The 110864-nt window shown below is 64.2% G+C and carries 109 protein-coding genes, 2 tRNA genes and 1 other annotated feature (2 of these 112 running past the window's edge); of the genes, 55 read left to right on the forward strand and 56 right to left on the reverse strand.

Annotation, left to right across the window (positions count from 1 at the left end):
* Positions 1–52, forward strand: partial view of a M23 family metallopeptidase gene (locus RHIZ70P_RS10380; protein WP_115670240.1) — the end only. 1898 nt of this gene lie to the left of the window's left edge; 52 of the gene's 1950 nt are visible here — the last part of the coding sequence; its start codon lies beyond the left edge, outside the window; it ends in the stop codon at positions 50–52.
* 137 nt (positions 53–189) lie between these two features.
* Here the strand turns inward: RHIZ70P_RS10380 and clpB are convergent, their stop codons facing one another.
* The 6 genes from clpB to RHIZ70P_RS10410 all read right to left on the reverse strand — a co-directional run bounded on the left by clpB (position 190) and on the right by RHIZ70P_RS10410 (position 9808).
* Positions 190–2793, reverse strand: a complete 2604-nt coding sequence (gene clpB, locus RHIZ70P_RS10385) for an ATP-dependent chaperone ClpB (RefSeq protein WP_115670241.1) — start codon at positions 2791–2793, stop codon at positions 190–192.
* Between the two features lie 319 nt (positions 2794–3112).
* Positions 3113–3877 (reverse strand): DUF4167 domain-containing protein, encoded by a 765-nt coding sequence (locus RHIZ70P_RS10390; RefSeq protein ID WP_115670242.1) that lies wholly within the window; start codon positions 3875–3877, stop codon positions 3113–3115.
* Positions 3878–4215: 338 nt separating this feature from the next.
* Positions 4216–5079: a peptide chain release factor N(5)-glutamine methyltransferase gene (gene prmC, locus RHIZ70P_RS10395; protein ID WP_115670243.1), complete on the reverse strand. Its 864-nt coding sequence runs from the start codon at positions 5077–5079 to the stop codon at positions 4216–4218.
* Positions 5076–6155 carry a peptide chain release factor 1 gene (gene prfA / locus RHIZ70P_RS10400; RefSeq protein ID WP_115670244.1) on the reverse strand — a complete coding sequence of 360 codons (1080 nt, stop codon included), beginning with the start codon at positions 6153–6155 and terminating at the stop codon, positions 5076–5078. The genes prmC and prfA overlap by 4 nt, the downstream gene beginning before the upstream one ends.
* A gap of 23 nt (positions 6156–6178) precedes the next feature.
* On the reverse strand, positions 6179–8446 hold the full coding sequence (ptsP, locus tag RHIZ70P_RS10405) for a phosphoenolpyruvate--protein phosphotransferase (RefSeq protein WP_115670245.1): 2268 nt from the start codon (positions 8444–8446) through the stop codon (positions 6179–6181).
* Between the two features lie 87 nt (positions 8447–8533).
* Positions 8534–9808, reverse strand: a complete 1275-nt coding sequence (locus tag RHIZ70P_RS10410) for an aspartate kinase (RefSeq protein WP_115670246.1) — start codon at positions 9806–9808, stop codon at positions 8534–8536.
* A 280-nt stretch (positions 9809–10088) separates the two neighbouring features.
* On the opposite strand from RHIZ70P_RS10410, the gene mprF reads away from it, so the two are divergent.
* Entirely contained in the window at positions 10089–12710 is a 2622-nt protein-coding gene (mprF, locus tag RHIZ70P_RS10415) for a bifunctional lysylphosphatidylglycerol flippase/synthetase MprF (protein WP_115670247.1), read from the forward strand.
* A gap of 4 nt (positions 12711–12714) precedes the next feature.
* Entirely contained in the window at positions 12715–14073 is a 1359-nt protein-coding gene (locus RHIZ70P_RS10420; protein ID WP_115670248.1) for a virulence factor family protein, read from the forward strand.
* 132 nt (positions 14074–14205) lie between these two features.
* Here the strand turns inward: RHIZ70P_RS10420 and RHIZ70P_RS10425 are convergent, their stop codons facing one another.
* On the reverse strand, positions 14206–14385 hold the full coding sequence (locus RHIZ70P_RS10425; protein ID WP_115670249.1) for a hypothetical protein: 180 nt from the start codon (positions 14383–14385) through the stop codon (positions 14206–14208).
* A 56-nt stretch (positions 14386–14441) separates the two neighbouring features.
* Complete coding sequence (locus tag RHIZ70P_RS10430; RefSeq protein WP_115670250.1) at positions 14442–15164, reverse strand: SH3 domain-containing protein; 723 nt, start codon at positions 15162–15164, stop codon at positions 14442–14444.
* A gap of 500 nt (positions 15165–15664) precedes the next feature.
* Between RHIZ70P_RS10430 and RHIZ70P_RS10435 the strand changes: the two genes are divergently transcribed.
* From RHIZ70P_RS10435 to RHIZ70P_RS10450, 4 genes are all read left to right on the forward strand, one after another.
* Positions 15665–16093, forward strand: a complete 429-nt coding sequence (locus RHIZ70P_RS10435; protein ID WP_115670251.1) for a hypothetical protein — start codon at positions 15665–15667, stop codon at positions 16091–16093.
* A gap of 57 nt (positions 16094–16150) precedes the next feature.
* A complete protein-coding gene (gene ubiG, locus RHIZ70P_RS10440) occupies positions 16151–16906 on the forward strand; it encodes a bifunctional 2-polyprenyl-6-hydroxyphenol methylase/3-demethylubiquinol 3-O-methyltransferase UbiG (RefSeq protein WP_115670252.1) in 756 nt (251 codons plus the stop codon).
* Complete coding sequence (locus RHIZ70P_RS10445) at positions 16903–17454, forward strand: DUF924 family protein (RefSeq protein WP_115670253.1); 552 nt, start codon at positions 16903–16905, stop codon at positions 17452–17454. The genes ubiG and RHIZ70P_RS10445 overlap by 4 nt, the downstream gene beginning before the upstream one ends.
* A 99-nt stretch (positions 17455–17553) precedes the next feature.
* Positions 17554–17817, forward strand: a complete 264-nt coding sequence (locus tag RHIZ70P_RS10450; protein WP_115670254.1) for a type II toxin-antitoxin system ParD family antitoxin — start codon at positions 17554–17556, stop codon at positions 17815–17817.
* Positions 17818–17828: 11 nt separating this feature from the next.
* On the opposite strand, the gene RHIZ70P_RS10455 is transcribed toward RHIZ70P_RS10450, so the two are convergent.
* From RHIZ70P_RS10455 to RHIZ70P_RS10470, 4 genes are read right to left on the reverse strand one after another with little or no spacing between them, the layout of a single operon-like run.
* Positions 17829–18257 (reverse strand): DUF1178 family protein, encoded by a 429-nt coding sequence (locus RHIZ70P_RS10455; protein WP_115670255.1) that lies wholly within the window; start codon positions 18255–18257, stop codon positions 17829–17831.
* Positions 18254–19111, reverse strand: a complete 858-nt coding sequence (locus RHIZ70P_RS10460; protein WP_115670521.1) for a carbon-nitrogen hydrolase family protein — start codon at positions 19109–19111, stop codon at positions 18254–18256. The genes RHIZ70P_RS10455 and RHIZ70P_RS10460 overlap by 4 nt, the downstream gene beginning before the upstream one ends.
* A gap of 13 nt (positions 19112–19124) precedes the next feature.
* Entirely contained in the window at positions 19125–19382 is a 258-nt protein-coding gene (grxC, locus tag RHIZ70P_RS10465) for a glutaredoxin 3 (protein ID WP_115670256.1), read from the reverse strand.
* Between the two features lie 57 nt (positions 19383–19439).
* Complete coding sequence (locus tag RHIZ70P_RS10470; RefSeq protein ID WP_235842203.1) at positions 19440–20189, reverse strand: ComF family protein; 750 nt, start codon at positions 20187–20189, stop codon at positions 19440–19442.
* 91 nt (positions 20190–20280) lie between these two features.
* On the opposite strand from RHIZ70P_RS10470, the gene RHIZ70P_RS10475 reads away from it, so the two are divergent.
* A complete protein-coding gene (locus RHIZ70P_RS10475; RefSeq protein WP_115670258.1) occupies positions 20281–21180 on the forward strand; it encodes a methyltransferase domain-containing protein in 900 nt (299 codons plus the stop codon).
* A gap of 83 nt (positions 21181–21263) precedes the next feature.
* On the opposite strand, the gene RHIZ70P_RS10480 is transcribed toward RHIZ70P_RS10475, so the two are convergent.
* The 6 genes from RHIZ70P_RS10480 to RHIZ70P_RS10505 form a co-directional block, all read right to left on the reverse strand.
* Complete coding sequence (locus RHIZ70P_RS10480) at positions 21264–21431, reverse strand: Flp family type IVb pilin (protein WP_115670259.1); 168 nt, start codon at positions 21429–21431, stop codon at positions 21264–21266.
* 46 nt (positions 21432–21477) lie between these two features.
* Positions 21478–21783 (reverse strand): hypothetical protein, encoded by a 306-nt coding sequence (locus RHIZ70P_RS10485; protein ID WP_115670260.1) that lies wholly within the window; start codon positions 21781–21783, stop codon positions 21478–21480.
* Between the two features lie 103 nt (positions 21784–21886).
* Positions 21887–22300, reverse strand: coding sequence for an 8-oxo-dGTP diphosphatase MutT (mutT, locus tag RHIZ70P_RS10490; protein ID WP_115670261.1), 414 nt, complete (start codon positions 22298–22300; stop codon positions 21887–21889).
* Positions 22297–23079 (reverse strand): GNAT family N-acetyltransferase, encoded by a 783-nt coding sequence (locus tag RHIZ70P_RS10495; RefSeq protein ID WP_115670522.1) that lies wholly within the window; start codon positions 23077–23079, stop codon positions 22297–22299. The genes mutT and RHIZ70P_RS10495 overlap by 4 nt, the downstream gene beginning before the upstream one ends.
* A gap of 8 nt (positions 23080–23087) precedes the next feature.
* Positions 23088–24329 carry a bifunctional glutamate N-acetyltransferase/amino-acid acetyltransferase ArgJ gene (argJ, locus tag RHIZ70P_RS10500; protein ID WP_115670262.1) on the reverse strand — a complete coding sequence of 414 codons (1242 nt, stop codon included), beginning with the start codon at positions 24327–24329 and terminating at the stop codon, positions 23088–23090.
* A gap of 65 nt (positions 24330–24394) precedes the next feature.
* Positions 24395–25246 carry a peptidylprolyl isomerase gene (locus RHIZ70P_RS10505; RefSeq protein ID WP_115670263.1) on the reverse strand — a complete coding sequence of 284 codons (852 nt, stop codon included), beginning with the start codon at positions 25244–25246 and terminating at the stop codon, positions 24395–24397.
* A 242-nt stretch (positions 25247–25488) separates the two neighbouring features.
* Between RHIZ70P_RS10505 and secA the strand changes: the two genes are divergently transcribed.
* The 3 genes from secA to RHIZ70P_RS10520 all read left to right on the forward strand — a co-directional run bounded on the left by secA (position 25489) and on the right by RHIZ70P_RS10520 (position 31040).
* Complete coding sequence (gene secA, locus RHIZ70P_RS10510; protein ID WP_115670264.1) at positions 25489–28206, forward strand: preprotein translocase subunit SecA; 2718 nt, start codon at positions 25489–25491, stop codon at positions 28204–28206.
* Positions 28207–28356: 150 nt separating this feature from the next.
* The gene (locus RHIZ70P_RS10515; protein WP_115670523.1) at positions 28357–29760 is read left to right on the forward strand and encodes a lipopolysaccharide biosynthesis protein; all 1404 of its coding nucleotides are present in this window, start codon (positions 28357–28359) and stop codon (positions 29758–29760) included.
* Between the two features lie 2 nt (positions 29761–29762).
* Positions 29763–31040 carry a GNAT family N-acetyltransferase gene (locus RHIZ70P_RS10520; protein WP_115670265.1) on the forward strand — a complete coding sequence of 426 codons (1278 nt, stop codon included), beginning with the start codon at positions 29763–29765 and terminating at the stop codon, positions 31038–31040.
* A gap of 26 nt (positions 31041–31066) precedes the next feature.
* On the opposite strand, the gene RHIZ70P_RS10525 is transcribed toward RHIZ70P_RS10520, so the two are convergent.
* Entirely contained in the window at positions 31067–32704 is a 1638-nt protein-coding gene (locus RHIZ70P_RS10525) for an AMP-binding protein (protein ID WP_115670266.1), read from the reverse strand.
* 231 nt (positions 32705–32935) lie between these two features.
* Here RHIZ70P_RS10525 and RHIZ70P_RS10530 point away from each other — a divergent pair, with 231 nt between their 5' ends.
* Complete coding sequence (locus RHIZ70P_RS10530; protein ID WP_115670267.1) at positions 32936–33382, forward strand: hypothetical protein; 447 nt, start codon at positions 32936–32938, stop codon at positions 33380–33382.
* A gap of 44 nt (positions 33383–33426) precedes the next feature.
* On the opposite strand, the gene RHIZ70P_RS10535 is transcribed toward RHIZ70P_RS10530, so the two are convergent.
* The gene (locus tag RHIZ70P_RS10535) at positions 33427–33834 is read right to left on the reverse strand and encodes a tautomerase family protein (RefSeq protein WP_115670268.1); all 408 of its coding nucleotides are present in this window, start codon (positions 33832–33834) and stop codon (positions 33427–33429) included.
* A gap of 118 nt (positions 33835–33952) precedes the next feature.
* On the opposite strand from RHIZ70P_RS10535, the gene RHIZ70P_RS10540 reads away from it, so the two are divergent.
* The gene (locus RHIZ70P_RS10540) at positions 33953–34819 is read left to right on the forward strand and encodes a LysR substrate-binding domain-containing protein (RefSeq protein WP_115670269.1); all 867 of its coding nucleotides are present in this window, start codon (positions 33953–33955) and stop codon (positions 34817–34819) included.
* Between the two features lie 65 nt (positions 34820–34884).
* Here the strand turns inward: RHIZ70P_RS10540 and RHIZ70P_RS10545 are convergent.
* Positions 34885–34969, reverse strand: a tRNA-Leu gene (locus tag RHIZ70P_RS10545).
* Positions 34970–35158: 189 nt separating this feature from the next.
* Here RHIZ70P_RS10545 and RHIZ70P_RS10550 point away from each other — a divergent pair.
* Positions 35159–35740, forward strand: coding sequence for a YqaA family protein (locus RHIZ70P_RS10550; RefSeq protein WP_115670270.1), 582 nt, complete (start codon positions 35159–35161; stop codon positions 35738–35740).
* Positions 35741–35752: 12 nt separating this feature from the next.
* A complete protein-coding gene (locus tag RHIZ70P_RS10555) occupies positions 35753–36265 on the forward strand; it encodes a disulfide bond formation protein B (RefSeq protein WP_115670271.1) in 513 nt (170 codons plus the stop codon).
* A 7-nt stretch (positions 36266–36272) separates the two neighbouring features.
* Here RHIZ70P_RS10555 and RHIZ70P_RS10560 read toward each other — a convergent pair whose 3' ends face one another.
* Both RHIZ70P_RS10560 and RHIZ70P_RS10565 read right to left on the reverse strand, forming a co-directional pair.
* Positions 36273–36830: an HNH endonuclease gene (locus tag RHIZ70P_RS10560; protein ID WP_115670272.1), complete on the reverse strand. Its 558-nt coding sequence runs from the start codon at positions 36828–36830 to the stop codon at positions 36273–36275.
* Between the two features lie 97 nt (positions 36831–36927).
* Complete coding sequence (locus RHIZ70P_RS10565; RefSeq protein ID WP_115670273.1) at positions 36928–37575, reverse strand: DNA-3-methyladenine glycosylase family protein; 648 nt, start codon at positions 37573–37575, stop codon at positions 36928–36930.
* Positions 37576–37628: 53 nt separating this feature from the next.
* Between RHIZ70P_RS10565 and gluQRS the strand changes: the two genes are divergently transcribed.
* Complete coding sequence (gene gluQRS, locus RHIZ70P_RS10570) at positions 37629–38510, forward strand: tRNA glutamyl-Q(34) synthetase GluQRS (RefSeq protein WP_115670274.1); 882 nt, start codon at positions 37629–37631, stop codon at positions 38508–38510.
* On the opposite strand, the gene RHIZ70P_RS10575 is transcribed toward gluQRS, so the two are convergent.
* On the reverse strand, positions 38478–39377 hold the full coding sequence (locus tag RHIZ70P_RS10575; protein WP_115670275.1) for a YihY/virulence factor BrkB family protein: 900 nt from the start codon (positions 39375–39377) through the stop codon (positions 38478–38480). The two genes, gluQRS and RHIZ70P_RS10575, sit on opposite strands and share 33 nt — an antisense overlap.
* Positions 39378–39474: 97 nt before the next feature.
* Here RHIZ70P_RS10575 and RHIZ70P_RS10580 point away from each other — a divergent pair, with 97 nt between their 5' ends.
* The 7 genes from RHIZ70P_RS10580 (at position 39475) to RHIZ70P_RS10610 (ending at position 44844) form a co-directional block, all read left to right on the forward strand.
* The gene (locus RHIZ70P_RS10580) at positions 39475–40308 is read left to right on the forward strand and encodes an SDR family oxidoreductase (RefSeq protein ID WP_115670276.1); all 834 of its coding nucleotides are present in this window, start codon (positions 39475–39477) and stop codon (positions 40306–40308) included.
* 30 nt (positions 40309–40338) lie between these two features.
* On the forward strand, positions 40339–40536 hold the full coding sequence (locus RHIZ70P_RS10585) for a twin transmembrane helix small protein (protein ID WP_115670277.1): 198 nt from the start codon (positions 40339–40341) through the stop codon (positions 40534–40536).
* A 15-nt stretch (positions 40537–40551) separates the two neighbouring features.
* A complete protein-coding gene (locus tag RHIZ70P_RS10590; RefSeq protein ID WP_115670278.1) occupies positions 40552–41130 on the forward strand; it encodes a cob(I)yrinic acid a,c-diamide adenosyltransferase in 579 nt (192 codons plus the stop codon).
* A 28-nt stretch (positions 41131–41158) separates the two neighbouring features.
* Positions 41159–41944 (forward strand): rhomboid family intramembrane serine protease, encoded by a 786-nt coding sequence (locus RHIZ70P_RS10595; RefSeq protein WP_115670279.1) that lies wholly within the window; start codon positions 41159–41161, stop codon positions 41942–41944.
* A 182-nt stretch (positions 41945–42126) separates the two neighbouring features.
* The gene (locus RHIZ70P_RS10600; protein WP_115670280.1) at positions 42127–42876 is read left to right on the forward strand and encodes an electron transfer flavoprotein subunit beta/FixA family protein; all 750 of its coding nucleotides are present in this window, start codon (positions 42127–42129) and stop codon (positions 42874–42876) included.
* A gap of 26 nt (positions 42877–42902) precedes the next feature.
* A complete protein-coding gene (locus RHIZ70P_RS10605) occupies positions 42903–43832 on the forward strand; it encodes an electron transfer flavoprotein subunit alpha/FixB family protein (protein ID WP_115670281.1) in 930 nt (309 codons plus the stop codon).
* 130 nt (positions 43833–43962) lie between these two features.
* Positions 43963–44844 carry a 3-hydroxybutyryl-CoA dehydrogenase gene (locus tag RHIZ70P_RS10610; RefSeq protein WP_115670282.1) on the forward strand — a complete coding sequence of 294 codons (882 nt, stop codon included), beginning with the start codon at positions 43963–43965 and terminating at the stop codon, positions 44842–44844.
* A gap of 26 nt (positions 44845–44870) precedes the next feature.
* Here the strand turns inward: RHIZ70P_RS10610 and RHIZ70P_RS10615 are convergent, their stop codons facing one another.
* Both RHIZ70P_RS10615 and tlpA read right to left on the reverse strand, forming a co-directional pair.
* A complete protein-coding gene (locus RHIZ70P_RS10615) occupies positions 44871–46364 on the reverse strand; it encodes a SulP family inorganic anion transporter (RefSeq protein ID WP_115670283.1) in 1494 nt (497 codons plus the stop codon).
* Positions 46365–46428: 64 nt separating this feature from the next.
* Positions 46429–46484, reverse strand: a sequence feature (sul1 is cis-regulatory element that is thought to sense ions involved in sulfur or methionine metabolism; They are found in Alphaproteobacteria).
* 92 nt (positions 46485–46576) lie between these two features.
* Complete coding sequence (tlpA, locus tag RHIZ70P_RS10620; RefSeq protein ID WP_115670284.1) at positions 46577–47239, reverse strand: thiol:disulfide interchange protein TlpA; 663 nt, start codon at positions 47237–47239, stop codon at positions 46577–46579.
* 24 nt (positions 47240–47263) lie between these two features.
* Between tlpA and argH the strand changes: the two genes are divergently transcribed.
* From argH to RHIZ70P_RS10640, 4 genes are all read left to right on the forward strand, one after another.
* Complete coding sequence (argH, locus tag RHIZ70P_RS10625; RefSeq protein ID WP_115670285.1) at positions 47264–48667, forward strand: argininosuccinate lyase; 1404 nt, start codon at positions 47264–47266, stop codon at positions 48665–48667.
* Positions 48668–48763: 96 nt separating this feature from the next.
* Positions 48764–48964: an LPS translocon maturation chaperone LptM gene (gene lptM / locus RHIZ70P_RS10630; protein WP_115670286.1), complete on the forward strand. Its 201-nt coding sequence runs from the start codon at positions 48764–48766 to the stop codon at positions 48962–48964.
* Positions 48965–48977: 13 nt separating this feature from the next.
* The gene (gene lysA, locus RHIZ70P_RS10635) at positions 48978–50246 is read left to right on the forward strand and encodes a diaminopimelate decarboxylase (protein WP_115670287.1); all 1269 of its coding nucleotides are present in this window, start codon (positions 48978–48980) and stop codon (positions 50244–50246) included.
* Between the two features lie 172 nt (positions 50247–50418).
* Complete coding sequence (locus RHIZ70P_RS10640) at positions 50419–53142, forward strand: TIGR02302 family protein (RefSeq protein ID WP_115670288.1); 2724 nt, start codon at positions 50419–50421, stop codon at positions 53140–53142.
* Positions 53143–53203: 61 nt separating this feature from the next.
* Here RHIZ70P_RS10640 and RHIZ70P_RS10645 read toward each other — a convergent pair whose 3' ends face one another.
* Positions 53204–53923: an SDR family oxidoreductase gene (locus tag RHIZ70P_RS10645; protein ID WP_115670289.1), complete on the reverse strand. Its 720-nt coding sequence runs from the start codon at positions 53921–53923 to the stop codon at positions 53204–53206.
* Between the two features lie 70 nt (positions 53924–53993).
* Between RHIZ70P_RS10645 and RHIZ70P_RS10650 the strand changes: the two genes are divergently transcribed.
* Positions 53994–54632, forward strand: a complete 639-nt coding sequence (locus tag RHIZ70P_RS10650) for a TetR/AcrR family transcriptional regulator (protein WP_115670290.1) — start codon at positions 53994–53996, stop codon at positions 54630–54632.
* 36 nt (positions 54633–54668) lie between these two features.
* Here the strand turns inward: RHIZ70P_RS10650 and RHIZ70P_RS10655 are convergent, their stop codons facing one another.
* The 3 genes from RHIZ70P_RS10655 to RHIZ70P_RS10665 form a co-directional block, all read right to left on the reverse strand.
* Entirely contained in the window at positions 54669–55028 is a 360-nt protein-coding gene (locus RHIZ70P_RS10655) for a response regulator (protein WP_115670524.1), read from the reverse strand.
* Positions 55029–55175: 147 nt separating this feature from the next.
* The gene (gene hpt / locus RHIZ70P_RS10660) at positions 55176–55727 is read right to left on the reverse strand and encodes a hypoxanthine phosphoribosyltransferase (RefSeq protein WP_115670291.1); all 552 of its coding nucleotides are present in this window, start codon (positions 55725–55727) and stop codon (positions 55176–55178) included.
* A gap of 83 nt (positions 55728–55810) precedes the next feature.
* Positions 55811–56485 (reverse strand): hypothetical protein, encoded by a 675-nt coding sequence (locus RHIZ70P_RS10665; protein WP_115670292.1) that lies wholly within the window; start codon positions 56483–56485, stop codon positions 55811–55813.
* A gap of 201 nt (positions 56486–56686) precedes the next feature.
* Here RHIZ70P_RS10665 and ftsE point away from each other — a divergent pair, with 201 nt between their 5' ends.
* The 4 genes from ftsE (at position 56687) to RHIZ70P_RS10685 (ending at position 60040) form a co-directional block, all read left to right on the forward strand.
* Entirely contained in the window at positions 56687–57346 is a 660-nt protein-coding gene (gene ftsE, locus RHIZ70P_RS10670; protein WP_115670293.1) for a cell division ATP-binding protein FtsE, read from the forward strand.
* Positions 57339–58367, forward strand: coding sequence for a cell division protein FtsX (locus tag RHIZ70P_RS10675; protein WP_115670294.1), 1029 nt, complete (start codon positions 57339–57341; stop codon positions 58365–58367). Before ftsE ends, RHIZ70P_RS10675 begins: the two co-directional genes overlap by 8 nt.
* Before the next feature lie 70 nt (positions 58368–58437).
* Positions 58438–59160, forward strand: coding sequence for a YdcF family protein (locus tag RHIZ70P_RS10680; protein ID WP_419178286.1), 723 nt, complete (start codon positions 58438–58440; stop codon positions 59158–59160).
* Between the two features lie 88 nt (positions 59161–59248).
* Complete coding sequence (locus tag RHIZ70P_RS10685; protein WP_115670295.1) at positions 59249–60040, forward strand: lysophospholipid acyltransferase family protein; 792 nt, start codon at positions 59249–59251, stop codon at positions 60038–60040.
* Positions 60041–60044: 4 nt separating this feature from the next.
* Here the strand turns inward: RHIZ70P_RS10685 and RHIZ70P_RS10690 are convergent, their stop codons facing one another.
* The gene (locus RHIZ70P_RS10690) at positions 60045–60581 is read right to left on the reverse strand and encodes a gamma-glutamylcyclotransferase (protein WP_115670296.1); all 537 of its coding nucleotides are present in this window, start codon (positions 60579–60581) and stop codon (positions 60045–60047) included.
* 64 nt (positions 60582–60645) lie between these two features.
* On the opposite strand from RHIZ70P_RS10690, the gene RHIZ70P_RS10695 reads away from it, so the two are divergent.
* Positions 60646–61659, forward strand: a complete 1014-nt coding sequence (locus tag RHIZ70P_RS10695; RefSeq protein ID WP_147293988.1) for a DUF2125 domain-containing protein — start codon at positions 60646–60648, stop codon at positions 61657–61659.
* Positions 61660–61668: 9 nt separating this feature from the next.
* Here the strand turns inward: RHIZ70P_RS10695 and RHIZ70P_RS10700 are convergent, their stop codons facing one another.
* The 3 genes from RHIZ70P_RS10700 to RHIZ70P_RS10710 all read right to left on the reverse strand — a co-directional run bounded on the left by RHIZ70P_RS10700 (position 61669) and on the right by RHIZ70P_RS10710 (position 64577).
* Positions 61669–62598, reverse strand: a complete 930-nt coding sequence (locus RHIZ70P_RS10700; RefSeq protein WP_115670298.1) for a prephenate/arogenate dehydrogenase family protein — start codon at positions 62596–62598, stop codon at positions 61669–61671.
* The gene (gene hisC, locus RHIZ70P_RS10705; protein WP_115670299.1) at positions 62598–63704 is read right to left on the reverse strand and encodes a histidinol-phosphate transaminase; all 1107 of its coding nucleotides are present in this window, start codon (positions 63702–63704) and stop codon (positions 62598–62600) included. Before hisC ends, RHIZ70P_RS10700 begins: the two co-directional genes overlap by 1 nt.
* A gap of 117 nt (positions 63705–63821) precedes the next feature.
* The gene (locus RHIZ70P_RS10710) at positions 63822–64577 is read right to left on the reverse strand and encodes a class I SAM-dependent methyltransferase (RefSeq protein ID WP_115670300.1); all 756 of its coding nucleotides are present in this window, start codon (positions 64575–64577) and stop codon (positions 63822–63824) included.
* Positions 64578–64662: 85 nt separating this feature from the next.
* On the opposite strand from RHIZ70P_RS10710, the gene gloB reads away from it, so the two are divergent.
* Both gloB and RHIZ70P_RS10720 read left to right on the forward strand, forming a co-directional pair.
* A complete protein-coding gene (gloB, locus tag RHIZ70P_RS10715) occupies positions 64663–65433 on the forward strand; it encodes a hydroxyacylglutathione hydrolase (protein WP_115670301.1) in 771 nt (256 codons plus the stop codon).
* Positions 65433–65882, forward strand: a complete 450-nt coding sequence (locus RHIZ70P_RS10720; RefSeq protein ID WP_115670302.1) for a cupin domain-containing protein — start codon at positions 65433–65435, stop codon at positions 65880–65882. The genes gloB and RHIZ70P_RS10720 overlap by 1 nt, the downstream gene beginning before the upstream one ends.
* Here RHIZ70P_RS10720 and RHIZ70P_RS10725 read toward each other — a convergent pair.
* From RHIZ70P_RS10725 to RHIZ70P_RS10735, 3 genes are read right to left on the reverse strand one after another with little or no spacing between them, the layout of a single operon-like run.
* Positions 65879–66529, reverse strand: a complete 651-nt coding sequence (locus RHIZ70P_RS10725; protein ID WP_115670303.1) for a lysoplasmalogenase family protein — start codon at positions 66527–66529, stop codon at positions 65879–65881. The genes RHIZ70P_RS10720 and RHIZ70P_RS10725 overlap by 4 nt on opposite strands.
* A gap of 32 nt (positions 66530–66561) precedes the next feature.
* The gene (locus tag RHIZ70P_RS10730; protein WP_115670304.1) at positions 66562–67440 is read right to left on the reverse strand and encodes a DMT family transporter; all 879 of its coding nucleotides are present in this window, start codon (positions 67438–67440) and stop codon (positions 66562–66564) included.
* Between the two features lie 36 nt (positions 67441–67476).
* Complete coding sequence (locus tag RHIZ70P_RS10735) at positions 67477–68241, reverse strand: DUF3108 domain-containing protein (RefSeq protein WP_419178287.1); 765 nt, start codon at positions 68239–68241, stop codon at positions 67477–67479.
* A gap of 246 nt (positions 68242–68487) precedes the next feature.
* Here RHIZ70P_RS10735 and rpmB point away from each other — a divergent pair, with 246 nt between their 5' ends.
* A complete protein-coding gene (gene rpmB / locus RHIZ70P_RS10740; RefSeq protein WP_115670305.1) occupies positions 68488–68778 on the forward strand; it encodes a 50S ribosomal protein L28 in 291 nt (96 codons plus the stop codon).
* 115 nt (positions 68779–68893) lie between these two features.
* The gene (locus RHIZ70P_RS10745; protein WP_115670306.1) at positions 68894–69541 is read left to right on the forward strand and encodes a queuosine precursor transporter; all 648 of its coding nucleotides are present in this window, start codon (positions 68894–68896) and stop codon (positions 69539–69541) included.
* Positions 69542–69568: 27 nt separating this feature from the next.
* Here the strand turns inward: RHIZ70P_RS10745 and RHIZ70P_RS10750 are convergent, their stop codons facing one another.
* From RHIZ70P_RS10750 to RHIZ70P_RS10765, 4 genes are all read right to left on the reverse strand, one after another.
* On the reverse strand, positions 69569–70576 hold the full coding sequence (locus tag RHIZ70P_RS10750) for an esterase-like activity of phytase family protein (protein WP_115670307.1): 1008 nt from the start codon (positions 70574–70576) through the stop codon (positions 69569–69571).
* A gap of 103 nt (positions 70577–70679) precedes the next feature.
* Positions 70680–72581: a cobaltochelatase subunit CobT gene (gene cobT / locus RHIZ70P_RS10755; protein ID WP_115670308.1), complete on the reverse strand. Its 1902-nt coding sequence runs from the start codon at positions 72579–72581 to the stop codon at positions 70680–70682.
* A 9-nt stretch (positions 72582–72590) separates the two neighbouring features.
* Positions 72591–73583 carry a cobaltochelatase subunit CobS gene (cobS, locus tag RHIZ70P_RS10760; protein ID WP_115670309.1) on the reverse strand — a complete coding sequence of 331 codons (993 nt, stop codon included), beginning with the start codon at positions 73581–73583 and terminating at the stop codon, positions 72591–72593.
* A 64-nt stretch (positions 73584–73647) separates the two neighbouring features.
* A complete protein-coding gene (locus tag RHIZ70P_RS10765; RefSeq protein WP_115670310.1) occupies positions 73648–74268 on the reverse strand; it encodes a J domain-containing protein in 621 nt (206 codons plus the stop codon).
* Between the two features lie 104 nt (positions 74269–74372).
* Between RHIZ70P_RS10765 and RHIZ70P_RS10770 the strand changes: the two genes are divergently transcribed.
* Positions 74373–74654 carry a BolA family protein gene (locus tag RHIZ70P_RS10770; RefSeq protein ID WP_115670311.1) on the forward strand — a complete coding sequence of 94 codons (282 nt, stop codon included), beginning with the start codon at positions 74373–74375 and terminating at the stop codon, positions 74652–74654.
* A gap of 66 nt (positions 74655–74720) precedes the next feature.
* Here the strand turns inward: RHIZ70P_RS10770 and RHIZ70P_RS10775 are convergent, their stop codons facing one another.
* Genes RHIZ70P_RS10775 through RHIZ70P_RS10785 form a run of 3 tightly spaced genes read right to left on the reverse strand, consistent with a single transcriptional unit; the run spans position 74721 to position 77738 of the window.
* The gene (locus RHIZ70P_RS10775; RefSeq protein WP_115670312.1) at positions 74721–76028 is read right to left on the reverse strand and encodes an HlyC/CorC family transporter; all 1308 of its coding nucleotides are present in this window, start codon (positions 76026–76028) and stop codon (positions 74721–74723) included.
* Positions 76025–77152, reverse strand: coding sequence for a 3-dehydroquinate synthase (aroB, locus tag RHIZ70P_RS10780; RefSeq protein ID WP_115670313.1), 1128 nt, complete (start codon positions 77150–77152; stop codon positions 76025–76027). The genes RHIZ70P_RS10775 and aroB overlap by 4 nt, the downstream gene beginning before the upstream one ends.
* Positions 77139–77738 carry a shikimate kinase gene (locus RHIZ70P_RS10785; RefSeq protein ID WP_115670314.1) on the reverse strand — a complete coding sequence of 200 codons (600 nt, stop codon included), beginning with the start codon at positions 77736–77738 and terminating at the stop codon, positions 77139–77141. The genes aroB and RHIZ70P_RS10785 overlap by 14 nt, the downstream gene beginning before the upstream one ends.
* A 150-nt stretch (positions 77739–77888) precedes the next feature.
* Between RHIZ70P_RS10785 and RHIZ70P_RS10790 the strand changes: the two genes are divergently transcribed.
* From RHIZ70P_RS10790 to RHIZ70P_RS10810, 5 genes are all read left to right on the forward strand, one after another.
* The gene (locus RHIZ70P_RS10790; protein ID WP_115670315.1) at positions 77889–78065 is read left to right on the forward strand and encodes a hypothetical protein; all 177 of its coding nucleotides are present in this window, start codon (positions 77889–77891) and stop codon (positions 78063–78065) included.
* A 2-nt stretch (positions 78066–78067) separates the two neighbouring features.
* A complete protein-coding gene (xerD, locus tag RHIZ70P_RS10795; protein ID WP_115670316.1) occupies positions 78068–79012 on the forward strand; it encodes a site-specific tyrosine recombinase XerD in 945 nt (314 codons plus the stop codon).
* 63 nt (positions 79013–79075) lie between these two features.
* Entirely contained in the window at positions 79076–80029 is a 954-nt protein-coding gene (locus RHIZ70P_RS10800) for an acetyl-CoA carboxylase carboxyltransferase subunit alpha (protein WP_115670317.1), read from the forward strand.
* A gap of 170 nt (positions 80030–80199) precedes the next feature.
* The gene (locus RHIZ70P_RS10805) at positions 80200–81498 is read left to right on the forward strand and encodes a L,D-transpeptidase family protein (protein ID WP_115670318.1); all 1299 of its coding nucleotides are present in this window, start codon (positions 80200–80202) and stop codon (positions 81496–81498) included.
* Entirely contained in the window at positions 81495–81722 is a 228-nt protein-coding gene (locus RHIZ70P_RS10810) for a sulfurtransferase TusA family protein (protein WP_115670319.1), read from the forward strand. Before RHIZ70P_RS10805 ends, RHIZ70P_RS10810 begins: the two co-directional genes overlap by 4 nt.
* Positions 81723–81737: 15 nt before the next feature.
* Here RHIZ70P_RS10810 and RHIZ70P_RS10815 read toward each other — a convergent pair whose 3' ends face one another.
* Positions 81738–82931: a CobW family GTP-binding protein gene (locus RHIZ70P_RS10815; protein WP_115670320.1), complete on the reverse strand. Its 1194-nt coding sequence runs from the start codon at positions 82929–82931 to the stop codon at positions 81738–81740.
* A 14-nt stretch (positions 82932–82945) separates the two neighbouring features.
* On the reverse strand, positions 82946–84028 hold the full coding sequence (locus RHIZ70P_RS10820; RefSeq protein WP_419178291.1) for a D-alanyl-D-alanine carboxypeptidase family protein: 1083 nt from the start codon (positions 84026–84028) through the stop codon (positions 82946–82948).
* 188 nt (positions 84029–84216) lie between these two features.
* Between RHIZ70P_RS10820 and RHIZ70P_RS10825 the strand changes: the two genes are divergently transcribed.
* From RHIZ70P_RS10825 to RHIZ70P_RS10840, 4 genes are all read left to right on the forward strand, one after another.
* The gene (locus tag RHIZ70P_RS10825) at positions 84217–85380 is read left to right on the forward strand and encodes a M20 aminoacylase family protein (protein ID WP_115670527.1); all 1164 of its coding nucleotides are present in this window, start codon (positions 84217–84219) and stop codon (positions 85378–85380) included.
* Between the two features lie 137 nt (positions 85381–85517).
* Positions 85518–85594 (forward strand) — tRNA-Arg (locus tag RHIZ70P_RS10830).
* Positions 85595–85730: 136 nt separating this feature from the next.
* On the forward strand, positions 85731–86771 hold the full coding sequence (locus RHIZ70P_RS10835) for a hypothetical protein (RefSeq protein ID WP_147293989.1): 1041 nt from the start codon (positions 85731–85733) through the stop codon (positions 86769–86771).
* A gap of 192 nt (positions 86772–86963) precedes the next feature.
* The gene (locus RHIZ70P_RS10840) at positions 86964–87197 is read left to right on the forward strand and encodes a hypothetical protein (protein ID WP_115670323.1); all 234 of its coding nucleotides are present in this window, start codon (positions 86964–86966) and stop codon (positions 87195–87197) included.
* 58 nt (positions 87198–87255) lie between these two features.
* Here RHIZ70P_RS10840 and RHIZ70P_RS22995 read toward each other — a convergent pair whose 3' ends face one another.
* The 4 genes from RHIZ70P_RS22995 to RHIZ70P_RS10855 form a co-directional block, all read right to left on the reverse strand.
* Positions 87256–87402 (reverse strand): hypothetical protein, encoded by a 147-nt coding sequence (locus tag RHIZ70P_RS22995; RefSeq protein ID WP_181903997.1) that lies wholly within the window; start codon positions 87400–87402, stop codon positions 87256–87258.
* 115 nt (positions 87403–87517) lie between these two features.
* Positions 87518–87943 carry an HD domain-containing protein gene (locus RHIZ70P_RS10845; RefSeq protein ID WP_115670324.1) on the reverse strand — a complete coding sequence of 142 codons (426 nt, stop codon included), beginning with the start codon at positions 87941–87943 and terminating at the stop codon, positions 87518–87520.
* A gap of 264 nt (positions 87944–88207) precedes the next feature.
* On the reverse strand, positions 88208–88711 hold the full coding sequence (locus tag RHIZ70P_RS10850; RefSeq protein WP_115670325.1) for a ferritin-like domain-containing protein: 504 nt from the start codon (positions 88709–88711) through the stop codon (positions 88208–88210).
* A 110-nt stretch (positions 88712–88821) separates the two neighbouring features.
* Positions 88822–90696: a heavy metal translocating P-type ATPase gene (locus RHIZ70P_RS10855; RefSeq protein ID WP_235842207.1), complete on the reverse strand. Its 1875-nt coding sequence runs from the start codon at positions 90694–90696 to the stop codon at positions 88822–88824.
* A 117-nt stretch (positions 90697–90813) separates the two neighbouring features.
* On the opposite strand from RHIZ70P_RS10855, the gene dxr reads away from it, so the two are divergent.
* On the forward strand, positions 90814–92007 hold the full coding sequence (dxr, locus tag RHIZ70P_RS10860) for a 1-deoxy-D-xylulose-5-phosphate reductoisomerase (protein WP_115670326.1): 1194 nt from the start codon (positions 90814–90816) through the stop codon (positions 92005–92007).
* Positions 92008–92055: 48 nt separating this feature from the next.
* Here the strand turns inward: dxr and hemA are convergent, their stop codons facing one another.
* The 4 genes from hemA to RHIZ70P_RS10880 form a co-directional block, all read right to left on the reverse strand.
* Positions 92056–93270 carry a 5-aminolevulinate synthase gene (gene hemA / locus RHIZ70P_RS10865; RefSeq protein ID WP_115670327.1) on the reverse strand — a complete coding sequence of 405 codons (1215 nt, stop codon included), beginning with the start codon at positions 93268–93270 and terminating at the stop codon, positions 92056–92058.
* Between the two features lie 222 nt (positions 93271–93492).
* Positions 93493–94293 carry an FAD binding domain-containing protein gene (locus tag RHIZ70P_RS10870; RefSeq protein WP_115670328.1) on the reverse strand — a complete coding sequence of 267 codons (801 nt, stop codon included), beginning with the start codon at positions 94291–94293 and terminating at the stop codon, positions 93493–93495.
* A gap of 14 nt (positions 94294–94307) precedes the next feature.
* Positions 94308–96656: a xanthine dehydrogenase family protein molybdopterin-binding subunit gene (locus tag RHIZ70P_RS10875; protein ID WP_115670329.1), complete on the reverse strand. Its 2349-nt coding sequence runs from the start codon at positions 96654–96656 to the stop codon at positions 94308–94310.
* A 139-nt stretch (positions 96657–96795) separates the two neighbouring features.
* Positions 96796–97284: a (2Fe-2S)-binding protein gene (locus RHIZ70P_RS10880; RefSeq protein WP_115670330.1), complete on the reverse strand. Its 489-nt coding sequence runs from the start codon at positions 97282–97284 to the stop codon at positions 96796–96798.
* Positions 97285–97586: 302 nt separating this feature from the next.
* Here RHIZ70P_RS10880 and RHIZ70P_RS10885 point away from each other — a divergent pair, with 302 nt between their 5' ends.
* The 3 genes from RHIZ70P_RS10885 (at position 97587) to RHIZ70P_RS10895 (ending at position 104129) form a co-directional block, all read left to right on the forward strand.
* Positions 97587–97850, forward strand: coding sequence for a YMGG-like glycine zipper-containing protein (locus RHIZ70P_RS10885; protein WP_115670331.1), 264 nt, complete (start codon positions 97587–97589; stop codon positions 97848–97850).
* A 155-nt stretch (positions 97851–98005) separates the two neighbouring features.
* Complete coding sequence (locus RHIZ70P_RS10890) at positions 98006–99931, forward strand: autotransporter assembly complex protein TamA (protein ID WP_419178288.1); 1926 nt, start codon at positions 98006–98008, stop codon at positions 99929–99931.
* 31 nt (positions 99932–99962) lie between these two features.
* Positions 99963–104129 (forward strand): translocation/assembly module TamB domain-containing protein, encoded by a 4167-nt coding sequence (locus RHIZ70P_RS10895; RefSeq protein ID WP_115670333.1) that lies wholly within the window; start codon positions 99963–99965, stop codon positions 104127–104129.
* 19 nt (positions 104130–104148) lie between these two features.
* On the opposite strand, the gene RHIZ70P_RS10900 is transcribed toward RHIZ70P_RS10895, so the two are convergent.
* Entirely contained in the window at positions 104149–104574 is a 426-nt protein-coding gene (locus RHIZ70P_RS10900) for an Lrp/AsnC family transcriptional regulator (protein WP_115670334.1), read from the reverse strand.
* A 121-nt stretch (positions 104575–104695) separates the two neighbouring features.
* Here RHIZ70P_RS10900 and rocF point away from each other — a divergent pair, with 121 nt between their 5' ends.
* The 4 genes from rocF (at position 104696) to RHIZ70P_RS10920 (ending at position 109429) form a co-directional block, all read left to right on the forward strand.
* Positions 104696–105631: an arginase gene (gene rocF / locus RHIZ70P_RS10905; RefSeq protein ID WP_115670335.1), complete on the forward strand. Its 936-nt coding sequence runs from the start codon at positions 104696–104698 to the stop codon at positions 105629–105631.
* Positions 105632–105650: 19 nt separating this feature from the next.
* The gene (gene rocD / locus RHIZ70P_RS10910; RefSeq protein ID WP_115670336.1) at positions 105651–106853 is read left to right on the forward strand and encodes an ornithine--oxo-acid transaminase; all 1203 of its coding nucleotides are present in this window, start codon (positions 105651–105653) and stop codon (positions 106851–106853) included.
* Between the two features lie 324 nt (positions 106854–107177).
* Positions 107178–108950 carry a methyl-accepting chemotaxis protein gene (locus tag RHIZ70P_RS10915; RefSeq protein ID WP_115670529.1) on the forward strand — a complete coding sequence of 591 codons (1773 nt, stop codon included), beginning with the start codon at positions 107178–107180 and terminating at the stop codon, positions 108948–108950.
* Positions 108950–109429, forward strand: coding sequence for a chemotaxis protein CheW (locus RHIZ70P_RS10920; RefSeq protein ID WP_115670337.1), 480 nt, complete (start codon positions 108950–108952; stop codon positions 109427–109429). Before RHIZ70P_RS10915 ends, RHIZ70P_RS10920 begins: the two co-directional genes overlap by 1 nt.
* A 128-nt stretch (positions 109430–109557) precedes the next feature.
* On the opposite strand, the gene RHIZ70P_RS10925 is transcribed toward RHIZ70P_RS10920, so the two are convergent.
* Positions 109558–110864: the 3' portion of an OFA family MFS transporter gene (locus RHIZ70P_RS10925; RefSeq protein WP_115670338.1), read on the reverse strand. The gene runs 349 nt beyond the window's last position; the window shows 1307 of its 1656 coding nt (coding positions 350–1656); its start codon lies beyond the right edge, outside the window; it ends in the stop codon at positions 109558–109560.

The raw sequence follows: 110864 nt of genomic DNA on the forward strand, positions 1-110864 counted from the left end.
CGACGCCCTGCTGACCTCCGGCGGCAAGCCGCCGGAAATGGCCAGCAACTGACGCCGGTTGAGGAGGCGCGCGAGCAGCATCACGCTGGTTCAGTCCGACAGCGGACCAAGAAGGCTCTCCCCCCATGACGGCAAAAAGGCGGCCCCCGAAGGGACCGCCTTTCTCATTTCCACCTCTGGCCGCCGAGATCAGGCCGCTTCGCTGACCGTCTTTGCCGTCTCAAACAGCAGCCGGTCGGTGCCGGCGCTGACGGTGACGGTCGAGCCGTCGGCGATCGTGCCCGACAGGATCTGTTCGGCCATCGGGTCCTGGACGAACTTCTGGATCACCCGCTTGAGCGGACGCGCGCCATAGACCGGGTCGTAGCCCTTGTCGGCCAGCCATTCGCGCGCATCCGGCTGAAGGTCGATGACGATCTTGCGCTCGGCGAGCAACGCCACCAGCCGCTTCATCTGGATGTCGACGATCGCGCCCATCTCGGTGCGCCGCAGCCGGTGGAACAGGATGATCTCGTCGACGCGGTTGAGGAATTCCGGCCGGAACGAGGCCTTCACCACCTCCATCACCTCGCCGCGCACCGCCTCGCTGTCCTGGTCGTCGCGAAGACCGGTCAGGTATTCGGCACCGAGATTCGAGGTCATGATGATCATCGTGTTCTTGAAGTCCACCGTGCGGCCCTGGCCATCGGTCAGGCGTCCGTCGTCGAGCACCTGCAACAGCACGTTGAAGACGTCCGGATGGGCCTTCTCGATCTCGTCGAACAGCACGACCTGGTAGGGTTTGCGCCGCACCGCCTCGGTGAGCGCCCCGCCCTCCTCATAGCCGACATAGCCGGGAGGCGCGCCGATCAGCCGGGCGACCGAGTGCTTCTCCATGAATTCCGACATGTCGATTCGCACCATCGCCGCCTCGTCGTCGAACAGGAAGCGGGCGAGCGACTTGGTCAGCTCCGTCTTGCCGACCCCGGTGGGGCCGAGGAAGATGAACGAGCCGATCGGCCGGTTCGGATCCTGCAGTCCGGCACGCGCACGACGCACCGCCCGCGACACCGCCTGCACCGCATCGCCCTGGCCGACCACCGATTTCGCCAGTTCGTCTTCCATCCGCAGCAGCTTGTCGCGCTCGCCCTCCAGCATCTTGTCAACCGGAATGCCGGTCCAGCGCGACACGACATGGGCGATATTGTCGGGGGTCACGACCTCCTGCACCATGGAATCACGAGCATTGCCATCCTGGGCTTCGGCCTCCACCAGCTGCTTCTCGAGCTTCGGGATCTCGCCATAGGCAAGCTCGCCGGCGCGCTGGAACTCGCCCTTGCGCTGGGCGATCGCCAGTTCGTTGCGGGCTTCGTCGAGCTGCTTCTTGAGGTCGGCGGCAAGGCCGAGCTTCTGCTTTTCCGCCTGCCAGCGGGCGGTCAGGGCATCGGCCTCCTCCTCAAGCGAGACCAGTTCGGCCTCGAGCCGCTTCAGCCGGTCCGCCGAGGCGACGTCCGTTTCCTTCTTCAGCGCCTCGCGCTCGATCTTCAGCTGCATGATGCGGCGGTCGAGCTCATCGAGCTCCTCGGGCTTGGAATCCACCTGCATCCTCAGCCGCGATGCGGCCTCGTCCATCAGGTCGATGGCCTTGTCGGGCAGGAAGCGGTCGGTGATGTAGCGGTTCGAGAGCGTCGCGGCCGCCACCAGAGCCGAATCGGAGATCCGTACCTTGTGGTGCTGCTCGTATTTTTCCTTGAGGCCGCGCAGGATCGAGATCGTGTCCTCGACATTCGGCTCGTTGACCATGACCGGCTGGAACCGGCGGGCGAGCGCCGCGTCCTTCTCGACATGCTTGCGATATTCATCGAGCGTGGTCGCGCCGACGCAGTGCAGTTCGCCGCGGGCGAGCGCCGGCTTCAAAAGGTTGGAGGCATCCATCGCGCCGTCGGCCTTACCGGCGCCGACCAGCGTGTGCATCTCGTCGATGAACAGGATGATCTCGCCGCTTTCCGACTGCACTTCGCTCAGAACCGCCTTAAGCCGCTCCTCGAACTCGCCGCGATATTTCGCGCCGGCGATCAGCGAGCCCATGTCGAGCGCCATGAGCTTCTTGTCCTTGAGGCTTTCCGGCACGTCGCCGTTGACGATCCTGAGCGCCAGACCTTCGGCGATCGCCGTCTTGCCGACGCCCGGCTCGCCGATCAGCACCGGATTGTTCTTGGTGCGGCGCGAAAGAACCTGGATGGTGCGGCGGATCTCGTCGTCACGGCCGATCACCGGGTCGAGCCTGCCCTCGCGGGCTTCCGCCGTCAGGTCCCGGGCATATTTCTTCAGGGCGTCGAAGCCGGCTTCGGCATTGGCGCCGTCGGCCGTGCGGCCCTTGCGCACCTCGTTGATCACCTGGTTCAGCGCCTGCGCGGTCACGCCGGCCTTCTTCAGCGTCGCAGACGTCGAGGCGGAGGTCTCGATCGCCAGCGCCAGCAGCAGCCGCTCGACCGTGACGAAGCTGTCGCCGGCCTTCTTGGCGGCATCTTCCGCCGTGGTGAACACCTTGGCCAGCGGCTGCGACAGATAGACCTGGCCGCCACCGCCCGAAACCTTGGGCAGCTTGGCCAGCGCCGCGTCATTGGCGATGCGGGCTTCCTTCGGATCGCCGCCGGCGCGGCTGATCAGCGACGAGGCCATGCCCTGGTCGTCGTCGAGCAGCACTTTCAGCACATGCTCGGGGGTGAATTGCTGGTGGCCCTCGGACAGCGCCTGGGTCTGGGCCGATTGCAGGAAGCCGCGGACGCGCTCGGAATATTTTTCGATGTTCATATCTGCCTGTCTCCGGTAGCCGCCCTGCCCGTTCGGCACAGCGCGGCGGTTGAGATGGGACCCCCTGAAAAGGCGGGCCCTGCGGGACATCCTCGTCCCTTCAACCGAGATATGGGGAAGGATTTTCGGCGTTTAAAGAGCGGTTTAGGGCAAAAGTTCGGCGATTGACGAAGCGCAATTCCGGCGCGCACCACCCAGAGCCTTTCCTGGGCGGGGCAAACGCCCTGACGGTCGACAGCGTCGATATCTGCCCCAAAAAGCGAAAACCCCTCCTTCCGAAAGGAAGAAGGGGTTTCGATCCGATCATCGCCTTGTCCGATCACTCGGAAGGAGCGAGCGCCGGTTCCGGTGCATCGGCCGGAGCGGCTGCATCGCCGCCTTCCGAACCCTCTTCGCCAGAGGCCCGACGCGGCTGGCGGCGCGGGCGGCTTGCGGCGTTGCGGCGGCGCGGCTGGCGCTCGCCCGAACCTTCGACCGCGCTTTCTGCGGCGGCGGCGACAGCCTCGGCCGGCATTTCGTCCAGTACCGGCTGCGGCCCGGTCCCGGCGATTTCCGGCTGTTCGCGGCGCGGTTGGCGCGGCTGCGCCTGGGGTCGCTGCGGCTGCTGCTGCGGTTGCGGCTGGGGTCGCGGTTGCGGCCGCTGCTGTTGCTGCGGCTGGGCGGCCTGCGAACCGATCGTCGGCTCGTCCATGCCGTCCATGTCGTCGCCGTCGCGATCATTGTACTCGTTGCGGTCGTCCCGCTCGTCGCGATCATCCCGATCGTCACGGTCGTCGCGCTGGAAGCGCTCCTGCATCTGCGCCTGGGCGGCGGCTATGATGCGGTTGTAATGCTCGGCGTGCTGCAGATAGTTTTCCGCCATCACCCGGTCGCCGGCGCTCTGTGCGTCGCGGGCGAGCGTTGCGTATTTCTCGGCGATGTGCTGGGCGGTGCCACGGATCTTCACGTCAGGACCGGAACTGTCATACGTCCGGGTCAGCGGGTTCGCACCCTTGCGGTTGAAATTGCCGCCACCGCTACCGCTGCCACCACCGCCGCCGCCGTTACGTCCGCGGCCGCGCTTGTTCTGCTGTCCTGGCCTCATCGATAATTCACCTGAATTTTTCTGTTGTGCTGATAAATGGCAACGCTGTTGGTTCTGGTTTGGACCGGACCAAGGCTTTGCGTGCCGCGGGCATACTGCGCCATCGCTCTCGTGCCGCTGGTGATAGTCAAGTTTACTGAGTTACGCATCGGGATTTGCTCGTCCCGTGAAGCCCGGTCACGAGATGAAAACGTGGCAAACCCAGACCCGAACGAATCTCGTTCATTCCCTGCTGCCCGTTGCGTGCCCGCAAACTATTACGCTTCATCTGGAAAACCAAGCCTTTTCTTTCAAAAGCGTGAATATCCTTAGCATGCGCAGCACGTCGCCGTCTGGCTTTACCGTGCAAACAGCAGGACCCGATCATTGCCACCATGGTCGCGGTGCCATTCGATCAAGGAAAATCCGTTCCGTTCAAAGAGTTGCACGACATCTTCCCGCTGGTCGTAGCCGATTTCGACACCGACGATGCCGTCTGCAAGCAGATGCTGCGCTGCATTTTCGGCGATCGCCCGATAGGCTTCCAGACCATCCCGGCCGCCGTCCAGCGCCTTGCGGGGGTCGTAATCCTTGACCTCCGGCTCCAGCGACTCGACCACGTCCGAGGGTATATAGGGCGGATTTGACACGATGATGTCGAAGCTTTCATCGATCGCCTCGAACCATGCGCTCTCACGCGTCTCGAACCGCTCGGCCACGCCGTTGAGATGGGCATTGGCCGCGGCGATTTGAAGGGCGCCCGGCGAAATATCGCTGCCGAGCGCGCGCGCCTGCGGGCATGCCTTCAGCAGGGCGAGCGCGATCGCCCCGGTGCCGGTGCCCATGTCGAGGATGCTGACGACGGCCTTCTGCGCCGCCATGCGCTTCAGGTGGGCCAGAACGGCATCGACGAGCACCTCGGTGTCGGGCCGCGGTTCCAGCGTATCCGGCGACAGCCTGAGGTCGATCCCGTGGAATTCGCGGTGACCGAGAATGCGATGGACCGGCTCATGCCTCAGTCGTCGTGCCACCGCGTCTGCGATCACCGAGCGTTCGCGCTCCGTCACCGGCCGGTCGCCCTGCGTGAAGATCTCCGTCGTCGAAAGCCCGAGCAGGCCGGCCAGCAGGATGCGTGTCTCGATCGCCGCATCGGCGAAGCCGGCATCGGCCAGCACCGCGCGCGTCTCGGCAACGACCGCGCCGAGACGAGCCGCGCCGCTCATGTCGGCTCGCCCAGTTGCGCCAGCTGCCCGGCCTGGTAGTCGGCGATCAGCGCATCGACCATCTCGTCGATGTCGCCCTCCATCATCCGGTCGAGCTTGTAGAGCGTCAGGTTGATGCGGTGGTCGGTAACGCGCCCTTGCGGGAAGTTGTAGGTGCGGATGCGCTCGGAGCGGTCGCCCGAGCCGACCTGGCTCTTGCGATCGGCAGAGCGCTCGTTGTCGGTCCGCTGCCGCTCCATGTCGTAGAGCCTGGAGCGCAGCACCTGCATCGCCTTGGCGCGGTTCTGGTGCTGCGACTTTTCCGAGGAGGTGACGACGAGACCGGTCGGCAGATGGGTGATGCGCACAGCCGAATCGGTCGTGTTGACGTGCTGCCCGCCGGCGCCCGAGGAGCGCATGGTGTCGATACGGATGTCTTCCGGGCGGATCTCGATGTCGATCTCCTCGGCCTCCGGCAGCACGGCGACGGTGGCTGCGGACGTATGGATGCGGCCGCTCGCCTCGGTCTCCGGCACGCGCTGCACGCGGTGCACGCCGGATTCGAACTTGAGCTTGGAGAACACCCCGCGTCCGGTGATCGTCGCGATGATTTCCTTGAAGCCGCCCGCTTCCCCTTCGCTGGCCGAAAGAACCTCGACCTTCCAGCCCTTGGTCGAGGCGAAGCGCTCGTACATGCGAAACAGGTCTCCGGCGAACAGCGCGGCTTCCGATCCGCCGGTACCGGCGCGAATTTCCAGGATCGCGCTCTTCTCGTCGGCGGCATCCTTGGGCAGGAGCAGGATCTGCATGTCCTTTTCCAGCCCCTCGATGCGCGCCTCGACGTCCGGCATCTCCATCTCGGCCAGTTCGCGCATCTCGCGGTCGGTCGACCTGTCGGCAAGCAGGGCCTTCAGCCCCGCCAGTTCGCCGATCGCCGCCTCGTATTCGCGGATCTTTTTCACCACCGGCTGCAGCTCGGAATATTCCGAGGCGAGCTTGACGTAGACGTCGGCCGCCGGCCCCGCCGACATGCGCGCCTCTATCTCGCCGAACCGGCGTTCGAGTTCGCGCATTTTCTCGACAGGAAGCTTCGCCACCCTTTACTCCACGTTGAATTCGGTCAGAGGGGAATATTGTTGTCTTCGGCAAAGCCGACAAGGATGTCCCTCAGCGGCAGGTGCGAATGATGATCGTCGAGCGCCGCGTTGAGCTCCCGGCTCAGCTGGTCGACGTCAAGCCCGAGCAACATCGCCTTGACCGGGCCGATCGCCGTCGGCGCCATCGAGATCGAGCGGAAACCGATGCCGAGCAGCGCCATGGCCGAAAGCGGCTTGCCCGCCATCTCGCCGCACAGCGTCACCGGCGTTTCGTGCCGGTTGGCGGCGCGCACGATATCGCGCAGGATCCTGAGGAACGGCCGGCCCAGCACGTCGAAGCGGTCGGAGACGCGGGCATTGCCACGGTCGACCGCCATCGAGAACTGGAACAGGTCGTTGGAGCCGACCGAGACGAAATCGACCTCCTGCATCAGCTCGTCGAGCTGCCACATCAGCGCCGGCACTTCGAGCATGGCGCCGAACTGCAGCTTCTTCGGCAGCGGATGACCGAACTTGGAGAGGTGCTGCACCTCCTTCTGCATCAACTCGCGCACGGCCCGGATTTCGCCGACCTCGGTTACCATCGGCAACATCATCTTCAGCTCGCCGCCGGCAGCCGCCTTCAACAGTGCGCGCAACTGGGTGCGCAGCAGGCCCGGCCGGTCGAGCGACAGGCGGATCGCCCGCCAGCCGAGCGCCGGGTTCTCCTCTTCATGGCCGCGGAAATAGGAGACCACCTTGTCGCCGCCGATGTCCAGCGTGCGGAAAGTGACGGGGCGTCCGCCCGACTGGCGCAGCACGCTGCGATAGAAGCTCTCCTGTTCCTCGCCCTTCGGCATGGTCGAGGAAATCATGAACTGCAATTCGGTGCGGAACAGGCCGATGCCTTCGGCCCCGGATTCGGATAACTGCGGAAGGTCGACCAGCAGGCCGGCATTCATCTGCAGCGTGATCCGCTTACCATCCTTGGTCAGCGGCTCGACGTCGCGCAGCGCACGGAACTGCTCCTGGCGGCGCGCGCGCAGCTTCACCTTCTCCTCATAGGCCTTCTGCAGGTCGGCCACCGGCCGCACATGAACCTTGCCGTCATCGCCGTCGATGATCACCGGGTCGCCGTTTTCCGCGAGCGCCACCGCACCCGCCGCCTGGCCGACGACGGCAATGCCCATGGCGCGCGCCACGATCACCACATGGCTGGTCACGGCGCCTTCTTCCAGCACCAGGCCGCGCAGGTTGGCGCGCGGATAGTCCAGAAGCTCGGCCGCGCCCATGGCGCGGGCAAAGACGATCGCGTCGGCCGGAAAACTCTCGGTCTGGCTGTGCGGCGAAAAGCCGGTCAACTGCCTGAGCAACCGGTTGGCGAGATCGTCGAAATCGTGCATCCGCTCGCGCAGATAGGGGTCGGTGAGGCGCATCATCCGCGCCTTGGTGTCGCTCTGCACCTTCTCGACCGCGGCCTCCGCGGTCAGTCCGTTGTGGATCGCCTCTTCCATGCGGCGGACCCAGCCCTGGTCATGGGCGAACATGCGATAGGTCTCGAGCACGTCGCGGTGCTCGCCTTCCATCGACACTTCCCGCCTGGACAGCATGTCGTCGATCGAGATCCTGAGCGAACCGAGCGCGTCGGCGAGCCGGCGGATTTCCGTCTCCGTGTCTTCGTTGAGCAGGTTGGTGACGACGATGCGCGGCTCGTGCAGCACGACATAGCCGAGCCCGATGCCTTCGTTATAGCCGTCGCCGTCGATCGTCACCGGACGCGTCAGGTCCAGTTCGAGACCCGGCCGGGTGATCTTCTTCAGTTCGCCGGTCGCGATCATCTCGGCTAGAACCATGGCGGTTGTTTCGAGCGCTTCAAGCTCGTCTTCCCGGTAGTTGCGCTGCGCCTTGTTCTGCACGACGAGAACGCCCAAACTGCGGCCGGCGCGCAGGATCGGCACGCCAAGGAAGGAATGATAGATCTCCTCGCCCGTTTCCGGCAGGTAGCGGAAGGCCGGATGCGCCTGGGCGTCCGAGAGGTTGAGCGGCTGGGCCGACGCGGCGATCGTGCCGACCAGGCCCTGGCCCATTTTCAGTTGGGCGAGGTGGACCGCATCCTTGTTGAGGCCTTCGGTGGCGTAGAGTTCGAGCACCCCGTCGGCGCGCAGCACATAGGCCGAACACACTTCCGCGACCATGTTGCTCGCGATCTGGCGAACGATCTGGTCTAGGCGCTCCTGTGGCTCGAGCGGCTCCGCCATCAACTCGCGCAACCGCTTGAGGAGGACGCGCGGACCCGCGGAAAGGTCTCTCATCGCGTGGCTGCTCCCGAATGTGTCATTGGTCGGGCGGAACCGCCGCCCGCGACGCCAGGCGACGGGAGGCGAACCCGCTCTATGGAATCAATTCTTATCGAGGCCGTAGCAGGAATGCAAAGTGCGAACGGCGAGTTCGGCATAGGGGCCGTCGATCAGGATCGAAATCTTGATTTCCGAGGTGGTGATCGCCTTGATGTTGATGCCTTTTTCGGCGAGCGCCTTGAAGGCGGTGGCGGCGACGCCGGCATGGCTGCGCATGCCGATGCCGATGACCGAGACCTTTACCAGGCCCTTTTCGCTCTGCACCACGTCATAGCCGATCGTGTCCTTGTTGTCGCCGAGCACAGCGAGCGCCTTGTCGACATCGCCCGAAGGCACGGTGAACGTCATGTCCGTGCGGGTGCCGTCTTCGGAAATGTTCTGGACGATCATGTCGACATTGATATGCGCCTCGGCCAGCGGCCCGAAGATCGCGGCGGAAACGCCCGGCCGGTCGGCCAGCCGCCTGAGCGAGATCTGCGCTTCATCCTTGGCATAGGCGATACCGGTGACTACTTCCTGTTCCACGATCTCTTCCTCATCGCAAATCAACGTACCGGGCGGATTCAAAAGGTCGCCCATGCCCGGTGCATCGGGATCCTCGAAGCTCGAGCGCACGAAGGTGCGCACCTTGTGGACCATGGCAAGCTCCACCGAGCGCACCTGCAGCACCTTGGCGCCGAGCGAGGCCATTTCCAGCATTTCTTCAAACGCGATCTTCTTCAACCGCCGCGCCTTCGGCTCGATGCGCGGGTCGGTCGTGTAGACGCCGTCGACGTCGGTGTAGATGTCGCAGCGGTCGGCCTTGATGCCGGCGGCGATCGCCACGGCCGAAGTGTCCGAACCACCACGTCCCAGCGTTGCGATGCGGTTGTCCGGGCCGATGCCCTGGAAGCCGGCGACCACGGCCACCTGCCCCTCGCCCATGCGGCGGATGATGTCGGTGCCGTCGATCTCCTGGATGCGGGCCGCGCCATGCGCATTGTCGGTCTTGATCGGGATCTGCCATCCCTGCCAGGACCGGGCATTGATGCCCATCGACTGCAGCGCGATGGCGAGAAGGCCCGACGTCACCTGTTCGCCCGAAGCGACCACGGCATCATATTCGCGCGCATCGTAAAACGGCGAATCCGCGCCGGCGACCTTCGGCATGGTATGCACCCAGTCGACCAGTTCATTGGTCTTGCCGGACATCGCCGACACGACCACGGCCACCTCGTGGCCGGCATCGACCTCGCGTTTGACATGCCGGGCGACATTGTAGATGCGTTCGAGATTGGCGACGGAGGTTCCGCCGAATTTCATCACGATGCGTGCCATTGCCTTGACTGTCTGCCTCTGCCCGTGCGCCGACAGCGGTCGGCGGATAGATGGTGCGCCCCGAGAGGCTCTATGATTGCGGCGCTTTTAGCGAATAAGCGCGACGCGCGCAACGCCCGTTTCCGACCGTCGGGCAAGGTCGCCCGAGAAGCCAAGAAGACGCACCGCCACCCCGCGAAACGCTGCCATAATTTGGTGCGAATTTGAGCGCCAAGCATGCTGCCCGCCGGGGTTTGCCGGTCTAACTCAACGAGTTTGCGCCATAGCCGGGAAAGCGAGCATGAGTCGGCCTCACAGTCACGATGAAACGGTCCTCCCACCCGATTCCACCCCGAACGACCCGAACCGGCATTTCAGGCTCCTCGCGGGTTATGGCAAGCCCCTGGCGGCCATACTGACGCTGGTGGTCTTCGCCTTCGTCGGTTACGCCATCTACCGGCTGACCGAGGAAGTCCGATATGACGACGTCGTGCAGAGCCTTGCCGCGACCCCTCCGATCTCGATCCTGATGGCGGTCATCTTCACGGTGCTGAGCTTCGCTACGCTTTGTCTTTACGACTGGAATGCCCTTGCCTACATCGGTCGAAAGAGACGATTCGGCGAAGTGGCCCTGACCGCCTTCAGCGCCTATGCGGTCGGCAATGTCGCCGGCTTCGGGGCGCTTTCCGGTGGCGCCATCCGTTATCGCGCCTATTCGCGTACCGGCCTACGCCCGGACGAGATCGGCCGCATCATTGCCTTCGTCACCCTGTCCTTCTCCCTGGGCCTGGCCGTGATCACGTCGGTCGCGCTCGTGCCGATGGCTCCCGAGGTCGCTCCCCTGGTCGGACTGGATCCGATCTGGCTGCGCACGACCGCCGTTCTCGTCCTCGCCGGCCTCGCCCTGCTCTACCTGATGGCGCGTCGCCGCGTCGGGCCCGACAGCATCCGGGGGCTACGCTTTGCCGACAGCCGCTTGCTGTCGCGTCAGTTCCTGGTGACCGTGCTTGACATCGCCTTTTCCTCGTCGGTCGCCTATGTACTCTTGCCTGCCGACGCGGCCATCTCATGGCCGGCGTTCTTTGCGGTCTATTCGGTGGCAATTGGCCTCGGTATCGTCAGCCACGTACCCGGCGGCATAGGGGTGTTCGAAGCGGTGATGATCGCAGCGCTCGGGGGCCAGGTCTCCGCCGACCAGATCCTCGCCGCCCTGTTCGTCTACCGCGTGATTTACTATGTCCTGCCGCTGCTGGTCGCAATCGGCATCGTCTCCTATGCCGAACTTCGCCAGTTCGCCGCTCATCCCCTGTCGTCCGGCCTGGCAAGCGCGACCGCGCGCATGGCGCCTCCACTCCTCTCGGCGCTGACGCTGATCCTTGGCGTCATGCTGGTGTTGTCGAGCGTCACGCCGACGCCCAGCGACAACATGGCATTCCTCTCGACGCTGCTTCCCCTGCCGATCATCGAGGGGGCGCATTTCATCGCCAGCCTGCTTGGTCTCCTGCTGGTGATAGCCGCACGCGGCATAGCCCAGCGCCTCGATGGCGCATGGTGGACGACATTCCTTGCAGCCATCGCCGCCCTCGGGCTGTCGCTGCTGAAGGCGGTCGCCCTCATCGAGGCCTCGCTACTCGCCGTGCTGGTGGCCGGTCTGTTCGTCAGCCGCCGCCTGTTCGTGCGGCCGGCCTCGCTGTTGCGCCAGGCGCCGAACGCCAGCTGGCTGCTGGCCATCGCCGTGATCTTCATGGGCGCTGTGGTCGTCATGCTCTTCGTCTATCGCGATGTCGATTACAGCCACGACCTGTGGTGGCAGTTCGAATTCGAGGCTGAAGCCCCCCGTTCGCTGCGCGCGATGCTGGGTCTGACCATCCTCTCCTCGGCCATCGCGGTATTCAGTCTCCTGCGCCCGGCCTCGCTGCCGGTCTTACCCGCGACGGGAGAGACCTTGCTCAGGGCCGTAGCGATTGTCGCCGCACAGGACATCGCCGATGCCAACTTGGTGCGCACCGGCGACAAATCGGTGATGTTCTCACCCGATGGCGAGTCGTTCGTCATGTATGGCAAGCAGGGCCGCTCGCTCATCGCCTTCCTCGATCCGGTCGGGCCGCGCAAGGCGCGCGCCGATCTTGTCTGGCAGTTCGTTGAGACGGCGCGCGCCGCCGGCTGCCGTGCGGTTTTCTACCAGGCGTCACCGGCGCTCCTTCCGGCCCTCGCCGATGCCGGCATGAAGGCCTTCAAGCTTGGGGAAAGCGCCCATGTCGAGCTGGCGCGCTTCGACCTGAAAGGCGGCCGCTGGGCCAATCTGCGCCAGGCGGCGGCCCGTGCCGAGCGCGACGGTCTGGATTTCGAGATCGTCCCGGCCGACCAGGTTGCGGCGATCCTGGACGATCTGCGCGCCGTCTCGGATGCCTGGCTGCGAGAACACAACACCCGGGAAAAAGGCTTCTCGCTCGGCGCCTTTACCGATGAGTACATGCTGAGCCAGCCAGTCGCTTTACTTCGTTTCGAGGGACGCATCGTCGCCTTTGCCAACATCCTGCTGACGGATACGAAGGAAGAGGCCTCGATCGATCTGATGCGCTTTGCACCCGATGCACCAAAGGGAACGATGGATTTCCTCTTTGTCAGCCTGCTGAGCAGGCTGCGCGAAGAAGGTTACCGGCATTTCAATCTGGGCATGGCGCCGCTGTCCGGCTTGTCCCGGCGGGAGGTCGCGCCGGTCTGGGACCGTATCGCCAACACCTTCTTCGAACACGGCGAGCGCTTCTACAATTTCAAGGGACTGCGAGCCTTCAAGTCCAAGTTTCACCCGGAATGGCAACCGCGTTATCTTGCCGTGTCGGGGGGCCTGAGCCCGGTCCTGGCACTGCTGGACGCAACTCTTCTGATCAGCGGCGGTCTGAAAGGCGTGGTAAAGAGGTAAAGAGATGAAGACAATCGTCAAGGCAGCCACGCTTTTGCTAGCCGCGACGCTTGGTCCGGGGGCTTTCGCCCAGGATTTGAGGCTCGACACAGGCATGATCCCCTCGCCCGTCATCCTGCTGCCGGACGACCAGCCCCACGCCGTCGTCGTCCTGCTGTCTGACCGGGAAGGCTGGCGCGATCAGGATCAGAAGGAGGCCGAGCGTCTCAAGGCGGACGGCGCCATCGTCATCGGCATCGATACGCCGAAATACATCGAGGCCCTGTCGCGCGATACCGGCGATTGCATCTACACCGTCTCCGACATCGAGGAGACAAGCCATCAGCTGCAGCGCAAGACGCAAAGCAGCACTGTCCTGCAGCCTGTCATCGCCGGGCGAGGCGAAGGAGGAGCGCTGGCGCTGGCGATACTCGCCCAGACGCCGAAGGAGACGATCGGCCAGACCCTGGCGCTCGATCCGGCCGCCGGGATCCCGCTTCTCAAGCCCTTCTGCACGCCCGCGGCCAAGACCATTGCCGGCGATCGGACGATCTACGCGCTGACGCCCGGCGATCTGCCCGACCCGGCAACCGTGCTGCTGACGCCGGCAGCCCCCGCCGATGGCCGCGATCACGTCGCTGCGCTGGCCGCCGCCCACCCGGAGATCGATATTCGCGAACTGCCGGACACCGGCGCTGCAGCCTTTTCCGACGCGATCGACGAACTGATCGCCGCCGAGAGCGCGACGGACATGCCCCTCGGCCTGCCACTCTCGATCCTCGATGCGCTTCCCGCCCGCGACACCATGGCCATCGTCTATTCGGGGGACGGCGGCTGGCGAGATCTTGACCGCCAGGTGGCCGGTTACCTGCAAGCCGATGGCATCCCGGTGGTCGGCCTGGATTCCCTGCGCTACTTCTGGTCGGAGCGCACGCCCGCCGAGACGGCCGCCGATCTCGAAAGGATCATCAAGGCCTACGAAAAGCGCTGGAATGTTCGCCATGTGCTGCTGATCGGCTATTCCTTCGGCGCAGACGTCCTGCCCGCCGCTTATCGAAGCCTTCCCGACCGGATCAAGTCCCGCGTAGTGCAGATCACTCTCCTGGCTCTCTCGCATCAGGTCGACTATGAAATCTTGGTCTCCGGATGGCTTTCGGGCGCCAGCGGCGGCGGTGCCGGCGATCCGCTAGACGACATCCGCTCGATCGACCCTTCTGTGGTGCAATGCGTCTATGGCGCAGACGAGGAAGAGGATGCCTGCCGCGATCTGAAGACCGGCAAGGTGGAAACGATCGAACTGCCCGGCGGCCACCATTTTGATGGCGACTACCAGACGCTCACGCAGCGTATCGTCGCCGGCTTGACACGGCGCCAGGGCAACTGATCCCATCGGACCCGCCAGGAGGACGACGGCTTTCACACTTCCAGGGGAAGGACGCGAACGGGACTAGCCGTTGCGCCCCGCGAAGACCTGAACGCGCACAAGAAAGGCGGCGATCCTGCGACCACCGCCTTTCTATTTTGGATTCTGGTGCCACTGGCTCAGCGCGGTGACGACCGCCGCCTGGCCCTCGCCCATGCGGCGGATGATGTCGGTGCCGTCGAATTTCATCCCGACGCGAGCATTGCCTTCGATACCGTCGCGCTGATGGGCGCAGGCCGGCGCCCGCCCCTTTGCGCGCGGTGCAAAGGCCATCAATGCGAAACGGCGATCTTATGATCGCCGTTCCGTCTTGACTGGTCGTGTGTCGCTCAAGGCAACAGGCAGGGTTCGCCAGGCGGGCACATGGCCTTCCTGGGGTTGGGAACGGCTTTGTCGTCGCGGCGGCTGTCGGGATCGCGCTTCGGCGGACGGCGCACCTCGGGGTCACGCTTCGGCGGACGACGAACGTCGGGATCACGCGTCGGAGGACGACGAACGTCGGGGTCCCTCGCCGGCGGGCGGCGCCAATCCGGATCGCGCGTCGGCGGGCGGCGCCAGTCATCATCGCGGGTCGGCGGACGCCGCCAATCCGGATCGCGCACCGGAGGACGGCGCCATTCGTCGTCGTCACGACGCGGGCGGGGCCGGTACTCGCCGTCCCTCCAACGGTCGCGGTCGCGGTAGAAATCGCGATCGCGGTAATGCCGATCCCAATAGTTGCCGATCGAGAACGTGATCGTCGGAATCCCGAGCGGACGATAATATTGCGGGTCGACATAGACGCGGCGCTGCGAATAGGTCGTCTGCAGATAGCTGCCCGACACCCAGCCTCGATAGCCGGCATAGGCGACATCGCACCAATTGGCCGACTGCATGCAGCCCTGGATTTCGACCCGGCTTCCGGCGGGGATGACCAGCACCGGCGGGTATTGCGTGCTCGGCCCGGAGCGCATGTTGACATTGGCCGTGGAATAGGCCGGCGCTGCCGCGGCGAGCGCGGGAAGCGCAGCGGCAAACACCGCGCCAAGGACGAATTTCCTGAGATAATTCATAGGGGTGTCTCCTCGGGTATTCCCTTATGCGCTTCTTCTACAAGCTTGCGAATGAACCACTCATGAACGTCCGGTTCATCCATTTGTTCCAGCCCCGCATTTTTTCCGACCTCCCGTTTTCCCCGTGCTTCGCCGCCATGCGATACTCTTGCCCGTCCCGCCGCGGATACACCGGATAGCGTTGCCGGCGAGGCGGGGACGGTGCTGCGAAGGGTCCTTCTGAAACGCGGGAGGATGTCGCAGGCTGCCCTAAGTCGGTCCCCCTCCCTGAAAAGGGACGTGCCTGTGCGGCACCCAAGGCGTCGGTTTCCGGGGCTGTAGAGGGACAAGGAGCTGGGCGGCAAAAATCATCGAAACGGGGCGCCCTGCGTGTCACTGTTTTAAATTTGTCCGGCATGCCGGGCGCCCCGGCCAATGGCCGGAAGAACGAAGAAACCGCAAGCCACGGGGTTTTCGCCCGCGTGAACGATCAACCGTGCCCGGGAAAGGACGCGAGAGCCATGGCAAAGACCGACCATCCCGAACTCGAGCGCGCCCGCGAGGAGCGCCACGAGGCCCGCTGGCGGATCATCGGCACGCTCGACCTGCGCTATCGCTGCGACACGCTCAACCACCCCTTATGCCGAAATCGGTCCTGTCGTCGCAACCGCCTCTGCAGCGGCCCGATGCTAGCCACGCCACGCCAGGGCCCGGCGATCGCCAGGGAGCGCGACCTCGGCCTGAGCGGCGCCGCGGTTGCCTGCCTCCCGGCCTGCATCGTGAATGCGGAAAGGAAAATCTTCGACTATCTCGTCGAAACGACACTGCCTCAGATCGACGCCATGCTGAGCGAGGACGATCCGCTCACCTTGGAATACGGTTTCAGGAAGCCGAACCGGCGGCAGCGCCGCCTTGACGCACGCCTCGCCCGCGACCACCCGGACCCTTGACTTTGCCGCCCGATCGGCCGACTTGAAAAGCAATATCCGTGCAGAGAGGATCCGATAATGAGCGCTGAAGCACGCACCACGATCGATCAGGTGGAAGTCGACCGTTTTTCCGCCATGGCGGCGGAGTGGTGGGATCCGACCGGCAAGTTCAAGCCGCTGCACAAGATCAATCCGGTCCGCCTCGCCTATATCCGCGATCAGGTCTGCGCCCATTTCGGCCGCGATCCCAAGACCCATCGTCCGCTGGAGGGGCTGCGCATTCTCGACATCGGCTGCGGCGGCGGCCTGCTTTCCGAACCGGTCGCCAAGATGGGCGCCCAAGTGCTCGGCGCCGATGCGTCGGAGCGCAATATCGGGATTGCCCGCACCCATGCGGCCCAGACCGGCGTCGAGGTCGACTATCGCGCGGTGACGGCGGAAGCGCTCGCCGAAGCCGGCGAGACCTTCGACGTGGTGCTCAACATGGAAGTCGTCGAGCACGTCGCCGACGTCGAATTCTTCATCACCACCTGCGCCTCGATGGTCCGCCCCGGCGGCCTGATGCTGGTCTCGACCATCAACCGCACCTTCAAGGCCGCCGCCCTTGCCATCGTCGGCGCAGAATACGTGCTCGGCTGGCTGCCGCGCGGCACCCACCAATACGAGAAACTGGTACGTCCGGAAGAACTCCAGGCACCGCTTGCAAAGAGCGGCATGGACGTCGTCGAGATGAAGGGCGTTTTCTTCAATCCGCTGCAGAACCAGTGGAACCTGTCCGCCGACATCGACGTCAACTACATGGTGCTGGCCCGCCGGCCGGCAGCCGCTGCATGACGTCGCCCAAGGACGTCATCTCCTTCTGGCGCGAGGCCGGGCCGTCAAAGTGGTTCGCCAAGGACGACGGTTTCGACGCGGCGATCCGCGACGGTTTTCTCGACGCCCATTTCGCCGCCGCCCGTGGCGATCTCGCCGACTGGAGCCAAACGGCCGAAGGCACGCTGGCGCTCTTGATCCTGCTGGACCAGTTTCCCCGCAATCTGTTCCGCGGCAGCGGCCACGCCTTCGCCACCGACGGCCTGGCGCGGATGATCGCCCGTAACGCGCTGGAGCAGGGCTTCGACCGCGCGGTCGATCCCAAGCTCCGCCCCTTCCTCTATCTCCCCTTCGAGCATTCGGAGGACACGGCCGACCAGGCGCTCAGCATGGAGCTCTTCACCGCCCATCGCGACGAGACCGGCGACGCGGAAAGCCTGCGCTGGGCGGTCGAGCACCGCGACATCATCGCCAAATTCGGCCGCTTCCCCCACCGCAACGCCGCGCTCGGACGCGCGACGACGCCCGCGGAACAGGCCTATCTTGACGATGGCGGTTTCAAGGGGTGAGATGGGGTCGGTAGGCCGATGCACCGCCATTGGCCGGCATTTCCCCCCACGTCCACAGCCATGATATGCTTGCCCTCACCTGCATGAGGAGGCGCACTGATGGCCGAAATGACTGAGATTGTCGTCCGCTTGAGTCCGCAGTTAGGAGAATTTGTCCGCAGGCAGGCGAAACAGGAATCGTTCGCCTCGGCAGGTGCTTATGTCGCGGCGTTGCTGCATGAACGCTTTGAGGACGAAGATGTCCTTCAAAGATTGGAGAAGGAACTGGACCGCCGCCTCGCCGACCTCGAAGCCGGACGCGTCACGTCCATTGAAGAGACTTTTGACAGCGTTCATGCCGAACTCGGCCTGAAGCGTCGGTGAGGATGAACTCCTCAATTCACATCGTCCGGCAGCACCGGCAGCGGCGCGATCTCGATGCCCTCGTCAACCAGCGCCTTCACCTCGGCGATCGACGCCTCGCCGATGATGCCGCGCGCTTCGGCCTCGCCGTAATGGATCTTGCGGGCCTCCTCGGGAAAGCGCTCGCCGACATCCTCGCTATTGGCCCGGATCGAGGCGACCGCCTCCTTCAGCTTCGCCATCGCCGCCTTCTGCACCTCGGTCACCGCCAGCGCATGCACCGCTTCCTTCTGCCGCGCGGTCGAGACCGAAGGCGCCATCAGCACCTTCGAGACTTCGAGCGAACCGCAGGCGGGACAGCTGAGGAAGCCGCTCGCCTTCTGGCGGTCGAAGTCACCGCTCTCCGAGAACCAGCCCTCGAAGTCATGTCCCTTGTCGCAGATGAGCGCGTAGCGGATCAAACGGTGACGCCCCCTTTCGCGAGTTCCGGCTGCATGCTGAGCTCGAAGTCGCGCGCATTCTTCAGATTGGGGATCTTGGCGCGCGCCGCAGCCACCGCCCCGACGTCGATGTCGGCCAGCACGATCGCCTCGCCCGTGCCGCCGGCCGCAGCCAGAACCTTGCCCCAGGGATCGACGATCATCGAATGGCCGAAGGTTTCGCGACCATCCTCGTGCACACCGGCCTGGGCCGCGGAAATGACGAAGGCGCCGTTCTCGATCGCCCGGGCTCTGAGCAGCACTTCCCAGTGCGCCTCGCCGGTCTGGCGGGTAAACGCCGCCGGCGTCGTCAGGATCTGCGCACCGGCCATGGCCTCGGCGCGGAACAGCTGCGGGAAGCGCACGTCGTAGCAGATGCCGAAGCCGAGCTTGGCGAACGGCAGATCGGCGACCATGGCCTTGTCGCCCGGACGGTAGACGGCGCTCTCGCGCCAGCTTTCGCCATTGTCGAGATCGACGTCGAACATGTGGATCTTGTCGTAAGCGCAGATCTTGCGGCCGTCGGGTCCGAACAGGAAGGCCCGGTTGGCGATCTTGCCATCGGGAAGCAGGATCGCGGTCGAGCCGACATGGAGATGGATCGAAAGTTCACGCGCAAGATCCCCGGCGGTCTTGACGATGATATCGTGTTCCTCGTCGCGCAGGACGGCCATCAGGCCCTGGCGGTCCTTTTGCACGGCACCGGTCATTTCCGGCGTCTGGACATAGATCGCCCCATGTCCGGCGGCTTCACGCACGAGGCGGGCCATGGAAGCGGCATTTTTTTCCGGGTCGACACCCGAACACATCTGGATGGCAGCAGCCTTGAAGGTCATGATTTTCTTTTCCTCAAGCGGCCAGAAGGGCGTCGAGCTTGCCGGCCCGGTCGAGCGCATGCAGATCGTCGCAGCCGCCGACATGGCGATCGCCGATGAAGATCTGCGGGAAGGTCGTGCCGCCGTTCGATTTGGCGATCATCTCCTGGCGCAGTTCCGGATTGCCGGTCGCGTCGTATTCGGTGAAGTCGACGCCCTTGGAGGCAAGAAGCGCCTTGGCGCGCGAGCAGTAGCCGCAGCCCTGGCGGGTATAGATGGTCACGGATGCCATATGTGTCTCCGGTCGGGTGAAACCGGCAAGTGCCGGAAAGATTGCTGTTCCTGTCCGTCATATAGGACCGGAGAAAGCCCTTGCAAAGGTCAAAACGGTAACCTCCACGGCACCCGCCCGCTTCAGCGCGCGGGTGGCGGCGCTGACCGTCGCCCCGGTGGTGAACACGTCGTCGATCAGCACGATGCGTCGGCCGAATACATCCGGCAGGCAGCTTTCCGGCACGGCAAAGGCCCCGCGCACGTTGAGCGCCCGCGCATTGGCGGTCAGCCCCACCTGCTGGGCGGTCCGCTTGCGGCGATGAAGCGCGCGCGGGCTGAACGGCTTGCCCGAAAGGCGCGCCACATGCCGGGCGAGCTCGGCCGACTGGTTGAACTTGCGCGAAAAGAGCCGCGACCGGTGCAGCGGCACGGCGATCACGGCGTCGCAGGCGCTGAGCGCCTCGCCGCCCGCCCGCACCATCCAGCCTGCCATCATCGGCGCGAGATCGGTGCGGTCGCGGTACTTCAGGTCATGCACCAGGTCGCGGGCGATGCCCTCATGCAGCGCCACGCTGCGCAGCCGGTCGAACACCGGCGGATGGGCAATCGCCTCGGCCGACAGTATGCCGGGGCCGGGATCATGACTGAACGGCGTGCCGAGCACTTCGCAGAACGGCCGCTCGATGAAGCGCATGGACGACCAGCAGCGAGGGCAGAGCCCTCCGTGCCGGCCGGTGCGGCAATGGCAGTGGGCGCAGCTTGGCGGAAAGACGATGTCGCGCAGCAAAGCCGCAATGCCAACCGGCACGGCGACGCTGACGGACACGGCTTTTTGCACTATTTGACCCGGCATGCGGTTGACTTTAGGCGCTTGCCGGCGCCTTTGCCAGACCGAGTTTTTGACTGGAGCGGACAGGATGGAACGGATTTTCGATCAGGACCTGGTGACGGCGAACCGGCTGCGCGCCAGGCGCCGGCTGGAGACCGGCACCGACTTCCTCCTGGAGATCGCCGCGCGCGAACTGTCAGAGCGCCTCTCCCTGGTCGAGCGCCGGTTCGAGCAGGCGATCGAACTGCACGGTGGTACCGGTGCCACGGGCCGGTTGGCTCTGCAGACCGGCAAGATCGACAGGCTCGACCGCGTCGAAACCCACCGGGATTTCTCCGTCGACGGCGAACCATTGACCGAAGCGCCCTTCGAGGCCGTGCCGCTCGAGCCGCAATCGGTCAACCTCGTTCTCTCGCCGCTGGCACTGCACCTGACCAATGACACGCCGGGCGTGCTGGTGCAGATCCGCCGTGCCCTGAAGCCCGATGGCCTGTTCCTCGCCGCGATCCCTGGCGCCGGCACGCTCGGCGAGTTGCGCGACGTGCTGCTCACCACCGAGGTCGATCTCTATGGCGGCGCCAGTCCCCGCGTCATTCCCTTCCCCGACATCCGCGATGTCGGTGGCCTGATGCAGCGCGCCGGGTTCACACTGCCGGTAATCGACGAGGAGAGCTTCACGGTCCGCTACGACAACCTGTTCTCCCTGATGCGCGACCTGAAAGCCATGGGCATGGCCAACCCGCTCTTGGGCCGCAGCCGCAAGCCGGTCGGCCGCGCCTTCTTCCTGAAAGCCGCCGAACGCTATGCCGAGCGCTATGCGGACCCGGACGGACGCATCCGCGCCACCTTCTCGATCATCTTCGTCTCAGGCTGGGCGCCGCATGAAAGCCAGCAGAAACCGTTGAAGCCGGGCTCGGCCAAGATGCGGCTGGCCGATGCGCTCGATCCGACAAGGGGACCTCGACCGACGACGAAGGGGGATACCTGAAACGTCCAAAACCGGCCCATTCTCGCCCGTCGCGCATGGCGCAAAGTCGGGCAGCGGCGCGATGCAGAAAACTGTGCCTGTTTTCAGGTACCGCTGATGACCGTGCTGATCCTCTGGAACATTGCGGCCAGTGAATCGGAGAAGGCGCCGAACCCGACAATGAGCGCCAGGCCGATGATCGCGGCGATCAGGCCGTATTCGATGGCGGTGGCCGCCCGGCGGTCGGCGATGAACTTCAAAACGAGATGCATGCTCTCTCCTGATGGCATGTCGACGCCGGTCGGCCGGGCCTATCGCTCAGCAGCCGTCGCCGACGATGCAGACGGATCCCGGCGTTTCCTGAAGCACGCTGCGGCGAATGGTATAGCGCTTGCTCCCGTCCGATCGGCCGATCGAGCCGGTGCTCATCATATCGACCTGGTCCGGCTGATAGGCGAGGCTCCGCTTGTCGGTCCGGTCGGCAAGCATGGGGGTGACGACGAGCGACAGCGCAATCGCCGCCATGCCGAACAGGAGCGCGATGTTGAGTACGCCGGTCTTGCCGGACAGATGCGAAGACCGTTCTCTCGACCGAACGGTCTTCCAGAAATCCTCGTTTGCCATGTTCCGCTCCACACACACGCTTCGAACGCATGAACAACAAAACCGAGGTTTGCCCCAGGCCCGTAAACTTTGCGTTAAGAACGTCTGCAAATTTTGGAAAGAGCTAAAGAAGATCCTGGAGGAAGGGGATCAGCGGCTCGTCGGCCGGCGGCATGGGATAATCGCGCAGCGCCTTCGCGCGCACCCATTTCACCGCCTGCCCCTCGCGCCCATGGGCGATGCCCTCGTAGCGACGGCAGATATAGAGGGGCATCAGAAGGTGGAAGGTCTCGTAGGTATGGCTGGCAAAGGTCAGCGGCGCCAGGCACGGCACCTTGGTGACGATCCCGAGTTCTTCCTCGAGCTCGCGGATCAGCGTCTCCTCGGGCGTCTCGCCCTTCTCGACCTTGCCGCCGGGAAATTCCCAGAGGCCTGCCAGCGACTTGCCCTCGGGGCGCTGCGCCAGGAGAATGCGGTTGTCGGCATCGACCAGCGCGCAGGCAGCAACGAGAAGAATGGGCTTGTCGCCGGTGCTCATGTCGAAGACCCCTTGCGCCAATAGGCGTAGCGATAGGCCTCGGTGAAGCCCAGCTTGGAATAGAGCGCCAGTGCCGGTGCATTGTCCGCCACGACCTGCAGCCAGGCGGTTCTCGCGCCCCGCATCCGCGCCCAGCGCAGCGCTGCCGTGACGATCTCGAGCCCGAGGCCGCGCTGGCGCCGGTCGGCCCTGACCGCAAGCGACATGATCCCGGCGAGGTCGTTGTCCTGCACGCAAAGCGCCACTGCCACAGGCCCCGCTGCCTTGTCCTCGATGACGAACAGCCCGGTCGGCGGCTTGATCGAACTCACCACCTCGGCGAGTGCCGGCTTTAACGCCGGGTCGCTACCATGCACCAGGAGATCGGCATCGACATAGCGGCCGACGTCATGGCTCGGCAGGTGATCGAGGGTGCCTTCGGGCAGATCGATCCTGGTCAGGTCGAGCGTCAGGGTCACCACCTCTTCGAACCGCTCCCATCCGTCGGCCTGCATGAGGTCGATCAGGGGCTTCGGCGTCAACGGCGTCTCGCGCACCAGGATCGGCCGGCCATGCGCCTCGAACTTGCGCGCCGCCTTCTCCAGCCGGATGCCGATGTCGCGGCTGTCGGAGGGGTCGAGCGCGACGACGCAATTCAGCCGCTTCGACGGGTGACCGCCGGAAAGCCGGACCTGCCAGCTGCCGTCATATTGCACGGATGTTGCGGGCCAGGCCCGAAAGCCCACGGCTTCGAGGCGCCGGACGAGCGGCAGGTTCTGATCGGTGTCGGTCTGGGGCATCGCGGCGATCAACTCCGGTAGTCGCCGTTGATCGCCACATATTCCTTGGTGAGATCGCAGGTCCAGACCGTCGCCTTGCCATCCCCGAGCCCGATGTCGACGCGGACCGGAATGTCCTGGCGCTGCATCACGGCGGTCGTCGCTTCTTCGGAATAGGCGGGGTCGCGCTCGCCGGCGACGGCGACGCGGATGTCGCCGAACCAGATCGCCAGCCGGTCGCGGTCTGCCATTTCGCCGGACTTTCCGACCGCCATGACGATGCGGCCCCAATTGGCGTCTTCGCCGGCAACCGCCGTCTTGACCAGCGGCGAATTGGCGATCGACAGCGCGATCCTCTTGGCGGCGAGATCGCTCTCGGCGCCGGTCACGGTGATCTCGACCATCTTGCGGGCGCCCTCGCCGTCGCGGACCACCTGCAGTGCCAGGTCCTTGAGCAGGTCGTTGAGCGCCAGACGGAAGCCCGAGAGCGCCGGATCGTCGGCCGTCTCGATCGTCTTCTGGCCGTCGGCGCCGGCAGCACCGGTGGCAAACAGCAGAAGCGTATCGGAGGTCGAGGTGTCGCTGTCGACGGTAATGGAATTGAAGGTCGGCTCGACGCCGGCCGAAAGCAGGCCCTGCAGCGCGGGGGCTGTGATGTCGGCGTCGGTGACGACGAAGGACAGCATGGTCGCCATGTCGGGCGCGATCATGCCGGCGCCCTTGGCCATGCCGTTGATCGTCACCTTGACGCCGCCGATCTCGGCGGTGCGCGTCGCCACCTTCGGATAGGTGTCGGTGGTCATGATAGCGCGTGCGGCTTCCAGCCAGAAGTCACCCGTGGCACCTTGCGCCATGTCGCCCAGCACGCCGGAGAACTTGGTGGCGTCGAGCGGCTCGCCGATCACGCCGGTGGAAGCCAGATAGATTTCGTTCTCGCCGCAGCCGAGCGCGGCTGCCGCCGACTTCGCCGTAAGCTCGGTCGCCGCCTTGCCCTTGAGGCCGGTAAAGGCATTGGCATTGCCGGAATTGACGACCACGCCGCGCGCCACGCCATGGGAAAGGTTAGTCCGGCAGAAATCGACCGGCGCAGACGGGCACTTCGACCTGGTGAACACGCCGGCGACGGTGGCCGGACGGTCGAACGCCATCAACAGCACGTCGGTGCGGTTCTTGTACTTGATGCCGGCGGCGGCGGTCGCCATGCGCAGGCCGCGGATGGGCGGCATGTCCGGATAGGACTTCGGGGCCAGAGGGGAAACGGTTGCGCTCATCTTCGCTGCCTGCAATCAAGCGGGCCCGCCCAAATGCGGGCCCGTGTTTCGATCAAATCCGCCGATTACTGCTGCGGCTTGTTCACGTCCTCGTAGCCCTTGCGCAGTGCCTCGTCGAGGATCTCGACCTTCTGCTCGGCCTTGGCCTTCTCGATGATTTCGAGATACTTGTCGCGCATCACCAGCTGGCGAACCTGCTGGGCGACCGTTTCATAGGCCGGCGGAGCGGCGTCGCGCTTGTCCTCGAGCTTGATGACGTGGAAGCCGAACTGGGTCTTGACCGGGGTCTTGGTGTAGGTGCCCTTCTCCATGGCGAAGGCTGCTTCCTCGAATTCCGGAACCATGCGACCCTTGGTGAAATAGCCGAGATCGCCGCCTTCCGACTTGTTCGGGTCGGTCGACTTGGCCTTGGCCAGTTCGATGAAATCCTTGCCGGCGTCGAGTTCCGCGATGATGGCCTTGGCTTCTTCCTCGGTCTTCACCAGGATATGACGGGCGCTGACCTCTTCCTGCTTCGGCAGGGCGGCGATTTCCTTCTCATAGCGGGCCTTGACATCGTCTTCGGTGACGGCATCGACGACATGCTTCTTGAAGTAGAGGTTGTGCAGTTCGCGGTCGGCGATGAAGGCCATGCGCTTCTTGAACTCGGCATCGTCCTTCAGGCCTTCGCCATCGGCATTGCCGGCGAGCAGCTTGACGTCGATCGCGCCGGACAGCGCGGCAACCTTCTTCTGCTCATCCGGCAGCTGGGCAAGCTGCGGGTCGAGATTGGCGATCGCCAGGTCGAGGTCCGACTGGGTGATTTCCAGCTTGCCGACCTTGGCGACGACGGCATCGGCGTCCTGGGCAAGAACCTGGCCCTGCAGCCCGATAAACGCAACGCAGGCGGCAAGCGCGATTTTATGAAGACGAAGCATAAGAAACCTTTCGGAAGGTGAACCGTTTCAAGACCGTTCAAATCGGGCGAAAAATTGTCAAACGCACGCCAAGGCAGGCTTTTCCGGCCACCCTGTGGCGTTGACATCATTCGACCCCCCTCTTATCTGTCACGCAATCGCGCGTCCAGAGCCGTTTCCCGCTGCTCTGCGTCCAATCGCCGAAATTCTGCGGCAGGCAGGGACGCGCAAAGAATATGACGAAGGTCAGAAAGGACCATCGAATGGTCAGTCTTGGTGGGCTCGCCCGCAAACTCTTCGGTTCGGCCAATGAGCGCCGCGTTCGTTCCTATCAGCCGAAGGTCGCCGCCATCAACGCGCTCGAAGAGAGCATGAAGGCCCTGTCCGACGAGGCACTCGCCGGCAAGACGCAAGAGTTTCGCAAGATGCTGGCCGAAGGCAAGTCGATCGACGACCTGCTGGCGCCGGCCTTTGCGGTTGCCCGCGAAGCATCCCGGCGTGCGCTCGGCATGCGTCCGTTCGACGTGCAGCTGATCGGCGCGATGATCCTCAACGACAACGCCATCGCCGAGATGAAGACGGGCGAAGGCAAGACGCTGGTGGCGACGCTCGCGGTCTACCTCAACGCCCTTGCCGGCAAGGGCGTGCATGTCGTGACCGTCAACGACTATCTCGCCAAGCGCGACTCCACGACGATGGGCAAGCTCTACAGCTTCCTCGGTCTCACCACGGGCGTCATCGTCCACGGCATCACCGACGACGAACGTCGCGCGGCCTATGCCTGCGACATCACCTACGCCACCAACAACGAGCTCGGCTTCGACTATCTGCGCGACAACATGAAGTACGAGCGCGGCCAGATGGTCCAGCGCGGTCACCACTACGCGATCGTCGACGAAGTGGACTCGATCCTGATCGACGAAGCTCGCACACCGCTGATCATTTCCGGCCCGCTCGACGACCGCTCCGATCTCTACACCACGATCGATGCCTTCATCCCGCTTCTGTCGGAAGAAGACTACGAGATCGACGAGAAGCAGCGCTCGGCCAACTTCTCCGAAGTCGGCACGGAAAAGCTTGAGAACCTGCTGCGCGAGGCAAACCTCCTGAAGGGCGCCTCGCTCTACGACGTCGAGAACGTCGCGATCGTTCACCACATCAACAATGCGCTGAAGGCCCACAAGCTGTTCTCGCGCGACAAGGACTACATCGTCCGCAACAATGAAATCGTCATCATCGACGAATTCACCGGCCGCATGATGCCGGGACGGCGCTATTCCGAAGGCCAGCACCAGGCGCTCGAAGCCAAGGAAAAGGTGCAGATCCAGCCGGAGAACCAGACGCTGGCCTCGATCACCTTCCAGAACTATTTCCGCATGTACGGCAAGCTCGCCGGCATGACCGGCACGGCCTCGACCGAGGCGGAGGAATTCCAGAACATCTATGGGCTGGAAGTGTTTGAAGTGCCGACCAACCTGCCGATCCAGCGCATTGACGAGGATGACGAGGTCTACCGGACCTTCGACGAGAAGTTCAAGGCGATCATCGACGAGATCAAGGCCGCCAGCGAGCGCAACCAGCCGGTTCTGGTCGGAACCACATCGATCGAGAAGTCGGAGCTCCTGGCCGGCATGTTGAGCGCCAGCGGCTTCAAGGACTTCAAGGTCCTGAACGCCCGCTACCACGAACAGGAAGCCTATATCGTCAGCCAGGCCGGCGTTCCCGGCGCCGTCACCATCGCCACCAACATGGCCGGCCGCGGCACCGACATCCAGCTCGGCGGCAATCTCGACATGCGTCTCGAGCGTGAGCTCGAGGGCATGGAGCCGGGCCCCGAACGTGACGCCAAGGCCGCAGCGATCAAGGCCGAGGTGGCCGAACTGAAGGCCAAGGCGCTCGAAGCCGGCGGCCTTTACGTGATCGCCACCGAGCGCCACGAGAGCCGACGCATCGACAACCAGCTGCGCGGCCGCTCCGGCCGTCAGGGCGACCCCGGCCGCTCGAAATTCTACCTGTCGCTGCAGGACGACCTGATGCGCATCTTCGGCTCGGACCGTATGGATTCGATGCTGCAGAAGCTTGGCCTGAAGGAAGGCGAAGCCATCGTCCATCCGTGGATCAACAAGGCGCTGGAACGGGCCCAGAAGAAGGTCGAGGCGCGCAACTTCGACACCCGCAAGAATCTGCTGAAATACGACGACGTGCTGAACGACCAGCGCAAGGTGATCTTCGAGCAGCGCATCGAGCTGATGGATGCGACCGACGTGTCCGGCACGATCGAGGACATGCGCCACGAAGTCATCGAGAGCATGGTGCGCACGCATATCCCCGAGCGCGCCTATGTCGAGCAGTGGGACGTTTCCGGCCTCAAGCAGCAGGTTGCCGTCACCCTCAATCTCGACCTGCCGATCGAGGCCTGGGCCGCCGAGGAGGGCATCGCCGAGGACGACATGGTCGCGCGCATCACCGAAGCCGCCGACAAGGCGATGGCCGACAAGGCCGAGCGGTTCGGCGCCGAGATCATGTCCTATGTCGAGCGCTCCGTCGTGCTCCAGACGATCGACAACCTGTGGCGAGAGCACATCGTCAACCTCGACCACCTGCGCTCGGTCGTCGGCTTCCGCGGCTATGCCCAGCGCGACCCGCTGCAGGAATACAAGGCCGAAGCATTCGAGCTGTTCCAGGCGCTGCTCGCCAACCTGCGCGACGCCGTCACCACCCAGATGATGCGCGTCGAACTGGTTCGGGAAGCCCCGCCGGCCCCGACCGTGCCGGAAATGGAAGGCCATCACGTCGATGCCACCACCGGCGAGGACGATTTTGGCGAGGGTTCGGCCTTCGCCGCCCTTCCCTTCGTCGCACCGGAAAACCGCGATCCGAACGATCCATCGACCTGGGGCCGGGTCGGCCGCAACGATGCCTGCCCCTGCGGCTCCGGCAAGAAATACAAGCACTGCCACGGCGCCTATGAAAACGCCTGAAGGCGGGCACGATCGGCGAATGGAATACGAAAGGGCGGCCGAAAGGTCGCCTTTTCGCTGTCCGCGGATGCGAGGAACGAACCGTTTCTTAACCGTGATCTGACAAGGTCGGCGCTGTTATTGCGTCACCAGCGGACCTAGTTGTCGATCATGGCGGTCATCCACACAGCGGAGAAATTGCTGCCATCCGGCCTCCACCCGGCATTGCACAAGCTCGCCTCGGCGCTGTCACGCAAGGACGAGACGGCGCGCGCCCAGCGCATGGCGCTGATCGCCTTTGCCATCCGCGTCGTTTCCGCCGCCATCGCCTTCGGCTCGCAGATCATCCAGGCGCGCCTGATGGGCGAGTTCGAATACGGCATCTTCGTCTTCGTCTGGGTTCTGGTCGTTCTGTTCGGCAACCTCTCCTGCCTCGGCTTCCACACCGCCGTCATCCGCTTCCTGCCGCAATATGACGCCCGCGACGAGCGTGACGAGATCCGCGGGCTGACGATGACGGCCAGGATCTTCTCGATCAGCTCGGCCAGCGCGCTCGCCCTCATCGGCTTTGCCGTGCTGCACGTCTTCGGCGAGGCGATCGAGGCCTATTACATGATCCCGCTGTTCCTCGGCCTCTTGGCACTGCCGATGATCGCGCTCGGCGACGTGCTGGACGGGACGGCGCGGGCCAACAGCTGGCCGGTGGCCGCACTTTCGCCCACCTACATCGTCCGCCCGCTGCTGATCCTCGGCTTCATGCTGGCGGCGGTCGCCCTTGGCGCGCCACGGACGGCGACGACGGCGATGCAGGCGGCCCTTGCGGCGACCTATGTGACAAGCCTCGGCCAGTTCCTCACCATCGACCGGCGGCTGCAGGAGCGCTATGTCGCCGGACCGCGCAAGATCGATTTCCTCGCCTGGTTCAAGGTGGCGATCCCGATCTTCCTGATCGACGGCTTCGGCTTCCTGCTCACGAACTCCGACGTCGTCGTGGTCGGGCTCTATCTCGAGCCGGACCAGGTGGCGATCTATTTCGCCGCCGCCAAGACCATGGCGCTGGTGCAGTTCGTCTTCTTCGCCGTCAAGGCGGCCGCAGCCCCCCGCTTCTCCGCGATGATGGCGGCCGACGATCTGCGCCCGCTCGCCGTCTTCGCCGGCACCACGGTGCGCTGGAGCTTCTGGCCGTCCTTGGCTGTCGGCACCTGCGTACTCCTGACCGGCAATCTGCTGCTGTCGCTCTTCGGCGATGCGTTCACCGCCGGCTACTGGCTGATGGCGATCCTGTTTGCCGGCAGTCTGTCGAAGGCGATGGTCGGCCCCGGGGAAGTGCTGCTGACCATGGCCGGCAAGCAGCAGCTCTGCGTTTCGGTCTATGTCGTGGCGCTGGCCGGCAATATCGGCCTCAACATCACGCTGATCCCGCTCTACGGGCTGACCGGCGCGGCAATCGCCACCGCGACGGCGATGATGGTCGAGGCGATCCTGTTGCATCTGGCCGTGCGTTCCTCGCTCGGCATCGTGCTCTTCGCCTTTGCCGACCCGCTGGCGATCCTGAACAAGACGAGGGCGTCCTGATCATGGTGGAACCACCCATCTACAGCGAGAGCATGAACAGCAATGCCAACCGGCTGGTCGGCACGCTGGCGGGCGAAACGGACGGACGTCCCGCCGCCGACCTGCGCCTCGACGTCGGCCAGCCCGGCCGGCAGCTCAGCCTTTATCCCGGCCGCGTCGGCTACGACCTGCAGGAGGAACTCGACTTCCTCACCTATCGGGTGATGGAGGCCAATGTCTTCTTCGCCCCGCGCTTCCTCGCCCCCGCCATGCCACGGCTCGAGGAGAGGCAGATCCGCCTCGCCGTCATCCGCGACGAGGATAAGCGCCGCAGCCGCGTGCGTCTGATGATGCCGTTCTCCGTCGAGAAGCCCGGCTTCTCCGTCGGGCCGTCGATCCTGCGCGTCTGGTCCAATCCGTTCGGCCCTCTCGGCACGCCGCTAGTGGACGCCGAAGGTGCGGCGGAGACGATCGACAACATGCTGGAGGCCCTTGCCCGGCCGGAGGCCCGGTTGCCGGGCGTGCTGGTCCTGCCGGACCTGCGCCTCAACGGCCGATTTGCCCAGTTGCTGAAAGCGGTGGCGATCGGCCGCGACCTGCCGCTGACCGTCACCAACACCTTCGAGCGCCCCATGCTGCAAAGCGAGGAAGACGGCGACGCCTATCTCAAGTCGACGATCGCCAAGAACCACCTGCGCGACATGCGCCGGCAGTTCCGCCTGCTGGGAGAACAGGGGCACGTCAGCTACAGCGTCGCCCGCCAGCCAGACGACATCCGCCTGCGCATGGAAGAGTTCCTGGCGCTCGAGGCGAGCGGCTGGAAGGGGCGCAAGCGCTCCGCCATGGTCATGGACCGTTTCCGCGCCGCCTTTGCCCGCGAGGCGATCACCAACCTTGCCGAAGTCGACGCCGTGCGCATACACACGCTCGACCTCGACGGCCGGGCGATCGCCTCGATGGTGGTGTTCATCATGGCCGGCGAGGCCTATACGTGGAAGACCGCCTATGACGAGCGCTATGCCCGCTTCTCGCCCGGCAAGCTTCTGCTCGCCGACCTCACCGACTGGCATCTCGACGACGCCAATATCGAGCGCACCGACAGCTGCGCCGTGCCGGACCATCCGATCATGAGCCGTTTCTGGAAGGAGCGCGAGGAGATGGGAACGCTGCTGATCGGCCTGAAGCCCAATGCCGACCGCGACATGCGCCAGGCCGCGACACAGTTGCATCTGTACCGCAACACCCGGAACCTCGCCCGCATCCTGCGCGACAAGATCCTGTCGCGCCGCTTCACCGACTGAACGCCTGGTATCCGGAGTATCCCCGACTATTCTGCGGCGATGGCCAGTTCGCGGTCGCGCAAGAGCCGGCGGATGACCTTGCCGCTGGTGGTCAGCGGCATTTCGTCGATGAACTCCACCTCGCGCGGATATTCGTGCATGGAAAGCCGCTGCTTGACCCAGTCACGGATCTCGGCGGCAAGCTGCGGGCTCGGCGCATAGCCGTCGGCCAGCACGACGAAGGCCTTGACGATCTCGGTGCGCAGCGGATCGGGCTTGCCGATGGCGGCCGCCAACCGGACCGCCGGATGGCCGGCCAGACAGTCCTCGATCTCGGCGGGGCCGATGCGATAGCCGGAAGAGGTGATGACATCGTCGTCGCGACCGAAGAACTCGACATAGCCGTCCGCATCCATTCGGCCGAGATCGCCCGTCTTCATCCAGTCGCCGACGAATTTTCGCGCGGTCGCGCCTTCGTCGTTCCAGTAGCCGAGGAACATCACGGGATCGGGCCTTTGGATCGCCACCTGGCCGGTGACGCCCGCGGGCACCTCATGACCCTCCTCGTCGATGATCGCCACCCGATGGCCGGGCACGCCACGGCCGATGGCGCCGGCCCTGGTCACGCCGAGATTTGCCGCCGACCCGAGGACGAAATTACACTCGGTCTGGCCGTAGAACTCGTTCGGCACGATGCCAAGCGTCGCCTTGACCCATTCATAGGTTTCGCGGCCGAGCGATTCGCCGGCCGAGCCGATGCTGCGCAGCACGAGATCGTATTTCTCCAGCGGCTTTTCGACGGACTTCAGCAGGCGCAGCGCGGTTGGCGGAATGAAGGCGTTCCTGACCTTCATCTCGGCCATGATGCGAAATGCCGCGTCGGGATCGAACTTCTGCGCCGGCGAGGAGACGACCGGCACGCCCAGCATCAGCGCCGGAAGCAGCGCGTTGAGCAGACCGCCGGCCCAGGCCCAGTCCGACGGGGTCCAGACCTTGTCGCCGGGCTTGGGCAGAAAATCGTGCACCATCTGAAAACCGGGAATGTGGCCCGGCAGCACCCGGTGGCCATGCAGCGCGCCCTTCGGCGGACCGGTGGTGCCCGAGGTGAAGATCATCAGGGCCGGCGTATCCGGCCCGGTATCGGCAACCGCAAAGACGGACGGATGGGCGGCGACGAGTTCGGCGAAGGAATGGGCGCCGGCGCGGGGGGCGCCGGTCGTGACTACATGCTCGAGGACCGGGAGGCGCGGCCGGATCTCGTCCAGACGCGCAAGGCCGAAATCATTGGTGACGATCGCCTTCGCTCCGGCCGCGTGCAACCGGTATTCCAGCGCCTCCACCCCGAACAGCAGCGCCAGCGGCAGGGCGATGGCGCCCATCTTGTAGATCGCCACATGGGCGATCACCGTCTCGAAGGATTGCGGCAGCAAGAGCGCGACGCGATCGCCGCGGACGATGCCGAGCCCGGCCAGCGCATGGGCGAAGGCCGACGATTGCGCCGAAAGCTGGCCATAAGTCATCGACGCATGGTGGCCGTCGGCCGAGAAATGTTCGAGGCAGACACGATCGGGATGATGCCGCGCCCAGTCGTCGCTGACCGCCCGGCCAATGTTGAAATTCACGGGGATGTCCCAGGCAAAGTCGCGACACAAACGCTCATAGGAGCTGCTTTCGGGCAGAAACATGCGGTTTTTCCGTATTGACCTGCCATTTTGCTAGCATCCATTTCGCAACTGCACAATGGAAGGGCGAATGCGGTCAGGCCCCGCTCCAGCGATCTTGCATTTCTGGACAGCGCTGAAAGCGACGTGCTAACCTAACAAATGAAATTTTCGCGTCCCGAACCGAGTGTGAGCCGGCTTGGCCATGCTACGGAAAGGAACGGAATTCCCTTCCTGATCGCAGAGACCCATTCGATGAAAACAACCGGCAAGAACCCGCGTCCCGCCCAGCCCCTGCGGCAAATCACCGTCGATGCCGGGCTGCTACCGAAGGCGCCGGATGCAAAGCGTGGCCAGGCCGCGGCCGATCGCCCGGCGACGGCCACGGTCAACATCGTCGCCCCTGTACACCCGGCCGTCTCCGCCGCCCGCCTGCAGATGAAGCAGCAGGCGATGACATCGGCGCTGAGGAAGGTTGGCGCCGCCGTCGACAGCGGCGAGATGCCGGCCGCCGAAGCCAAGCGGCTCGTGCTTGGACGCGTCGTCAGGGGGCTCGGATCGGTCGAGGCCGCGGAGAAATGGTATCGCAGCCACCACATCGCCGAACTGGGCGGCAGAACGCCGGCACAACTGGTGCGCGCCGGCGAATTGAAGGCGCTGCTCGGCCATCTCGATACGACGAAGGCCGGCTCCAAGGCCTGAATACCCCGCCGGTCGCGGCATTGACCGGGACCGGCACGCGGCTGTCACGCCGCGTCGAGCCGGCCCTTGATAAAGCGATATTCCTGCGTGATGCCGCCGAAGCCATAGGCTGCGGCCGAAACCTCGTGCACCAGCACATAGCTTTCCGGATGCACATTGCCGATCAGCGAACCGAGCTCGGAAAAGACGGCGGCCAGATAGTCGGCAAGTTCGTTCTTGGTGTTGGTGCCGTCGACCACCTTGATATCGAGCCAGAAACTGTGGGCGCCTTGGGCGGCCAGCGACTGCCCACCCGCGAACCAGTGGTCCGGGTCAATGTGGGAAATGGCGACCGCCGTCACCGTCGCATCCTTGCGCAGATGTTGGCGGGTAAGCTCGGTGATCCTTCCCGCTATCCGCGCCGAGCGCTCGGCATCGGGTGACGTGGTAACGGCTATGTTGATGATCGGCATGGTTCATGTCCTCTCTTGTCGTCGCGAAGGCCAGCGGCCTGGCAAGTGCAGAAATGACAGAATTAAACAATCAGAAAAATCGAATTGTCATGAATCGATATTTCGACAATATCGAAGCATGGAAACGATCGACCCGGAATTGCTTCGCACCTTTCTCGCCTTCGTCGACACCGGCTCGCTGACGCGTGCTGCCGAGATCGTCGGCCGTTCGCCATCGGCGGTCACTGCCCAGATGCAGCGCCTGGAAGTGGTGGTGGGAGACACGCTTCTCGAACAGGCCGGTAGAGGCCGGACGTTGACGCCAACAGGCGAGACGCTGGTCGGCCATGCGCGGCGAATTCTAGACGCCCACCGCGAGGCCCTGCTCAGCCTCAAGGGCGCCCGCGCCGATGGCCGGATCGCACTGGGCTGCACGCAGGATTTCGCCGAACGCGGGCTGCCGGACATCTTAAGGTTGTTTTCCGTCACCCATCCTCGACTGCGCCTCGATTTGAGGATCGGGCGATCAGCGGAGCTGGCAAGCGCCTTCGCGCGCGGCGAACTCGACCTGGTACTTGCCATGCGCGACGGGACATCGATCGACGAGCGCATGGTGCTTCGCGAACCCATGCTCTGGCTCGGCTCGGCCCATTGCCTGCAACGTGCCGGCGGCGAAGTGCCGCTTGCCCTGCTCGACGCGCCTTGCAGCTTTCGCAATGCCGCGATCGCCGCCCTGGATGGCGCGGGCCGCCGCTATCGCATTGCGGCCTCCAGTGCCAGCCTGTCGGGGCTTGCCGCCGCCCTGAAGGCGGGGATTGCCGTGACCGCACGAACCGCACGCATGACGACCGACGGCATCACCCGTCTCGACAGTGCCTTTGGTCTACCAGAACTACCCGACGCGGAATTCTCACTCCGACTGCGCCCGGACGCGACAACGCCGGCGCGCAGCCTTGCCGACCTGCTCACCGACATGCTGCCACAATCCGCTCCGGCGCAGAGCTGAGCCGATTTGACAGCGCAATGCAGTCGAAACGACGGGCAGGCGTGGCGGCGGTCAAAGAAGTGGAATGGTGCCCCATGCCGGAATCGAACCAGCACTCCTTTCGGAACTCGATTTTGAGTCGAGCGCGTCTACCAGTTCCGCCAATGGGGCACAGAAGCGTCTTGTCTCGGTTAGACAGCGCCGGACTATACGAAGCGCGCCGAGGCGGTCAACCGCCTTTTTCGCCGAAGCCCGTTCACAGGATTGTTTTCGATCGGAATGGTGCGTTGCAGCGCCAGGCATTTACAGCGGCCTGTCGCTTGACTAAAACCGCTCGGCCCGAGGAACAGGAAAACAACCATGCTGCGCCGCCTCTATGATTGGACCATGTCGCTGGCGGCAACGCGCCATGCCGAAAAGGCGCTGTTCGGCGTTTCCTTCGTCGAGAGTTCGTTCTTTCCGATTCCGCCGGATGTTCTGCTGATCCCGATGGTGATCGCCAAGCCGACGCACTGGATCAGGCTGGCGCTGATCTGCACCGTCGCCTCGGTGCTCGGCGCCTTTCTCGGCTATGCGATCGGCATGTTCCTCTACGAGCTGATCGGCAAGCCGATCCTGGCGCTTTACGGTGCCGAGAACTCCTTCAACCAGATCGCCGAATGGTACAACACATGGGGCGGCTGGGGCGTGCTCTTTGCTGCCATAACCCCCTTCCCCTACAAGGTCCTGACGATCTTTTCCGGCGCCACGGGGCTCAACTTCTTCGTCTTCACCGTGGTCAGCATCATCGGCCGCGCCGCGCGCTTCTTCTTCGTCGCATGGCTTCTGGGGCGTTACGGCGAGCCGATCCGCGTCTTCATCGAAAAATATCTCGGCCTTCTTTTCACCCTGTTCATGGTGCTGCTTCTCGGCGGCTTCTACCTGGTGAAATTCGCCTTCTGACAGGATCGAACAATGAGCCTCTCCGCGTCCTTCGCAAAGTCCGATGCAGTAATCGCCGCGGTCCTGACCGTCGGCATGGCGGTCGTCGTCGGCTCGGCGCTCGGCTTCGAGCATATCGGCGGCTACATTCCCTGCGCGCTCTGCCTCTTGCAGCGAAATCCCTACTACATCGGCGTGGGCGTCGGCGTGCTCGCCATCCTGTCGTCGATCTTCAAGCTGCCGCCCGCCGTCACGCGCGGCCTGTTCGCCGTGATCGCCGTGCTGATGATCGTCAGCATTGGCCTTGGCACCTATCATGCCGGCGTCGAGTGGAAATTCTGGGAAGGCCCGGCGAGCTGCACGATCGGCGCGACCGGCGGCGATGCCCCGGTCAACGTGCTGGAAGCGCTGAATTCGACCAAGGCGCCGTCCTGCACGGAGGCGACGCTGCGCGTGCTGGGGCTGTCCTTTGCCGGCTGGAATGTGCTGACGAGTGCCGCTCTGGCCGCGATCGCCCTGTGGGCGACGTTCCGCAAGCGCGGCTGAGAACCGCCTAAGGCTGCAGTTCGGAATCCCAGTAGAGATAGTCGACCCAGCTTTCATGCAGATGGTTGGGCGGGAACGACCGGCCATTGTTGTGCAGATCCTGCACGGTGGGGCGATACGGTTTCTGGTGCGGGAACATCTGTGCCTGGCGCGGCAGCTTGCTGCCCTTGCGCAGATTGCACGGCGAGCAGGCGGCCACGACGTTTTCCCAGGTGGTCTCGCCGCCATGGGCGCGCGGGATGACGTGGTCGAAGGTCAGGTCCTCGTCGGAGCCGCAATACTGGCATTCGAACTTGTCGCGCAGGAAGACGTTGAAACGGGTGAAGGCCGGATTGCGGGTCGGCTGGACATAGGTCTTCAGGCTGACGACGCTCGGCAGCCGCATGGAAAAGCTCGGCGAGCAGACGGAATGGTCATATTCGGCGATGATGTTCACACGGTCAAGGAAGACCGCCTTGATCGCGTCCTGCCAGGACCACAGCGACAAGGGATAATAACTCAGCGGCCTGTAGTCGGCATTCAACACGAGCGCCGGCAAGGACTGGGGTGAGACTGCAATCGTCAAGGCATTCTCCTGATCGATTCGGCACCTGTGTTTTTATATTAGGTCCGTTGTGACAGCCTTGTGAAGCCCCCTTCCTGATGGGTGTCGTTGTGCCGCGCTATTCGGCCGCCGGTGCGGCCTCCCGGCCCGTTCGCGCCGCATAGTGCGCCCAGAACAGCCGCGCGGCGACCGACCGCCAGGGCCGCCATGCCTCGGCGATTTCACTGACCTGCCGGATGTCGGGCCGCGCATCGTGGCCGAAAGCATCGCCGACGGCAGCCCGCAGCGCCACGTCGCCGGCCGGAAAGATGTCGGGATGGCCGCCGCAGAACATCAGGTAGACCTCGGCGGTCCACAACCCGATCCCCTTGAACACCGTGAGCCTTCCGATCGCCTCGGCCGCATCGAGCGCAGCGATCGCCGACAGGTCGAGGGATCCGGAGGCGACGGCGCGGGCGGCAAGCTCGAGAGTGGACGCCTTGGCGCGCGACAGGCCGAGGCCGGCGACGGTTTCAGCATCGAGCGTGAGATAGGCTTCGGCCGCGGGCGGACCGCCTGTTGCCACGACGATCCGCCCCCAGATCACTTCTGCGCTGGCGCGCGACACCATCTGCGAGACGATGATATGGGCAAGCCCGGCGAATCCGGGTTCGGCAAGACGCAGCGGCAGCGGCGCCAGGCGTCGGGCGAGCGGTTCGAGGCGTGGATCGATCGCGACGAGCTCGGTGAGGCCCAATGCCACATCCGCCGGGTTGGCAATGATCATTTCGCTTTCACCCCGCTCTTTTCCCCGAACCGCATTTCGTGCGAGATGGAAGCATGATCCCGTCCCACCGTCAAAGACCGGCCCTGCGCTTCGCGCCGAGCCCCAACGGCCTGCTGCATCTCGGCCACGCGCTGTCGGCGCTCTTGAATGCCGACAAGGCCGAAGCCCTCGGCGGCCGCTTGCTGCTGCGCATGGAAGACATAGACGTGACCCGCTGCACACCCGAATTCGAACGGGCGATCTTAGAAGACCTTGCCTGGCTCGGGCTCCGCTGGGAGCAGCCGGTGCGCCGCCAGTCGGAGCATTTCGACGACTATCGCGCAGCGCTCGACGCACTGATCGCACGCGGTCTCGCCTATCCCGCCTTCATGACCCGTGGCGAGGTGAAGGCGCACGTTGCGGCAAGCGAAGCGCAGGGCCTTTCCTGGCCACGCGATCCAGACGGCGCGCCGCACTATCCGCCTTTCGAGCGCGGCCTTTGCGACGGCGAGCGAAAGGCGCGCATCGCTGCCGGCGACCGCCACGCATGGCGGCTCGACATGGGACGGGCGATCGAAGCATGCGGCGAGCCCCTGTCATGGACGGAAACGGGCGACGGGGAAACCGGGGAGATCGTCGCCGATCCGGCGGCCTGGGGCGATGTCGTGCTGTGGCGCTCGGATGCGCCGTCGAGCTATCACCTGTCGGTTACCGTGGACGATGCCCGGCAAGGGATCACGCACGTCGTTCGTGGTCTCGACCTCTTTCATGCGACTTCGGTGCATCGGCTCTTGCAGAGGCTGCTCGATCTGCCGGCCCCGGTCTATCATCACCACCGGCTGATCCTTGGGACCGACGGGCGCAAGCTGTCGAAGAGCGAGGGCGACACCGGGCTACGGGAACTGCGCCGGCAGGGCCTGACCTCAACCGATATCCGCCGGCTGGTCGGGCTGTGACTTGGGCACGTCAACCGCCCGCACCTTCTGGCCGAACACCTCGAATTTCAGAAGCGCCGCGTTGAACTCGGCGCCGATGATGAAGATCGCACCGACCATGTAGAGGAAGACCAGCACCACCATGATCGAGGCGAGACCGGCATAGGTCGCGGCATAATTGGCAAAGCTCGCGAGATAATAGGCAAAGATCAGCGCGCCGATGAGCCAGAGGACCAGGGTCAAGAGCACGCCGGGAAGGACGTCGCGGACGCGCCGATGGCCGGCCGGCAGGCCGAGATGGAAGACCATGAGGCCGAAGACCAACACGGCGAGCGTGCCGTAGATCCGCCAGTTGGAGACGGTGGCGAGGAAGTCCTCGAGCAGGGGAAACCATTTTTCGGCAAAGGCGAGCGCCACCGGGACGGCGACGAGAAGGGCGCTGATGGCGGCGAGCGCGATGACCGCACCGATCACATAGCCGAGGCTGACGAGGCGCGTGATATACCATGGACGCGTCTCGGGTACGCGATAGGCGCGATTGAGCGACGCCCTGAGCGCTTCCACCCCATTGGAGGCGAAATAGGCGGCCGCCAGTACAGAGATCGTCAGCAGGCCGCCGCGCGGGATGGTCAGCACCTCGACCACCTGATCCGACAGCGGCTTGGCGATCGCCTCCGGCCAGGTGTCGAAGATCAGATGCACGGCCGTATCGGCAAAGCTGTCGGCACCAAGCAGGCCCGCCAGCGCCGTGCCGAAGATCAGGAAGGGAAAGACGGCCAGCAGCGCCGACAAGGCCACATGGCTCGCCATGGCCCAGCCGTCGTCTTCGCTGAAATGATTGAGGGCGTCGAAGCTGACCTTGTAGAGCATGCGCAGGAACGCCGGCATCAGATCTCCTTGCTTTCGCTGGCCGCTGGCTCGACGGACCGATTGTCACCCGCGAACGAATATGGGAAACCCGCACGGTTTGTACAGGGAACAATCAATGACGGACCGCCCGACCATCATCGTCACCGGCTGCTCGAGCGGGATTGGCGCCCATTGCGCAAGGGCGCTCGCCGCCGACGGGTGGCGCGTGTTCGCAACCGTCCGCAGGCCGGAAGATCTTCAGCCTCTCGAGGCCGACGGCATCGAGGCCCTGCTGATGGACTATACAGACGCGGCGAGCATTGCCGCGCTGGTCGAAGAGGTGACGAGACGGGCCGGCGGGCGGATCGACGCGCTGTTCAACAATGGCGCCTATGGCCAGCCGGGCGCGATCGAGGATCTGTCGACCGACGTGTTGCGCCGCCAGTTCGAGGCCAATTTCTTTGGTTGGCACGAGTTGACCCGGCGGGTGATCCCGCTGATGCGGGCCCGCGGCCAGGGCCGGATCGTCCAGTGCTCCTCCATCCTCGGGCTCCTGCCCTACCGCTATCGCGGCGCCTATACGGCGTCGAAATATGCGCTCGAAGGCCTGAGCGTGACGCTCAGGATGGAGCTGGAGGGTTCGGGCATCCATGTCAGCTTGATCGAGCCTGGACCGATCGAAAGCCGCTTCACCGCCAATGCGCTGAGGATAATCGAGGAAAATGTCGACCTCGACAATTCCGCCCATGCGGGGGAATACAAACGGCAGTTGGCACGGCTCGGCGGGACGGGGCCGGTCAACCGCTACAAGCTCGGCCCGGACGCCGTCTACAAAGTGCTGAAACACGCCTTGACCGCCACCCGCCCCCGCCCACATTATCCCGTGACCGTTCCAGCCCGGCGCGGCATGCTGCTGAAACGCCTGCTGCCGGCCGATCTCTTTTACCGGCTGATGCGGATGCTGGACTGACAAACCTTTGAGAAAGCTTGCATAAACACGATGTCCACCTTCACCACCGTGCTCACCCTGATCGTCATGGGGCTCGTCGTCCTGGTTCTCATCCGGGGCCTTTTCAACATGATGAAGGGCGGCAGCGGCAACACGTCCAACAAGCTGATGCGGATGCGCGTGATCCTCCAGGCCGTGGCAGTCGCGCTGATCATGCTGACGCTGTGGCTGACCGGCGGCGGCCGCTAGGAAAGGAACGACAGGATGGTCAGGCTCAACAAGATCTATACCCGCACCGGCGACGACGGCACGACGGCACTGGTCACCGGCCCGCGCCGGCTGAAGCACGACCTGCGCGTCGACGCCTATGGCACGATCGACGAAACCAATTCGACGATCGGGGTTGCCCGACTGCACACCGGCGGAATGCCCGAACTGGACGCCATGCTGATGCGCATCCAGAACGACCTGTTCGACCTCGGCGCCGATCTGGCGGCGCCCGAAACAGGCGAGACGCTGTCCTATGAGCCGCTGCGGGTGATCGAGGCGCAGGTCACGCGCATCGAGGGCGAGATCGACCATCTGAACGCCAATCTCGATCCACTCAAGTCCTTCATCCTGCCGGGCGGATCGCCGGCCGCCGCCCATCTGCATCTGGCCCGCACCGTGGCGCGGCGCGCCGAGCGCATCATGGTCGAACTGTCGCGCTTCGAGGGCGAGACGATCGACGAGCCGGCACTGAAATACATCAACCGCCTGTCCGACTTCCTGTTCGTTGCCGCCCGCTTCGCCAATGATGGCGGCAAGGCCGACATTCTCTGGGTTCCGGGCAAGAACCGATAGACGGCCGACAGGCCAAGGGGGTCGTCAAGTGTTCATTCCGCTGCACGACCGCAACGCCCTCAAGCACATCCGGCGGCAATACGTCACCTTCGGCCTGATCCTCGCCAATGTCCTGACCTTCGTCTTCACCGTCCTTCTGACTCCGGAGGCGGTGGGGGAGGCCAGCGTCTTCGGCTTCGGCTTCATCCCGGCGGTGGTGTTCGACAGCGCCGTGCTCGATCCCTCGCTGGTGATCGTGCCGCCCGACGCGACCTTTCTCACCTATTCCTTCCTGCATGTGGACCTGATGCATCTCGGCTCCAACATGCTGTTCCTCTGGGTGTTCGGCGACAATGTCGAGGATGCCCTGGGGCACATCCGCTTCCTGATCTTCTATCTCGCCTGCGCCGCGGCCGGCGCCCTGTTCCACGCCCTCGTCGCGCCGCTGTCCCAAGCTCCGCTGATCGGTGCATCGGGCGCCGTCTCGGGCGTGGTCGCGGCCTATCTCATGCTCCATCCGAAGGTGCGGATCTGGGTCCTCGTGCTGTTCCGCTTTCCTCTTCCGCTGCCCGCCTTCGTGCCGCTGGCCTTCTGGATCGGCCAACAGTTCTTCATGCTGCTGGCCGACGGCGAAACCAATGTCTCCTGGGGGGCCCATGTCGGCGGCATCCTGGCAGGCGCAATTCTGGTGCTGTTCATGCGCCGTCGCGGGGTGCCGCTGTTCGACCGCACCATCGTCACGCCGGCCGCCGTCCGGCATCGCCTCGAGCCCGCTCCGCGGGTGGTCCTGCCGGCTCCGGTTGAGGCGAAGCGCCCCGTTCACTGGGGCCGTTGAGCAAAATCGCGACGGGAAATGTTGACGCGCACGTAAACGTCAATTATTCCTTCGGCAAAATCAGAACGCCCTTCGCAGGAGCGTTGTGTTTGGGGAAAAAATGCGTATCGATGTCGCCATTCGAACATCGGCGGACCGCGCTTAAGCGCATTTTCCGGCGGGAGCAGTGAAGGAAGGAACCCATGAAGATACTCGTGACCGTTAAGCGGGTTGTGGACTACAACGTCAAGATCCGCGTCAAGACGGACGGGACCGGCGTGGAGCTGGCCAACGTCAAGATGTCGATGAACCCGTTCGATGAAATCGCCGTCGAGGAGGCCCTGCGCCTCAAGGAAGCCGGCAAGGCCGAGGAAGTGGTCGTCGTCTCGATCGGCCCGGCAAAGGCCGAAGAAACGCTGCGCACCGCGCTCGCCATGGGCGCCGACCGCGCCGTCCTGGTCGAGACCGACGATGCCGTCGAGCCGCTCGCCGTCGCCAAGCTGCTGAAGGGTGTCATCGACGCCGAACAGCCGGGCCTCGTCATCACCGGCAAGCAGGCGATCGACGACGATTCGAACCAGACCGGCCAGATGCTCGCCGCCCTGCTCGGCTGGGGCCAGGCGACGTTCGCCTCCAAGGTGGAACTTGGCGCCGACAAGGCGACCGTCACCCGCGAAGTCGATGGTGGCCTGCAGACCATCGACGTCAAGCTTCCGGCAGTGGTGACCACCGACCTTCGCCTGAACGAACCGCGCTATGCTTCCCTGCCGAACATCATGAAGGCGAAGAAGAAGCCGCTCGACAAGAAGACGCCGGCCGACTTCGGCGTCGACACCACGGCGCGCCTCAAGGTGCTGAAGACCGAGGAACCCGGCGGCCGCAAGGCGGGCGTCAAGGTCAAGTCTGTCGCCGAACTGGTCGACAAGCTGAAGAACGAAGCCGGCGTGCTGTAATCGGACCGGGATAGGAGACTAGAGATATGGCCATTCTTCTTCTGGCAGAACACGACAACGCAACCCTGTCCGACCAGACCGCCAAGGCGCTGACGGCGGCCACCAAGATTGGCGGCGACGTTCACGTGCTGGTCGCCGGCTCCGGTGCCAAGGCTGCCGCCGACGCCGCCGCCAAGCTTTCGGGCGTATCCAAGGTGCTGCTCGCCGACGATGCGAGCCTTGCCAACAACCTCGCCGAGCCGCTCGCAGCCCTGATCATCGGCCTCGCAGGCGCCTATGACACGATCATCGCGCCCGCCACCTCCTCGGCCAAGAACGTCATGCCGCGCGTCGCTGCCCTGCTCGACGTGATGCAGGTCTCGGAGATCACCGAAGTCGTCTCGGCCGACACCTTCAAGCGTCCGATCTATGCCGGCAACGCCATCCAGACGGTTCAGTCGACCGACGCCAAAAAGGTGATCACTGTGCGCACGACGGCCTTTGCCGCCGCAGCAGAAGGAGGTGCGGCCGCCGTTGAAACGGTGAGCGCTGCCGCCAATCCGGGCGTCTCGACCTTCGTCAGCGATGCGCTCTCGACCTCCGACCGTCCGGAACTGACCTCGGCCAAGATCATCATCTCCGGCGGCCGTGCCCTCGGTTCGGCGGACAAGTTCAAGGAAGTCATCCTGCCTGTGGCCGACAAGCTCGGTGCCGCCGTCGGCGCATCGCGCGCCGCGGTCGACGCCGGCTATGCCCCGAACGACTGGCAGGTCGGCCAGACCGGCAAGGTGGTCGCTCCACAGCTCTACATCGCGGCCGGCATTTCCGGCGCCATCCAGCATCTCGCCGGCATGAAGGATTCGAAGGTCATCGTCGCGATCAACAAGGACGAAGAGGCACCGATCTTCCAGGTCGCCGACTACGGCCTGGTCGCCGACCTGTTCGAAGCCCTGCCGGAGCTCGAAAAGGCGCTGTAAGGCGCGCGCCTTTCGCAACTGCGAAAGGGACTGGAAAAACACCCCGCGCGGGTCTATCAATTTGCCGGGCCGGCTTCCGTTGGCCCGGCATTTTTGTAAACTACGCCTGCGGAGTGGCGAGGAGAGCGCGATGGTGACGGTTATCAGCAATGTGGGGATCGTGGGCGCAGGCCAGATGGGCTGCGGCATCGCTCATGTCTCGGCGCTCGCGGGCTACAAGGTGACGATCTACGACCTGTCGAAGGACCGCATCGAGGCGGGTCTCGCCACCATCAACGGCAATCTCGCCCGGCAGGTGACCAACGGCAAGCTCACCGACGAGGACCGCAAGGCAGCGCTTTCGCGCATCAGCGGCACGGCCGACATCAATGACATGGCGCCGATGGACCTGGTGGTCGAGGCGGCGACCGAGGACGAGACCGTCAAGCGCAAGATCTTCGCCCAGCTCTGCCCGGTGCTGAAACCCGAAGCGCTGCTGGCCACCAACACGTCTTCGCTGTCCATCACCCGGCTCGCCTCCGCCACCGACCGGCCGGAACGCTTCATGGGCATCCACTTCATGAACCCGGTGCCGGTGATGAAGCTGGTCGAGCTGGTACGCGGCATCGCCACCGAGGAGACGACCTTCGAAACGGCCAAGACCTTCGTGCGCTCACTCGACAAGACGATCACGGTCGCCGAAGATTTCCCTGCCTTCATCGTCAACCGCATTCTTCTGCCGATGATCAACGAGGCGATCTACACGCTCTACGAAGGCGTTGGCTCGGTGGAGGCGATCGACACCGCCATGCGGCTCGGGGCGAACCATCCCATGGGCCCGCTGCAGCTCGCCGACTTCATCGGCCTGGACACCTGCCTGTCGATCATGCAGGTCCTGCACGACGGCCTGGCCGACAGCAAGTACCGCCCCTGCCCGCTGCTGGTAAAGTATGTCGAGGCCGGCTGGCTCGGCCGCAAGGCCGGGCGCGGCTTCTACGACTATCGCGGTGAAGTGCCGGTCCCGACGCGCTGAGGCAGCGCGCGGGCAACGCACACGGGCTAATGCGCCACTGACGGATCGGCCGCGCCAGCCTTGTCGTGAATTGCCAGCTTGTCGACGATTGTCTTGCTGGCTTCATTGAAACCGACCAGTTCGACCTCGGCGCCGCGCCGGCGAAACTTCAGCACCACGGAATCCAGCGCCGCGACGCTGGAAATGTCCCAGATATGGGCCCGGCTGACATCGATCACCACCCTGTCGAGGAACTCACGGAAATCAAAAGCCTGGGCGAAATCCTCGACCGAGGCGAAAAACAGCTGTCCGCCGACCCTATAGGTGCGGCAGCGGCCGTCCTCGGATAGCTGCGAGGACACGTCGAAGATCTTCGAGATCTTCCAGGCGAAGAAAATCCCCGAAAGCAGCACGCCGACCAGCACGCCGATCGCCAGATTGTGGGTGCCGACCACGGTTGCGACGGTCGCCAGCATGACGATCGACGACGATCCCGGGTGGTGCCGGAGATTGTCGACCGACTTCCAGGAGAAGGTGCCGACCGACACCATGATCATCACCGCGACCAGCGCCGGCATGGGAATGAGGCTGACCCAGTCGCCAAGCACGACGCAGAGGATGAGCAACAGGACACCAGCTGCGAAGGTCGACAGGCGCCCACGCCCGCCAGACTTGATGTTGATCATCGACTGGCCGATCATGGCACAGCCGGCCATGCCGCCGATGAAGCCGGTGACCCCGTTGGCGATCCCCTGGCCGATCGATTCCTGGTGCCGGTTGCTGCGCGTATCGGTGATGTCGTCGATCAACTGGGCCGTCATCAGCGATTCCAGCAGGCCGACGACGGCGACACCCAGCGAATAGGGCGCGATGATCCGAAGAGTCTCCAGCGTCAGCGGCACCATCGGCAGGTGGAAGCTCGGGAAGGCCGAGGGCAGTTCGCCCATGTCGGAGACGGTGCGCACATCGATGCCGAAATAGATCGACACCGCCGTGAGCCCGATGATGGCGACAAGCGGAGAGGGAACGGCCCGCGTGAAGCGCGGCAGGATATAGATGACGGCAAGGGCCGCAGCGACCATGACATAGGTGACCGGCGTGACGCCGATCAGTTCCGGCAATTGCGCCATGAAGATCAGGATCGCCAGCGCATTGACGAAGCCGGTCATCACCGACTTCGACACGAACCGCATCACCATGCCAAGCCTGAGAAACCCGGCGGCGATCTGGATGACGCCCGCCAGCACGGTGGCCGCCAGCAGGTATTCCAGTCCGTGCTGCTTGACGAGCGGCGTCATTAGCACTGCCGTCGCGGCGGTCGCCGCCGAGATCATGCCGGAACGGCCGCCGACGAAGGCGATGAGAACGGCGATGGAGAACGACGCGTAAAGCCCGACCTTCGGATCGACGCCGGCGATGATGGAAAAGGCGATGGCTTCCGGAATGAGCGCGAGCGCAACCACGAGGCCGGAGAGGAGATCGGCGCGGACATTGCCGAACCATTCCGCCCGGTACCGGGCGAGATCGAAATTAGAGTACATGGAGATTTCCCGCAAATCTGAAGGGCCGGTGGGAGCCGCCAGCCGAAAGGCTTCAAGTCTGGTGGGTTGTCCGGCGGATCGGCGGCCGGAAGAGCCACCCGGATTTGCACCGGGTCCAAGTGATTGCGGCCTTCATAGCCGGGCATTCGCGCCATGGCAAGTTGTCGCAGCCGATGAAAAAGGAGCGCGGAAGTTGCCCGGCCGTCAGCGATTCAGCGCCCGGCGGCGGCCTTGATCAACGCCCTGGCGTCCGGGCTGTCCCAGGCCGCGGGACCGTTCATCGCGCCGAGCAGGCAGCCCTTTCCGTCAATCAAGAGCGTGGCAGGCAGGCCGAAGGCGAGGCCCTCCTTCTTCAGTGTATTGAACACGCCCATGCTGGCATCCCGGTAAAGGCCGAGCGCATCGACCCCGATTTCCTCGAGAAAGGCCCTGGGCTTGTCGATCGGGCCGGTATCGATATTGATCGCCAGCACCTGGAAGGCGTCGCTGCCCTCGGCCTTCTGCAGCGCGTTGAGCGCCGGCATTTCCTCGCGGCAGGGCACGCACCAGGTAGCCCAGAGATTGAGGAGAACCGTCTTGCCAGTGAAATCGGCGAGCGTCAGGTCCTTGTCCGCCTGGTCCTTGAAGGAGAGCCCGTCGATCACCCGCGGCTCCGCCGCCGCCACCATGGCGGCGACCTCGCCGGTCGTAAACGGCTTCAGGGCGGCCGCTTTTTCGACGGAAGCCGCACACTGCGCGGCATCGGCGACCTCGGTCCCATTGCCAGAGGCGGTCTGCTTCACGTATACCGCGACCGCGCCGGCAAGGATCCCGGCGACCGCCGCAATCGCAACAAGCTTGGCGGAAGGAAGTCCGAGCGGTCTTTTTTCTGTCATTGCAGTCTCCAGGATGGGCAAGGCATGGCCGAGGACACCAAGAACACGAAATCCTCCAACCAGATGTGGGGCGGTCGCTTCGCTTCGGGCCCCGCGGCCATCATGGAGGAGATAAATGCCTCCATCGGTTTCGACAAGAAGCTTTACGCCCAGGACATCCGCGGCTCAATCGCGCATGCGACCATGCTGGCGCATCAAGGCATCATCACGGGCGAAGACAAAGACAAGATCGTTCACGGGTTGAACACGATCCTGTCAGAGATCGAAAGCGGCCAGTTCGTCTTCTCGCGCAAGCTCGAGGACATCCACATGAACGTCGAGGCGCGCCTGGCCGAGCTGATCGGCCCGGCCGCCGGACGGCTGCACACCGCCCGTTCGCGCAATGACCAGGTGGCGCTCGACTTCCGGCTCTGGGTCAAGGAAGAGCTGCAAAAGGTCGAGACTGCACTGACCGCGCTGATCGCCGCCTTCCTCGATCGCGCCGAGGAGCATGCCGATACCGTCATGCCGGGCTTCACCCATCTGCAGACCGCCCAGCCGGTAACCTTCGGCCACCACTGCATGGCCTATGTCGAAATGTTCGGCCGCGACCGCCAGCGCGTGCGCCACGCGATCGAGCACATGGACGAAAGCCCGATCGGGGCGGCGGCCCTTGCGGGCACCGGCTTTGCCATCGACCGCCACATGACGGCCAAGGCGCTCGGCTTCCGCGAACCGACCCGCAATTCGATCGACACTGTGTCGGATCGCGACTTCGCGCTGGAATTCCTGTCGATCGCCTCGATCTGCGCCACGCATCTGTCGCGGCTCGCCGAAGAGATCGTCATCTGGTCGACGCCGCAATTCGGCTTCATCCGCCTGTCGGACGCGTTTTCGACCGGCTCGTCGATCATGCCGCAGAAGAAGAACCCGGATGCCGCCGAACTGGTGCGCGCCAAGACCGGCCGCATCAACGGCTCGCTGGTCGCGTTGCTGACCGTGATGAAGGGCCTGCCGCTCGCCTATTCCAAGGACATGCAGGAAGACAAGGAACAGGTCTTCGACTCGGCCGAGAGCCTGGAACTGGCGATCGCCGCCATGACCGGCATGGTGCGCGACATGACGATCCGCACCGACAGGATGAAGGCCGCGGCCGGTTCCGGCTATTCGACCGCGACCGATCTCGCCGACTGGCTGGTCAGGGAAGCCGGCCTGCCCTTCCGCGACGCCCACCACGCCACAGGCAAGGCGGTCGCCATGGCGGAAGCCAAGGCTTGCGACCTCGCCGAGCTTTCGCTGGAAGACCTGCAGTCGATCAATCCGGCGATCACCGCCGGCATTTTCGACGTGCTCACCGTCGAGGCCTCGGTCGCGAGCCGCAAGAGCTTCGGCGGCACCGCGCCGTCGGAAGTCAGGAAGCAGATCGCCTGGTGGCGCGAGCGCAATTGATCACGGTCGTTTGCGGGACCATCACCAGAATGAGGGTGCACAAGCGCCCCGATTTTCGCTAGAGGCTTAAGGAACGAGATTTTCGGTGGATAGGTGATGGTGAAGACGCTTTCCCGTTGGACGATGGCAGCCAGCCTGCTGGCGACGGCCCTTGTGCTTTCCGGCTGCGGCCGCAAGGCCGACCTTGATCCGCCCAGCATGCCGGCGGAAAAGCAGAACAAGCTGGCGACGCCCGGCGAGAAGCCGGAAAAGCCGAGCGTTCCCGACCAGCCCTTCGTCCTCGACCCCCTTCTCTGACAGGTCCAAGCCCGTGAACCACTTCGACTATCGCGACGGCGTGCTCTATGCCGAGGACGTCTCCGTACCCGAAATCGCCAAGGCGGTCGGCACGCCCTTCTACTGCTATTCGACGGCGACGCTGGAACGGCACTACCGGGTTTTCTCCGAGGCCTTCGCGAGCGTCGACTCGATGGTCTGCTATGCGATGAAGGCGAATTCCAACCAGGCGGTATTGAAGACGCTCGGCCGGCTCGGCGCCGGCGTGGACGTGGTCTCCGAGGGTGAACTGCGCCGGGCGCTGGCCGCCGGCATTCCGTCCAACCGCATCCTGTTCTCCGGCGTCGGCAAGACCGTGCATGAGATGGACCTGGCGCTCGAGGTCGGCATCTACTGCTTCAACGTCGAGAGCGAACCGGAACTGGACGTGCTGGCGAGCCGGGCACAGAAGGCCGGCAAGACCGCCCATGTATCCTTCCGCGTCAATCCGGACGTCGATGCCCGGACCCATGCCAAGATCTCGACCGGCAAGAAGGAAAACAAGTTCGGCATTTCGTTTGACCGCGCCCGTGCCGTCTATGCCCGTGCAGCCACCCTGCCCGGCATCAAGGTGTCCGGCATCGACATGCATATCGGCAGCCAGATCACCGAAATGCAGCCCTTCGAGGACGCCTTCCGGCTGTTGCGCGAACTGGTCGACACGCTGCGCTCCGACGGCCATGCTATCGACCATGTCGACATCGGCGGCGGGCTTGGCATTCCCTACAAGGACGACAACAATCCGCCGCCGGAACCCGAGGTCTATGCCAGGATCGTGCTGGAACAGCTCTCCGGCCTCAACTGCAAGATCGTCGCCGAACCCGGCCGCCTGATCGTCGGCAATGCCGGCATCCTGGTGACCGAGGTGATCTATGTGAAGGACGGCGGCGACAAGACCTTCGTCATCGTCGACGCGGCGATGAACGACCTGATCCGCCCGACGCTCTATGATGCGCATCACGAAATCCGCCCGGTGGTGATTTCGGCCGCCAGCGCGCCGCGCATCCGCGCCGATATCGTCGGCCCGGTTTGCGAGACCGGTGACTATCTGGCGCTCGACCGCGAAATGGCCATGCCACGGTCCGGCGACCTGATGGCCGTCGGCTCGGCCGGGGCCTATGGCGCGGTGCAGGCGAGCACCTACAATACCCGGCGCCTCGTCCCCGAAGTGCTGGTGAATGGCGGCGAGTTCCACGTGATTCGTCCCCGACCGAGCTATGACGACATGATCGCGCTCGATTCGGTTCCGGCCTGGCTTGCCTGACAAAGGCCCGGACGCCGTTCACTTTTCGGCGACCGGTTCAAAAAAGCGGGACCGAAAGGCCAGCCGCCCTCGTCTTCGCCACAAAGGATGCTATCCTTACTTTTGTTAAGGACAGACAAGCCGCGCCGTGATCACCCTATGGCGAGCCACGGGCAGGACGGAGACCCGACGGATGACCCCTCAGCCGGGTAGCAGGAGAACGGGTGCATTTCGCACCGACCCGGCGCTGGCGCGGCGGGTGGCGATCAAGCGCTTCCTGGCGCGGCTCGTGCTGTTTTCTGAACGGCTCTTGCCGCTGTTCCTGCCGCTTCTCGGGATTGCCGCACTCTTCGTCTCGTTCGCCTGGCTCGGCGTCTATCGGCAATTGCCGGATCTTCTCCGTCTCGGCCTCGTCTTCGTCCTCACCTTCGCCTTCGTGGCGAGCCTCCTGCCCTTTGCCCGGCTGCGCTGGCCGGCCGGCGAAGAAGCCGACCGGCTGCTGGAGGAACGGAACCATCTGGCCCACCAGCCCGTCGCCGTACAGGACGACGAGCCGGCCTTCGAGACGCCCTTTGCCCGGGCGCTCTGGGTCGAGCACCAGCGCCGCATGGCCGAGACGATCGCCGCGCTCGACGCCGGCCTGCCGCGGCCGGACATTTCCCGCTTCGACCGCTATGCGCTGCGCGCCGTGCCGGCGCTGCTGTTCGTCACGGCGCTCGCCTATTCCGGGTCCAACGGCGCCGGCGTGATCGCCGACGCCTTCCGCCGGCAGCCGGCGAGCAGCGATGCGCCGGGCCTCAGGATCGATGCCTGGATCACCCCGCCCGCCTATACCGGCCAGCCGCCGGTGTTCCTCTCAGGCCGCGACGGCCAGGGTGACGGTCAGGCTGCGACCAGCCAGGCCCGTGTCCCGCAGAATTCCCAGGCGACAGTCCGCATCAGCGGCGGCAGCGCCGACGAGAAGGTCCTGTTCCGCCGGGCCGACGACGGCTCTGTGAGCGAAATTGCCATGGGCGCCGGCCCGGACGCGGACGCGGACGACGAGCCGGCAGACGGCCCCGCGGGCAAGCCCGCCCCCAACGCGCCGAACGCGCCGAACGCGCCGAACGCGCCGAACGCGCCGAACGCGGCGCGCGTCCATGAATGGAAACTCGATGCAAGCGGCGAGCTTCTGGTCGGTGGACGGCAATGGGCGATCGACGTCATCCCCGACAAGGCGCCGGAAATCGCCTTCGACGGCCAGCCGCGCCGCAGTGCCAACGGCGCTCTGGAAATCGGCTTTACCGCCCGGGACGACTACGGGCTTGCCAAGGCCTATGCCGAGATCGAGCCGCTGGAGGAGAAGGCGGATGCCATTCCGCTCTATGCCCTGCCGGAATACAAGCTCGACCTGCCGCGCCACCATGCCCGCGACGCCAAGGGGCTTTCGAGCCGCAACATCACCGAGCATCCGCTGTCGGGCCGCAAGGTCCGGATCACGCTGGTGGCGACCGACGGCGCCGGCCAGACCGGCCGCAGCCCGCCGCACGAGATGACGCTGCCGGCGCGCGCCTTCATCGAGCCGCTGGCGGCGGCAGTGGCCGAGGAACGCCAGGTCTTCGCCCTCGACATTCGCGACCTGCGCCAGGCGATCGCGCTGAACGAGGCATTGCAGATCCGCCCCGAGGAAACGATCCCCAACACGACGCACTACCTGCTGCTGCAGTCGGCGCAGGCGCGCATGAAGCTGGCACGCTCCACGGAGGAACTGGAGAACACCGCCGATTACCTCTGGGAGATCGCCCTCGGCATCGACGGCGGCGAGCTGTCACTGGCCGAACGCAAGCTGCGCGACGCCCAGCAGGCGCTGGCCGACGCGCTGGAGCGCAATGCGCCGGACGAAGAGATCAAGAAGCTAATGGACGAGCTGCGCGCCGCCATGCAGGAATTCATGACCGCGATGGCGCAGCGCCAGCCGAATGCCGACAGCCAGCAGCAGCAACAGTCGGCGCAGAACGTGCTGCGCCAGCGCGATCTGGAAAACATGATGAACCAGATCGAGAACCTCGCCCGCTCCGGCAATCGCGACGCGGCGCGGCAGATGCTCTCGGAACTGCAACGCATGATGAACAACCTGCAGGCAGGCCGCCCGCAGCGTGGCGGCCAGCAGCAGGACAACAGCCAGGCCCGCCAGCAGATCGACAAGCTCGGCGAGATCATGCAGGAGCAGCAGAGGCTGATGGACGAGACCTTCCGTCTCGACCAGGCCTTGAAGGACCGCATGCAGAGGGGTGATCCAGAGGGCGGCGAAGACGGCGAGTTTCTCGAACAGATGCCGCAGGACGGCCAGGAAGGTGGGCAGCCGCAGCGAGGTCAGCAGGGCGAGGACGGACAGGACGGCCAGCAGGGCTCGCCGACCGACCGGATGACGGCCGAGCAATTGCGCGAGGCGTTGAAGAACCTGCGCGCCCAGCAGGATGCGCTGGGCAAGAAGCTCGGCGAACTGCAGAAGGGGCTGGGCGAACTCGGCGTCAAGCCGGGCGAAGGCTTCGGCCAGGCCGAGCGCGAGATGCGCGGCGCAGGCGAAGCACTGGGCAAGAGCCAGGGCGAGCAGGCGGTGGAGGGCCAGGGGAAGGCGCTCGAGGCATTGCGCCAGGGCGCGCGCGACATGATGAACCAGATGATGCAGGCGATGCGCGGCCAGCAGGGACAGGGGGAGCAACAGGGCAACAACCAGGGAAACCAGAACGGTCGCGACCCGCTCGGCCGCCCGCGCGCCACCACCGGCCCCGATTTCGGTGAACGCGTCAACGTGCCCGACGAGATCGACGTACAGCGGGCGCGCGAGATCCTCGAGGCCATCCGCAAGAAACTCGGCGACAATGCCGGCCCGGAATTCGAACGCCGCTACCTCGAACGGCTGCTGGACATTCAATAGGGCGACCGCTCGTCCAACCGGCTTCTCCTGTCAGTCGGGTTCGGATCTCAGCGCTTCCGATCTACCAGGGAGTGGTGCCACCGGGCTCCACGAAGCGACCGGACCCGACCTCTTCGAGCGCAAATCGCACGGGAAGTCGCGCCCCTTCTTGCGGGGTCATCGTGCCGTAGCCCGTGAGATCGGTCTTGACGAATCCGGGGCTCACCGAATTCACCGCAATGCCCGATCCGCGCAGCTCTTCGTGGAGTTGGACCGTCAGCATATTCAGTGCTGCCTTTGACGCATTGTAGCCGATGAATTGCGCCGAATAGTAGGGCGATTGCGGATCGCCGTTCAGCGTCAGCGAGCCAAGTGAGCTGGCGAGGTTGACGATCCGGGCGGTGCCGGCCGAACGCAACAGCGGCAGCATGGACTGGGTGACCGCAAGCGTGCCGAGAAAATTGGTCTCCATGACCCGACGCACCGCGTCGAGCGACGCCTTGCCCGGCGGACCGTCGGCAGGATCGAAAATGCCGGCATTGTTGATGAGGATGTCGAGCTTGCCGTGCGTCTCGCCGATCTGCCTGGCGGCCGCGACGATCGATGCAGGGTCCAGCAGGTCGAGCGCAAGGACCTCAGCCGACAGCCCCTCGCCGGTGAGATCTGCTGCCGCCGCGCGGCCCCGCTCTGCGTCGCGCGCGCCGATGATGACGTGCGCACCAGCCTCGGCGAGTTGCCGGGCGATTTCGAGGCCGATCCCCTTGTTGGCTCCGGTGACGAGTGCAATCCGTGTGTCGGCCATCCTAACTCCCTTTCCTTTTGCTGCGATGCCGACAAATATATGAAGGATCGTTCAGTTTGAGGATTCGCTTTTGGCCCCAGCAACGCCCCGAGCCCTGACGCCCCGGAAAAGGCCGCGTCAGGCACGCTCTACCGCCACGGTGGATGCGATATTCGAAGCGACCATTCAGGTTTTGCTGAGCGCGGGACCGCATCGGTTGACAACCACGCGGGTGGCCGAGCGCGCCGGGGTCTCGGTCGGGACGATGTACCAGTATTTTCCGCACAAGCAGGCGCTGATCTATGCGCTGAACGAACGCTACCTGGATGTCCTGGCGGGAAAGATCGAGGCGACATGCCGAGCGTCTCACGGCGCGCCCGCCGGGAGGATGGCCGAAGCGCTCATCGACACCTACTGGCGGGCGAAGACGGAACGGGCCGATGTGACGCGGGCGCTATACCGTTCGGTGGTCGAACTGGACAACGAAGCGCTGATCGAGACCTTCGCCCGACGGGTCGATGCAGCGACCATCGCCATGCTGCGCACGGCCCCGGATGCGCGTTTCGAGAATGTCGAACCCGTCAATCTGACGCTCGTCACGGTCATATTCGGAACGGTGCGCAACGCCTTCGAGCGGCAACTCTCGGAAAATGACGCCGCAGTTTTGCAGGGTCAGTTGACCTCGATGTGTCAGGCCTACCTGAAAGCCCAGATGATCGGGAAGACATGACGGTCCGTCGCGATCAAGAGCCGCGACGGGCTCCGTTCATCTGGCCAGCGCGCGCGCCACGGCCTTGCGGATTTCCGGAAGGGCGAAGGGCTTCGACACGACGTCGATGATCTTGGCCGAGAGATCGTCGGCACGCTCGCGCTGCTCGGCATAGCCGGTCATCAGCAGGATCTTGAGGCCCGGAAAGTCGGAATGGGCGCGGTGGGCGAGCTCGATGCCGTCCATGACCGGCATGCGGATATCGGACAGCAGCAGGTCGAAGGTTTCCTCGGCCAGACGCTCCAGGCCCTCGGCGCCGTCGGCCGCCTCGAAGGTTTCATGGCCGTCGAGGCGCAAGGCCCGCGCCACGAAGGAGCGCAGCGAGTCTTCGTCCTCGGTGATGAGAATTCGCGCCATGATCGATCTGCTCCCGGTCCATTCATTGTCCGAGAGCGAAATCACCAGAGTTTCGTTTGCGATCGGTAAACGCCAAGGGGGCTGACCGCCCCCATGGTTAACGAGTGATCTTCGTCCAGGGGCGATAGTTTGCCCCGGAAAAATATCTCAGACCTCGGCCGCATCGCCGGTGACGACGCCGACATAGGGCAGTTCACGGAAGGCATAGGCGACATCCATGCCATAGCCGACGACGAAATAGTCGGGGCATTCGAAGCCGACATAATCGGCCTCGAGCTGTTCCTGCCGCTTCACTTTCTTGTCCAGCAGAACGGCGAGAGAGACATTGGAGGCGCCGCGTTCGTAGAGCAGCTCCTTGGCGAACTTGAGCGTGCGACCGGATTCGAGGATGTCGTCGATCAGGAGTACGTCGCGGCCATGCACGTCGCTGTCGATGTCCTTGACGATCCTGACGCCTTGCGAGACCGTGCCGGTGCCGTAGCTGGAAAGTGTGATGAACTCGACCTCGGGAGCAAGCCCGACATCGTGCAGGGCGCGGATCAGGTCGGCGGCGAAGATGAACGAGCCTTTCAGCACCGCGATCACCAGAAGATCATTGGCCGGCCCCTTGGCGATTTCGGCGGCGAGCTGGTGGTTGCGCTCATCGATCTGCCGGGCGGTGTAGAGCGGCTCGATGTTCTTTCCGCGGACGACGGGCATGGCTTACTCCTTTGAGCGCTGCGGCCTGGCCGGACGTCTCGGCCAGTCATGGAAAGTGTCGGCCGATAGCACAGTCTGGCGCGTCAGGCACCCGATTCCGCGAAGGACAGCCTGAGTTCCGGCGTTTTTCCACCGGGATGCAGCAATCGCGCCGTGATGCCGCGGCTATGGCCCGCGTCGATCTCCTCGACGGGCGTTGCGATATAGGTGCTGGCGATGACCTGTCCGCCGGCGATCAGGTCGGCCCTGAGTTTCGGCATCGGGCTTTTCTCCGCGCTGCGGTTTTCGATGATGGCATTGACCTGGAGGATGCGCATGCCGTCGTCGTCGCGCGGAGTGAGGCTCACATGGGTGATATCGAGCGGCCGGGCATCTGCTTCCTCCGCGGGGCTGCCGAGAAGCAGCCCGGCAAACGCAAAGGTGGCGGCGAAGGCCAGTGCGACGACGACGGCGAATGCTCCATTCGACAACGACTGAAGCACCCTCTCCGTCTGCCGCAGCGTGCCCGCGGCAAGGCTTGCAAAGCGGTTGGCGGGGCCATTGCGCCGATTTGACGAGGTGAAACGGTGATTGTCGTTCAAGCCGCGCGTGCCCCCCGCCCGGCGCGGCACCTCACGCGCGGGGACGGGCACGAAATGCGCGTCGACCACATCGGCCCGCGCATCAAGGGCGGGCCGCAGCGGCCGCCGTGGGCGCTCGGGCGGCAGGAGGTCGATCTCCGGCTGGACCGGGGGGCGTCTGGAGCGGAATGCGTTCATTTTTCCGGTGCCTTTCGCGTAAGCCCGCCGACCGGCCAAATCTGGGCATTGAAACGAATCCCCTCCAGACGTAAATTCAAATGGTTAATGCTTCGAAAAGATGGGGCGGAAGGCGCCATTTTTCGGGCGGAATTTACCGGCTGTTAACCCTCCTGGTTAACATGGTGCAGACCCACGCGATCTGTCAGACTGGCTGAGCCCTTGATCCACTTCGAAAATGTCGGTTTGCGTTATGGAATGGGACCGGAGATCCTCCGCGACCTGACCTTCGACATTCCGAAGCGTTCCTTCCAGTTCCTGACCGGCCCGTCGGGGGCGGGCAAGACCACGCTTCTGCGTCTTCTCTTCATGTCGCTGCAGCCGACGCGCGGGTTGATCCGCAGCTTCGGCCGCGACATCACCAAGATCCCGCGTTCGGAGCTGCCCATGCTGCGCCGGCGCGTCGGCATCGTCTTCCAGGATTTTCAACTGCTTGATCACCTGACCACCTACGAGAACGTCGCGCTTCCCTTGCGCGTGCGCGGCAAGGAGGAGGCCAGCTACCGCAACGACGTCCTGGAACTGTTGAAATGGGTGGGGCTCGGCGAACGCATCAACGTGCTGCCGCCGGTCCTGTCGGGCGGCGAAAAGCAGCGCGTGGCGATCGCGCGCGCCCTGATCGACCGGCCGGAGATCCTGCTGGCCGACGAACCGACCGGCAATGTCGACCCGCCGATGGCAAGGCGCCTGCTCAGCCTCTTCCTCGAACTCAACCGTCTCGGGACGGCCGTGGTTATCGCCACCCACGACCTGGCGCTGATGGACCAGATCGACGCACGACGCATGATCCTCACAGACGGGCGGCTCGACATCTATGACTGAGCTCGACCAGAACGATCGACGCGCCCCGCGCGCGGCACCAGGCAAGCCCCAGGCCCCGCGGCGAACCGAGATGACGGTGAGGCCGACCGGCCCGATCCTGCCGCCCTCCAACATCCAGGGCAATGCGCTGATGGTGGTGATCGCCATCATGGCCTTTCTCGCCTGCCTGACGCTCGGCGCCGTCTCGATGGTGCGCGCCACGGCGGCCGGCTGGCAGAGCCAGATCGCCCGCGAGATCACCATCCAGATCAAGCCGGACGACGGGCTCGACATGGACCAGGCGCTCGTCAAGGCCCGCGACCTGGCGCTCACCTTCGTCGGCACGAAGGAAGGCCAGATCATGGATGACGAGGCGACAGCCAGGCTGCTGGAGCCCTGGCTCGGCACCGGGCTCGACCTTGATGAACTGCCGGTGCCGCGCCTCGTCATCATCACCATCGACGAGGCCAATCCGCCCGACTTCGCCGCCATGCGCGAACTGTTGAAGACCGAGGTGCCGCAGGCCTTCCTCGACGATCACCGGACCTGGGTCGACCGGCTCGTCCAGATGGCCCGCACCACGGTGCTGATCGGCTCGGGCGTATTGGTGCTCGTCTTCACAGCCATGGTGATGACCGTGGTCTTTGCCACGCGCGGCGCGTTGTCGGGCAATCGCCACATCATCGAGGTTCTGCATTTCGTCGGCGCCGAGGGCTCCTTCGTCGCTCAGGAATTCCAGAAACACTTCCTGAAGATCAGCCTGAAGGGTGCCGCCGCCGGCGGCCTGCTTGCCGCGGCCCTGTTTTCCATCGCCGGCTTCTGGCAGAGCCGCTCGCTCGCCACGCCGGAAAGCGACCAGGCGGCTGCCCTGTTCGGCACGTTTTCGATCGGCCCCCTCGGCTATCTCGGCATTTTCGCCACGATGATCGTCATCGCGCTCTTGACCACGCTGACGGCGCGGCTGACCGTGATCCGCACCATCTATGAAATCGACCGCATTCGCTCCGACCCGGCACGCACCGACGGATTGCCGGGCGACTGATGCGGCGAATGCCTGTTGAATGCCACAAAGCCGCCTGTTCCGTATGCCAGAAGCGCGCTATGCACGGACCATGACGATGGGTCAGATGAGTCGCGACAGAGCTTTCCGCGAGCAACAGCCGCAGCAAAACGCCGGCGGCCTTTTCGCCCGCAGCGGACGTTTGCGCCGCGTTCTGCGCTATGGCGGACTTGCCGCGATCGTTCTCGTCGCCGTCTTCCTCGCCGGCTTCCTGTGGTTCGCCGATTCGGTGACGACACTTGTGCCGCCGAGCCAGGCGAGAGCCGACGCCATCGTCGTCCTGACCGGCGGCTATCAACGCATCGACCAGGCCGTCGAACTGCTCAGGCGCGGCTCCGGCCGCCGGCTGTTGATTTCCGGCGCCCACCCGACCACGTCGCCGGCGCAGATCCGCAAGATGACGCAGGCCTCCCGCGACCTGTTCGACTGCTGTGTCGACGTCGGCTACGAGGCCCTCGACACGATCGGCAATGCCAACGAGATCTCGCGCTGGATCAGCGACCACGGCTATTCCTCGGTTTTGGTCGTGACCAACAACTACCACATGCCGCGCAGCCTAATGGAATTGCGCCGAAGGGACCGTGCGACGGAATACATTCCCTATCCCGTGGTCAATTCCGATCTGAAGCACACCGACTGGTATGCCGAACCGAACGTGCTGCGCACGCTGCTGTCGGAATATGGCAAGACGCTGATCGCCTATGCCAGGGGCATCATCGGCTGGGGCAGCGACGGCCTGCGGTCTACGGCGAGAATGGCCAAGACCTCCGACTGACACGCCGCGGATTTCGCGCAACGACGCTTTTTATCCTCGCCGATTTGCGATAGGCACGTCTGCACGCCCGCCCGAGGAAAAGCGCCTAATGATCATACTGCGTTCCATCCTGTTCAACACGCTGTTCTACGCCAATCTGATCCTGCAGATGGTGCTGCTGTCGCCCTACTACTTCCTGGCGTCGCGCAAGAAGGCCTTCGCGATCCCGAAGAACTGGGCGCGCTCCAATCACTGGCTGATGGAGAAGATCGTCGGCACGACCTTCACGGTCGAAGGCCTGGAGAACATCCCGGAAGGCGGCTATATCCTGGCGCCGAAGCACCAGTCGCTGTGGGACACCTATGCGCTGCTCCCCTGGCTCGACGATCCGGTCTACATCCTCAAGCGCGAACTGATGTGGATCCCGATTTTCGGCTGGTACGTCGCCCGCCAGAAGATGATCCCGGTCGATCGCGGCGCGCGCGGCAAGGTCATGGTCAAGGTCATGGAACGGGCCAAGCAGGAAATGGCGGCCGGCCGGCAATTGATCATCTATCCGGAAGGCACGCGCCGCCCGGCCGGCGCCGAGCCCGCCTACAAATACGGCATCGCCCGCATCTACCGTGATCTCGACGTGCCCGTCGTACCGGTCGCCATGCATCCGGGCCTGTTCTGGCCACGCCGCAAGTTCCTGCGCTTCCCCGGCCATTTCAAGGTGAAGATCCTGCCGCCGATCGAGGCGGGTCTCGATCCCGACCTGTTCTACGAGACGCTGATCGAGAGGCTGGAGAAGGTCAGCGACGAACTGCTGGTCGAGACGGCGCGCGACAACCCGCAGGTACCGCTGCCCCCGACCGCCGTGAAGCGGCTGAAGGAGTTGCAGGCGAAAAAGACGAGCTGAAGCCTCAGACCTCGACGCCTTCCAGGCGCGCGATCTCCGCGGCCACCTGTTCCAGCCAATGGTCGCGGATGCCCATTTCGCGCAAATGCGCAACGGTGTTGGCTACATAGACAGGATTGGGACCGGACACGCCGACCGCCCGATTGACGATCCGCGCGGCCTCCGTGACCGACACCACCCCGCCATACTGGTGATGCGTGCGGTCGACCACATAGGCCAGCGCCTGCACCTTGCGGCCGTCGTCGAGCCGGACCGGCAGGACACGCTCGCGGTAGACGAAGGTCACCAACTCGCGCTGGCGCAGGTATTCGATCGTTTCCTCCCGGTCGCGCAAGGCCACGCGGAAGGCCACGCCACGGCAGGAACCGCCACGATCGAGCCCGAGCACCAGACCCGGCGTCTCCTTCGTACCGCGATGGTGCCAGGATCGGACGCAGAGCGACCGACGATAGCCGATCATCCGGCCCTGTATCCGCTCCTCATAGGAAAAGCCCGGATTCCACATCAGCGATCCGTAGCCAAACACCCAAAATTCGTCCATATCGCGGGTCATTCCACAAGACCGGCCGGATTGCCGGTACACCATTTTACGTTTGGAGCGCCTGATGGCAACGTCGCGCAAGGAAAACCGCAGCACCGCCAGCCGGAAAATCTCGCTATTCGCCATAGCGATCATCGTCGCCATGCTCGTCTATAGCGGCTTGTGGTGGAGCGCGGCAGGGGCTCTGGAAAAGAAACTCGCCGAGATCCTCGGCGGTGACAACCCGGCCGCCATCCAGGCGGACTGCACTGACATGACCGTCGGCGGCTTTCCCTTCCGGCTCGGCGTCACCTGCACGAAACTTGCCGTCGACGACCATTTCCATGGCCTTTCGGGCACCTTCGGCGCCTTCCGCTCGGCAGCCCAGGTCTACGCGCCGGGCCGTGTGCTGTGGGAACTGGAGGGGCCGGGACAGCTGCGGTCCAGTCTCGGATTTTCCCTTACGCTGCAATGGGCGCAGATGCGCTCAAGCCTGAGTGCCGGGCTCTCGGGACTCGACCGCAGTTCGATCGAGACCGAGGATTTGCAGGGCCTGCTGACGGCCAGAAACGACGGCGAAACGGTCGAGGCCAAGACGCCACATGCGGAGGCGCATGTGCGCCGCTCCGGCGAGGACCTGGATCTCGCCGCCTTGGTCAAAGAGGCCGTCCTGTCGCTGCATGACCAACCGCCGGTCCTGCCGCCGCTCTCTGCCAGTGTCGACATGACACTGGTCGGCAAGGCAAAATATCTCGACCTCCAGGGTGACCGGGGGGAAGGGCTCTACGGCAGCAAGGGTGAAATTCGCCGCTTCGTCGCCGACATGGGCGAGGGCCGGGTGCTGACGCTTTCGGGGCCCGTCTCGATCGGCACGGACGGAATGGTGTCGGGAGAGTTCCATGTCGAGGTCGAAGGTATCAAGGCCTGGCAGGAAACCCTTAGACAGGCGTTTCCCGACGAGCGCGAAACGATCGACAATGCAGGGAACGTGCTCGGCGCGCTGTTTTCCGGCAAGGACAAGGGCAGCGCCGATCTGACGGTCACGGACGGCGTGGTTTCCCTCGGCATATTCCCGATCGCAGTCCTGCCGCCGTTGTAAAGCCTGGGCTCAGGCCTTCTTGTCGAGCGAATGGCGGCCGAAGTCCGGCACGTCGACATCCTGGCCAGCCTCGATGATCGAGCGGCGGACGGCACGCGTGCGGGTAAACAGTTCGAACAGCTTGTCGCCCTCGCCCCAGCGGATCGCCCGCTGCAGATAGGCGAGATCCTCGGAAAAGCGCGCCAGCATTTCCAGGATGGCATCCTTGTTGTGCAGGCAAACATCCCGCCACATGGTCGGGTCGGAGGCGGCGAGACGGGTGAAGTCGCGGAAACCCGAGGCCGAATACTTGATGACTTCCGACTGCGTCACCGTCTCCAGGTCGTCGGCCGTGCCGACGATGTTGTAGGCGATGATGTGCGGCAGGTGCGAGACGATGGCCAGCACCTTGTCGTGGTGCTCCGGATCCATCTCGTCGATCTTCGAGCCGAGCGCCTCCCAGAAAGCCTTGAGCCTGGCAAGCGCTGCCGGATCGGTTCCCGGCAGCGGCGTGAAGATGCACCAGCGGCCCTGGAACAGGCCGGTGAAGCCGGCGTCGGGGCCGGATTTTTCCGTGCCCGCCAGCGGATGGCCGGGAATGAAGTGCACGGTCTTCGGCAGGTGCGGCGCCATCTGGGCGATGACGGAAGCCTTGGTCGAGCCGACATCGGTAACGATGGCGCCGGGTTTCAGTTGCGGAGCGATCTGCCGGGCAACGGCTTCGGACGCGCCGACAGGCACGGAGACGATCACCAGATCGGCCCCTTCGACGGCATCCGCCGCCGACAGCGCGTAGGAGGTTCCGAGCTCGAGTTCCTCGGCCCGCTTCAGCGTTTCCGGGCTGCGGGTCGAGACCACGACCTCGCGGGCCAGGCCAAGCGCCTTGACGTCGCGGGCGATCGAGGAGCCGATCAGGCCGATGCCGATCAGCGCGATGCGGTCGAACAGCGGCTCCGGCATCAGGAACGCCCCATGAACTCGGTGAGCGCGTCGATCACGCCGCGATTGGCCTCCTCGCTGCCGATCGTCATGCGCAGCGAATTGGCGAAACCGTAGCCGCGCACGGCACGCAGGATGAAGCCGCGGCCGGTGAGGAAGTCGTCGGCTTCGGCCGCACGCTTGCCGTCGACCTCGGGGAAGTGGATCAACACGAAATTGGCGACCGACGGCGTCACGTTGAGGCCGAGTGCGGTCAGCGCCGTGGTGACCTTCTCGACCCAGGTAAGATTGTGCTCGACGGCCATCGCGACAAATTCCTGGTCGCGCACGGCGGCGGCTCCGGCGGCGATCGCCGGTGCGTTCATGTTGAACGGACCGCGCACGCGGTTCAGCGCATCGATGATCTCCAGCGGCGCATAGGCCCAGCCGACGCGCAGCGCCGCAAGGCCGTAGACCTTGGAGAAGGTGCGGGTCATCACGACGTTGCGGGCGCCGGAGACGAGTTCGATGCCGGCCTGATAGTCGTTGCGCCGCACATATTCCGCGTAAGCCGCATCGAGCACGAGGATGACATTGCCCGGCAGCCCGGCATGCAGGCGGCGGATTTCGCTCACCGGCACATAGGTGCCGGTCGGATTGCCCGGATTGGCGAGGAAGACGATCTTCGTCTTCTCGGTAACGGCGGCGAGGATCGCATCGACGTCGACGGTGCAGTCCTTTTCCTTGACCACGACCGGGGTGGCGCCGGCGCCCATGATCTGGATCTTGTAGACGAGGAAGCCGTGCTCGGTGATGATGCCCTCGTCGCCTGCGCCGAGATAGACATGGCAGAGCAGGCCGAGCAATTCGTCGGACCCGTTGCCACACAGGATATTGGCCTTGTTCAGCCCGTGCACCTCGGCGATCGCCTCGCGCAGCGCCATGGCCTGGCCGTCGGGATAGATCTCCAGATGCCCGGCGCTCTGCTTGAAGGCGTCGATCGCCTTCGGGCTCGGGCCCATCGGTGTTTCGTTCGACGACAGCTTGAAGACCCGCGCGACACCGGGGGCATGCTCCTTGCCGGGCACATAGGCGGCAATGTCGAGGATACCCGGGCGCGGAGTGGGCTTCATGCTGTCGCTGCTCATCGATGGGACTTTCTGTCGTTGAAAATCCGGGCGAATGCCCGGTACTGTGGGTGCTCAGCCATTAAAACGGAATAGCGTTCTTGTCGAGGGTTGCCATGGTCGCAACTGCCGGCCGGATCAAGTCTCGCGCCCTGACGGGACCCGCGTCGTGGGCACGCCGCGCGGCGCCAGAACCGGCGCGAAGACGCGGCGCGAGGCGCGAGCCGCGACCGGCAGGCCCTGGTACAGCCGCTTCTGGGCCTCGACGACGATCACCCCGGAAAAGGCCGGCCAGAGCATGCGGCCCATCCGTTCGAAACTGCGGCGCAGCTTCAGCACGAAACGGATCTTCGACGGCGGAAAGAACAGTGCTTCGGCGCTGGCGCCGGGGGTGAAATTGGTCTCGCGCAGCAGCGCCGTCAGCTGGCCGCGCGAATAGGGCCGGCCCGAGCCGAAGGGCGTATGCTCCATGCGCGCCCAGACCCCGCGCCGGTTCGGCACGACGATGACGAGGCGCCCGCCAGGCGCCAGCACGCGCCAGACCTCCTTCAGGGTCTCGCGTGGATTTTCGGCAAACTCCAGCGAATGGACCATCAATACCCGGTCGATCGAGGCGTCGGGCAAGGGCAGTTCCTCGTCGAACACCAGGGCTGTGGCGGAAGGTTCGCCCACCGGCCAGTTCACCGCCCCCTGCCCGGCCGGCATGAAGGCAAAGGTGCGCTCGGTGTCGGCGCGGAAGCGGTCGAGAAAGGGAACGGCATAACCGAGGCCGACAAGCCGCTCCTGTGGCAGGCGCGCCCAGAGCGCCGACAGCGCCATGGCGATCGACTGCTCCGCCATGCGGCCCAGCATGGAATGATAGAACTGGCGGAGATCGACGATATCGACATGCATGGCGCCATTGTTAGCAGGCGCCGGATGGACTTCAAGGCTGAAGGCGCTACATTTCGGCGAACGAAGCAGAAGGGACAAAGGCCTGATGAAACCCCTCGATCTCGATGTCTTTCCCTGCCGAAGCGACAATTTCGGTGTTCTCGTCCACTGCCCGGAGAGCGGCCTGACCGCCTCGATCGACGCGCCGGAACTGGATGCCATCGTCGCGGCCGCCGATCGACGCGGCTGGAAGATCACCCATGTCTTCACCACTCATCACCATGGCGACCATGTCGAGGCGAACCTGGCGCTCAAGGAAAAATATGGCTGCGAGATCATCGGCCCGCGCGAGGAGGCCGTAGCGATCCCCGGCCTCGACCAGGCGGTCGGCGACGGCGATGTGTTCGAGTTCGGCGATCACACCGTGCGGGTGATCGAAACACCCGGCCATACCGCCGGCCATGTCTGCTACCACCTGCCCGACGACAAGCTGCTGTTTGCCGCCGATACCCTGTTTGCGCTCGGCTGCGGTCGGCTGTTCGAGCGTCCGGCGACCGACATGTGGCATTCGCTGCAGAAACTGGCCGCCCTTCCGGACGAGACCGCCGTCTACTTCGGTCATGAATATACGCTATCGAACGCCCGCTTCGCGCTCACCATCGATCCGGAGAACGAGCGACTGAAGGCGCGCGCCGCGGAGATCGAGGCCAAACGCCAGCGCGGCGAGTTCACCATTCCGACGACGATCGGGCTGGAGAAGGAAACCAACCCCTTCCTGCGCGCCGCCGACCCGTCGATCCGCCGCAACCTCCTGATGGAGGGGTCGACAAATGAGGAGGTCTTTGCCGAAATCCGCAAGCGCAAGGATCATTTCTGATGGATGCCGAGGCCGTGATCGAGGCCCTCGGCATGCAGCCGCATCCCGAGGGCGGCTGGTTCGTCGAGACCTTTCGCGACCCGGCTGGCGGGCCGCGCGGCCATTCGACGGCGATCTACTATCTGTTGAAGGCGGGCGAGCGTTCCCACTGGCACCGGGTTCGCGACGCGGTCGAGGTCTGGCACTACCATGCCGGCGCGCCGCTGGCGCTCTACAGCGCACCGGATGGAACGGCGGTCGAGACCTTCGTGCTCGGCGGCGACATCCTGCGCGGCGCGCGACCGCAGGCGATCATTCCGGCTAATGGCTGGCAAGCGGCCGAAAGCCTCGGCGACTACACGCTGGTCGGGTGTACCGTCTCGCCTGGCTTCGACTATGCGAGCTTCGAAATGGCGCCGCCCGGCTGGGCGCCGAACGAGAACCGACAGGCGGACACCGGGGGCGTTTAGGAAGCGATGGCGACGACCGCGAGGGTCAGTACGACCTGCGCGGCGAAATAGCTCGCCCAGACGTAGAGCGCGGCGAGCCAGCGCATGGGATGGCTCTTCTCCATCTTGAAGGTCTCGACCGCCAGAACGGCATCAGACGACAGGAAGAGTGCGGCGCCGACGAAGACCGCGACCGACAGCACACTGAGCGACAGAATCGCCATGGCGGCGATCGCCGTTGCATAGGCCAGCACAGCCGGAGCGAGCCTGGCCGCGGGGCGCCACAGAAAGGCCACCAGCAGCACGGCAAGGGCGACCGAAAGACCGGCTGCGGCGAGCCGCCAGGTCTCGTCCGTCAAGAACCGGAGATCGCCGATTTCATAGAACAGGACGCCATAGGCGATATGGGCGAGCAGGAAGGACGAGAGCCCGCCGATGAAATTCTTCTCGCCTTCATAGGCCAGGAAGGCATCGCCGAGAGCACTCAAGACCAGCGCAAGGACCAGCAGAGCCGGCGCCTCCATGAGGAAGGCATAGAAGGCGAGCAGAGCGACCGGCAGGGTTTTCCAGATCGCCCGGACATGGCCGGCGGGCCTTGGTAGAATGGCGAAATAGGAAAGGCCGGCGACCAGCGCAAGCGCCAGGACGATCAGTGCAGGCAGTTCCATCGTCCCTCCCCTCCCCTACCCTCCCAGGGCTTTCAGGCTTCGGCCTTCTTCGTCCGGCGGATCATGTCCTGCGCGGCCAGCATGGCGCCGCCGGTGATCAGCACGCAGGCGATGCCGATCCTGAGGCTCGGCTCGGCAAAACCGAACAGGGTGAGGATCAGCGTCGACAGGAGCGGCGCTGCGTAGCTCGATGCACCGAGGATCTGGATGTCGCCGTTCTTCACCCCATGATCCCAGGCATAGAAGGCAAGCCCCACCGGGAATAGGCCGAGGCCGACCACGGCCGCCCATTGCGCCGGGTTTTCCGGCCAGACCGTGGTTTCCAGGCCAAGATGGCAGAGCGCCGACAGGATCGAGGTGGCAAGGCAGAAGCCGGTGACGACATCGGTGGAAACGGCCTCGAAGCGACGGGTGATCAGCGAATAGCCGGACCAGGTGAAGGCGCAGAGAAACGCGGCGAGATAGCCAAAACCATAGGCCGGATCGAAGGCGATGCCGTTCTTGGCGACGATCAGCACGGTGCCGCCAAGCCCCGCGAGCGCGCCGACCACATGATACCAGCGCAGGCGTTCGCCCGGCAGCAGCGCGGAGCCGACGACGATCAGCAGCGGCCAGAGATAGGCGATCAGGCCGGCTTCGACGGCCGGTGCGTTGCGAAGCGCCGTGAAGTAGAGGAAATGATAGCCGAACAGGCCGATCACGCCGGTGAGCCACACCTTGGCCGGCTGGCGCAGCTGGTGGATGCGTTCCGGCCGGAGCATGAAGGTGATGATGCCGGGCAGGCTGCCGATGGCGAAGGTGATGGCGGAAAGCTGGAAGGGCGGCATCTTGCCGGAGGCGGCCGTCATGAGTGCGAGAAACGACCACATCAGAATGGCCGTGAACCCGATAAGCGTCGCCCTTGTCTTCACGTCGGCTCCCCTTGCGGGGCCTGATCCTACAGCCCCTTAGCCGTCGACTTCGACGGCGGATACATAGATCGTCCCCATCTGCGTCGGAACGCGCGCATGGACTGGAGCATATAGCTTCAGGGCGCCGGTCTTGGCAAACCAGATTTCCATGCCGCTGGCCTTGCGCAGGTATTCTATATCCTTGCGTCCCTTGCGGAAACCGGACTTCGGCACATAGCGGATGGAGCAGACGACGGCCTCGACCTCGGCACCGCCCGCCTTGAACTTTTCTCGGCCCTTCGGCGTCAGCACGAGATCCATCCGGCTTTCCCCGTCATAGACGGGAAGGGTCCGCGGACAGGCCGCCTCGCCGTCCGGAATGACCAGGCTGCTGATCGGATCGAGCACCGCCTTTAAGTCTTCCGGACCGACCGCAATCCAGTTCCGCGGCCGCCGCCTGGGCTCGGGGTCGACTGTCGTCTCAGTGACGTTTCCGTTGCGGTAGCGAACGTCATAGGTGTGCTTCTTCTTGCCGCTCTGGTAGACCAGCGTATAGCGGTCGGCCCGCATGCCGGCGCCGCTCATCGTGCCCGAAACCTTTGTCTCGGCGCTGATCTTGGTGATGATGTCGACGATCGCCGAGGAATTGAAGCGCCCGCTGATGGTATAGTTCTTCTGGTTGACCTCGGTGACGAAGGAGGCGCGGGCGATCGGAAGCGCCCCGAGCGTCACCTTGTAGTCGGTGCGGTGGCGCACGGTCTCCGCCGACACGGGCAAAGCCGCAAGTGCCAGCAAACATAGAGCGAGGCTCGACAGACGCAAAATGCATTCCCCCTGATCCGGATCATTCCGCCTGCTCGGCGAATGACGACAGCTGCCATCCTCGGACGTGACTATGGCAATAAAATAGCGGGTTTCTACAGCGCTTGCGGGAAAATCCAAGGTTTGGCTTGACGCGCCCGGCCAGTCTGACTATAGAACCGCAACTTTCCAATCAAACGCCGTTGGATCGCCTTGCCGGTATTTGCCCGGAAGCGATGCGACGGCCAAGAAAAAAATAGGTGTATCATGTCCCGCAGTTGCGAATTGACCGGCAAGGGCGTCCAGTCGGGCAACAATGTGAGCCACGCGAACAACAAGACCAAGCGCCGGTTCCTTCCGAACCTGTGCGACGTCACGCTGATCTCGGACGCTCTTGGCCAGCGCTACCGTCTGCGCGTTTCCGCAGCGGCCCTCCGCTCGGTCGAGCATCGTGGCGGCCTCGACGCCTTCCTCCTGAAGGCCAGCGAAACCGAACTGTCGATGCGCGCACGCCTGCTGCGCCGCCAGATCGTCAAGAAGACCGCAGAAGCCGCGTAAGCGACTTCTCCTTTCTTGTAAAAGGTATCAAGGCTTGAACGGGCGCTGCCCGGACAGGCCTTTTCCTTTTCGACACATCCCTACTCCAACTGGTGGCATCACCCAGGATAAAAAAATGCTGAAAACGCGCTATATCCTTGCCTACTCCCTGCTGATGACGGCTATCGTCGTCGCTTCGAACATTCTGGTCCAGTACCCGCTCTCCGGACAACTGGCCGGCATCGCGCTCGGCGACCTTCTGACCTACGGTGCCTTCACCTATCCGGTCGCCTTTCTGGTCACTGACCTTACCAACCGCCAGTTCGGCCCGAACACCGCCCGCAAGGTCGTGTTCATCGGCTTCGTCGTGGGTGTGGCGCTGTCCTTCGTGACGTCCTCGCCGCGCATCGCCATTGCCTCCGGCACGGCCTATCTGGCCGGACAATTGCTCGACATCACGGTGTTCAACCGGTTGCGCCGCCTTTCCTGGTGGAAGGCACCGCTGCTCGGCTCGATTTTCGGCTCCGTGCTCGATACGGCGATCTTCTTCTCGCTGGCCTTCGCCCCGATCTTCGTTCTGATCGGCCCGAACGACGACTTCGCCATCGAATGGGCGCCGATCCTCGGCATTCTCGCGACCGATGCACCGCGCTGGATCTCCTGGGCGATCGGCGACCTCAGCGTCAAGATGCTGGTCGGTCTGGTGATGCTTTTGCCCTATGGCGCGCTGATGAGCGTCGTCAGGCCGATGCCGGCGACGGTGCCGCCCGCGACCGCCCGTTGACAGGGAACGCCGGCCCGTCGACAGGGTTTAGTCGACGAGCCGGAATTCCAGCATCAGGTTCCGCTGCAGGATCGAGTGGTTATCGTCCGACACGAGGATGATACGGGTTGAGCCGTCGACGGCAGCGACCACGTCCAGCCCCTCCATATTGTCGATCTCCTCACCCATCCCGGCCTCGAGAATGACCTCTCCGTCGACCACGGTACCCGGCCTGAGGCTCGCGCCATCAATGCGGCGGATGCGCAAGCCGACGCCCGTCGCCAGCGTGAACCTTCGCTCGAGCAGAAGCAGGTCGCCATCGGGGAGGAAATCGCCGTCGGTCACGTCGAAGCCGTCATGCGCCGCCACCCGGAAGGCGCCGGCGAGCGGCCCGTCGAGGATGCCCGCGAAGAGGTCGCCATTGCCGTCCACGCTCTTTTCCGCGACCGTGATCAACCCGCCCTGCAGCGGGCTTTCCGGAGCCGAGAGCGCGAGGGTTTCAAGCCCGCCATTGTTGCGCAGTTCGCCGACGGGAAACGGCAACGGAAAGGACATGCGGAACGGTCGTGCCTTTTCGACTGCCGAGAGAGGCCGGTAGCCGGAAACCCGGTGCCGCTGCTCATAGCCGACCAGCACGTCTTCGCCCCGGATTGCCAGGCTCTCGGCATCGACATTGTATTTTCGCTGGTCCCCGCGCCCGTCGGCATCCAGCATGGCGGAGATCATCACGTCCGAAAGGGTGGAGAGCCGTCCCTCCGCGTCGCGGCGGACCTCGCCGGAGATCCAATGCCCCGTGTCGAGAACGCCGAGAAATCGCTGGCCGTCCGGCAGGAAGCGGATCGCCGACCAGGCGCCGAACAGCGGCTCGGACGAGGAGAGCTCCAGTCCACCGACGAATTCGAGCGCACCGAATCGCGTCTCGGATGAGCCGGGACGGAAGGTGGTAATCACCGTCGCTTCGACCGGTGCCGACTGCGCGCGCGCGATCTGGGGCCAGGCCACGGAGACGACCACGGCGCAAAGGACGGCAAAAGGGGGATAGGATCGCAAAATCATGCCCTTCACTTTCTGGGACAAAAGCTCGGCTCTGGAGAGGTGCGATTCCACCCGGAAGAGCGCTGGAGGAAGGCCGACGCAGGGTCGGGACAGCGTCCGCTCGTCAGCCGGCGCGGCGGGCGCGACCGCTGCGCTTGCCGGTGGTCTGCTGATCCTCGAACAGCGCCGCGAGCTGCTCGGTCATGGCGCCTGCCAGTTCGTCGGCATCGACGATCGTCACGGCGCGGCGATAGTAGCGCGTGACGTCGTGGCCGATACCGATCGCCAGAAGCTCGACCGGCGAACGCGTCTCGATCTGCTCGATCACGGCGCGCAGGTGGCGCTCCAGGTAATTGCCCGGATTGACCGACAGCGTCGAGTCGTCGACAGGCGCACCGTCGGAAATCATCATCATGATCTTGCGCTGCTCGGGGCGGGCCATCAGGCGGCCATGCGCCCACATCAGCGCCTCGCCGTCGATGTTTTCCTTGAGCAGGCCTTCGCGCATCATCAGGCCGAGATTGCGGCGCGACCGGCGCCAGGGCGCATCTGCCGACTTGTAGATGATGTGGCGCAGGTCGTTGAGACGGCCGGGCGTCGGCGGTTTGCCGCCGGCCAACCACTTCTCTCTGGACTGGCCGCCCTTCCATGCCTTGGTGGTGAAGCCGAGGATCTCGACCTTGACGCCGCAACGCTCCAGCGTGCGCGCCAGAATGTCCGCACAGGTGGCGGCGACCGTGATCGGCCTGCCGCGCATGGAGCCGGAATTGTCGATGACCAGCGTCACCACGGTATCCCGGAACTTGGTGTCCTTCTCCTTCTTGAAGGAGAGCGGCTGCATCGGATCGATCACCAGACGCGTCAGCCGCGCCGGGTCGAGATAGCCTTCTTCCAGGTCGAATTCCCAGGAACGGTTCTGCTGCGCCATCAGGCGACGCTGCATGCGGTTGGCGAGGCGCCCGACGGCCCCCTGCAGATGGGCGAGCTGCTTGTCGAGGAAGGCGCGCAAGCGCTCCAGCTCGGCCTCGTCGCAGAGCTCTTCCGCGGTGACGATCTCGTCGAATTCTTGGGTGAATATCTTGTAGTCGACCTTCTCGTTGAAGTCGTCGAAGGGACTTGCGGGCCGGCGCATCTCGCCGGGCGTCTCGCTGTCCTCCTCGCCCTCCTCCATCATGTCGTCGTCGGATATCTCGGCGCCGTCCATCTCGCCGTCGTCCATCTGCTCCTGCGAGGCTTCGCTTTCCTCGGCGGGAGCCTGTTCCGAACCGGCCTCTTCCTCGGCGCTCTCCTGGTCTTCCTCGTTGGAGCGCGGCTGATCCTCGTCGGTGGTGCTCTCGTCCTCGCTCTCCTCGGCGTCATCGCCGACGTCCTCGGCCATTTCCATGGCGGAGAGCATGTGGCGGATCACCCGGGCGAAGGCCTGCTGGTCATTGATCGCCGTCGGCAGATCGTCGAGATCGGCACCCGCCTTCTGCTCGATGAAGGGGCGCCACAGGTCGAGCACCTTGCCGGCCGATTCGGGCGGTTTCTCGCCGGTCAGCTTCTCGCGCACCAGCATGGCGACGGCTTCCTGGATCGGCGCGTCTTCCTGGCGGTTGATGCCGGAGAAATTGGCCTTGGCGTACTTCTCCGCATTCATCGCGCTGATGTTGTCGCCCATGCCGCTCATCCGGAGCGCGCCGATCGATTCGACGCGGGCCTGCTCGACGGCGTCGAACACCAGACGGGCATCCTGCCCTTGAGGGGCCATGGCGCTGTGGATCTTCTGGTCGTGGCAGGCGAGGCGCAGCGCCATCGAATCGCCGAGCCCGCGTGTTACCGCAAGCTCGTGCGCCGTCGGCTTCTTCGACAGTTCCGGCAAACGCACGCGTTCGCCAGCAAGCCCGGGCCGCTCATTGGCGAACACCACCTCGACATCCGGGCTGCCCGCAACCGCGCGGATGCAGCCGGTGATCGCCCGCCGAAGCGGTTCGGCATCGGGCCCGATACCGGGCTTTGCTCTCGTATTGTCGCCGCGACCTGCCATCGTGCCCCCTCAGGCGCCGAGCACGATATTGGCAGCGCTCTCCTTCAGCTCGACGCCGAAGGCGCGCTGATATTGTTCAGCGACCAGCGTGCGCTCGAGTTCGTCGCACTTGTTGAGGAAGGTGACGCGGAAGGCGAAGGCGACATCGCCGAAGATCTCGGCGTTTTCCGCCCAGGTGATGACGGTGCGCGGGCTCATCACAGTCGACAGGTCGCCGTTGACGAAGGCCGATCGCGTCAGGTCGGCAAGGCGAACCATGCGCGAAACGGTGTCACGGCCCTGCTCCGTCTTGTTGAAGCTCTTGACCTTGGCGAGAACGATATCGACTTCCTTCTCGTGCGGCAGATAGTTCAGCGTCGTGACGATCGACCAGCGGTCCATCTGCGCCTGGTTGATCTGCTGCGTTCCGTGATAGAGGCCGGTGGTGTCGCCGAGGCCGACCGTGTTGGCGGTGGCAAACAGGCGGAAGGCGGGGTGCGGACGAATGACTCGGCTCTGGTCGAGAAGCGTCAGGCGGCCGGAGGATTCCAGCACGCGCTGGATGACGAACATCACGTCCGGCCGGCCGGCATCGTATTCGTCGAAGACGAGCGCGACATTGTGCTGGTAGGCCCAGGGCAGGATGCCGTCCTTGAATTCGGTGATCTGCTTGCCATCCTTCAAGACGATCGCGTCCTTGCCGACGAGATCGATACGGCTGACGTGACTGTCGAGGTTGACGCGCACGCACGGCCAGTTGAGGCGCGCTGCGACCTGCTCGATATGGGTCGACTTGCCGGTGCCGTGGAAACCGGAGACCATGACGCGGCGGTTATGGGCAAAGCCGGCGAGAATGGCGAGCGTGGTGTCCCGGTCGAAAAGATAGTCCGGATCGAGATCGGGCACGTAGGCGTCACCCTTGCTGTAAGCCGGGACGCGCAGATCGCTGTCGATGCCGAAAACCTCGCGCACCGACACGGTGGTGTCGGGGAGATTGGAAATATCCAGTTCAATTTTGCTCATCGTCTCTCCATGCCGGGCGACACCGACCGGCCTTCCAAATATAGCGCGCTGCAGGCACCAGCGATTAACAGAAACCTGCCTGCTTTAACAATTGATACGCCTGAATGACAGCGCGAAAACGCTCTTCCGAGCCCCTGTCTCCGCCATTTGCATCCGGATGGTGTTTTTTTACAAGCTCCTTGTAGCGGCTCTTGATTTCCGGGGCGCTACAATTCGCCGCAAGGCCGAGCGTATCGAGCGCCTTGGCCTCCAGGCTCTTCAGTTTGCGCGCCTGCGGCTGGGCGCGCGTGCCGCCGCCTTGTTTGACGAAGCCGAACGGGTCCTTGATGCGGGCCTGGGATGCCGCCGATCCGGATCGCATGGTCGAATGCAGCGGGCTCGATTTCGCCGCCTTGTTGACGCCGACCGTCCAGGTCGGGCGATGGCCGGTGATCGCCTCCTTCTGGTAGCGGGCGATCTCGGTGTCGGACAGGCCGGAGAAATAGTTGTAGCCCTTGTTGTATTCCTTCACATGCTCGAAGCAGAACAGGAAAAACTGCCCCTCGGCATTGCGGCCGACGGGAGCACGATGGACACCAGGCTTTTCGCAACCGTCCCACTGACAGGTCGGCGTGGCTTTCTCCGGCTCCGGCTCGCGCTTGCGGCGCGTGCGGATCCGGTCGAAATATTTTGAGTCGAGTTTCATCTTGTAATTATGGTGCCTCCGGCATCCGACAACAAGAATTGACAAACGGGATTGTTCTGGGCTTTGTGAGGCTTTGCCCGGGGCGGCGCAGCGCGAGGAATGTCATGTCTCTCAGCACCAGAATTGAGGCGAAACTGCGCGAGGCCTTTTCGCCCGAACGCCTTTCCGTCATCGATGAAAGCGCCCAGCACGCCGGACACCAGCCGGGCTTTGCCGGTGTCGAGGGCACCCATATGCGGGTGCGGATCGTCGCCCAGGCCTTCGCCGGCATGACCCGCCTGGCGCGGCACCGGGCGATTACCGAGCTTTTGCAGCCCGAACTCGACGAGGGCCTGCATGCGCTGGCGATCGAGCCGGCGGCGCCGGGCGAGGAAACGCGCTGGTAGCCCTCCCCGCCAGGCGAAAAACCGGGCGGTAGCACTCGGCCATCGCCCCGCGTCGAGACAAATTACTTAAGTCTGCTTGTCCGCTTCTTCCGCAGGCCGTATGCGCAGCTTGGTGATGCGGTTCTTTTCCCGCTTCATGACGATGAAGCGCTTGCCGTAGAAGGTGAAGGCCTGGCGCTCTTCGGGAATGGATTTCGACTCGTGGATGACGAGACCCGCGATCGTCGTCGCCTCCTCGTCGGGCAGGTTCCAGTCGAGCGCGCGATTGAGGTCGCGGATGGGCACCGTTCCATCCACCACGATCGAACCATCGGCCTCCTGCCGCACGCCCTGAATCTCGAGGTCGTGTTCGTCGGAAATGTCACCGACGATCTCCTCGATGATGTCCTCGAGCGTCACGATCCCCTGCACCTCGCCATACTCGTCGACAACGACGGCGAAATGCACCTTGCGGCGCAGGAAGGCGGCGAGCTGGTCCTTGAGATTGGTCGTGTCCGGCACGAACCACGGCTTCTGGGCGATCTTGACGATTTCCAGATTGTTGGACTCGACATTGGGTTCGGCAAGCGCCCGCAGAAGATCCTTGGCATGGACCACGCCGATGATGTTGTCGGTCGAACCGCGCCAGAGCGGCATGCGGGTATAGGGGCTTTCCAGCACGGCACGCACCGCCGCTTCCGGCGGATCGTCGGCATTGACGCCGCGCATGGCGGTACGGTGGATCATGATGTCGGAGACCTCGAGCTCGCCCAGATCGAGAACGCCGCCGAGACGGTCGCGATCCGCCTTGACCACGGACCCCTCGCGATGGAGCAGATCGACGGCGCCGCGCAACTCCTCGTGCGCCGACAGCATCGGCGCCTCCTTCGATAGCGACAGGCCGAAGATGGCGAGCAGGCCGCGGACGATGAAATTGACCAGGCTCGACAGCGGACCGACGACAAGGACGAAGACGCGAACGAACGGCGCCACGGTCAGGGCGAAGCGGTCGGGTGAGGAAATGGCCCAGCTCTTCGGCAGCACTTCCGAAAAGATGACGAGAACGACGGTCATCACCAGGGTGGCGATCGCCACGCCCGAATCGCCGAACAGACCCAGGAACAGGCTGGTGGTCAGCGACGAGGCGAGGATGTTGACGAGATTGTTACCGATCAGCAGCGCACCGATCAGCCGGTCGCGCCGCTCGATCAGCAGACTGACCAGGCCGGCGCGCTTATCGCCCTGATTGGACAGGCTGTGCATTCTTGCGCGCGAAGCCGCCGTCAGGGCCGTCTCGGAGCCGGAAAAAAAGGCGGACGCGGCGATCAGCGCGAAGATCACCAGGATCAGGGTCCAGTATTCACCGAGCGCTGAAAACAGGGTGTCCATGGTCATACTCCGCGCATTTCCTCCAGGAAGGCAAAGACCTCAGAGGCAGGCACGTCGTCGGCGACGAAGGACTGACCGATGCCGCGCGTGAGAATGAAGGTGAGCTTGCCGCCCTTGACCTTCTTGTCCTGGCCGATCGCCTCCATCAGGAACTCGGTCGACGGCAGTTCTCCGGGGATCTCGTCCATGGAGGTCGGCAGGCCGACCGCCTTCAGATGTGCCTCGACGCGGGCGACGTCCTCGACGCCGAGAAGGTTGAGGCGGTTGGAGAAGCGATGAGCAAGCGCTATGCCGATCGAGACGCCTTCGCCGTGCACCAGGCGGCTGCTGTCATACTCTGTCGCCGCCTCCAGCGCATGGCCGAAGGTGTGGCCGAGATTGAGCAGCGCCCGGCGTCCGTTCTCGCGCTCGTCGGCCACCACCACGTCCGCCTTGGCCTGACAGCTGGTGGCGATCGCCTCGATGCGCGCAGGCCCGCCGGCAAAGACGTCGCGCCAGTTGCGCTCGAGCCAGGCAAAGAAATCCGGTTTGTCGATCAGGCCATATTTGACAACTTCGGCATAACCGGCGCGGAATTCGCGTTCGCTCAGCGTGTTGAGAACATCCGTGTCGGCCAACACCAGGTCAGGCTGGTTGAAGACGCCGACGAGGTTCTTGCCGTGACGGGTGTTGATACCGGTCTTGCCGCCGACCGAACTGTCGACCTGGGAAAGGAGCGAGGTCGGGATCTGGACGAAGCGCACGCCGCGCCGCACGATGCCGGCGGCAAAGCCGGTCAGGTCCCCGATGACCCCGCCGCCGAGGGCGATCACCGCGTCATTGCGCTCGATGCGGGCTTCGAGCAGGACGTCGCAGACCTTGGTCAGATAGTCGAAGCTCTTGGTCTTCTCGCCCGGCGGCAGCGACAGCGACACCGCTTCGATGCCGTCGGTCTGCAGGCTGTCCATCAGCGGGTCGAGGTAGATCGCGCCGACATTGTCATCGGTGATGATTGCCGCCTTGCGACACTTGATGCGCGTCGAGATCTCGCCACCGGCGCGACCGATCAGGCCCGGGCCGATCAGGATATCGTAGGCGCGCTCGCCGAGCGGCACATGGACCAGCCGTTCTTCGCTTTCAATCTTGCTCATGTCTGCTGCCTTTACCGGTGTAGTCGAGAATGGCTTCCAGCACTTCCCTGACGATCGTCTCCTTGCGCTCGTCGCGCGACTGGATCGTCATGTCGGCGAGCGCATAGATCGGGTAGCGCTGGTTCATCAGGTTTTCGAGTGTCTGCTTGGGGTTCTCGGTCTTCAAGAGCGGCCGGTGATCGCGCTTGTTGACGCGCTCCCACAGCACGTCGAGATCGGCCTTCAGCCACAGCGAAATACCGCCGCGCTCGATCTGTTTGCGGGTCTTCTCGTTGATGAAGGCACCGCCACCCGTGGAGATCACCCGGGGGCCTGTCCTCAGCAGCCGCTTGATGACCCTGGTCTCGAGCGCCCGGAACTCCTCCTCGCCGTAGGCCGCGAAGAGTTCGCTGATCGTCATGCGCGAGACCCGCTCGATCTCGTTGTCGGTGTCGATGAAGGGCAGGCCGAGCTGGGTGGCGGTCATGCGGCCGATCGCCGACTTGCCGGCGCCCATCAAGCCGACGAAAACCAGATTGCGCCGCCCCAGCGCGGCCCGCGCGCGTTCGCCCAATGTCGGGGCAACGGGATATGTGGTTTCGTTCATTGACCTGTTCGCATCCGTTTCCCAACGGTATTGACAAATGAGCGGCGAGCGTCAAGCCATACGCTGGAATGAATGCGATGGCACACTGCCTTGCAAAGCCTCCGGCGCGCGCCCAGATAAGGCGCCGTTCGCAGCCCTCGGGACCCAACGATGCCGACGCTCTTTCGCTTTCTCTTCTTCTGCGCCACGATCGCCGGGATGATCTACCTGGCGATGTGGTCGCTCGTCGTCTTCGTCGAGCCGCGCGAGCGCGACGTCACGGTGCGAATTCCCTCCGAGCGTCTCAATCCGCCGGAACAGGCTGTGGACCAGGAACCCGGGAGATAGCCTTGGCCGACCTCAGCCAGGCCCGGGTCGAGGCCTTCCTGGAAATGATGAGCGCGGAGCGCGGCGCGGCCGCCAACACGCTTTCGTCCTACCAGCGCGACCTCGATGACCTTTTCTCTTTCCTCAACGGACGCAAGGTAAGCCTCGGCTCCGCCGAGAGCAAAGACCTGTCCGCCTATCTCGGCGACCTCGCCAAACGCGGGTTTCAGCCGACCTCGCAGGCGCGGCGGCTCTCCACCATGCGGCAGTTCTACAAGTTCCTCTATGCCGAGGGGCTGCGCGGCGACGACCCGACCGCGATCCTCGACTCGCCGAAAAAGGCGCGTCCGCTGCCGAAATTCTTGAGCATCGACGATGTCGGCAAGCTGCTTTCGCTCGCCGAGGAGGAGGCCAGCCTGCCGGGACCCGGCCAGTTTGCCCGCCTGCGCCTGCTTGCCCTGATCGAGCTGCTCTATGCCACCGGCATGCGGGTGAGCGAACTCGTCGCCCTGCCGGCCAAGGTGCTGACCCAGGAAGGCCGCTTCCTCGTGGTGCGCGGCAAGGGCAACAAGGAGCGGCTGGTGCCGCTGTCGAAGGCCGCGATCGCCGCCCTTTCCCGCTATGGCGCCAGGATGGCGGCAGAGCGCGGCGAGCGTGAGGACAGTCCTTATCTGTTTCCCGCCGCCAGCAAGGAAGGCCACCTGCCGCGCCAGGTTTTCGCCCGCGACCTCAAGGATCTGGCAGTCCGGGCGGGCCTGCCGGCCGCGAGCGTCTCGCCGCACGTGCTGCGGCATGCCTTCGCCAGCCACCTTCTGGCCAACGGCGCGGACTTGCGCGTGGTCCAGGAACTGCTGGGCCACAGCGACATTTCAACGACACAAATCTATACGCATGTGCTGGACGAACGCCTGAGGGAGCTGGTGCAGACGCATCACCCTCTTGCAAAAAAGGCCAAAAACCTTGATTAGAGCCCTCGACACCGGTGCCAAGCGCCCGAACGGCATAGGGCAAAACGATCGGAACCCGATTTCATGCATAATTATCTCGACTTCGAAAAGCCCATCTCAGACCTGGAAGCGAAGATCCACGAGCTGAAAAAGCTCGCGGAAGAGGATGAGAGCATCGACACGTCCGAGGAGATCGGCCGACTGGAAGCCCGCACCCGCGAGGCGATGGAAGAAATCTACTCCAAGCTCAACGCCTGGCAGAAGACGCAGGTCGCCCGACATCCGCAGCGCCCGCATTTCGTCGATTATGCCGCCGAGCTGTTCACCGAATTCACGCCGCTTGCCGGCGACCGCAAGTTTGCCGAAGACGCCGCGATCCAGGCTGGCCTCGCCCGCTTCCGCGGTCAGCCGGTCGCCGTGATCGGACAGGAGAAGGGCAACGATACCAAGTCGCGCCTGAAGCACAATTTCGGCAGCCCTCGTCCCGAAGGCTATCGCAAGGCGATCCGCGTGATGGAAATGGCCGACCGCTTCGGCCTGCCGGTCATCACCCTGGTCGACACCGCCGGCGCCTATCCGGGCATCGGCGCGGAAGAGCGCGGCCAGGCCGAGGCCATCGCCCGCTCGACCGAGATGTGCCTTGGCCTCAAGGTTCCCATGGTCTCCGTGGTGATCGGCGAGGGTGGCTCGGGCGGAGCGATCGCCATTGCCACAGGCAACCGCGTCTACATGCTGGAACATGCCATCTATTCGGTCATCTCGCCGGAAGGCGCTGCCTCCATCCTGTGGCGCGATTCGACGCGCGCCAAGGAAGCGGCGACCAACATGAAGATCACGGCCGAGGACCTGAAGGGCCTCGGCGTCATCGACGGCATCATCCCCGAACCGGTCGGCGGCGCGCATCGCGACCCGCAAATGGTGATCAGGGCAGCCGGCGACGTCATCTCCTCCGCGCTTGCCGAGCTGACCCCCAAGCCGGGCGACCAACTCCGCACCGAGCGGCGGCAGAAGTTCCTCAACATCGGCCGCAATCTTTGAACGGTGCGGCCTTCAGGTCACAATGCTGCTGTTTTCGCAGGCTAAGGCGCGTTTGAGTTCGGTTTGAAACGCACCCTTGGTTTATGATTTGTGAAGTTTGTGATCATAAACTGACAAGGTCCGCTTTCTGACGAAAGCCTTTCTGTCCTGTTCGAGATGAGCCTTTCGCAATGCGCTGGAAATCGACCGCTCTTGCCCTGACCTTTGTCGCCGCCCTTGCCGGGTGCAATGACACGCTGGACAGCTTCGACCCGGCCTCGGTGTCGAACAAGGTCGAACATCCGCTGCCCTCGAAGATCCTGGCCGAGATGAAGGCCAAGGGCATGGACCGAAACTCGCCGATCGCCATTCGCATCCTCAAGGAAGAGGGCGTGCTGGAGATCTGGAAGGCAAAGACCAACGGGCGCTTCGACAAGATCAAGGAATACGAGATCTGCGCCTGGTCCGGGCGCCTCGGCCCGAAGATGAAAGAGGGCGACCGGCAGGCGCCGGAAGGCTTCTATCCGCTTTCGCCGCACCACCTGAACCCGAATTCGAAGTATTATCTGGCGATCAATACCGGCTTTCCCAACCGCTACGATCAGTCCAACGGCCGCAACGGCACGAACCTGATGATCCACGGCGCCTGCTCGTCGTCCGGCTGCTATTCGATGACGGATGCGCAGATCCTCGAGATCTACGCCTTTGCCCGCGACGCCTTCAAGGGTGGCCAGCAGACCATCCAGTTGCAGGCCTTCCCCTTCCGCATGACCGCCGAGAACATGGCGCGCCATCGCCATAGCCAGCATTACCCCTTCTGGGAAATGCTGAAAGTCGGCTACGACAATTTCGAGGTGACCAAACGGCCGCCGGAAGTCGCCATCTGCGACAAGAAGTACGTCTTTAACCAGCAGGCTGCGGACGGCAAAACCTTGAGCCCGACCGCCGCCTGCCCGCCGATGTCGACCCCGCCGGCCCTTCAGGCGGCACTCGCCTCCTACAATGCCACCTATTCCAAGGATTATGCCAAGGCGCTGAAGAAGTATGACGGCAAGATCTGGTATGATCCGACCGAGGCCGAACGCAAGGCGCTGGTGGCCAACCAGCGCAAGGGCCATGATCTGGCCTATGCCCCGACCGGCTCGGCGCTGAAAGCGGGCAAGCTGCTGAAGATCGAGGACGCGGCAAACCAGTCCAGGCCGGTGGCGAGCGCGACGGCAGCGATCGAGCGGCTGGCGGTGCAGCCGGCGGGCGCCCCGCAGGCCCCGGAAAGCGCCGCCGCACAGGTCCCGCCTGCGGCCACCCAGGCCACGTCCCCCCAATCCACAGCGGCAGCCGCACCGGCGACCGCCGCACCTGCGCCCGCCTCTCCCGCCGGCCAGACCGTGGCGGTGCCCGTCCCTCAGCCGAATCCGCTGGCCGCACCGGCCCCGGTAGAGACGGCGGAAACGAAGAAGAAGCCCTTCTGGAAGTTCTGGCAGTCGCAATGAGCGACGCTACCCTCTACGACCTGAAGGGGCTGAAATGCCCCTTGCCGGTTTTGAAAACCCGTCGCCGGCTGGCGGACATGCAGCGCGGCGACGAACTCTGCATCGAGACGACCGATCCGCTTGCGGTGATCGACGTCCCGCATTTCTGCTCGCAGGACGGCCATGCGCTGGTCGAGACCGTGAAGCTGGAAAACGGTCACCGTTTTCGCATTCGCAAGGGCTGAACCGCCCGTTTGCGATCAGATCTTCATGCCGGGAATGGCCAGCGGATTGTCCTCGAGCGCCGCACGATCGGGCCTGTCGACCTGCGGCCGTCCGGTAAAGGCATCGAAAAGCTCGCGCACATAGCTTTCCTCGAGGTCGCGGGTGATGAGTACGAGGCGGGTGCGCCGATCCTTGGGGTCCGGCCAGGCGGCCAGCCGCACGGGCGGATGGAAGATCGACTGCACGCCATGCAGAACCATCGGCCGGTCGGGGCGATCGGTCAGCGCCACCACAGCCTTCATCCGCAGCAGCTTTTCGCCCTGGTTGGAGCGCAGGATGTCGATGAACATCTCCAGCGCCATCGGGTCGATCGGCTGGTCGTGAACGATGGAATAGGACCGGATCCGCTCGTCGTGCCGGTTTACATCATGAGGATGCTGGGCGTGATGCTCGTGATCACGCCCCTCGTGACCACAGATCGCGCAATGCTCCCCCTCCGCATGGTGGTGGCGATCATCGCCATGCCCATGATGATGATGGTCATGATCGGCGCGCGCCTCGTCCTTCAGCCAACGATCGACATCGGGGATCTTGCTCGTCGGGTCATAGAGACCATTGGCAAGCACCGCCGCACTGCCCGCCTCCGGAGTGTCGCCGTCGGTGACGATTGCCCGCGGATTGAGCGCGTGAAGCCTGGCAAGCAGCGCAGTCGCGGTCGCAGGATCGGCAAGCTTGGTCTTGCTGAGGATCAGCCGGTCGGCGACCGCCACCTGGCGCACGGCTTCCGGATAGGTGTCGAGCGTCAAGAGGCCGTGTACCGTGTCGACAACGGTGATGACGCCGTCCAGATCGAAGGACTGGGAGAGTGCCGGATGGCCGATGACCGACTGCATGACGGGTGCCGGATCGGCAAGGCCGGTGGTCTCGATCACGACGCGAGACAGCGGCTTCAGCTTCCCCGTCTGCATGCCGTCCAACAGCTCGGCGAGGGTGTCGACCAGTTCGCCGCGCACCGTGCAGCACAGGCAACCATCGGCCAGTTCGACGATCGAATCATTCGATGCATCGACCAGCATGTGGTCGATACCCACCTCGCCGAACTCGTTGATGATCACCGCCGCATCCTTCATTGCCTTGTCCTTGAGGATGCGGTTGAGAAGCGTCGACTTCCCCGCCCCGAGAAACCCGGTGATGATCGACACGGGGATGCGGCCGTTGTTATCGGACATGACCTGCTCCGAGATCAGAACGTCGGACGGGGCTTCGGGATCGGCACATTGGCGATCACGCCGGCCGCGCCGTTCTGCTTTTTCGGCTGAGGCTCGCTTCCCGGAATCAGGCCGGCGAAGACGCTGCGCGGCGGCCGGCCCATTTCGTGGATGTAGGGAGACAGCAGTTTCATCCGGCCCGCCTCGTCGCGGCCTTCGCTGCGCACCTTGCGGGCCTGCGGATTGCAGATCTCGGCGCTGATGTCGGTGACCGTGTCGCGGCCGGCCCCATAGGGCGCCAGGCTGCCGAGGTGCTGGCCCGCCCCTCGCGGCGAGGTGAGAGCCTTCTGCAGTAGATCGGCCGACATGTCGGCCCTGGCGCCGAGACTGTCGGCACCGAGCACGACCGACACTACGGTCCGGCCGTTGCGGGTGGCGGACGACACCTGGTTGAAGCCTGAGGCGCAGATATAGCCGGTCTTCATGCCATCGGCCCCGTCGAAGCGGCCGATCAGCAGATTGTAGTTCGGATATTCCTTCTTGCCGGTGTTTACGCCTTCCAGGGCGAAATAGCCGGCATATTCGGGAAACTCGCGCCGCAAGGTGACCGCCAGGACGGCAAGATCGCGCGCCGTCGTATACTGACCCTTGCCCGGCAGGCCGTTCGGATTGACGAAGCGCGACGAGGTCATGCCGAGCGCCTGGGCGTCGGCGTTCATCCGTGCGATGAAATTGTCGAGCGAGCCGCCGACACGCTCGGCAATCGCCACCGCGACATCATTGGCGGACTTGACGATCAGGAGCTTCAGCGCGCTGTCGAGCGTCATCTGCGCGCCCGGCGCGTAGTACATCTTGCTCGCCGGCTGGGCCGCTGCCTTCTCGCTCATCACCACGACGCTCGAAAGCGACAGTTCACCGGCGCGGATCGCCTTGAAAGTGGTATAGGCGGTCATCAGCTTGGTCAGCGACGCGGGATACCATTTCCGGAAGGCTTCCTCGTGGGCGATCACCTGGCCGCTTTGGACATCGACCACGATCTGCGGATTGGCGAGGGTCAGGCTCGGCAGGCTCGCGACGAAGGCGAAGACCAGCGCCGTAAGACGACGGGTTCGGCGCATCTTGGGCGGCATGCTGGAAGTGTTCGACGGCACGGTGAAACCTCTTCGACGCGGATCTGTCTCGCAAAGGCGAGATAATTGACCTATGACGGAAAGCAATGGCAAGAGCCATTGAATACGTCAATCTCAAGGCGCACATTCGGCGCCGACCGCACGACATAGCAGAAATAGACGAGCAGGACAGCAACATGCCGATATTGAACCGCGCCGCCGAGCTTCAGGCGGAGGTCAGCGAATGGCGCCGCCATCTCCATGCCAATCCCGAGTTGCTCTACGATGTCGAGAACACTGCGGCCTTCGTCGCCGCCAAGCTCGCGGAATTCGGCGTTGACGAAATCGTGACCGGAATTGGCCGCACCGGCGTCGTCGGCGTGATCAAGGGGCGCGGGACCAGTACGCGTGCCATCGGCCTGCGGGCCGACATGGACGCGCTGCCGCTCGACGAAATCAGCGGCAAGCCCTGGACCTCTCAAGTGCCAGGCCGCATGCACGCCTGCGGTCATGACGGGCACACCGCCATGCTGCTTGGCGCCGCCCGGCATCTCGCCGAGACGCGCAATTTCAACGGCCGCGTCGTGGTGATCTTCCAGCCGGCGGAAGAAGGCGGCGCCGGTGCGCTGGCCATGGTCCAGGACGGACTGATGGAGCGTTTCGCCATCGAGGAAGTCTATGGCATGCACAACATGCCGGGCCAACCGGTCGGCACCTTCTCGATCCGCAAGGGCGGCATCATGGCCGCGCCCGACAAGTTCTTCATCACCGTCAAGGGCCGCGGCGGCCACGCCGCCGAACCGCACAAGGCGATCGATCCGATCGCCATCGGCGCACAGATCGTCACGAACCTGCAGCTCATCGCCTCGCGCAACGCCAATCCGCTGCGCTCCGTGGTCGTCTCCGTCACCCGGTTCAACGCCGGTACGACCCACAACATCATCCCGGAGGAGGCCTCGCTTGCCGGCACCGTGCGCTCGCTCGACGAGGCCGTGCGCGATCTGGCGGAGGCGCGCATCCGCGACATCGCCCGCGGCATTGCGAGCGCCAACGGCGCCGAAGCCGAAGTGGTCTATGAGCGGGCCTGTCCGGTGACGGTCAATCATGTGGCCGAAACGGAACATGCGGCACGTGCCGCGATCGACATCGTCGGCAGGGACCAGGTCGACACCGAGGTCGATCCCTCCATGGCCGGCGAGGACTTCGCCTTCATGCTGCAGGCACGCCCCGGCGCCTACATCATGGTCGGCCATGGCAATACACCCGGCCTCCACAATCCGGCCTATGATTTCAACGACGAGGTCCTGCCCTACGGCATTTCCTACTGGGTCCGGCTGGCCGAGCAGCGCCTGACGGACTGAGGAAGCCGCTTTCCGGCGCGCTTGTTAGCCGATCCACGCCGCGGATCGGCCCGGCAGGACGCAAGCGAGCCACACCCCGCTCCACCTGCAAAAACGCTTGGCTTCACGGCCGGGCTTTTGTATGGAGTTCAACCAGTGGTCCCGTAGCTCAGCAGGATAGAGCACCAGATTCCTAATCTGGGGGTCGCGCGTTCGAATCGCGCCGGGATCACCAATGTATCCAAGCTGATCTTGTACCTTCTGATAAGAGGGGACGGCACCTGCTGCTTCCATTTGGCAACAGGGCTTGACGCATTCACGTGACCAGCTTTAGGCTACCATGGATTGTGAACTCCCCGGGAGGAAAGTCTGTGGCTCTGACTTCACTTATCAAGAAAACTTTAGGAGGAAAGCCTGTGGCATTGACTAATGCGGAAGAGATCGCAGGGCGTCAGGATGTAGTTCCCTCGGCTAGGGCAAGCCGACGCATTGGAAATTACTTTGATGAGCTGTCGCGCGGCATCAATCCCTTTGGGTTTATTCCCACCTTCGGCGTCGCGGACGCATCGACGCCCCCCGAAGAGATCGCAAGCCTGTTTGACAAGTTTGGCCTCGTCAAGGTGCGCGGTGTTTATTCGCCGAAGGAAAGTGAAGCTCTGCACAAGCTCTGCGTGGAGTTTTCGAAGCTCAAGCCACTGGATTTTCGTGAGGTATTCAAGGGGACGAGCAAGGGCTTCACCGGGGGGGCTCCGGTCTTGAATGACAAGCGCTTCTGGCCTTATGCCGCCAACAAATCCGTCCGGGAAGCCGTTCAGAAAATCCTCGGCCCCAACGCGACAGAATTCGGCAGCTCGGTTGCGGCACATTACAGCGCGCGTGGCCTGCATCGCGACTATCGGCAACTTTGCGAGAAAGCCGGATCTGCGTATCACGTCAGTGATCCGCAAAAGAGAATTGTCCGCGTTTTGCACTATTGTGCCGCTGAAAACATGCAGGGGGGCATGCTCGGTGTTATTCCGTTCTCGCATAACGAGAAAAAGTTCGCCGAACAAAGCAAGCGTATCGGTCTCAAGCAACCCATTGAATGGTTTGACACCCATCGGTCAGAGCTGACCAAGCTGAGGGAAACGAAGAATTTTGCCAAAGTCGATGAAATTGACAGGCATATTGTCTGGGTCGCGACTGATCCTGGCGACGTGCTGATCACGAACTCGGCAATGCTGCATTGCGGAGAACACATGCTGTCGCCGCGCTATTTTTTCGTTTCTTCCTATACGGAGATCAATGACGAAACGCTTCCCATGGCGGCCCCGCAAATAAAGACCGAAACAGCAAAGGCTTACCATCGCTATTTGGCTGATCTCGGATTTGGAGGAAGCAAGGCCCTTTTGACAAAGGTCGAGAAGGTCTAATCGCACCGGATGGCCGGGGATCATGAGGGCTCCGCATACGTCCTTGTTACGTTCATTGACGGGAGTGCGGATGGCATAGATTGGCCATCCAACCCCTGCCATTGAAGGGTTGAATTCAGCCTCGAAATGCCGATGATCCTTCAAGGAATGTCGGCCCGGGTGCAGTCCGGGTCGCCAACACGGGAGGGAGCCATGGCATTCACGTTCCCCGAGTCCTCGGCAAAGAAGGCGGATCCCGTCGAGCGGGCGATCCGGCAGATCAATCGAAAGGCGTCCATTTCATCCGACGCCGGCCGCGTCGAGAATGCGACGGCATTCGTGGTCTATCTGTACGAGAACGGCATTCACGATGAGGAAGACCTGGTCGAACTCGCCTTGCTCGCCGGGGGCAAGCGTTACGATCCGACCACGGGCGCCTTTGTCTAGGGAGCGAATAGCCGATTGGCGCTCGCGGCGAAATCTCGGTCACAAGCAAAACGCGTGTTCAGGGGTGGTCGGAAATGCTGGCGGTGGTTCGGCGATCGAAGACCTCGGCATCCGAGAAGAGCCAGAGGACCGAGCCGATCACGGCGCCCCACAGAAGGATGGAGATGTTGATCGCAAAGATGAGCGCCTTCAGCCGCGTGGTCATGCCTCGATCTCCTTCGCCCCACTTACAAGGCTAGATCGTCCAACTTGCTCAACGCTTAAGAAATTCAGTAAAATGCGGCAAAGGGCAACGTCGGTAGAAGCCATCACCGCCCGGTTCAAGGGTTGGCGGTACCGTTGAGGATCTCGAGGCCGCGCTGATATTTGCCCTTTTCCCGGCCCGCCATCTCAGCCTGCCAGAGGTTGTCTTCCAGATCGGCCTGCTTGACCCGGCGGGCCAACGGGTTGGCTCCGGCACGACGCACGAGCGCTTCGTCTTCCTCCATCGGTCGCCGCGTGAGTGCGTCCACGGCTGCGACAATGGACGGCGCAAACCCCTCTTCCTTAAGGCGGTCGAGCGTCCAGTTGCGCCCCTTCTCGACGACATCGTGCAGATAAGCCACGGTCCTGGCTTGCTCGTCGACCATCGAGGCTGCGACCCGCTGGCAGTGTTCGAAATACGGGCGACCCAGCTTGTCGAGCTGCCCCTGATGAGCGTCGGCGGCAATCTGGACGGCATGGTCGAGGTGAACGGAATCCTGCATGTACATGGTCCCTGCGATAGCCCGCATTGCTGTCTATTGAGCCACAATGCGACGACAGTGACGCGCCTTGGCCGAAAGAGCGATGGTGTTTCGCGCGAAACCGCGCCGCGGTTCGCCGATTGCGGTCCAATCTCGAGCTAGGTTGGCGCGAGAACCTGCCTGCGCCACGCTCCCTCCAAAGACGACGCGGCGAGATTTCCTCACCGCATCGTATGAAGCAGTTCCCGGACCCGGCAGTCGCCCAGCCCGCGAACAATACTGCGGTCAGGCCGCCTTCTTTTCGCCGGCAGCCACGTTGACGGCCGTTTCGGCAAGCTTGGAAAGCGCGTCGTCAGTCTTGGACTCCTCGGCCAGCGTCTCGTCGAGCAACTTGGCCGCATCCTTCAGGCCGAGCTGCTTGGCCCAGGCGCTGAGCGTGCCGTAGCGGCTGATCTCATAGTGTTCGACCGCCTGAGCGGCAGCCAGAAGGCCAGCGTCGAGTGCCGGAGCGCCCTTGAAATCCTCCATGATCTCCTCGCCCTCCTCGATGATGCCGTCGATGGCGGGGCAGGTCTTGGCGCGCGGACGCTTGCCGATGATCTCGAACACCTGCTGCAGGCGCTCGATCTGGCCTTCGGTCTCTTCCTTGTGCTTCTCGAAAGCGGCCTTCAGCTTCGGGTCCTGGGCGCCACGCGCCATCTTCGGCAGAGTTTTGAGGATCTTGCGCTCGGCATAGTAGATGTCCTTGAGCGTCTCATAAAAAAGGTCGTCGAGAGTCTTCTGTGCCATGGGGGTGTCTCCTGGTTGGGAAAGGGAATTCACACCCTCCCAACACGACTCCCCACCGGTTTGTTCCCCCCGAAGCGGCCGAATCCGCAAACAACCTCAGGTTTCCAGCCTCACCTCAGCGGTGCCGGGTGTGGGCTTGCCGGAACGCTGAGCGCACGCAGGGCATTGAGGATGACCGCGACATCGATCAACTCCTGGAGCAGCGCGCCCTGGACGGGAGGAAGATAGCCGAACGCGGCGGCAATCATGGCCAGCAGCGAAAGGCTCAGGCCGACCACGACGCTCTGCAGGGCGATAAGCCGCGTCCGCTGGGCGATCCGCAAGGCGACGGGCAGCCGGCCCAGGTGATCGACCAGGAGCACGACGTCGGCCGATTCCGAAGAGGCAGCCGCCCCCCGCGCCCCCATGGCGACGCCGACATCGGCCGCAGCCAGCGCCGGGGCGTCGTTGACCCCGTCGCCGATCATCATGACCGGACCGTTGCGGCGCTCGGCGATCACCATCTCCACCTTCTCCGGCGGCAGCAGGTCGCCACGAGCCTCGTCCACGCCGAGAAGCGCGCCGGCGGCCTCGACCGCATCGGCATGATCGCCGGAAGCGAGAACGAAACGGGTCACGCCGGCGGCGCGGAAGGCGGAAATCGCCTCGCTTGCGTCGTCGCGGATCCGGTCCGACAGCAGGATGATCCCCGCGACGTCGCCGTCCAGGCCGACCGCAACGACCGCCGTTCCCGGCGGCAGATCCCGGCCCAGGGCATAAGGATTGCCTGACCGGCACTTTCCCCGCACGAAGTCGCTTCCGCCGACCACCACCGACAGGTCGCCGATCCGGCCTTCGAGGCCGGAGCCCGGCGTTTCGACAATATCGGCAGGCATGGAGAGCGCCATGCCGCGTTGCCGCGCCGACTGCACCAGCGCCTCGGCGCTGACATGGTTGGAGGCCTGATCGAGCGAAGCGGCAAGCCGAAGCAGTTCTTCCGGGTCGATCTCGTCGGCGGTGCGAATCTCGACCACACCGGCCTTCCCGCTGGTCATGGTGCCGGTCTTGTCGAGCACGGCGATGCGCACGCGGGCCAGCCTCTCCAATGCCCCACCGCTCTTGACCAGAACGCCGAAAGAGGCGGCGCGCGACATGCCGGAGATGATCGCCACGGGCACGGCCAGGATCAACGGACAGGGCGTCGCGACCACGAGCACGGCGAGCGCCCGCAAGGGATCGCCGGTCGCCCACCAGGCCGCCCCGGCAATCACCACGGTCAGGGCGAGGAACCACAGGGCATAGCGATCCGCCAGCCGCACCATCGGTGCCTTGCTTTGCTGCGCCTGCTCGACCAGCCGGACGATCCCGGCATAGGTACTGTCTGCGGCCGCGCGCACGACCTCGAGATCGAAGGCCGCGCCGATCGACGTGCCACCACTCGGCATGTCGTCACGGGAAAAGAAGCGCGCCGGCATGGCTTCGCCCGTCAATGCGGACATGTCGATATCGGCCCGCGCTGCGAGTAGGCGCCCATCAACCGGCACGACTTCGCCGCGGCGGACCAGAATGCGCTCTCCGGGAGCAAGCGCCTCGATCGGCACCTCCTCCAGACCTTCGCGCGCATAGCGCATGGCGGTGCGTGCGGTGCGCCCGAGCAGCGCCGTCATTTCCCGTCGGGCCCGGCCCTCGGCGAAGTTTTCGAGCTGTTGCCCGCCCGCATACATCAGGGCGACGATATTGCCGGCCAGCGGCTCGCCGAAGGCAAGTGCCGCGCCCATGGAGAGCCCGGCGATGACATCGAGGCCGAAATGGCCCTGCATGAGGGACAGGACGATCTCGACCAAGAGCGCCAGGAGCACGAGCGCCGTGCCGACAGACCACAGGCCGGACGCCCATTCCGTCTGCCCGGTGAAAAAGGCGATGCCGCCCATGGCCAGCGTCGCCAGCGCGACGAGCGCCAGCAACGGCTGGCCATAGCGCCGCAGACTCCCGACCATACCCTGCATCAAAAACCTCCGGACATGCGTGACTCTGGGCGACAGGCCGCAGGATACGAAGCTTGCCGCATTCAGCAATCCCTTGTAGACGCATCTGCGATTGAAGCAATCTTCCGGACAACCCGAATGACCCTCGAAAAGCCACAGCCGCGCCGACTGACGATCCTCGGATCGACCGGTTCGATCGGCGTCAATACGCTGGACGTGGTCAACCAGCTCGGCGGCCGCGAAGCCTTCGAAATCGGCGCATTGACCGGCAACGGCAATATCGAGCTTCTCGCCGAGCAGGCGCGCACCATAGGCGCCAAACTGGCCGTCACGGCCGACGAGAGCCAGTACATGACGCTGAAGGATGCGCTGGCCGGGAGCGGCGTCGATGTGGCAGCCGGGCGCTCGGGTCTGGAGGAAGCGGCAAGCCTTGACGCCGACTGGGTGATGGCAGCGATCGTCGGCACCGCCGGTCTTGGACCGACGCTGACTGCCGCCGCCCGCGGCGCCGATATCGCGCTCGCCAACAAGGAATGCCTGGTCTCGGCGGGCCAGCTCTTCGTCGAGGCGGTCAAGGCTGGTGGCGGACGGCTGATCCCGGTCGACAGCGAACACAGCGCGATCTTCCAGTGCCTCGACAACAGCCAGCGCCCGGCGCTGGAGCGGATCATTCTCACCGCTTCGGGGGGGCCGTTTCGCACCTTCACCCGCGAGCAGATGGCCGGCGTCACCGCCGCGACGGCCAGAACGCACCCCAACTGGTCGATGGGCCTTAAAATCTCCGTCGGCAGCGCCTCGATGTTCAACAAGGCGCTGGAAATGGTCGAGGCCAAGCACCTGTTCGACGTTGCGCCCGAGCAGATCGAGGTCGTGGTCCATCCGCAATCGATCGTGCACTCGATGGTCGGCTATAGCGACGGATCGGTGATCGCCCAACTCGGCGCACCCGACATGCGCACGGCGATCGGCTATGCGCTGACCTATCCGAAACGACCGGCTCTCAATGTCGACCGGCTCGACTTCACCAAGCTGTCGCGCCTTGATTTCGAGGCGCCCGACGAGACCCGCTTCCCCGCACTCCGGCTTGCGCGCACGGCGCTCACCCGCGGCGGCCTGCAAGCGGCAGTCATGAACGCCGCTGAGGAAACCGCCTTCAACGCCTTCGTCGAGGAGAGGATCGGTTTCCTCGACATGGCGGACATCGTCGAGGCGGTAATGGAGCGCCTGATCGATTGCGGAGCGGCGAGTACGATTGCCGAGGTGTTTGCCGCCGATGCCGAGGCGCGCCAGGTCGCCGGCGAGATCATCGCGGCGGACGAAAAAACCGCCTGACCAGCAGGCGGTTCCTTCAGATCGTCAAAGACGGGTGTGCCCTTCGCCTCAGGCGACGGCGCGGGCAAGCGCGCAACGCGACCAGAGCTGGTGCAGCGCGCTGACCAGGTGTTCCAGGTCGCCATCCGAATGAAGCGGCGTCGGCGTAATGCGCAAGCGCTCGGTCTTCTTCGGAACGGTCGGATAATTGATCGGCTGAACGTAGATGCCATAGTTGTCGAGCAACAGGTCGGAGATCCACTTGCACTTGGCAGCATCGCCGACCATGACCGGAACGATATGGCTCGGGTTCGGCATATGCGGAATGCCGCGGGCGTCCAGCATCGAGCGCAGGCGGCGCACCCGCTCCTGATGGGCGAAACGCTCGATCTGGCTGGTCTTGAGGTGGCGGATCGAGGCGACCGCACCGGCGGCCAGCGCCGGCGGCAGGGCCGTGGTGAAGATGAAACCCGAAGAGAACGAACGGATGAAGTCGCAAAGTGCGGTCGAGCCGGTGATATAGCCGCCCATCACGCCGAACGCCTTGCCCAGCGTGCCCTCGATGACCGTCAGCCGATCCATCAGGCCCTCGCGCTCGGCAATGCCGCCGCCATGGGCGCCATACATGCCCACAGCATGCACTTCGTCGAGATAGGTCATCGCGCCGTACTTGTCGGCAAGATCGCAGATCTCCTTGATCGGCGCGATATCGCCGTCCATCGAATACACCGATTCGAAGGCGATCAGCTTCGGCGCCTTGGGATCGGCGGCCTTAAGCTTGGCTTCGAGGTCCTTGACGTCGTTGTGCTTCCAGATGACCCGTTCGCACTTGGAATAGCGGATGCCCTCGATCATCGAGGCATGGTTGAGCGCGTCGGAGAAGATGATCAGGCCGGGGATCTTCTGGCCGAGCGTGCCGAGGGCCGCCCAGTTGGACACATAGCCGGAGGTGAAGATCAGCGCCGATTCCTTGCCGTGCAGATCAGCGAGTTCTCGCTCGAGAAGGACGTGGTAGTGGTTGGTCCCAGAGATGTTCCGGGTGCCACCGGCACCCGCTCCACAGTGGTCGATGGCATTCTTCATCGCGTCGATCACGCCGGGATTCTGGCCCATGCCGAGATAGTCGTTGGAACACCAGACGGTAACATCCTGGGTGCCGTTTTCGGTATAGCGCGTGGCGCGGGGGAAACTGCCCCTCTGTCGCTCAAGATCGGCGAAAACCCGGTAACGGCCCTCTTCGTGAAGACCTTCCAGTTCGCCCTTGAAAAACGCCTCGAAATCCATTTCCCAACTCCAGTCTGTTCAGCCCTTTTTGAGATCCAACGCGCGTTCGGTCAACCCCGGTACTGTAAATTCATTCTAAACTGCGACAAATGGCGCAATCTTGGAATTCTTCCAGCCATTTGCTAGCCGATCGGGCCGAAAGCAAACTTGATCTGCGTCAAGCTACGGGAAAAAAGGACGGCCGCAGCCGCCCTTCTCCCGCATGGCGATTCTCCGCTTTCCTCAGGACGCGGAGACGGCCCGCCTCGCCATCACTTTCACCAGATTGGCGCGGTATTCGGCGGTGCTGTGCAGATCCGACATCAGATCGGTCGGATCGATGGCCACGCCTGTCAGTGCATCGGCCGACCAATTGCCGGCGAGCGCCGCCTCCAGACCCTCATGACGGAACACCCCGCTGGAGCCGGCCCCCGTCACCGCGACGCGTACGCCGGCCGGTCCCTTGGAGACGAACACACCGGTCATGGCGAACCGCGATGCCGGATTGGCAAACTTGGCATAGCCGGCCCGCTCCGGGGCATTGAACTTGACCGCCGTGATGATCTCGTTCTCCTGCAACGCCGTCTCGAACAGGCCGACGAAGAAGTCGTCGGCTGTGATCTGCCGGCGATCGGTGACGATGGTCGCACCGAGCCCGAGCATGGCGGCCGGATAGTCGGCAGCCGGATCGTTGTTGGCGATCGAACCGCCGATCGTTCCGAGATGACGGACATGCGGATCGCCGATCAACGAGGCGAGATGGCAGACGGCCGGGCAAATGGAACGGATCAGCCCGGAGCCTGCAACCTCGGCATGGGTCACGCCCGCACCGATCGTCACCATGTGGCCGTCGACGGAAATGCCCTTGAGCGCGGGAATGTGCCTGAGATCAATGAGATCGGATGGCTGCGCGAGACGCTGCTTGAGGGCGGCGACCAAGGTCTGGCCGCCCGCCACGAACTTGCCGTCGGCAGCGCCCGAAAGCAGGCTTCCGGCTTGCTCGACGGTGGAGGCGCGATGATAGCTGGTCGAATAAAGAAACATGCTTCGTCCTCCCTTTACTCTGCCGCCTGCAATGCCGACCAGACGGCAAGCGGGGTCGCAGGCATGTTGAGGTTGTTGGTGCCGATGGCATCGGTGATGGCGTTGATCAGCGCCGGCGGTGAACCGATGGCGCCGGCTTCGCCGCAGCCCTTGATGCCCAGCGGATTGCCCGGGCACGGAGTGTTCTGGTGCGACAGGCTGAATGACGGCAGGTCGTCGGCGCGCGGCATGGCATAGTCCATGTAGCTGGCGGTCAGCAGCTGCCCGGTGGTCGGGTCATAGCGCACACCTTCCAGCAGCGCCTGGCCCACCCCTTGGGCGATGCCGCCGTGGACCTGGCCCTCGACGATCATCGGATTGATGATATTGCCGAAGTCGTCGGCGGCGACGAACTGGACGATCGTGGTCTTGCCGGTTTCCGGATCGACCTCGACCTCGGCAATGTAGCAGCCGGCCGGGAAGGTGAAGTTGGACGGATCGTAGAAGGCGCCCTCCTTCAGGCCCGGCTCCATGCCGCCCGGCAGGTTGTGGGCGGTATAGGCTGCAAGCGCCACCTGGAACCAAGGCAGGGACTTGTCGGTACCGGCAACCTTGAGTTCGCCATTCTCAATAACGATGTCGCTCTCGTCCGCCTCCATCAGGTGCGCGGCGATCTTCTTCGCCTTGGCTTCGACTTTGTCGAGCGCCTTGACGATCGCCGACATGCCGACGGCGCCCGAGCGGGAACCATAGGTGCCCATGCCCATCTGCACCTTGTCGGTGTCGCCGTGGACGATGGAGACATTCTCGATCGGCACGCCGAGCCGCTCGCAGACCAGCTGGGCAAAGGTCGTCTCATGGCCCTGGCCGTGGCTGTGCGAACCCGTCAGAACTTCGACCGTTCCGACCGCATTGACCCGCACCTCGGCCGATTCCCACAAGCCGACGCCAGCCCCCAGCGAACCGACCGCAGCCGACGGCGCGATGCCGCAGGCCTCGATATAGCAGCTCATGCCGATGCCACGCTTCATGCCGCGGCGTTCCGATTCCGCCCGGCGGGCGGGGAAGCCGTTCCAGTCGGCAGCCCCCATCGCCGCCTCAAGCGAGGCTTCGTAATTGCCGGCGTCGTAGTTCATGATGACCGGCGTCTGGTAGGGGAAGGTGCGGATGAAATTCTGCCGACGCAGTTCGGCCGGAGAGACCCCGAGTTCGCGGGCCGCCGTTTCCATGGTGCGCTCGAGCAGGTAGGTGGCTTCCGGACGACCGGCGCCGCGATAGGCGTCGACCGGCACCGTGTTGGTGTAGACGGTGCGGACATTGCAGTGGATGGCCGGGATCGCATACTGCCCCGACAGCAGCGTGGCGTAGAGATAGGTCGGCACCGACGAGGAGAACAGCGACATGTAGGCGCCGAGATTGGCGATCGTGTCGACCTTCAGCCCGATGACATTGTTGTCCTTGTCGAAGGCCATCTTCACCTTGGAGACATGGTCACGGCCATGGGCGTCGGTGAGGAAGGCCTCGGTGCGGTCGGACGTCCACTTGACCGGAACGCCGGTCTTCTTCGAGGCCCACAGACAGACGATCTCTTCGGGATAGATGTAGATCTTCGAGCCGAAACCGCCGCCGACATCCGGCGCGATGACCCGCAGCTTGTTTTCCGGCGCGACATTGTAGAAGGCGCTCATGACGAGCCGCGCGACATGCGGGTTCTGAGAGGTCGTGTAGCAGGTGTAGTGGTCCTCGGCCGCGTCGTAGATGCCGAGCGTGGCGCGCGGTTCCATCGGATTGGGCGAGAGGCGGTTGTTATGGATCTCGATCTCGGTCACATGAGCGGCCGAAGCGATCGCCCGGTCAGCGGCGGCGGCATCACCGATTTCCCAGTCGAAGATCAGATTGCCCGGTGCTTCCGGATGAAGCTGCGGCGCTCCCGGCTCGAGCGCCGTCACGGCCTCGGTGACGACCGGCAGCTCCTCATAGTCGACGACCACGGCTTCGGCTGCATCGCAGGCCTCGCCATAGGTGTCGGCCACGACGATGGCCACGGCGTCGCCGACATACCGCACCGTCTCGTGGGCGAGCGGGCGCCAGGCACCCATCTTCATCGGCGTGCCGTCCTTGGAATGGATCATCCAGCCACAGATCAGGTTGCCGATGCCGTCAGCCAGGAGCTGCCTGCCGTCCAAAACGTCGATTACGCCCGGCATGGCCTTGGCGGCCGACGCATCCACGCCCTTGATCTTGGCATGCGCATAGGGCGAACGCACGAAAGAGGCGAATTTCATGCCCGGAACGACCATATCGTCCGTATACCGGCCTTTGCCGGTCAGGAAGCGCTTGTCTTCCTTGCGCGTCACGCGCGCACCAATTCCTTCAACTCCCATAGTCTTCTCCTCCAGAGATAGGGGATGTTAGGCAGTAGGCAGTAGGCAGTCGGCAGTCTGCAGTAGAAACCGTTGGTCGAGATGGGCCGCTGCTGCGACCTACTGCCTATTGGCTACTGCCTATTGCCTCGTTAGCGCCTCATTCGGCTGCCTGGCGACCGCCATGCATTTCGGCATTGGCGGAAAGCACGGCCTTGACGATGTTGTGGTAACCGGTGCAACGACAGATATTGCCTTCCAGCTCGTGGCGAACCGTCGCCTCGTCGAGATTGCCGCCATGACGGCCGATCATGTCGACCGCGGTCATCACCATGCCCGGCGTGCAGAAGCCGCATTGCAGGCCGTGATGCTCCTTGAACGCCGCCTGGACGGGATGCAGCTCGCCATTGCTCGCCAGGCCCTCGATTGTGGTGATGGTCGAGCCCGAAGCCTGCACCGCCAGGATGGAACAGCTCTTGATCGACTTGCCGTCCATATGGATGACGCAGGAACCGCACTGGGTCGTGTCGCAACCGATATGGGTTCCGGTGAGGCCAAGTTTTTCGCGAATGAAATGGACGAGCAGAGTGCGATCCTCGCACTCGCCGCTCACCGACCGGCCGTTCACCGTCAGCGTTACTTTTGCCATATTGTTCCTCCTCGTGTCTCTCCCGGACACGAGGGCTATCATTTGTCTTTTTCTTCGGCCGATCAACAGGCAGATTGCGACTGGATGGATTTTTGTATTCCGCGCCGCAGCATAATTTCGGTTTTTACTGTGACGCAACGCACAGGGTGTAGTGGAGCCCCATATTCGACTTTCTATTTCGTGGACTTTCGCGAATTGCCGGCTATTCTGAAGCCGCGACCGCCAAAAAGAGCGCCCAACGGCGTCTAGGCGGAGAAGACATGTACCGGCCCAGCCGGACGCGTAAACAGTGGAGAAACATCATGAAGAAAGTTCTCGTGCTCGCTCTGATCGGCTTGTCGGTCGCAGGCTGCACCCAGACCGAGAAGGGCGCCGGCATCGGCGCCGTATCGGGTGCCATCATCGGTGGCGCCATCACCGGCGACGTGCGCGGTGCGGCGGTTGGTGCGGCAATCGGTGGCGTATCGGGCGCCGTGATCGGCAGTGTCGCCGACCAGCCCGGCCAGTGCTATTATCGCGACCGCTACGGCCGCCGCTACATCGACGATTGCCCGCGTCGCTACTAATACGCATGAAAGCGAGGTTCCGGCGGCTACGCCGGGACCTCCATTTGCGTGCACCTTTCGAAAATAATTATCCTTTTCAGCGAATTTGCGAGTAAACTCGGCTTGCTCTCGAAAGCGGGGGCGTGGCGAACTGACCGCAACGAGCAAATGTGTGCATGCCGAGTAATCCGATATCACCGAACATGAGTCTTGCGTTTCGGAGGACCGGCACCGCACTCGGGCTGGGACTGAGCCTGGCGTTTACGCCCGTGCTGGCCGGCGAAGCCTACGCCTTCAAGATTTTCGGCATCACCATCTTCGGCGAGGACGAGGCGGTCAACGACGTCATCGATCCGGTCCGCTACAGCATCACCCTCGATACCGACGGCGCCGACAAGGACCTCGCCGCGGCGCTGGAGCGCACCTCGCTTCTCCTGCGCGGCGAAGACGCCCCCGTCTCCGGCGACCTGGGGCTGGTGATCAAGGCGCGCGACGATCGCGACAGGCTGATTGCTACCCTCTACGAGAATTCCCGCTATGGCGGCGTGGTCAGTGTCACGATCGACGGCCGGGACATCGACGCCCTGCCGCCCATTCCGGCCTTTGCTCGCAACGGCCCCATTCTGGTCGTCGTCCGGGTCGATCCGGGCCCGGCGTTTTCGCTCGGCAATGTGACGCTGCAGGGGGATGCCGCCGGCCTCGATCCCTCTGTCTACGACCTGGTGCCGGGCGGTCCGGCCGGCTCGCTCATCATCCTGAAAGCCGGCGAAAAGATCGTCGAAGACCTGAAGGGCGAGGGGCGGCCGCTGGCGGTGCTCGCGCGCCGCGATGTTGTCGCCGACCATGAGACGCAGACGGTCGACGTCGTGCTCGCGGTGGAGGCCGGCCCGGTCGCGCCGCTCGGCGAGGTCACCGTCAAGGGTGCGCGAAAGGTCGATCCGGAATTCATCGCCCGCTATTCGCGGCTGCGCCAGGGTCAGGCCTACTCGCCGGAACAGTTGAAGAAGGCGGCGGAGCGGCTGCGGGCACTCGGCACCTTTTCCAGCGTGACGATCAACGAGGCGGATGGGCTTGCCGCCGATGGTTCGCTGCCGCTCGGCATCGTCGTGGCCGAGGGCAAGCACCGCTATTTCGGCGTCGGCGCCAGCTTCTCATCGATCGACGGACTGGGCGTCGAGGGCTATTGGGGCCATCGCAACCTGTTCGGCCAGGCGGAATCGCTCAGGCTCGAAGGCAAGGTCGGCGGGCTGGGCGACTGGAGCGGCGTCGAGGACCTCGATTACAGCGCGGGCATCACCTTCATCAAACCCGGCGCCTTCTTCCCCTCGGCAACGCTCGAGGCGGGCATCAAGGGGACGACGCTGACGACCGAATCCTATGACGCAGCCTCTGTCCTCGGCAAGGTGGCGCTGGCCTACGAGATCACCGACTACGACAAGGTGACGGCCGGCGTCTCGCTCGGCTACGACGACATCGACGACGCCTTCGGCAACAATACCTACCTGACCTTCGGCCTGCCGCTCGGCTATAGCCGCGACACCCGCGACAACAAGCTCAACCCGACGGAAGGCTTCAACGCCACCTTGAGCGCCATTCCGAGCTACGAGATCCTCGGCGAGACCTTTTTCTCCAGCTTCGAAGGCTCGCTTTCCGGCTATTACAGTCTTGGAGTGGAGGACAGGGTGGTGCTGGCGGCAAAGCTCTCCGCCGGCATGCTGGTCGGCGCGGGCGATCTTGAAGCCATTCCGGCAACACGGCGCTTTTTCGCCGGTGGCGGCGGATCGGTGCGCGGCTACGCCTATCAGGAAATCTCGCCGCTCGACGCGTCAGGCGATGCGACAGGCGGACGGGCCTATGCGCTCGGTTCGTTCGAGGCGCGGGTCAACGTCACCGAAACGATCGGCATCGTTCCCTTCCTCGACATCGGTTCGGTGACTGCCGCGAATTACCCTGATTTCTCCGATATCCGCATGGGAGCCGGCATCGGCCTGCGTTACTTGACCCCATTCGGGCCGCTGCGCCTCGACGTTGCCATGCCGCTCGACCCTTACGACGGCGGAAGCAAGTACGGCATCTATGCCGGCATCGGCCAGAGCTTCTGAGCCAAGCCGCGAGAAGGACAATGAAAGCCGCATGCGCCTGCTGAAACGCCTAACGACCTTTGCCCTTCGACTGATCGCCTATGTCGCCGGCGCGACGCTGGTGCTCGCCGTGGTGGCCGTTCTCATCGCCGGTTTCACCGGCGTGGGCGGTGGCTTCCTGGCCGGCCAGATCGCCTCCCTGCTTTCGACGCCCGACCGGCGGGTGTCGATCGATGGCGCGGGCCCCCTGCTGGGCGGGAAGCTGAGGATTGAGAGCGTATCGCTGGCCGATAGCCAGGGCATTTATGCCGAGATCCGCGATCTCGCCATGGACTGGTCGCCGCTGGATCTTCTGGATGGTCGCCTCACCGCCGAGAAGATTGCCGCAGGCTCCGTCCGCATCCATCGTGTGCCCATTGTGACACAGGAGAAGATCGATGACGACGCAAACTCCGGTTTCTCCCTGCCGGTCGAAATCGATGTGCGGTCGCTGGACCTCCCCGTCGTCGATCTGGGTGGAGCGCTCATAGGGCGTGACATTCGCCTGGCGCTTTCCGGCTCCGGCCAGGCGGTCAGCGAGCGGATCGCAGCACAGCTGCGGGCCACGCGAACCGATGCGCAAGATGCGCAGGCGACCGCGGATCTCGTCTATGCACCGGCCGAAAATCGCCTGCGGCTGACCGGCGAACTCAACGAACCGGCAGGCGGTCTCGTCGCCGGCCTGTTGCGTCTGCCCGGCAGCCCGGCCTTGCGCCTCGGGGTGGACGGTGACGGGCCACTCAGCGACTGGCAGGGCAAGCTGACCGCCGCGGTGGACGGCCACCCGACGCTCGCCGTCGAGGCAACGCACCGCATAGAAGCAGGCTTGCGCAGCATCACCGCCACCGGCGGCGGCCGTTTCGATGCTCTTCTGCCACCCCAGCTTCGTCCTCTCTTCCAAGGGGAAACCGCGATCGATCTGGCCGCCAGCCTCGACCGCAATGGGGCGGTCACGATCAACCGAGGCAAGCTCTCGACCGCCGCGCTCGATCTGACCGCGTCGGGCCGCTACGCCGCCAATGGGACCAACGATCTTAAGGCGCGGCTGGTCGGCACCGCCGGCCCGGTGCCGTTCAGCTGGACGAGCGGGGAGCAGACCGTCGCGGCGGACATCGAGCAGCTCGCACTTTCCGTCAACGGACCGGCCAATGGCGCGACCATCGACCTCACCGGCCGCTTCGCCTCGCTGCAGCTGCCGCAAGGCACCTTCTCCGGCGTGGACCTGGCGGCCAAGAGCGACCGCTTCGACCTCGCCACCCGCACGGGACCTGTTCAAGCCACACTTTCCGTTGCCGCAAGCCAACTCGCCGACGCCGAACTCGACCGTATCCTCAAGGCGCCGCTGACGATCAAGGCACAGCTGACGATCGGCGCGGCAAGGATCGGCTTCGACGGCACGACCATCGAAAGCACGACGATCGGCGGCAAGCTCGACGGCGACTATGCGCTGGACGACAAGACGCTCACCAGCCGGTTCGAACTCTTCGCCATTCCCGGCGTCCTGCCGGCGAAACTGGCCGGCAAGTTCGAGGGCACGATCGGCCTTGCAGGCACGCTCGACTACGCGCTGCCGCGCAATCTGGCGCTCTCCGACCTCAGGCTGACGAGCAATCTCGGCGAGGCGACCGGCGCGGTGACCCTCGATGCCGAGAACAGGCTGAAGACCGACCTCTCCGGCCGGATCAGCGATCTTGCCGCACTGGTCGACAACATCAGCGGCAGCGCGGATTTCGCCCTTTCCGCCGAAGGGCCGCTGGATGCGCTAGCCGGCAAGCTTTCGCTGAAAAGCGAGGCAGCGGTCGCTGCGGGACGCAAGCTGGAGAACCTCGCGCTCGAGATCGAGGGAACCGCCGACAGGACGGCGCCGAAGGGCACGCTGACAATGTCCGGCACGCTCGATGGCCAGGGGATCGAGGCGACCGCCGATCTCGTTGCCGAGAACGGCCGCTCCTCCATTCCGGCGCTGGCGGTGACGGTCGGCGCCAACCGGATCGAGGGCGCGCTTTCCTTTTCCCCGGCCTTCACCCCCTCGGGAACGCTGCGGTTCGACCTGCCGGAAGTCGGCCTGATAGCCGCCCTGGCGGGCCAGAATGCGAACGGCGATCTCAAGGGAACCGTCGACCTTGAAGAGAGCGACGGCAAGCTGTCGGCGAAAATCGTGGCAACCGGTTCGACGCTTTCGCGCGACACGCTCGCGGTTACCGCGCCCGATATCCGTCTGGTGATTTCCGACCTTACCGCCTTTGCCGTCGAAGGCAGTGTCAGCGCCTCGGCCGTGTCGATTGGCGCCAACCGGATCGAGACGCCCAAGCTCGGATTTTCGCGGCAGGGAGCGAGCACCGCCTTTGGTCTCGACGGCCGCTACGACGGCGCGCCGCTCGTTGCCAAGGGCCGCGTCGAGCAGCAGGCGGCGGGCTTGAGGGTCGCGCTCGACACACTTTCCGCCGCACCGCGCCGCATACCACTGTCACTTGCCAAGCCCGCCGCCCTGACCATTGCCGGCGGCAAGGTGACGATCGAGGCGGCAACGATCTCCGCCGGCTCCGGCACGGTAGACGTCACGGGGAGCGCCGGCGAAATGCTCGACCTCAATGCAGCCCTTCGCAACGTGCCCGCCTCGCTCGCAGCGACCTTGGCTCCGACGCTTGCGCCCGATGGCACGATTTCCGGCACGGTGACGGTCAAGGGAACGCCCGCGGCACCTGTCGTCACCTATGCGCTCGACTGGGCCAATGCCGCCGTCGCCCAGACCCGCGAGGCCGGCGTCGGTGCCTTCTCCATATCGGCCAAGGGTGATTTCCGTGACGGGCGCCTGTCGCTCGACAGCCGCGCAACCGGCCAGGGCGGCCTCGGCCTTGCCGGAGGCGGGACGCTCAGCCTGTCCGGACAGCGGCCGATCGCGATGAAATTTACCGGAGCGCTGCCGTTTGCCGCGCTGACCGGTCTGCTGTCACGCCAGGGTTTCGTGCTGGAAGGATCGGCCGATGCCGATATCACCGTCTCCGGCGGATTGGGCGCACCGCAATTGACCGGCACGGTGCGCACGTCCGGCGCGCGCCTGATCGACGTGCGTCGCAATCTCGCGGTCGAGCAGCTTTCGGCGACCGTTACCTTGCAGGGCAATCGCGCCTCGGTCACCGGCCTGACCGGCAAGCTCGCCAGCGGCGGCAGCATTTCCGGCGGCGGCACGATCGACATCCTGTCGCCTGGCCTGCCGGCTGACATTGCCATCACCCTCGACAAGGCCGTCTATGTCGACGGCACCATGGTGGCGAGCACCGCCGACGGAAAGCTGTCCATAACGGGCCCCCTGCTCTCCGCGCCGGTTCTGGCCGGCCGGATCGACCTGTCGAAGACCGCCATCACCATTCCCGAGAAACTCCCCACCAGCCTGTCCGAACTCGACATTCAGCATAAGAACGCGCCACCCGCGGTCCGCCGGCAGATGGCGACGCTCACCAAGACCGAACGCCATGGCAGCCAATCCTCCATCGGCCTGGATCTCACCGTCTCGTCGCCCTCGCAGATCTTCGTGCGCGGCCGCGGCATCGACGCGGAACTCGGGGGGACGATAGCCGTCACCGGCACGGCCCAGGCACCGAACGTCTCCGGCGCCTTCGACCTCAGGCGCGGCCGCCTGTCGATCCTGACCAAGCGCATGGAATTCACCAGCGGTACGATCACCTTCGGCGGAGGATTGATCCCGATCCTCGACATGGAGGCGACAACCACGTCGGGCACGACGACGATCACCATCACGATCTCGGGCTTCGCCAACGACCCGACCGTCTCCTTCTCGTCCTCTCCCTCGCTGCCGCAGGACGAAATTCTCGCCCAGTTGATCTTTGGCCAGTCCATGGCCCGTCTGTCCGCTTTGCAGATCGCCCAGCTCGCCGACGCCGCAGCCCAGCTTGCCGGCGGCCGCTCGACCTCCCTGTTCGAGGCGCTGCGCTCGACTTTGGGCGTAGACGATCTCGACATTTCGACCGACGAGACGGGCCAGGCCAAGGTCAGCGCCGGAAAATACCTGAACGACAAGACCTATATCGAACTGCAGCAGGGCGGCACCGGCCAGACCAAGGCGGTGATCAATCTCGACATCGGCCGCGGCGTCAAGCTGAAGGGCGAGGCGGGAGCGGAAGGCGCCGGCGCCGGCATTTTCTACGAGAAGGAATACTGAGCCGGCAAAGGATCGGCGGTCAGCCGACCTTGCTGGTCTTCAACAGAATGCTCGATTCGGTCGTATTGATCCCCTCGATGAGGCGAATGCGCCGCAGTGTCTCGTCGAAAGAGGCAAGATCGCGGTCTTCAAGCTCGGCAATGAAATCCCAGCGCCCGTTGGTGCTGTGCAGCGCCCGCACCTCTGGCAGGCCGCGCAGCTGATGCGCGACGCGATCGGCGAACTTGCCCACCACCTCGATCATGACGATGGCCCGGACACCGGCAGGGCGGATTTCGCTGCCGGTTCTGATGGTGAAGGCGGCGATTGTTCCGTCGGCCACCATGCGGTCGATCCGGGCGGCAATGGTCGCCCGGGAAGCGCCGGTCATCGCCGCGAGCGACGAGGCCGGTATGCGGGCATTGTGGCGCAGAGCGCTGAGAATATCGCGGTCAAGATCGTCCATTTTGCATTTCGTCAGAGTTGGCTGGCAGTTTGCGCAATCTAACTTCCTTTCTGATCATTTTCCATCTTTTTGCAGACGCGCACATTTACGAAGATCAGGCCTCGCAGACGAGGAGATCCTGATGAACGACAAGACCAAGGCCGTCACGCTGATCGGTGTTCCGCTAGAGGAGGGCTCCGGCCGCGGCGGCTGTGCCATGGGCCCTGCGGCGCTGCGCATCGCCGGCATCGGATCGGCGCTCGGCGAGCTCGGATACCGCGTCACCGACGCCGGCGACCTGCGCCCGGCGCCGGCAACCGACCTCGGGGAACACCCCAAGGCGCACGAACTCCCGGTCGTCGGCGCCTTTGCCCGCGCAATCGAGGATAGAACCTATCGCGCCGCAGCCGAAGGCAGCCTTCCGGTCCTGCTCGGCGGCGACCACAGCCTGTCGATGGGCAGCGTCTCCGGCATGGCGCGGCGCGCGGCCGAACTCGGACGCCCGCTGTTCGTGCTCTGGCTCGACGCTCATGCCGACTTCAACACGCCAGCGACGTCTCCTTCCGGCAACATCCACGGCATGCCTGTCGCCTTCTACTGCGGCAAAGCCGAATTCGCGCCGATCCTGCCCGCCGACCGACCCTTTGTCGATCCGCGTCATGTCTACCAGGTCGGCATCCGCTCCGTCGATGACGAGGAGCGCCTGGCGATCGCCGAGAACGGCGTCAACGTTTTCGACATGCGCGCAATCGACGAGGAAGGCATGGGCGCGATCATGCGGAGGATCATCGCCGAAGTATCCGGCGCCAACGGCTTGCTGCATGTCAGCCTCGACGTCGACTTCCTCGATCCCGATGTCGCGCCGGGCGTCGGCACCACGGTTCCGGGCGGCGCGACCTTCCGCGAGGCCCACCTGATCATGGAGATGCTGCACGACAGCGGCCTCGTCTCCTCGCTCGACCTCGTCGAGCTCAACCCCTTCCTCGACGACCGCGGCAAGAGCGCCCGCGTCATCGTCGAACTGGCCGCCAGCCTGTTTGGCCGGCGCATTCTCGACCGCCCAACCCGCGCCGCCTAGATCAAACCGAGGACCAACGATGTCGAACACAGCAGAGCTCATCGCCACCGAACAGCGCCTCGGCGCGCACAATTACAAACCCCTCGACGTCGTGCTGACGCGCGGCCAGGGCGTCCATGTCTGGGACAGCGAAGGCAAGCAATATCTCGATTGCCTGTCGGCCTATTCGGCCGTCAACCAGGGCCATTGCCATCCCCGCATCCTCGCCGCCATGACGGAACAGGCCTCCAAGCTGACGCTGACCTCGCGCGCCTTCCGCAACGACCAGCTGGCGCTTCTCTACGAGGAGCTGGCAGCGCTCACTGGCTCGCACAAGATCCTGCCGATGAACTCGGGCGCCGAGGCGGTCGAAACCGCCATCAAGGCGGTGCGCAAATGGGGCTACGAGACCAAGGGCGTGCCGGAGGGCAAGGCCGAGATCATCGTCTGCTCGGGCAACTTCCACGGTCGCACGCTCAGTATCGTCTCCTTCTCGACTGATCCGGATGCACGCGGCGGCTTCGGCCCCTTCACCTCCGGCTTCCGCACGGTGCCCTTCGGTGATGCCGAAGCCTTCGAGGCGGCGATCAACGAGAACACCGTCGGCGCGCTGATCGAACCGATCCAGGGCGAGGCGGGCGTCATCATCCCGGCGGCGGGATATCTGCGGCGGGTGCGCGAACTCTGCACCGACAACAACGTCACGCTCATTCTCGACGAGATCCAGACCGGGCTCGGGCGCACCGGCAAGCTCTTGGCCGAGGAACATGAAGGCATCGAGGCCGACGTCACGCTGATCGGCAAGGCCCTGTCCGGCGGATTCTACCCGGTCTCGGCAGTGCTTTCCAATTCCGAGGTGCTTGGCGTCTTGCAGCCCGGCCAGCACGGCTCGACCTTTGGCGGCAATCCGCTCGCCTGCGCCATTGCCCGCGAGGCGCTCAAGGTTCTCACCGAGGAAAAGATGGTCGAGAACTCCGCCGTCATGGGCGAGTATTTCCTCGAGGGACTGAAGTCCATCCGCTCGAACATCGTCAAGGACGTGCGCGGTCGCGGCCTGATGCTGGCGGTCGAGCTCGACCCGGAAGCCGGCGGCGCGAGGCAATATTGCTATGCGCTGAAAGATCTCGGCCTGCTCGCCAAGGATACCCATGTCGACACGATCCGGCTGGCCCCACCGCTGGTCATCACCAGGGAACAGGTCGACTGGGCGCTGGACAGGATTGAGAAGGTTCTGATGCAGTAACCAGACGAGGCACTGACCGCCAGTCGCGCAACCAACAAGGCTCTCGCCCTCCGGCGAGGGCCTTCGTTCGTTTGAGGATCACGTCTTGGCTTGTGACTTTTTTGGTGAGCATTTGCCCGCCATCTGAGACTTTGGTCTTCACTCACCATCCCCTTAAGCAGCCCTTAACCATAGCCCCCATATTTTTAGGGGTAACGAGCGTCGCCGGAAATCTGCCGCACGCTGGCTACCGTAACTTTCTCAGATTTTAGATTCACGGCACGAACGACGGTCTGGCCGCTCATTCATGTGCCATAATAAAGGGGACTGAGAGTGCACATCAATATATTCGGCACGGATGCGAAGGCGATCTTGGCGGCCGTGAGCAGTTCGCAAGCTATCATCGAGTTCGGCCTCGACGGCAAGATCATCACCGCCAACGAGAATTTCTGTCGCGCGCTGGGGTACCAACTCTCGGAGATCCAGGGCAGGCATCACAGCATGTTCTGCGAACCGACCTATGTGGCATCGCCGGAATACAAGCAGTTCTGGGCAGACCTCGGCGCCGGTCGGTTTGATTCCCGCGAGTACAAGCGCATATCGAAGACAGGTGAGGAGGTCTGGATCCAGGCCTCCTACAATCCGGTGTTTCGCGGCGGCAAACCCTACAAGGTCGTCAAGGTCGCCACCGACATCACCGCGCAGAAGCTGAGATCGGCCGAGGACGCTGGCAAGATCGCCGCGATTTCGCGCGCCCAGGCGATGATCGAGTTCACCCCCACGGGTGAAATCCTGACCGCCAACGATAACTTCCTCAAGACGCTGGGCTACAGCCTGTCCGAGATCCAGGGCAAGCATCATGCGATGTTCTGCGAACCCTCCTACACCCAGAGCCCCGACTATCAGCGCTTCTGGCAGAAGCTTTCGAGCGGGGAGTTCTTCTCCGAGGAATTCAAGCGGATCGGCAAGGGCGGCAAGGTCGTGTGGATCCAGGCCTCCTACAACCCGATCCTCGACATGAACGGCAAGGTGTTCAAGGTCGTCAAATTCGCCACCGACATCACGGACCGTGTCCGCTCTGTAGACGACGTCGCAGCCGGGCTAACGGCGCTTGCCGACGGCGACCTGACCGCGCGGATCGAGCGTCCGCTGATCCCGAGCCTCGACCGTCTCCGCCTCGACTTCAACAACTCGCTCGACAAGCTGCAGGCGGCCATGGCGACGGTCGGCGAGAACACCAATGCCATCGCCGCCGGTTCGAAGGAAATCCAGGCGGCTTCCGACAGCCTGGCCAAGCGCACCGAACAGCAGGCCGCAGCCGTTGAGGAAACCGCCGCAGCGCTTGAGGAGATCACCCAGACCGTCACCGACAGCGCCAAGCGCGCTGACGAGGCCGGTTCGCTCGTCGCCCGCACCAAGGCCGGCGCCGAAAAGTCGGGTGAAGTCGTAAAGAGCGCGATTGCCGCGATGGGCCAGATCGAATCCTCGTCACGGGAAATCTCCAACATCATCGGCGTGATCGACGATATCGCCTTCCAGACCAATCTTCTGGCGCTGAATGCCGGCGTGGAAGCAGCCCGTGCCGGCGAAGCCGGCAAGGGATTTGCGGTCGTCGCCCAGGAAGTCCGCGAACTCGCCCAGCGTTCGGCCAACGCCGCCAAGGAGATCAAGGCGCTGATCACGACATCCGGCGAACAGGTCCGCAACGGCGTCTCGCTCGTCGGCCAGACCGGAAAGGCGCTGGAGCAGATCGTCTCGGAGGTTCAGGACATCAACAACAACGTCATCGCCATCGTCGAGGCCTCGCGCGAACAGGCGACCGGGCTGCAGGAGGTCAACAAGGCGGTCAACGCCATGGACCAGAACACGCAGCAGAATGCGGCCATGGTCGAGGAGACCACCGCCGCCAGCCACAGCCTTGCCAGGGAATCCGACACCCTTCGCAATCTCCTGGCTCAGTTTAGATTTGGGCAACACTCTTCGGCTACAGTCTCTATAGCGCGTCCTGATGCCCGACCCGTCGCATCCCCGGCACGCAAACTCATGGCTAAGGTCGCACGCGCAGCAACAGGCGGCGCAGCGACTGCCCAGGCACAGGAAAGTTGGGAAGAATTCTAATGGCGACCGCGATCAACTCGACAAGCTTCAACGGCGAAACCCTCGAAATCATCGCCTTCCGGCTGCATGACCAGGAATTCTGCGTCAAGACCACGACCATCCGCGAAATCCGCGGCTGGGCACCGTCGACGCCGATCCCGCATGCCCCTGCAGACGTCATCGGCGTGATGAACCTGCGAGGCTCGGTCATTCCGATCATCGACCTCGCCTACAAGCTGGGCATGAAGAGCACGGTCGCCAACGAGCGCTCGGCCATCGTCGTCGCCGAAGTCCACAACATGGTCATCGGCATGCTGGTCGACCGCGTCTCGGACATCCTGACGATCCCTTCCAGCCAGGTCCAGCCGGTTCCGGAGATCTCGGCCTCCTTCGACAAGTCCTTCTCCGAAGGCATCATCGCCAACGAACACGGCATGATCTGCTTCCTGAACCTCGCCAAGATGTTCAAGGGCAGCGAAATCGAAGAAATGGCCGCCTGAGAAGGCTGACCTCCTCGACGCATTACGACAAGACTGAAAAGGGCTCCGCACTGCGGAGCCCTTTCTCTTTGTCCCTTCAAGGGGGCGAAGGCATTGAATGCCGCCTTCCACCCCGCGATTGCCTTGCTTCAGCCGAACAGAACGAACGTCTTCTGCAGCGTGATCCACACGCCCCAGAGGATCGGGATGCCGACCACCGCCCAGGCGACCAGCGCCTTGCCGTCGAGGCCGCCCTTGCCGATGCCGAAGGACCCAGTCGGGCCTGCGGCGGCCGCCTGGGTCTTCGCCTGCAACGCCGCGACCTCTTCATCCGACATGAACCACTTGTCGGACAGCGGCTTGACCAGGAAGTTGGCGACCAGCCCAAGCGCCAGCATTCCGGCCAGGATATACATGGTGAAGTCGTAGACCTGAGCGCGCGGAATGCCGGCGGCAATCTGCGCCTCACGGATATAGTTGACCACCACCGGGCCGATGATGCCGGCGGTTGCCCAGGCGGTCAGCAGGCGCCCATGGATCGCGCCGACGAACTGCGTGCCGAAGATGTCCGCCAGATAGGCGGGAATGGTGGCAAAGCCACCGCCATACATCGACAGGATGATGCAGAATGCAGCGACGAAGAACACCTTGCTGCCGATGCCCGCAGCCCAGGGGGCCGAGGCGTAGAGCATGATGCCGAGCAGGAAGAAGACGTAATAGGTGTTCTTGCGGCCGATCTTGTCGGAGAGCGACGCCCAGAAGAAGCGCCCGCCGATGTTGAACAGCGAGAGAAGCCCGGTGAAGCCTGCGGCGATCGCGGCGATCGCCGTCAACTGCTCCTTGCTGAGATCGGAAAACTTGAGTTCGGGCAGGCCGAGCAGCGAGCCGGCAAAGATCTCCTGCAACATCGGCGAAGCCATGCCGATCACGCCGATGCCGGCCGAGACGTTGAGGCAGAGAACCGCCCAGATCAGCCAGAACTGCTTGGTCTTGTGCGCATTCTTCAGGTGCACGTGACGGCTGGTGATCATGCTGTCCTTGGCGACCGGGGGCACGAAGCCTTCGGGACGCCAGCCGGCCGGTGGGATGCGGTAGCCGAAGGCACCGCCCATCATGAAGACGAAGTAGATGCCGGCCATGACGACGAAGGTCTGCCAGACACCGACCGAGGTTTCGCTCTTGAAGGTGTTCATCAGCATGTCGGCCAGCGGCGCACCGATCATCGCACCGCCGCCGAAGCCCATGATCGCCATGCCGGTCGCCATGCCACGACGGTCGGGGAACCACTTGATCAGCGTCGAGACCGGCGAGATGTAGCCGAGCCCCAGGCCAATGCCGCCGATCACGCCGGCGCCGAGCCACATCAGCCACAGCTGATGGGTCATGACGCCTATTGCCGCGATCAGAATGCCGCCGCACCAGCAGCAGGCCGAGACGAAGCCGGCCCGACGCGGAC

This window comes from Paenirhizobium selenitireducens ATCC BAA-1503 (genome assembly GCF_900492185.1).
In the GTDB taxonomy this organism is placed as follows: Bacteria; Pseudomonadota; Alphaproteobacteria; order Rhizobiales; family Rhizobiaceae; genus Allorhizobium; species Allorhizobium selenitireducens_A.

What these genes read in the sequence shown, in the direction of transcription:
- RHIZ70P_RS10530 (WP_115670267.1), top strand. Translation starts at nt 32,936, where the DNA reads ATGAAAACAACCGGCAAGAACCCGCGTCCCGCCCAGCCCCTGCGGCAA.
- RHIZ70P_RS10890 (WP_419178288.1), top strand. Translation starts at nt 98,006, where the DNA reads ATGCCGAGTAATCCGATATCACCGAACATGAGTCTTGCGTTTCGGAGG.
- RHIZ70P_RS10605 (WP_115670281.1), top strand. Translation starts at nt 42,903, where the DNA reads ATGGCCATTCTTCTTCTGGCAGAACACGACAACGCAACCCTGTCCGAC.
- RHIZ70P_RS10800 (WP_115670317.1), top strand. Translation starts at nt 79,076, where the DNA reads ATGCATAATTATCTCGACTTCGAAAAGCCCATCTCAGACCTGGAAGCG.
- RHIZ70P_RS10410 (WP_115670246.1), bottom strand. Translation starts at nt 9,808, where the DNA reads ATGGCACGCATCGTGATGAAATTCGGCGGAACCTCCGTCGCCAATCTC.
- RHIZ70P_RS10710 (WP_115670300.1), bottom strand. Translation starts at nt 64,577, where the DNA reads ATGCATGTCGATATCGTCGATCTCCGCCAGTTCTATCATTCCATGCTG.
- RHIZ70P_RS10895 (WP_115670333.1), top strand. Translation starts at nt 99,963, where the DNA reads ATGCGCCTGCTGAAACGCCTAACGACCTTTGCCCTTCGACTGATCGCC.
- cobS (WP_115670309.1), bottom strand. Translation starts at nt 73,583, where the DNA reads ATGAGCAAAATTGAACTGGATATTTCCAATCTCCCCGACACCACCGTG.
- RHIZ70P_RS10495 (WP_115670522.1), bottom strand. Translation starts at nt 23,079, where the DNA reads ATGCCCCAGACCGACACCGATCAGAACCTGCCGCTCGTCCGGCGCCTC.
- RHIZ70P_RS10695 (WP_147293988.1), top strand. Translation starts at nt 60,646, where the DNA reads ATGGCAACGTCGCGCAAGGAAAACCGCAGCACCGCCAGCCGGAAAATC.
- ubiG (WP_115670252.1), top strand. Translation starts at nt 16,151, where the DNA reads ATGAGCGCTGAAGCACGCACCACGATCGATCAGGTGGAAGTCGACCGT.
- RHIZ70P_RS10585 (WP_115670277.1), top strand. Translation starts at nt 40,339, where the DNA reads ATGTCCACCTTCACCACCGTGCTCACCCTGATCGTCATGGGGCTCGTC.
- rocD (WP_115670336.1), top strand. Translation starts at nt 105,651, where the DNA reads ATGTCGAACACAGCAGAGCTCATCGCCACCGAACAGCGCCTCGGCGCG.
- RHIZ70P_RS10770 (WP_115670311.1), top strand. Translation starts at nt 74,373, where the DNA reads ATGTCTCTCAGCACCAGAATTGAGGCGAAACTGCGCGAGGCCTTTTCG.
- lptM (WP_115670286.1), top strand. Translation starts at nt 48,764, where the DNA reads ATGGTGAAGACGCTTTCCCGTTGGACGATGGCAGCCAGCCTGCTGGCG.
- RHIZ70P_RS10515 (WP_115670523.1), top strand. Translation starts at nt 28,357, where the DNA reads ATGGCGGTCATCCACACAGCGGAGAAATTGCTGCCATCCGGCCTCCAC.
- RHIZ70P_RS10900 (WP_115670334.1), bottom strand. Translation starts at nt 104,574, where the DNA reads ATGGACGATCTTGACCGCGATATTCTCAGCGCTCTGCGCCACAATGCC.
- RHIZ70P_RS10540 (WP_115670269.1), top strand. Translation starts at nt 33,953, where the DNA reads ATGGAAACGATCGACCCGGAATTGCTTCGCACCTTTCTCGCCTTCGTC.
- dxr (WP_115670326.1), top strand. Translation starts at nt 90,814, where the DNA reads ATGACCCTCGAAAAGCCACAGCCGCGCCGACTGACGATCCTCGGATCG.
- RHIZ70P_RS10815 (WP_115670320.1), bottom strand. Translation starts at nt 82,931, where the DNA reads ATGTCCGATAACAACGGCCGCATCCCCGTGTCGATCATCACCGGGTTT.
- RHIZ70P_RS10425 (WP_115670249.1), bottom strand. Translation starts at nt 14,385, where the DNA reads ATGGCCTTTGCACCGCGCGCAAAGGGGCGGGCGCCGGCCTGCGCCCAT.
- RHIZ70P_RS10785 (WP_115670314.1), bottom strand. Translation starts at nt 77,738, where the DNA reads ATGAACGAAACCACATATCCCGTTGCCCCGACATTGGGCGAACGCGCG.
- gluQRS (WP_115670274.1), top strand. Translation starts at nt 37,629, where the DNA reads ATGATCCCGTCCCACCGTCAAAGACCGGCCCTGCGCTTCGCGCCGAGC.
- RHIZ70P_RS10640 (WP_115670288.1), top strand. Translation starts at nt 50,419, where the DNA reads ATGACCCCTCAGCCGGGTAGCAGGAGAACGGGTGCATTTCGCACCGAC.
- RHIZ70P_RS10480 (WP_115670259.1), bottom strand. Translation starts at nt 21,431, where the DNA reads ATGCATCTCGTTTTGAAGTTCATCGCCGACCGCCGGGCGGCCACCGCC.
- RHIZ70P_RS10535 (WP_115670268.1), bottom strand. Translation starts at nt 33,834, where the DNA reads ATGCCGATCATCAACATAGCCGTTACCACGTCACCCGATGCCGAGCGC.
- argJ (WP_115670262.1), bottom strand. Translation starts at nt 24,329, where the DNA reads ATGAGCGCAACCGTTTCCCCTCTGGCCCCGAAGTCCTATCCGGACATG.
- RHIZ70P_RS10845 (WP_115670324.1), bottom strand. Translation starts at nt 87,943, where the DNA reads ATGCAGGATTCCGTTCACCTCGACCATGCCGTCCAGATTGCCGCCGAC.
- RHIZ70P_RS10875 (WP_115670329.1), bottom strand. Translation starts at nt 96,656, where the DNA reads ATGGGAGTTGAAGGAATTGGTGCGCGCGTGACGCGCAAGGAAGACAAG.
- RHIZ70P_RS10680 (WP_419178286.1), top strand. Translation starts at nt 58,438, where the DNA reads ATGACGATGGGTCAGATGAGTCGCGACAGAGCTTTCCGCGAGCAACAG.
- hemA (WP_115670327.1), bottom strand. Translation starts at nt 93,270, where the DNA reads ATGGATTTCGAGGCGTTTTTCAAGGGCGAACTGGAAGGTCTTCACGAA.
- RHIZ70P_RS10505 (WP_115670263.1), bottom strand. Translation starts at nt 25,246, where the DNA reads ATGCTTCGTCTTCATAAAATCGCGCTTGCCGCCTGCGTTGCGTTTATC.
- RHIZ70P_RS10520 (WP_115670265.1), top strand. Translation starts at nt 29,763, where the DNA reads ATGGTGGAACCACCCATCTACAGCGAGAGCATGAACAGCAATGCCAAC.
- RHIZ70P_RS10390 (WP_115670242.1), bottom strand. Translation starts at nt 3,877, where the DNA reads ATGAGGCCAGGACAGCAGAACAAGCGCGGCCGCGGACGTAACGGCGGC.
- RHIZ70P_RS10420 (WP_115670248.1), top strand. Translation starts at nt 12,715, where the DNA reads ATGAAGACAATCGTCAAGGCAGCCACGCTTTTGCTAGCCGCGACGCTT.
- RHIZ70P_RS10450 (WP_115670254.1), top strand. Translation starts at nt 17,554, where the DNA reads ATGGCCGAAATGACTGAGATTGTCGTCCGCTTGAGTCCGCAGTTAGGA.
- hisC (WP_115670299.1), bottom strand. Translation starts at nt 63,704, where the DNA reads ATGAGCAGCGACAGCATGAAGCCCACTCCGCGCCCGGGTATCCTCGAC.
- hpt (WP_115670291.1), bottom strand. Translation starts at nt 55,727, where the DNA reads ATGCCCGTCGTCCGCGGAAAGAACATCGAGCCGCTCTACACCGCCCGG.
- RHIZ70P_RS10460 (WP_115670521.1), bottom strand. Translation starts at nt 19,111, where the DNA reads ATGACCTTCAAGGCTGCTGCCATCCAGATGTGTTCGGGTGTCGACCCG.
- RHIZ70P_RS10525 (WP_115670266.1), bottom strand. Translation starts at nt 32,704, where the DNA reads ATGTTTCTGCCCGAAAGCAGCTCCTATGAGCGTTTGTGTCGCGACTTT.
- RHIZ70P_RS10810 (WP_115670319.1), top strand. Translation starts at nt 81,495, where the DNA reads ATGAGCGACGCTACCCTCTACGACCTGAAGGGGCTGAAATGCCCCTTG.
- RHIZ70P_RS22995 (WP_181903997.1), bottom strand. Translation starts at nt 87,402, where the DNA reads ATGACCACGCGGCTGAAGGCGCTCATCTTTGCGATCAACATCTCCATC.
- RHIZ70P_RS10880 (WP_115670330.1), bottom strand. Translation starts at nt 97,284, where the DNA reads ATGGCAAAAGTAACGCTGACGGTGAACGGCCGGTCGGTGAGCGGCGAG.
- RHIZ70P_RS10645 (WP_115670289.1), bottom strand. Translation starts at nt 53,923, where the DNA reads ATGGCCGACACACGGATTGCACTCGTCACCGGAGCCAACAAGGGGATC.
- RHIZ70P_RS10855 (WP_235842207.1), bottom strand. Translation starts at nt 90,696, where the DNA reads ATGCAGGGTATGGTCGGGAGTCTGCGGCGCTATGGCCAGCCGTTGCTG.
- RHIZ70P_RS10725 (WP_115670303.1), bottom strand. Translation starts at nt 66,529, where the DNA reads ATGGAACTGCCTGCACTGATCGTCCTGGCGCTTGCGCTGGTCGCCGGC.
- RHIZ70P_RS10825 (WP_115670527.1), top strand. Translation starts at nt 84,217, where the DNA reads ATGCCGATATTGAACCGCGCCGCCGAGCTTCAGGCGGAGGTCAGCGAA.
- RHIZ70P_RS10665 (WP_115670292.1), bottom strand. Translation starts at nt 56,485, where the DNA reads ATGAACGCATTCCGCTCCAGACGCCCCCCGGTCCAGCCGGAGATCGAC.
- RHIZ70P_RS10690 (WP_115670296.1), bottom strand. Translation starts at nt 60,581, where the DNA reads ATGGACGAATTTTGGGTGTTTGGCTACGGATCGCTGATGTGGAATCCG.
- mutT (WP_115670261.1), bottom strand. Translation starts at nt 22,300, where the DNA reads ATGAGCACCGGCGACAAGCCCATTCTTCTCGTTGCTGCCTGCGCGCTG.
- RHIZ70P_RS10430 (WP_115670250.1), bottom strand. Translation starts at nt 15,164, where the DNA reads ATGAATTATCTCAGGAAATTCGTCCTTGGCGCGGTGTTTGCCGCTGCG.
- gloB (WP_115670301.1), top strand. Translation starts at nt 64,663, where the DNA reads ATGAAACCCCTCGATCTCGATGTCTTTCCCTGCCGAAGCGACAATTTC.
- tlpA (WP_115670284.1), bottom strand. Translation starts at nt 47,239, where the DNA reads ATGACAGAAAAAAGACCGCTCGGACTTCCTTCCGCCAAGCTTGTTGCG.
- RHIZ70P_RS10655 (WP_115670524.1), bottom strand. Translation starts at nt 55,028, where the DNA reads ATGGCGCGAATTCTCATCACCGAGGACGAAGACTCGCTGCGCTCCTTC.
- rocF (WP_115670335.1), top strand. Translation starts at nt 104,696, where the DNA reads ATGAACGACAAGACCAAGGCCGTCACGCTGATCGGTGTTCCGCTAGAG.
- prmC (WP_115670243.1), bottom strand. Translation starts at nt 5,079, where the DNA reads ATGAGCGGCGCGGCTCGTCTCGGCGCGGTCGTTGCCGAGACGCGCGCG.
- RHIZ70P_RS10790 (WP_115670315.1), top strand. Translation starts at nt 77,889, where the DNA reads ATGCCGACGCTCTTTCGCTTTCTCTTCTTCTGCGCCACGATCGCCGGG.
- RHIZ70P_RS10675 (WP_115670294.1), top strand. Translation starts at nt 57,339, where the DNA reads ATGACTGAGCTCGACCAGAACGATCGACGCGCCCCGCGCGCGGCACCA.
- RHIZ70P_RS10485 (WP_115670260.1), bottom strand. Translation starts at nt 21,783, where the DNA reads ATGGCAAACGAGGATTTCTGGAAGACCGTTCGGTCGAGAGAACGGTCT.
- RHIZ70P_RS10565 (WP_115670273.1), bottom strand. Translation starts at nt 37,575, where the DNA reads ATGATCATTGCCAACCCGGCGGATGTGGCATTGGGCCTCACCGAGCTC.
- RHIZ70P_RS10445 (WP_115670253.1), top strand. Translation starts at nt 16,903, where the DNA reads ATGACGTCGCCCAAGGACGTCATCTCCTTCTGGCGCGAGGCCGGGCCG.
- RHIZ70P_RS10765 (WP_115670310.1), bottom strand. Translation starts at nt 74,268, where the DNA reads ATGAAACTCGACTCAAAATATTTCGACCGGATCCGCACGCGCCGCAAG.
- RHIZ70P_RS10885 (WP_115670331.1), top strand. Translation starts at nt 97,587, where the DNA reads ATGAAGAAAGTTCTCGTGCTCGCTCTGATCGGCTTGTCGGTCGCAGGC.
- grxC (WP_115670256.1), bottom strand. Translation starts at nt 19,382, where the DNA reads ATGGCATCCGTGACCATCTATACCCGCCAGGGCTGCGGCTACTGCTCG.
- ptsP (WP_115670245.1), bottom strand. Translation starts at nt 8,446, where the DNA reads ATGAGAGACCTTTCCGCGGGTCCGCGCGTCCTCCTCAAGCGGTTGCGC.
- RHIZ70P_RS10720 (WP_115670302.1), top strand. Translation starts at nt 65,433, where the DNA reads ATGGATGCCGAGGCCGTGATCGAGGCCCTCGGCATGCAGCCGCATCCC.
- RHIZ70P_RS10555 (WP_115670271.1), top strand. Translation starts at nt 35,753, where the DNA reads ATGAGCCTCTCCGCGTCCTTCGCAAAGTCCGATGCAGTAATCGCCGCG.
- RHIZ70P_RS10870 (WP_115670328.1), bottom strand. Translation starts at nt 94,293, where the DNA reads ATGTTTCTTTATTCGACCAGCTATCATCGCGCCTCCACCGTCGAGCAA.
- argH (WP_115670285.1), top strand. Translation starts at nt 47,264, where the DNA reads ATGGCCGAGGACACCAAGAACACGAAATCCTCCAACCAGATGTGGGGC.
- RHIZ70P_RS10615 (WP_115670283.1), bottom strand. Translation starts at nt 46,364, where the DNA reads ATGTACTCTAATTTCGATCTCGCCCGGTACCGGGCGGAATGGTTCGGC.
- RHIZ70P_RS10580 (WP_115670276.1), top strand. Translation starts at nt 39,475, where the DNA reads ATGACGGACCGCCCGACCATCATCGTCACCGGCTGCTCGAGCGGGATT.
- RHIZ70P_RS10550 (WP_115670270.1), top strand. Translation starts at nt 35,159, where the DNA reads ATGCTGCGCCGCCTCTATGATTGGACCATGTCGCTGGCGGCAACGCGC.
- RHIZ70P_RS10850 (WP_115670325.1), bottom strand. Translation starts at nt 88,711, where the DNA reads ATGGCACAGAAGACTCTCGACGACCTTTTTTATGAGACGCTCAAGGAC.
- RHIZ70P_RS10590 (WP_115670278.1), top strand. Translation starts at nt 40,552, where the DNA reads ATGGTCAGGCTCAACAAGATCTATACCCGCACCGGCGACGACGGCACG.
- cobT (WP_115670308.1), bottom strand. Translation starts at nt 72,581, where the DNA reads ATGGCAGGTCGCGGCGACAATACGAGAGCAAAGCCCGGTATCGGGCCC.
- rpmB (WP_115670305.1), top strand. Translation starts at nt 68,488, where the DNA reads ATGTCCCGCAGTTGCGAATTGACCGGCAAGGGCGTCCAGTCGGGCAAC.
- RHIZ70P_RS10685 (WP_115670295.1), top strand. Translation starts at nt 59,249, where the DNA reads ATGATCATACTGCGTTCCATCCTGTTCAACACGCTGTTCTACGCCAAT.
- RHIZ70P_RS10750 (WP_115670307.1), bottom strand. Translation starts at nt 70,576, where the DNA reads ATGATTTTGCGATCCTATCCCCCTTTTGCCGTCCTTTGCGCCGTGGTC.
- secA (WP_115670264.1), top strand. Translation starts at nt 25,489, where the DNA reads ATGGTCAGTCTTGGTGGGCTCGCCCGCAAACTCTTCGGTTCGGCCAAT.
- RHIZ70P_RS10775 (WP_115670312.1), bottom strand. Translation starts at nt 76,028, where the DNA reads ATGACCATGGACACCCTGTTTTCAGCGCTCGGTGAATACTGGACCCTG.
- aroB (WP_115670313.1), bottom strand. Translation starts at nt 77,152, where the DNA reads ATGAGCAAGATTGAAAGCGAAGAACGGCTGGTCCATGTGCCGCTCGGC.
- RHIZ70P_RS10920 (WP_115670337.1), top strand. Translation starts at nt 108,950, where the DNA reads ATGGCGACCGCGATCAACTCGACAAGCTTCAACGGCGAAACCCTCGAA.
- RHIZ70P_RS10820 (WP_419178291.1), bottom strand. Translation starts at nt 84,028, where the DNA reads ATGCGCCGAACCCGTCGTCTTACGGCGCTGGTCTTCGCCTTCGTCGCG.
- RHIZ70P_RS10575 (WP_115670275.1), bottom strand. Translation starts at nt 39,377, where the DNA reads ATGCCGGCGTTCCTGCGCATGCTCTACAAGGTCAGCTTCGACGCCCTC.
- clpB (WP_115670241.1), bottom strand. Translation starts at nt 2,793, where the DNA reads ATGAACATCGAAAAATATTCCGAGCGCGTCCGCGGCTTCCTGCAATCG.
- RHIZ70P_RS10700 (WP_115670298.1), bottom strand. Translation starts at nt 62,598, where the DNA reads ATGCCGGAGCCGCTGTTCGACCGCATCGCGCTGATCGGCATCGGCCTG.
- RHIZ70P_RS10600 (WP_115670280.1), top strand. Translation starts at nt 42,127, where the DNA reads ATGAAGATACTCGTGACCGTTAAGCGGGTTGTGGACTACAACGTCAAG.
- RHIZ70P_RS10475 (WP_115670258.1), top strand. Translation starts at nt 20,281, where the DNA reads ATGGAACGGATTTTCGATCAGGACCTGGTGACGGCGAACCGGCTGCGC.
- mprF (WP_115670247.1), top strand. Translation starts at nt 10,089, where the DNA reads ATGAGTCGGCCTCACAGTCACGATGAAACGGTCCTCCCACCCGATTCC.
- RHIZ70P_RS10745 (WP_115670306.1), top strand. Translation starts at nt 68,894, where the DNA reads ATGCTGAAAACGCGCTATATCCTTGCCTACTCCCTGCTGATGACGGCT.
- RHIZ70P_RS10840 (WP_115670323.1), top strand. Translation starts at nt 86,964, where the DNA reads ATGGCATTCACGTTCCCCGAGTCCTCGGCAAAGAAGGCGGATCCCGTC.
- RHIZ70P_RS10435 (WP_115670251.1), top strand. Translation starts at nt 15,665, where the DNA reads ATGGCAAAGACCGACCATCCCGAACTCGAGCGCGCCCGCGAGGAGCGC.
- RHIZ70P_RS10610 (WP_115670282.1), top strand. Translation starts at nt 43,963, where the DNA reads ATGGTGACGGTTATCAGCAATGTGGGGATCGTGGGCGCAGGCCAGATG.
- RHIZ70P_RS10805 (WP_115670318.1), top strand. Translation starts at nt 80,200, where the DNA reads ATGCGCTGGAAATCGACCGCTCTTGCCCTGACCTTTGTCGCCGCCCTT.